The sequence below is a fragment of the Brevibacillus sp. 7WMA2 genome (assembly GCF_010748895.1).
In the GTDB taxonomy this organism is placed as follows: Bacteria; Bacillota; Bacilli; order Brevibacillales; family Brevibacillaceae; genus Brevibacillus_B; species Brevibacillus_B halotolerans.
In genome coordinates, this window is sequence record NZ_CP048799.1 from 2,788,093 (window position 1) to 2,903,435 (window position 115,343).

Consider the following 115,343-nt stretch of genomic DNA (forward strand, 5'->3'; position numbering starts at 1 on the left):
AAGCATAAAGACCAGCTTCATTTACAATAGTCATATTGGGGTTTCTGCTTAAACTATCCGTTAAACGGATAGTTTGTTTTTCATCCTCATCCAATCTCCCGACAGCATTACCTTGATTTGTTATTCCCAACACTTCACATACATCCTTGGCTACAAACCACGGTTCCCCGTCTTGTATAACTAAGCGAACCTGATGATTTTGGTAATTAAAAATATTTTTATACATACGTCTTCCTCCTACCTTTACACTATTTGTTCAACTCTCCTTTTCTTTATACCACGATATTTTTGTACACTCGTTTTTTCAGTGATAGCAGATGTAAATAAAAGTAATTTCCTTTGTGATCTATTACTAACTTTTGTGATATAGTGTGATTATTTGTGATTAATTTCAGATTATTTTTTCAAACAAAATGCTTGACAGATTTTTATTTAGGTATATTAAACATATTTATAAGAGACGCCTTCCCCACTCTGACAATTTCTCCGACAACCGATCCGCCTTCTCATCCGACAGCTCCCCGAACTCATTCCGAAACTCTATTAACAGCGCGTAGTCAATAAATGCCTCTGCGCAGTAATCCCGTTCCTCATCGGTCATACGCGGTTTCATACGGAATAATCTCGCAATCATTTTCGCATCCCCCTCTTAGACTCGCCTTTAAACGTGAGTTGTGCGCATTGTTCCCGTACGCGATCCGCTAACCTCTTGTCAAAAACTTCCGCCAACTCTTCCATCGGTATATTCGAGGTGTAAACGGTAGGCATCCGACTCGTCACCCGATGATTGATAATCGTATGCAGGTCGCCTCGGAAAGCCTCGGTCGCGTCCCGTACTCCGATATCGTCCAGCACCACGAACGGAGCATTAGTCGCGTGCTTCATCCATTCGTAGTATTTACCGGATGCGGGCTCGGCAATGTGGTCGGGTACTTTCGGTCTATTAAACTGATTAAATAGCGTCTGCCACTCGTTCACGTCAAGGAAGAAGACCGGCCGTTGTAACGGTTGGAGCCCTCGTTGGATCGAGCCGATATAGTGTGCTATCAGGTACGCGTTCGCAATTGCGGCGGCTGTCGTTGTCTTGCCGGTGCCGGGCTCATACGAAAATAGGTACAGCGATTTAATGCGTTCAGAAGGTTCTGAAACCTCGTTAAATTGGCGCATAAACGTCGTTATATAACGTTCAATATTCGAATAGATACTGCGCTGTTCGACGCGTGGCGGTGCCGTCTCGACGGTTACATGGGCGTAGTCACTCGGGATGCAGGCGGCAGCTACTCGGCCCCCTTTTCCACTGGCTCCGTGCATCGCGATGAAGGACGGACACAGGCGGGTGTAGACAGGCGGGTCGGTGGCATGGCGGCAGGCTTCGCGTAGAATGCAGTGTGACGCATTTGTCCCTATACTCAATCACATAACCCCCTTAATCGTTCACAAATTTGCAACTTTTTATTGATTACCTCATTTTGGAAGTAAATATAATATCTACATCACTCTTGAATGGAGGTTATATCATGAAGATTTCTAGTTTTATAGTAACTTCTATGGTGGCAATCCCTCTTCTCTTTGGAGCATCGGTCGTACACGCAGATTCCACTAGTAGTAAAAGTACGATCATGGCAAAATGTCCTGATGAGGTGCAAGTGTATTGGCCCGTGTGGAAGTTCCCTAAATCTTCCGACGTCCCATCAACAACCGCCGACTATAAAGGCCAAAACTACACAATTACAGACTTAAAGCTAGATAGAGTCACTACAGACTACTACAAACCGGGTTACTGGGTAGGAATTTATAAAGGTACATGCACATGGAATTAATATTTACAGGGATTGCTGGACTTGTTCTAGCAATCCTTTCTTTACTTTATAACCACTCCGCCATCTTCCTCACTCTCGATAATATCTTCACCATTAATAGCAAAAGATGTACCGCGGTGCATTAAGCATTTAAGTCCGTCCCTTATTTTAATGTTCTTTAAAATTCCAAAATATATTAATATATCAATAAAGGAGATGGTTTTTTTGAAGAACGTAGATAGGGACGCACTATTAGACCATCGTTTAGGTCAATTCTCTATGCTATCTATTGGCTTGGTAATTATATTGCTAGGTTTTTCACGATGGTTTTGGGGATTCCCAATCAATCCTTCTACGATGGTTTTGTTGTCCTTGGCATCCGCATCATATGCAGTAGGTGATTTTGGAAAGTACCTTAATAAACCCGGACTGCATATTACTTGCTATGCACTAGCCTTTGTTTGGGGTATTTGTGGTTTAGCCTCTCCCCAATTTGCATTTGTTGGGTCGTTGCCTTTTGATATTTCCGGGTTCACAGACTTCGCAACCCTCTTTGCCTTCTCAATCCCGTTTATTTCGAGAGGAATTTGGTCTGTATTGCCCGTGAGAAAAGATGATTTGCCTCACCACCAATCAGCCAACACCTCTTCGAATACATAAGTAACTTTCCGGTTATCCTCGCGTAGCACTACCGCCAGTACCCGCGCCCGCATATACGTATACATAAACGTAAAGGTCAACGTTGGGTACTGTCGCGTTGGCTTATAATCGCGGAAGCATCCGTCAATAAACCGTTTGACCACTTCCGATCCGTGTTCGTCGATCATCCGTTTAATCATGCCTTGTTCGGATCGCCAGCCACGGGCGGGAACGTAAGGGAGTCCGTAGAGTTCTGCGTGTCGATCGCGTAGAAATTCGGTAAATGTAGTCGTATTCCAATCGGCAATTTCCCGTTCGCGCCAAGCCTTCGCAGGCGGGAGTTTACACTTTGTCATCAAGGCCCACCTCCTCTGATTCGTACTCCATCACGAAATCCCAAAAGTCCTGACAACCGTAGGAATCGAGCATACGCTCCACGGTAGATTCAACCGCGCGAAGTCTTCGTTCCATCTGCGCTACTTTCATTTCCGCATCCAGCGCCCTTTCAATTGCGTGAGGCCATCCGGTGCGGGCTTCAGCGATAAACGTCCACCCGCACTCCGTACAACTATTCTCCATAGCCTCGTTGCATATCGCTAGGTCTTCACGTAGGTTACGTCCCATTTATACATCGCCTCCTAAAATAAAGTCATCGCATGGGGCAAGTAATGGTAATACATATAATCTGAAAGACCGTCCATATCAGACTCATCAGAATCAGCTTGTTTTGTTTGTATATGCTTGGGCCCGTATATCTCTATCTTTTTCGGAGGCTCACCGCTTACGCACCATAAAATAACCGCGAGCAAGACGGCACATCTAATTCCTCGCCATATAATTTTCCGCGCAAACCGCTCTACCTCAGGCACTAACCATCGCTCCCTTTCCGTAATCGTAGCGCGTGCCATTCGCAAAAGTGTCGTGTGTACGCCTTATCTGCGGCGATCTGCCGTTTGACCGCGCGTTTTAATTGAAAAGCGTGGTAGGCGAGTTTGAGTCGGGTTAACATTCGGAGACACCTGCCCTTTCCCGTATTCCTAAAAGCACTGTTAGTTGATTACAGATTCCAAATATTGTATATTCAATATGAAAGGTGGGGAATCAATGAATAAGTTTGAATGTTTCTTACTTTATTTTTTCAGCTTATTATTCTTTCCATTAGGCATTATTTTGGGATTAGCTTTTTTGTTAGGAAAAGATTCTTCAATAAGAAGAGTTGGACGAAACTGCCTGTTTTCAGCTCTTTATTCATTCGCAGTACTCGTAACGGTAGGAGTGATTAACTTTGTTGTTTCATAATTTATTTCGCCCGTTTCACATCTTAATCGTTCGATCTCCGCTAGTAACTTCGGAATGTCTTCGCGGGCATGGGCGATGAACTCTGCGTCTTCATCACTGCCGTACATTAGCACAGCGATCTCTCCGCCATTGTTTCTAAATCCACGTATCTCAGGCGAGTACACTATTAGATCACCGAATTTATCACCGCAAAATCTCCATGACCCAACGGTCGCATCCTCCGCACGCTTGCGTATCGCTCCGATTTCTTCACGCGTCATCATATTAGACCACGATCCCCTTTCCATTCGATCATTGAATAGTCATCATCTGGTGAATAGAGCGCCCCATTGTCGTATATAACACCTGCCCAATACTCCAGATCACATAGCGCGTTATTGAGAGCTAAGTACAGTTCTCCGTCAGGCCCAACGCCTTCTACGTAATCCTCGATGCCTTTAAGTGCCTCGTTCAATCCGTTTACGATGCGATCAATAGCGTCGTCTTTTCGTTCAGCTCGTTTAATTGCCGCTGTCTGCTCGGAGTCAAATAAAACGTAGGGTCTTCCGCATACCATGATCATCGCGATACCTCCCATTTACAAAGCGTGTGTTAGGTTAATTGCTTCCTTAGTGCGCTCGAATGTATACGACAATAGTCTTTTTCCAATCTAGTTGATCAAATCGCGCTTCAGCTTGCTTTATTACTTCTTCTTCCTGCAATTCTGTAAGAGGAAACTGAGTGTATAGATCGTCGGCTATACTGTCAGCAATCTCTTCGAACAGGTCGTCGCTGTCTTCATCTTTAAACCATACTTTCTCGTCAATAGTTATATACTCATCAATTAGTATTTTCGATGGAGAACCAAGGGTGTAACTGTGCTCCTCGCAGTCGTCTGGATACATGAAGATCAACTCTCTATCAGGATGCTCTTTTAACTTTTCAATCAATTCATTTGTCTTGTTCAAATCAATCTATCCCCTTTCCCGTCCAAACTACCGTACAAAGCTAAGTTCGCGATTTCTTCCGCAGTAAGAATACGAACTCTCCACGCATCTATCTCGAAAGTCGGCGTCACGTACATTTCGCAATCCAACTCCACCTTATCCGCGTCTAGTTCGAAGTAAAGTTTCCCTAGGTAAAAGTCTTGTCCGACGCACTTTTTAACGATCTTGTCGTCGATTATGCAAACCTCATTTCGGAAATCGTCCATTAACGCGCGCCTCCATATTCGTTTTATTTACGTGACATTTACGCGGATACAATGGAAGCTGTCACAAGTGCTGGTTGCGTACGTCACACCGCCAGTTCGGGAGCAAATGCCGTCGCACTCTTCCGAAAGCATGTGACTATCTTGAAAGTACACGCAGAAGTCGCATATAGTCGTACAATCGTCATTACAAGTTATCACGAGGAAACGCCTCACTTTCGTTTTATTTACGTGACCACGCGTTAAGTAATCGTAACTTTGTGGCGGGAGATAACCGGCGCCACGTTCCGGCGAGTATACGCATTGGACTAGGCTCCTTTTATGTTTAGACGTAAGGTTACTTCTTTTGAGGAAGACGGTCTTTTAGCGATATCACTACGTAGGAATTGAATAAGTCTTTCGCCCTCACCGTCAAAAATGGCTGTCATTAAGCGAGTTGCCTGCCGGCTTCCGAATGCTGGATGCTTATCTTTTTTAGCAGGCCAGTAACCGGAAACGTCTCGGTAATCGTGATGCATCGTATTCCACGAATGAGCCATTGAATTTTGATTGTCCACATCGTAACCTTTATTTTTCGCCCACTGCCTATGTAGTACAATAATATCGTCGTATTGACGTTCCCATAATTCGAGTTGTTTCCTAGAAGGGCGTCCAGCTTTCCGTTTAGCTACTACGGCGGGTTTTTGTTCCGTAAGACTCTCGACCAACTTCACCAACTCGTTAATCGTGCGTTCTTGCTCTAGGGCTCTGCGTTCTTGCCACTCGAATTTATCCGAGCAATATGCTAGATGCGTCGTAAGTAATTCGCTGATCTTATTTAACGTGGTAATCTGCGTCAACTCGCCTGAGAAGATGGCGTTTGTAATCAGTAACATTTGCTCGCGATACTCAGGAGTATTGTCCATATAGAACGCTATTTTCTTTCCGTCTTTTACTTGTTTTAAACTGAACATGTTAAATTCCCCCTTGTTAATCAGCCTCAATTATTATGGATTCGCGGCTACGTCTCGATGGGAGCATCTTAGATATTCCGTCTAAGAAATCGTACATGCCGTCAATTGCTGTCTGATACTCCTTCGCAGAGCATTCGTTTAAAGTCGAGAACTCTACGTCAAAGTGTGTCAGAAACGAATATTTTTTTAGAAAATCGCGGACAGAAGCCGAGAACTCTAACGAACGGCCGCTGATCTCTGAGCCCGTTCTTATCTCGATGACTTCCCCGTCTGAACTTGCGCTAATGGACTCGATGGTATCCCGTAGAGCTTGCACCGACTCTACCGCTTCGTCTCGTTGACGTTCCGCTAGTTCACGCGATTCTCTTTCGGCTTTGAGAGCCCGCTTGACTTCGCGGAGCTCACGGACAGTCATTTCGTCAACGGATTTGATCGCGCCTGTGGACGGGATTGTGTGTGTCGTCTCAATTTCACGATCGGAAAACCCGGTCAATAAATCTAGGTGAGCGATGGTTAGTCCGAACATCGATGTTCGATCCCCGAACCTCTCAGCCACTCGAATGAACCGATTGGCATGTTGCGGAGTCATGTCGACTTCTCCTCGACACCACTTTTCCCATTGACCGTAGGCTAGATCATTCTCTTTTACGTGCTTCAGCCTCCGCCCTATTTCGAATATTGCCTCGCCCGCAACTCTCTTGTAGGCATTAATCTCCGCGGTGATTACGTTTAAATTGTGGGAGAGCGCGGTTTCCTGCATGGTCTGTGCCTTCATTATCCTCATCCTTTCTTCTTCGAATAGACTACTTCGCGCTCTCATGTCTACTCTTATAAATCCTCTGCCGCGTCATAATCTTTTATCTAATACCGTTCTATTTACACTGTTGACCGCGCGATAGAAGGCACGTAGTGACTGATTGATGCGCTATCTTTTATTCTTTAAAAACATTCTTTTTAATAATTCTTTTTCATCTACGCGTGAGTAGTATGTCTCTACGCTAGCGTAGTATGTTTCTACTGGTGTGTAGATACCTCCCTCCCTTTCTCCTTGCCGAGTAGTTTCTTTACCTCGGGCTTCGCCGCTACCATCTCTCGGAGCCTCTCGATGAATCCCGGTAGCCTTCCCGCAAACTCAGCCTCAGTCAACGGGTCATGAACGGTGTAGTATATCTTGTCTGCTCCGTTCGGACTCGGACGTGTCTCGATGTCCACCAGTCCGATCGCGCTGAGTATCCCGTCCAATAACGGGAGCGTCGAGTAGCTCATCTGGAACTTTTCAACGATGCCCTTGCGCCCTCTCCATGACTTGCCGTGGTTAAACGATGACTCGTCGTTATTGCGGAAACGTAAGAGGAACAGATAGTAAAGCGTTGCCTTGTCGCCAATGTACGGATGGTATACGTCCCATATGTCGTGGTAAACGAGACTAAAGCCGGATCGTAGCGTGCCCTCTCGGATGTATACGTTTGCCACTCGGATATTCACCTCCAACCGATGTTTACACTTGTTTATTCGTACGCGATGATGAGTTCGCACACTTTTAGAAGAAAAAATTTTGTTCCTTTACTCTTAATAGGGCAATGGAGTTATTAAAATTGGGACATAAACCTTAAAAAATTTTTTCTTTAACAAATGTCTATAATTACGAGACTACAAAAACTCAAAAATTTGGTACACGTTTAATAAGTTAATTTCACTCATCTAGCATTTATTACACCCTTTACTATTAATAGGGGTATGAGGTAGTCGAAATTGGTACGTTTCATAACAAGATTTTATTGATGAACCCCCCAGACTGATATCCGTAGTACCCTTTTCAAAAAAAATAGCCAAGGAGTTAGAAAACCTCCTTAGCTATCCCATTTAATACCGGGTGCATTCGTAACTTTTGCCCCTGTCGATATTATTGTCTCGTCAGGTGTTGCGACTGTAATTATCAAATCATAATAATCGTAGACCTCTCCATAGTAGTCCTTTTCTGGGGATTTCCCGCCTGCTGCCGATCCAAGAGTGCGCACAAAGTTATTCCCGATACGTTTTGCAGTCTCCTTATTGACAGCGTAACCAACGATTACCGCAAGACTAACTCGATCCTTATCTACGATAATCGCCGCGTCCTTAACGAAGTCTCTTTTCTTCACGTCGTCGGTCACTCTTTTTATAATCGCGTCCTCAATTTGTATCTTAGGCTGTTCTTCTTCTGTTTTCGTCTGCTCCTCATTTTGTACTTTGCTAGTTGTCGCCTGCTGTGACGAAAGGCCTGTTGGTTTGTCTAAAGTAAAAGCACTTATGAAACCTATGAATGATAATAACAGAATCAAGGTACCCCTCTTCCTAGTCAAAACAAAATTCCCTTTTGATAGCCATTTGGGGTTAATAATTATTATCAAGGAAACAAAAAATAATAGCACAGAAGCTAGTCCTAAGAAAGCCATGCAGTCCCTCCTCTCATAGTCAATCCTCTCTCTCTTTAGTTTACAGTGACAACGTGTTAAGTACAATTCTAAAATTTCTGAACAAAAAAACGCCAGCCCCGAAGGACTAGCGTAATATTTTCCTTTCTTTATTGAGTTTTCCTATGACGTCATTTAAAGGTGAATACTTCTCGTGTTGATTTTTAATTGAGGTCTTGGATAGATGTGTATACCTCATCACCATTCGCAGGTCTGAGTGTCCCAGTATCATTTGTAGATGACGTAAGTCTCCACCGTTTTCCAAAAACATTGTCGCGGCCGTATGCCGAAACAGGTGCGGGTGAATACGTATCGGAATATTGGCTTGCTTTGCATATTCCTTTAATCGATGCCGAAATTGTCCATCTCTCAAAGGTTCGCCGTAGTTAGCAAGAAAAACATAATCCGTGTCAAAGTCTTCGTTTTCTTTTATTACGTCCTGTATTAATCGAAGAGTATGTCTATTTATAGGTACAGAGCGTGACTTTCGATTCTTTGACTCTTCGGCACGTACCGTGATCATTCCTATTACAAAATCAATGTCCATCTTTCTTAACGACAGTACCTCGTTAATACGAAAGAACCCGTCAATCAAGACATTCATAATCACATAGTCGCGGAACCCACTATATCTACGTTGATTCGGCATGGCTAGTAGGGTCTGTAGTTGTTCAACGCTCATTATTTTTATCTCGTTCTCATCTTCCTCGACCTTTTTAATAGATTCAAAAGGGTTGGAAGAAATGTAGCTCTCTGTTGTAAGGTGCTTAAAAAAGGTTCGCATCGTTTTCAGTCGCGTATTCACAGTCGTAGGAGTAAGCCCTACCGTCTGCTCTGCTTCTGTTTTAAACTTATGCCCTTCGAATCGTATTTTCTCTTTGAGCATCCAAACGATGTAACCCCGTATCATTTCTGTATCCACATTTCTAACATCTCTACCTAACCCGCGTAAATCCATGTATTCTACAAAAAATCCGTAGTTCTCTTTATAGCTTGCGAGTGTTCGATCCTTTCTTCCCTCCGCAACCTTAGCGTGATAAAATCTCTCGAACAACGCGTCTAACGCGTATTCAGAAGTTACCGAAAATCTTTCCGTTCGTTGACGCTTTCCTTTTCGTCTATCCAAAATAAAAACGCTCCCTTCCAGTATGTTTACGGAAAGAGAGCGTTTGTTTAACGATCAGCTACACCCTGCGGAACCTATCGCCTACACCTTGCGGTATGTCTTCGATATGTCCAACGTAGTGTCCTGCGTGTATAAAACGTTGATATGACGCGGTTTTTCTGTTATGGTGATCCGGACTGGGTTCGAACCAGCGACCCCCACCCTGTCAAGATGGTGCTCTCCCAGCTGAGCTACCGGATCAAATTTTTCTGGGAATGAACTATGTATTTGGTGGGCCCTGTAGGACTCGAACCTACGACCAATCGGTTATGAGCCGACCGCTCTGACCAACTGAGCTAAGGGCCCTTATGCTTAAAAGGTTATGTATAACATATATAAGCATTGCTTGTTGACAAAAATAAGTATAACTCATTTTCATTTAAGATTCAATAGTTAAATAAAACTTTTTCTGCTTTTTTTTGTGAATTTTCCCCAATAGCTTATTTTCTATCGGAATATTTACGCACATCAATTTTCTTTACTAAGCTAAGCTTTTCCCTACCAAGATCCGCCAATTCTACCAGCACTTTTGGTTCTGCTGGTTTTGCTGTTTTGTTCATTCTCACATTATACTCTAGGTCTATTTTTGGTAATAAAAGGTATCTCTACATGAATAGTGCCTACCTAACAGGACTTTCCTGCTAGGTAGGCACTCCATATTGCTCCTCTATCTTTTCTACTTTTCTCTTATTCGTTTATCTTAAATCTTTCAACAGCACGCCGCATTCCTTCTGCCATCTTAGTCAGTGCAGTTGCAGATGAAGTAATCTCCTCCATTGATGCGAGCTGTTCCTCAGATGCTCCGGTAACACTCTGTGAAGAGGTCGCCATGCCTTGGGCAATCTGGGCAATCTCGCGCATGGAGGCAGAGACTTCTTGTGCACTTGCCGACATTTGTTCGGTAATGGCTGATACGTCATGAATTTGTTCAACGATATGCTGTGTCGATGCTTGAATGTTAGTAAAGGCTTCTCTAGCTTCTGTTGTCACCACAATACCCTTTTGGACATCTGCATGAACTTTCTTTTTCATGACTTCTGATGCATTCTGGGTCAAGCTCGTTACCTGTATGATAATCTCTTGGATGCGATCTGCCGTTTGTTTGGATTGATCTGCAAGCTTTCTGACTTCATTCGCAACAACAGCAAAGCCTCTTCCCTGCTCTCCTGCCCGTGCTGCTTCAATCGCTGCATTTAACGATAGCAAGTTCGTCTGCTCCGCAATATCAACGATAGCTGTACTCATCTCAGCGATTTGTCCGCTATGCTTTTGCAATTGTTCCATAATACCTGCGGATTCTTCTACAGATTGACGAATCGCTTCCATTTGTTCTGTCACTACTATTACTTTTTGATTACCATTCTGTACATCCTCTGAGGTTTTTGCCGATGAATCTACAATGGCATTTGCTGATTCGGCGATTTTAAAAATACCCGATGACATTTCTTCCATGGTCCGAGCGCTTTCAGATGTAGCTACTGCTTGTGCTTTTGATCCGTTTGCCGACTCCTCTATTAGCTCAGTCACATATTCAACCGCTTTAGAATTTTGGAGTGTACTAGCTGTCATTTGTTGACTTGACGCCGCCAATTGATTAGATGTTTCCTTCATCTCTGTGACAATCCCTCTCAGAGAACCTACCATTTCATTGAAGTTGGTGGCTAATTGACCAATCTCATCGTTCTGATTAATATTCACCTTTTCGTCTAAATAACCATCGCTTACTCGTTTAGCAGCGACAGCCAGTAGTTCTACTGGTTTTGTAATTTTACTTGTCCAGATAAATATTAAGATCGAAGCGGCTACGAGAAAGACAACTAAAATGAAGGCCGTTTGGTTCAGAATCGGGGCAGAAGCCTTTGCATATTCTTCATTTGAAAGGACCCCTGCGACCTTCCAGCCTGTTAAAGGGTTGGTCTCAAAAACTGCTTTTAATTTTTTACCGTTCTCAGGGGAATCATAGTCGATCGAGCCCTTATCGGTTTGTTGTATGTATGTGTATTGCTCACCATCTACCTGATGTCCCATGGCTTGTGTAGGATGGGACATGAATTTGTTCGTACGATCTAGCAGATACGCATATCCTTCAGAACCAAATTTTACACTTCCCACTAGCTCGTGAAGTTTATTAATGCTTAAACTAATACTTACGGCACCCTGTCCATCTGGAAGCGCTTTACCGATATTCAATACATAATTTTTTGTTGTCATCGAAATGACAGGATTATGGATAGCGATGGCGCTCGGATCCTTCATGACCTGTTTATACCAATCTCGCGTTCGTGGATCATAGTCTTGTTTACCTGGGTTAGGAGCTTTCATCCATGCACCATTTTGATTCCCAACTGTTACGATTTCGATCTCAGGATGCTGTTTTGCAAAGTCCTCCATTATTTTTCGAAGCTCAGGACTCTGCGTGTCGATTTGACTAGAGGTAATTTGTAGGACCAGAGTATCGAGATTAGCAATCTCTAATTGGATAATCTGGTCAATTGCTTGGTTCAATAAACTTACATTCGATTTAGCTGTTTCCTCTAATTTTTGTTCCAATTGCCATTTCGAAATGTAGTAGGAGGAATAGCCGATGAGGATTCCCTGTAATATTAGGACAACAATAATCAGGAACATCAGCCTACTCCGCAAGGTCTTTCGATTAAATATACTATTTCGTATGTCTAGCCATTTCATTAGCCTATGCCCTCCCTTGATAGTAAATCAGCCTGACAGTATAGCTGACTAGGACTTTATATCTATTATTTACATCGGTTTTTTTTCAGCCTTTATGTAACTATTTAGGAAAATTCTTTTAAAAAACATTATTGTGAGTATATACCTCTGTATGTAATTAAAGTTAATTATATGAAATCCCACTAAAAAATACACGTAAAAAGAACCGTCTCATCCACAGATAAACCTACAGACAAGACGGCTCCACAGCCTTTTGACTTTTTTACTTAAAGAAATAAAATAACAGCGTGCGCTCTCTGCTAGTTACATCTATCCTAATGTCCAATTCTGTTTTGTAACATCAGCATTATTCTACTAACAAAAGCCTCAGATCATACTGAATAGCTTACAATAAGTAAAAAATAACGCCTAGCGCTGCATACCAGGGTACGCCCAAATTCCGCTTGTTCTCAATAAATCACGGTAAATAACTAACTGCTCATCCTTTGTTACTTTATGGGCTTCTTCCATGGATTTATAATCTAGATATACCATATTAGTGATGTTGCGATCGTTCTTTTTACCCAATTGCTTCGCATAATGCTCACTCGCTTCTTTAAACACACTTAATCCACGACGCATATGACTCGCACTGGATACCAGTGTCATATCCTTTAAGCCTTCACGCTCCATGATTGCAATGGAAAAAAGCGCATTTTCAACGGTATCGGTTGCTTTGTTATCTAATAGAATACGGTTCTTATCAATCCCTTGCTCCATGAGCCATTTGCTCATAGCGTCCGCTTCCGTTACCCCTTTTTTCGGTACACCGCCGCTTACGATGATTTTAGAATTTGGATACTGCTTTGCTAGAGCAAGTCCTGCTTTTAGACGTTCAATTAATGGCTCTCGCATGGTTCCATCCTCTGCTAGCGCATAGCCTAGAATGACGATGGCATGATCTTTTTGTGGCAAGCCTTTTGGTACGTCCTTGTTAAAAACAGTCTGCATATAAGCTTCAGCAGAGGCAAGCTTTGCTGCGTACTCGTTTGCTTTTTTCTCATCTAATTTCTTTAATTTGGCCATTTGAGCATCATACGTTTTTGTATCACCATTAACCTTGGAATAAACACCGTATAACAAATTAGCATTAAAATTAGTAGGGTCAAGATTCAGAATTTGCTTATAGGTCTCTAATGCTTCCGGAAGCTTCTTTTGAATGATTTGAGTAGAAGCTAGTCCGAATTTCAGGTCATTATCAAAAGGGTCAAGCATAGTTGCTTCTAGGTAAGCGTTTTCAACAACATCGTATTTTCCTTTTAAGGTAATCCCCTTAAAAATCTCCGCTTCTGCTTTCTTTAAATCACCACCGTGCCAGTAATAGTACATCGCTGTTTCTTTTAGCTGGTTAATACGGTAGCTTGTAGGCTCATCATTTTTTACAGTAGTCGTACTTGGATTCGCGAATACACTAGACGTTGTTACCAGGGATGCTGCTAGAATTACACTAGCTAGTAATTTTTTGTTGCGTAACATCATAAAAAATTCCTCCTTATGAGCAGCTCTATGTTGTTAGGTTAATCAGAAGCACGGCTTTGCACGATCCTCCTCATGCATAAGGAAAATGGCTAGCAAAAAAGCATGAACTAAAAAGGTAGCAGAAAGAATTATCTACTCACCCTTTAGCTCATGCCTAGTCGTACTAGTAACACGCCGTATAACTGATTTTCATTTTTGTATAATGAATGATATCACACAATGTAAACGCATACAATAAAGAATTTAATTTTTTAATAATAATATCATAATTGTACCATTCATCTATTTTTGCAATGTAATATGAAAAATGTATTACAAAATATACCTATAGCTCTTCCTCTGCATCCTCATCGATGACCGCAAAATTATACCAGACCGACCGTGAAAACTCTTCCCCAAATTCATTTACCCCAGTGATTTCTAAGCAAATGTTGTAAACCCCTGGTTCCCGTGGAGCTTTAAAAGTTCCTTGAATCTCATCGTCTTTTTCCTTAATTTTCAGATAATTTTCCGCGGCCAAAAGCTGTCGATTCTTTGTTTCAACCATGCTAACATTAGCAATTGCCTGTTTCTTAATAGTAGCTTCAGGTAATTCGACTCGGATTTCTCCTCGCTCACCTGGTTCATAGATTTTTTTCTCACTTACTACTTCCATTGGTTGGTCACTCTCTACCTGAGCAAACATAAAGTAGGCATCGTTTTTCCCAGACGCAACAAGCTTCCATTTCCCTTTTTCTGGATCATCAATTTTAAATCCATGATGGATCGCACTTGCAAACAGTTCCTGAGTCTCGTCCCCATCCACGTCAGTCTCAGAGTCAAAGTCACTGTCTCCTAGTCTCTTTGGCGTATACTCCTTGCCTGATGGGCTAATCAGCTTAACTTTTGTCTTTTCATTCGCTGTCATAACATCTACCATCATCTGACTAACTCCGCTTTCCAGCAAGAAGGTATCCTGCGTCTTTCCTTTAATCTTACCGCCTCTTACAATTGTATTGCTCACGATTGAGGCTGGAGTGTTTTCTTCCTCGTCCAATTGATATTCTCTGTCTAATTCCTGTGCAAAATTGGGTTGTAATTCTTTCGAGCTTTTACGTATATTGGATTCTACCTCTGACCATACGTGTTTAGCATCGGTAATAGCAGTATGAGAGATATTTTTCTTAAAGGTTTTAATTCCATAGGGTAAGCCAAAAGCAGAATCAACGGTAACGGCTCCATCGTCTTCACCTGGTAAAACAGCATGGGCGAACCAATACTTTGTAAATATGCCATCATCCCCTGTACCTGCTGCCATATAGGTTCTGGTTTTGTTGATATCCCTATGATTATCTGTTTGCTTGCGGAAATTAGCCATGTAGGAGGTTTGTAAGGAGTATACGGCATCATCTTTTTTGCCTAAAATTTCGGCGAGCCAGGAGAACCACGAGGAATAGGCTAAGTCTGCCAGCTCAGAGCCTTTATTAGGAGTAGCAAGCTGATGAACCGTATGAACATAAGGGGCCGCACCATAATGAATGAGGGCTGCTTGTGTATCAACGCCGCCTTTAGAATGAGCTACAATTGCGATTTGTTTTACGTTGTAATAATCGGCTACTTTTTTAATCACTTTAGCGAGCTTTTCTCCATTGGTATACATGTTGCCGCCATCACCATCAGCATCTCTTAATTGCACAAAAGCAGTGCGGTACCCCGAGTTGTAGGCTGCTTCATATAAGCCGCCGTCTCGATAAAACTTTTTGTAGGTAGCGTGAAGTCCTTGAACGAATAAAATGACAGGCTTGTCCGGCGAAGCGTTAGGCGGAATAGCTCCCGTATACCAATCACCAAAAGCACCATGGGGATTCTCGTCATGCAGAGTAGGAGCAGGGGCGGCTGCTAAGGCTTTGGTAGAAAACATAGGGATAGGCAGTAATAAACTAGAAGTTAGAGTAATACAAATTACAGCATGATACAGCTTAGATATGCGCATTAATTTTCACTCCTCATTCATAATATCACCTTAATTTACATATTCTCCCTTTTGCGTGCAATTGTCAATTATTTTTTGAATATTTAATCAAAAATTCATGCTCTTTATTTTTTATTCATGTTTTCTCGTATAACCTCTTTTTTCTTTCATAGAAAAAACATTATGTTTACAAGCTTTACGTAAATAAAACATCCTGCTTTACCTTCTAAGAATCATTTTATATCTTCCTTTTCCACCTCCATGCTGCTTTCCTTAGAAATAACAAATAAGCCAGCCCTCACAAAAAAAGCACCCTGCCAAAAAACTGGCTCAGGTGCTTTCTACTTTTATCCTTCATGGGAGAAATTTCATAATCTCTACGCTCTTCAAAAAATAATACGTAATGGCTTATCCAGCCTGATCGGAAGTTGCTTGCTGACCTGCCATTCCAATGTTGATCCGCAATTGATCGGATTCTTCTTCTTGCTTTCTCGCTGCCTCTGTTTCTTCTTCATCGCGCAGGCGGTGCGCCATTCGACTTGATGCATTAGCGGCTATGCTACACACCATGTCGTCCAGAAAGGTATTTACTTTCCCTTCTGTTTTATTATCCAGTTGTTTAATAATGCCAATTTTTTGTTTATCTAGATGCCCAAACGTTGTTACAGCAATACTGCCATAGCCAAAAACGGAACCAAGTGCCAATGTTTCATCACAACCAAAAAGACCCTCGTCACCTGCGATTATGGATTGCAAAGGTTCAGAAAGCAAACCTTTTTCAGCCAATTTATCCAGTTCGATGCCCACTAAAATGGCGTGTTGGATTTCACGTTTTTCTAAAACAGCCTGAACGCTTTCTATGCAAGCCTCCATGGCCAGAGTAGGGTAATAGGGCGATTGCATCGCGTGTACGATTTCTGCAATAGCCTCAATGGATACTCCTCGTTCTGTCAAGCTGGCTAAAGCTGCATCTCTAACTTGTTTACTGTGTACCCTTTTGATTTTCATACAGCCAACCTCCTTACACACATGAGTGGCAAAATAATGAATACATCTTATATAGTATCACATTCTGTGTGGGTTGCGACTCTCTGCACTGTTCGATCAGACCGTATTGCCCTCATTGGTTACCCGGTTCAAGCAAATCGCTGTTTTTTTTGCTTCATACAGCCTGCTTTTCTAAAAGTTTAAGCCCATTTCCCTTTTGCCGTCCCCCTCCCCTATACAGTAAAATAGGTTATCCCATGTCTACTTCTCAGACTCCAAAAGGTAGCTTGTCAGAAGTGACTCTCGCTAGTCAATATCTGGGCACCACGGAAACGCTACTTATTTATACACCACCCTTTTATTCACCGCTGTATTCTTATCCAGTCTTATACGCTCAGGACGGACGGGATTACTTGAGCTTGGGACGCCTGCCAGGTTTGCTTAACAGTATGCTGGATAAAAGGGAGATTCAGAATCTCATCGTTGTGTTTATTCCCGTTGAAAAGGAAAAAAGACGCTCACGCTATCATCCTGATGGCGAGGAATTTGATGCCTATATACGCTTCATGGCAGAAGAAGTAGCGCCGTATATGGATCAGCATTTTGCTACAGAGCCATTAAGTGGTGGACGGACACTGATCGGTGACTCACTAGGTGGTACGGTTTCCTTAGCGGCCGCTATCCGTTATCCTCATACATTTGGTAATGTAGCCTCTCAGTCAGGAGCCCTGTATGAATCCTTTTATAACTTAGCGGCAAATAGCCAGTCCTTTGAGCAATTATCTCTTTATCTGGAGATTGGTACCAAAGAAACGGCTGTCTCTACAAGCTACGGAACGATTGATCTATTTACCCCACACCAACGCTTTGTAGAATTATTGCAACAAAAAAAGGCCACCTTTCACTTAGAAATAAGCGAAGGCGACCATACATGGGAGCATTGGCAAGCCCATCTGCCCCAGATTATTCGTTATTTTTACTCGTAGCAAAGAAGATAGATAAGCCCAAATGATAGCTCTATTCTCTAGTGGCAGGATCTGTCGGGTCACGTAATTGAGAGCGGGCAGATCCATTGGTTATAACGGTTTTATCACTTTTAAGAATAACCCAAAGCATCGTAAAGAGCAGTACAAGTAGCATGGCAATTCCTAAAAAAGCATACGTCATCAAAACAGCACTTTTCATATGTATCACCCCCTTTTCCAGTAGGGTTTCCTGAAAAAGGCAAGTATATACAAGACAACCGCAACATTATACACCGAAAGAATTTTCTGTTAAAATAGAGAAAAGCGTTTAATGGGCATTTTATATGAGGAGGAGGGTTTTCCATGAAATATAGTATCGTACTTTTCCCATCAAAAGAAGTGCAAGAAGTCGCTAACTCATACCGTAAACGGTACGACCCTGCCTATGCCTTGGTTCAGCCATATATCCGGTTAAAAGAGGCATTTGAAGCGGATGATATGCAGATTGCTGCCTTGTCCGCTCAATTGGAAGACATCGCAAAATCAACCTCATCTTTTTCTATTAATTTCCACAGGGCTTCTACGTTCCATCCTACTACCAACGTTATTTTTCTATCCTTTCAGAACAAAGAAGCTGTTGAAAACTTGCATGCCAGCATTATGAGATACTTCGGTGATCATCAGGAAGAGTTTGCCTTCGTCCCTCATCTGACCATAGGACGTGATTTAAGTGAGTCTGAATTAAAGGATGTTGTCGATCAGTTGGGCATGATGAAATTCGATTTTCCTTCTGAAATAACAGATCTACATGTACTAAAAGAAGAAGTTGATGGTAAGTGGTCGATTGTAAGAAGCTTTCCATTAGCCTAACTTGTTATTTTCAAATGAAATTGGATAAACAAGGCCTTGCTCGTTATGGCCTTGTTTGCTTTTATAAACAGATTTGAGATGTTGACATCATCTACTCATCTATAGACAATAGATTATTCTTACTATATTTCGGAGGAAAGTAAATGTATACCATTCGCCAAGTAACCACAGACAAAGAATTGCAAGATGCATTGCATGTGCGCCGTGTTGTTTTTATAGAAGAACAACAGGTACCGGAGGATCTGGAAATTGATGAGCACGACCAGCTCTCTGATCCGACCATACACGTTATAGCCTACCGAGATATCGAACCGGTAGCTACCGGACGCCTTCGTTCTCCTGAACAAGGAGTGGGAAAAATTGAACGTGTTGCTGTCAAACAAGAAACCCGCGGGACAGGCCTGGGTCGTGAACTAATGCTTCACCTGGAAAAAATCGCTGTCCAGCAAGGGAACTCAACGCTCAAGCTTTCGGCTCAGCTACAAGCCCAGCCATTTTATGAGAAATTGGGGTATGAGGGTTACGGTGAAATTTTTGATGACGCCGGCATCGATCATATCATGATGAAGAAACAGTTGAATAGATAGTGAACTATCCAAACAAAAAACACGCGGGACAATCCTCTGTTCTCCTGCGTGTTTTTATTTTCATAGCGGATATGATTTATTTTTGTTGTCGTAACGCTGCTAGTCTTCGCATTTTATCAACAGCATCACTAGATGTGCCATAGGCTCCCAGTGGTGCATGAAATGTCTGATTCCCACGGTATCCATGAAAATCAGAGCCACCCGTCACAATCAATCCATATTCTTCTGCAAATTGTCGATACACTGCCTTATCATCTTCTGAATTGTCAGGGTGGTTGATCTCGATGCCATCTAGCCCATACACAATTAGCTCTTCTACCAATTCGTTGTTCTGATATAAGCCAGGATGAGCAATAACTGCCACACCACCAACTTTCTTAATCATGTTGATTGCTTCCAATGGTTCGATCCGCTCTACATTTACATAAGCGGCGCCACCTTCTCCCAAATACTTCCGAAATGCATCATCAATGGATGTAGCAAGCCCTTTTATGACCAATTCCTCTGCAATGTGTGGACGACCTATATTTTTATCATCAGAGGTTTTGCGCCGATAGACATCCTCTACCGTAATATCTACTCCAATCTCCTGAAGTCGCGCAATCAATTTCAGATTACGCAGATGACGCACATCACGTAGCTGTGCTAATGCTTCATGAAAAGCTGGGTCTTCAAACGGAATAAAATAGCCAAGGATATGAATGTCCTTTCCCTCGTGGGCAGTACTAATTTCAACACCGGGCACCACTTCTACTCCTAGCTCCATCCCTTTTTGAATCGCTTCTGCTATTCCTGCTATTGTATCGTGGTCTGTAATAGCAACGGCGTTAAGGCCTGCCTCTTTCGCGAGCTGAACATTTTCTGCTGGTGTCGTTGTTCCATCAGATGCCAACGTATGGGTATGTAAATCACATGAAATCTCCATCATCAATCACCCCAATTTTAGAAAACTTAAACTTGATTTTACTTACTTCTATAGATAAAATCCCAAATGGCTCCTAATCTATAGAAAAAGCAGTCTGAAAAAATGAGCGCTTACATATAACTGAAGTTATAACCGGAAAGTAAGCAAGGAGGGAGTCTTCGTGCAACTTGAATGTAACACTCTAGTAGGTATGATCCAGCCATTGTGGTATGTAGAAAAGACGCTTTTAGAGCAAGGTTTTCATCGGAGCAAGAGCCAAGATTCACCCACCTATAACGCAATGATCTACGATTCATCAACAGGGATGACCTATAATCTCCAGATTCCCACCCGTCATACAGTCCCCAAGGAATGTGAAAACGAGGAAACGATAAAAATTGGTTCCCCCTATTTAAAATTGAAGACGGCCTTACGAACATCCCAAGAAGATCTCTTGATTCCCCGGGCAATAAAGGCGGCAGCGGAACATAAATTAGCTGAAATCGCCGATTATTTAAGCAAACCTCATCAACAAACTGGTAAATAAGGCATTAAACCAGCTCTTTTATCATAACATAAACGAATTTCACTCTACATAGGCGGGGGGATTTTTAGCACATTTCACATCTATTTTAGCAAGCAAATATGTATCCATTTTGAAGTAATATACCAAATTGATTTCCTACGAAAGAATACTCAAGCCTTCCCTGTGGATAAAAGACCCGTCCAGTCTCCAGAAAGTCATACGAAGTACCTAGCTAGACTTATTTTGTATGGTAATCTTCCTTTTCACAAATCTGTAGGTAACCTCTTTCATTTCTTACACAGTTCAGGTATGCAATTGACCCTATCTGTAGGTAAATAGATTCTAACCGTTCGTTTTCGAATAATAGCTCCTTTATAAAGCTGAAGTCGACAATATTAAATGAGGGCATTGCTGCCAATCATGCTTGCCCCAAATTGAGCTGCATGTGAATATGTTTGTATAATGCCATACAAGGGCTGCGACAATTCGTCCAACCCTTTCTTTGCTTTTTTACCGTAGTATATCCAAGACTACATCAGTCAGTCCTGATCTGTTCCCTGCTATCATGATGCCAATGCTAATACACTCTACAGGCATTTAGGGTGTTTGCTCACCATAGCTGGAGCATTTGCTTTCCATGCATAAAAATGGGGCAGAATGAATGAATACATGCATGATTTCCAGAAAAAAGGAGCCACAGCGATGCTTGCAGCTTTTTCCTGCCAAGATTAGAGATATCTGGTTTTGACTATCCAATTCACCTGCTGGTATACTAATGTGTAAACAATTTATATAAACTTTCTATTTTCCTTGGCATTTAAATATGTCATCTTTTGTCCAAACGTTCATAATCTACAACATCATATATAAATTCAACGAAAGATGGAGGTGAGTTCTCCCTTTCTACAAGCTAGAAGGTGGAGAAACCATTTGGACAGTATACCGATAGATCCGTCGAACCTACTGTTAATAGCAGGCCAAGTATTTGTAGCTATCCTGTTGGTTCTTTTAAACGGATTTTTCGTTGCAGCCGAGTTTTCCTTGGTAAAAGTGCGTCAAACGCGCTTAACCCAATTGGTTAACGAAGGTAGCAAAAGCGCCGTTTACGCGCAAAAGGTAACACAACAACTAGACGCTTATTTATCCGCTTGCCAATTGGGGATTACACTCGCATCCTTGGCACTTGGCTGGGTCGGGGAACCAGTGATTGGCAATCTGATTGTCAAACCACTCCTTGGTCACTGGATTGCGTCTGAGGCTCTTTTACACTCTATTTCCATTGCGATTGCATTCGGTATTATTACCTTTTTGCACATCGTTCTTGGAGAATTGGCACCAAAGTCGGTCGCCATCCAAAAAGCGGAATCAACCTCACTACTGGTGGCTGCTCCGCTCATGTTCTTCTACAAAATCAGTTATCCAATCATTTGGGTACTGAATGGTGCAGCAACTTTTTTATTGCGCCGTTTGGGCATTCAGCCAGTTTCTGAAAATGAGACGGCCCATACAGAAGAAGAAATTCGTTTGTTGGTAAATGAAAGTCACAAAAGCGGTCACATTGATGTCGAAGAAATGGAGCTTGTGGATAATGTTTTTGATTTCTCCGAACGTCTTGCACGTGAAATCATGATTCCACGAATTGACATGATCTGCTTATATGATGACAATACCTTTGAGGAAAACCTGCAAATGATTCGTGATCAACGTCATACTCGTTTTCCTGTCGCTCATAACGACAAAGACAGAATCATTGGTTTTGTGCATACTTCAGACTTCTATCTAGCAGCTCTCACAGAAGGAAAAGCTAATTTGCATGACTTTTTGCGTCCTATCTTAACGGTACCAGAGTCCATGGAAGTGAGCCACGTTCTGCGACTGATGCAAAAGCGCCGTTCACAGATCGCAATCGTCATTGATGAATATGGTGGTACTGCTGGATTCATTACCATGGAAGATATCCTAGAAGAGATCGTAGGCGAAATTCAGGATGAATTTGATACATTTGAGCGTCCTGAAATTGAGACCAAAGCGGAAAATATTTTATCGGTATCTGGTAAAACATTGCTCACCGACTTGAATGATATCTTGCCGATCGAGCTGGTTTCCGATGATGTGGATACAATTGCAGGTTGGGTATACAGCCAATTAAGTGAAGAAGTGACGGCTGGAAAGTCTGTTCTCTATAATAACTTTAAGTTTACGATTACAGAATTCGATAACCACCGAATAAATAGAATTGCCATTGAACAGCTTGAAGTAGAGCCAGCACAAGAAGATTCGTCTGGCGATATCCTATTGCAAGCCTGATAACTGGAATGTCCCTCTATCATTGAGGGACATTTCCGTTTGTATAGGAGTGAATCTATATTGAATATTGCCAAGTACAATGATGAGTTGCTTTTGTTACGCAAAGACAACTATGCAAAAATTCCCACTTGGCGCATGTATGCGAAGCAAGGGGAACTCTCATGCCCTGTTTGTGGACAACCTGTTCAGATCGTTGCTGGCATAAGCCGTAAGCCATTTTTTACTCATGTACATACTGCTCCCTGTTCACTAGACGAACTGGATAGCTACTTACAACAAGCGTTGGTCACGACAGAATTAGCAGCTGCGAGCAGCAATAGTACAACTAAAGCAAAACAGTCTACATCAGCATCAGGTCTGGAATCTGTACAAGCCTCTGCTAATCATGATCAATCCAATGATTCAATAGTCGGTGGTTTTCGCTTACCTAAAGGACGCAGCATTACACCTCCAGCAACGGCTGTGACACAGGCGCCCACTACACCTGTTAAAAGCTTCCGTACCCTGATTGCACCAAAACAACGCACACAGGTATTGGAAGAACGTTATCATTCAGATCTACATCCTGCACAAGAGCAGGCTGTTACTTGTACCGAGGGGCCCTTATTAATTCTCGCAGGTGCTGGCAGTGGCAAAACTCGTGTTATGACTGCCCGTACTGCCCATTTAATTACAAAGATGAATATTGACCCACGCTCTATCATGGTGGTCACCTTTACTACCAAAGCAGCCGGAGAAATTAAACATCGTTTAATGAAATCTTTGCCTTCCCATCAGGCATCAGCTTTGATTGCAGGTACCTTCCATAGCTTATTTTACCGAATGTTATTATTTCATCAGCCTGAACGCTGGGATCAGCAACGTTTGTTAAAGCAAGAATGGCAAAAGCGTAAATTTTTACGTGAAACTGGCGCTATTGCACAGATGGAGAATCCGATAGTCAAGGAGTCGGATTTTGAGGCAGTCTTGAGTATCATAAGCCGTTGGAAAAATGAATATATCACCACTTCCGATGCCCAGCTATTGTCAGCGGACAGTCCGGAAGAAAAGCAAGCACAGGAACTATACCCTCTCTACGAAAAGCTAAAAAAACAGCACGGTTGGTTTGACTTTGATGATATGCTAATTGGCTGTTATGAAATGCTAAAAGACGATCCGCATATCTTGTCGTTGTATCAGGGACGCATCCGATACATTATGATTGATGAGTTCCAAGATATTAACCGCGTTCAATATGAAACAGTAAAGTTACTGGCTGCTCCTGAAAACAATCTCTGCGTAATTGGAGACGATGATCAGTCTATTTATGGCTTTCGGGGCAGTGATCCACGCTATATTCTTGGTTTTACCGCTGACTATCCTAATGCAAAGACCATTTCATTAGAAGTAAACTATCGTTCTCGCTCTTCTATCGTGGGTCTTGGCTACTCCCTGATCGGGAACAATCGTACTCGCTGGAAAAAGGAACTAAAGTCATTTCACCGGGAAGAAGGCTCTTGCTACCTCTTCCAGCCAGCGGATGAAGAGGAACAAGCATCCCGGATCGTGGATGAAATTAAGCTGCGTATAGAAAATGGAGCAGAGCCTCACCAATTTGCGCTGTTGTTTCGTACCTACGAGTCTACACGCCCTTTGCTAGAACGTCTGAGCGAGGCAGATATTCCATTCTCCTTTACACGAGAGGATGAGCCTTTCTATAACAAACAAGTGATTCGCTGGGCACTCGGTTACCTGCGACTGGTGGTAGATCGTGAAAATGAATCGGCGCTGCGAGAAATATTGCCTACGCTTTATCTATCACCAACCGTTTGGAACGATATTCGAAGTCAATCGATCTTAAATAATTGTTCGCAGTTAACCGTGCTTCCCGAATTAACCCATCTAAAAACCTTTCAACGGGCGCAAATGCGTAAAGTAATAGATACGCTACATAGCTTATATAACGCTACTCCCGTTCATGCACTTGAAACGATTTATGAGGACCTTAAGCTACGTGATTACGTAAAAAAGCGTGATAAAGATCGTCCAGAACGGGATCAGGAACGCTCCACAGATGAATTGCGTCAGTTATTGGTGTCAGCGAAACGTCATACTAGCATTCAAGATTTCCTCATTTATATTGATGAGATGATAAAAAAGGAAGCTGAATGGCGCAAGCAGCCACAAAACAATCACAATGCCGTACAGATGCTAAGTATTCATCGAGCAAAGGGCTTAGAATTCGATACTGTCTTCTTAGTGGATGTGGTAGAAGGGGCAATCCCTCATGATTTTGCTATGGATCAAGCACGCCAAGGGAACAAGGACGCTATCGAGGAAGAGCGTCGCCTCATGTACGTAGCTGTTACACGTGCAAGACATGATTTATTTATTGGTGTACCTACTGAGAGATTCGGTCGTAAAACACGTATGTCCCGCTTTGTTTCGGAGATGGGGCGAGGAAAAAAAGAACCAGAATAGAACCATGTTACGATAAAGAATACCCCCTATGCTAGCCGGCATAAGGTTTTGTTCTAAGCGCAGAACTGAACTTTACTTTCACGGCAATCCATAGGGGGTTCTTTTAGTAGTCTAGCTTAACGACCGATGATATTGTAGCCAGCGTCAACATGTAGTACTTCACCAGTAATACCACGAGACATATGGCTCATTAAGAATAAAGCAGTGTCGCCTACATCTGTTTGATCAATCGTACGACGTAAAGGAGCCTTTTCTTCAATTTCTTTGATGATCGCATTAAAGCCGCTAATCCCTTTTGCAGCTAATGTACGGATTGGACCAGCAGAGATCGCATTTACGCGAATGTTATCTTTGCCAAGATCACTTGCCAAATAACGTACACTCATATCGAGAGCCGCTTTAGCTACACCCATCACGTTGTAATTGGAGATTACACGCTCACCGCCAAGATATGTCAACGTAACAATACTACCGCCCTCTGTCATTAACGGACGAGCTTCGCGAGCTACCGCTACCAGAGAATACGCACTGATGTCATGTGCTAACGCAAATCCGTCACGGGAGGTATCAACGAATTCACCGCTTAGATCTTCCCCTTTAGCAAATGCGATACAGTGAGCGATGCCATGCAATACTCCTACTTTTTCTTTAATAGATTGGAATAATGCTGCTACCTCTTCATCCTTGGTCACATCGCAGTTGTACAATAGCTGCTCAGGCTGATCCAACGTTGCAGCCAAATCCTCTACATTCTTTTTCAATCGCTCTCCCTGATATGTGAAAATCAGGTTCGCTCCCGCTTTCGACAAGGACTGGGCAATTCCCCACGCGATACTGCGATGATTCGCTACACCCATAACCAAAATATTTTTACCTTGCAATAAATTCATATGTAAAAACCCCTTTCTTTCCCAACATACTCCAAACATTATAACTTATATTAGCTTGTTCTACGAGTTATCGCTAGTAGTTTGATTCGTCATTTAGTGAGGATGTGTATGAAAAAAAAGTGAAAAAACCATGTAAAGTAGCATAGATACACAAAAATAAAGGCTTAATTTAGGATAATTTCGGTTTTGTATAAGAGGGACTAAGTGACTCGCTGCTACATATAAAAATACCCCAGCTGACAAAGCTAGTCCCGCACTCGTCCATGCTTCGGAAATCCAATGTCCGGCCAGACGCAAGGTCATAGCTCCAAGAATGGTAGCCCCACATAAACCAAGTCCCCCAAGCAAGGCCATTCCACGTTTACCTGTAGCTGCTAGCAATAGTGAGGATACCGTAATTCCATCAGGCAATCGGTGCAGGATAAGCGCTATGAGTAATGGAAAAGCAAGACCTGCATCCTTATCCAATCCTGCTGCGATCGAAAAACCTTCAAAAAAGGCATGCATAAAAAATCCAAAGCTTATGCCGATCAGGTTATTCGTATGTGGCCTTCCTTGGTCGTGTCGAATGCTTTCTAGTAGGAATAGTAGCATAAAGCCTACCAATACCAGTGGCAGAAATTGATGTGCATCTTCTACCATTGCATGTGGCAGAAGATCCAAAACGGTTAAACTAAGTAAAATGCCGCCTCCTAGGCTAATCATCACAAATAATGCCTGCTCGGACCACTGTTTGCGAAAACAGATGGTAAAACTGCCAAGCAAACTAGCAGCGCAAACCAGTAACAACAGAATTGATATTGGAGGATGCCACATTATTTCATGCCCTGCCTTCCTTATCCACAATCGGACAAACTGTTGATCTGATTCATTTTACGCTTACTGATAGATAGTTATGCTCCTCTGTTCTTGTCAAAGCTAGACATCCATCCCTATACTTGTCCAAATTCGCCGAAAGATCACTAGTTTTTAGAACCTTTGTCGATTGCCTTTTTCCGGGAAAAATAGGTGCTATAATACCTGTAGAAAATGGAACCAACATCTATTCAGCACGTCTTTGTCCTGTTGTATTTTGGCTGGTCACAAATGTCTAAAAATCTGCTTTGAGGAATTACGATTGGAGAGTGATCACATGAAGCAAATGCTGCATACTTGGATGGCTTCTAAAGAAGTAGCGGAAAAGTTAGACCTGCATGTTCGGACCTTGCGTAATTGGCTAGACTTATTCGTACCGACAAGCCAACGACAAAAAAATCCACAGGGACATTATTTAATTAGCACAGATGGTTTCACGCTGCTGCAAGAAGCAAAAAAACGCAAAGATTCCGGGAACAGCTCCCTAAAAGAGATTCAGCGGGACATGCTGGAGGAAGGCATCCTTCCTGTTGAAATCTTAGATAATGAAGTAGCAGCAAACGGGGAGACACAGGTTAGCGGATCGAAAGCATTACCTAGTCAGCCTCTTACAAATGCCCTTCGAGAGGTTGAAATAACCGTACAGGATACACTTCTTCAATTCCAAAAAGAAATAAGTCAACTATCCACGCTGCCACAGCTGCAGGCTTCTATATTAGAAAAAATCGCTGAAATTGAAGAGAAACAAGAGGCTCTTCGTTTGGAAATGCGCCGTGTGACGTTTGAAATGGATCTCATGCATCAGCGCCTGACACGTCGTAAGCAACGCTCCAACCGCTATGAAAGCAGATGGTCACTTAATCCTTTTCGCTGGTTTACCCGCAGTAACAACCATAGTGTCATTTCAGAGTAGAGACCCTTGTCTTTATTCAGGTCCGGCATAAGCCGGTATTTTTTTTGACTTTGCTCTATTAGCTCTCTATCTTATAATGATAAAAGATTATCACTTTTGCAAAAAAATTTTTCCGAATGCTGGATAGGAGGAACAAACATGTATGTACAAATAAAAAATCCTGCCCTCCAAAATATGATTCTTCGCGATCTTCAACCAGAGGATATCCCCCTCATCTGGCACTATAACTACGCGGCTATTGACCGGGAGTTTCAAAATTGGAATGGGCCTTATCAGCCTGTTGACTATGTACCTGTAGAGGAATACGAAAAACGGTATCATGAGGATTTACTCCTAGTAAACACAACTATTCCCCGCAGGAATCTAGTGATTGAAATCAATGGAGAGCTAAAAGGTACGGTAGGTCGTTACTGGGTAGACAAAGCGACTAATTGGTGCGAGATAGGCATTGTCATTTATGATTCATCTTATTGGTCTGGCGGTTACGGAACCGTTGCTTTTCAATCGTGGATTGATTATTTGTTTACTGAAATGGATGTGGTTCGTCTCGGAATCTCGACATGGTCAGGCAACGAACGGATGATGCGTCTAGCCCAAAAATGTGGGATGCAAGAGGAAGGGCGAATACGACAAGCAAGAATCGTCCGTGGTGCATATTATGATTCTATCAAAATGGGGATGTTACGCAGTGAATGGCAGACTCGGACCCCCTAGACAACACTCCCTTTTTCAAAAAATAGAAGAGCCACGGAGCATGACTGCTCCTGTGGCTACTTTTTACGATCCGGCATTCTTTTTACGATCCGATATTTACTTCATGATGAGAACTCTTTTCTTCATGCATAATTTGGTTGGCCCTGGCTTTTTTCGCCATCCGATTACGTTGCCAGTAACCAGCTACGATTACTCCTACGATAATAACGCCTTTCAGTAGATAGCTTATCCAAGGATTCGCATCGAAGAACGGTTGTAGATGAGCCTCATGCGTAATCATTTTAGCTGCTGCTAAGGCTAGAATTCCTGCCCCTACATAAGGAATCCATGCATAGCGATCCATCGCCTTGAGGATTAATGTGCTTCCCCATACCATGATTGGTACACTAATTAGTAAGCCAATAATAATGAGCAACATATTACCATGAGCAGTGCCGGCAATTGCTACAACGTTATCAATTCCCATTGTTACATCAGCGATCACAATCGTTCGAATCGCTGCCATTAACGAATTTCCAGCTTTGATACCCTTTTCATGCCCATCTTCCACCAATAGATTATAAGAAATCCAAACCAGCAAAAGACCTCCGATAACAAATAAGAATGGAATTTGTAACAAATAAGCTGCTGCAATCGTTGCAATTACACGAACAACTACAGCTAACCCTGTTCCCCAGAAAATCGCCTTTTTCTTTTGCTCCAACGGCAGGTTTCGGCTTGCCATGGCAATGACTACTGCATTGTCTCCACCAAGCAAAATGTCAATAGCAATGATCATCAGTAACTGAATAATAAATTCTGTCTCAAACATAATTTCTTCCCTCCCTGCCCTTCACGTGGGCTCATCTTACCCTTGAACGCCTTACTTTGATCTTTTGCTGGTTCTTCATGAAAACGTCATGATTGACAACAAAAAAGACCTTTACCTACGTACATATCCTGTACATAGGCAAAGGTCTTGCTAACAACGATCAGTTGCCAACAAAGCCGAGGATATACATCCTGTAATGACGACTTTGCTGTAAAAGCTACTCCCCTTTGACTGAGAGTTGCGTTCTTTTAAGTTTTATATTGTCATCATACGAGTAACTCCACTTGTTGTCAAGCATCCTTTTCAGTATGATGGATGAGTAAGGAGGAGGAGACAAAAGTGAAGAAACCATTTGTGATTGAAGCCATCATGCTAGCTATATATGGCAATTTACTAGTGCCAAGCGAGCCTGTCGAATATCTCATCCCTTCTTCTACTCTCCGTGAACTGGACGAATTTATCGGAAATTCTAGTCCCATCATGCATGACCCGGAAGAAGAGCAACGGGTAAGGGAAATTATTGGTGACATGCTCCAATATTTCAGCAATCCGTTTCGACGTAAAATGATGGAAAAATCATTGGTAGCACCATGGTCTACTGTTACCTTTGAACATAGTGATACTGTTCACTTTACCGTTGTAAAAGCGGAGGATACCGCCATGTGGGGAGAGATTTTTGACCCCATTGAAACAGAATTAATCTTAACAGCAATGAAATGGGACGTTCCTCTGATTACTGATCAAACCGAATGGCAGGATCGTTTGCTGGAATATGTGATTCCGATTCAATTTTATGATATTGAGGACTTCGATTTTGCCGTGGAGCCTAATCTCTATCTATAGAGAAAAAGAAAAGGCTTATCCTTTTTCTAAAATGGATAAGCCTTTAGCGTGTAGACACCCTCAGATACAAAGGTCTACACGCTTTTTATTGGCCGTAAAAAGTGGCTATGTTACTGTTACTGTTACTGCTACTGCTACTGCTACTGCTACTTTAAGATAGTCTCCTGTATTGCAGGAAAAAAGTCTACTTCTACAGCATATTCGATCATACCTCTTATAAGTTGTTCTGTCGGTTTTGGACAAACAACGGCGGTATTTTGTAAAAATTCTTGTACAAGCGCACAGTCAGGTATCGAAATAGACATGCCTTCACTAGCTTCTAAGGAAGGCAGAATCAACTCTAATGCCTGCTGTTGCTCGTCAGAAAGATCTCCATGATAAAGAGTCTGAATATACTCCTCCGCCTGAATGAGAGAAACCGGATATCCAGCTTGTTGTATATTACGGATAAAATCCTCCCAGGTAATTTGAGCTGGATTACATATGTGCAGCGTCTCACCGATTGTCTCTAGCTGGCACGAAAGTTGTACAATAGCCTTGCTTCCATAATCAATAGGCGTTAAATCCATGTAGCCAGGTATTGAAGGCGCAACTCGTAATAAGAAGATGGCTTTCAGCAAGCGGTAAAATGCATTTTCATGAATGTTATATTGAAACTTACCTGTCACAGAATGTCCAACCAGATTACCTACTCGGTAAATGGTTGCATCCAATCCCTCTTCCATCGCTTGTCTTACACTTTTCTCCGATAAAAACTTACTTTCGACATAGACATTTTCTATCTCTTGACCACGGTCAAAATCGGTTTCATAAAACATAAATTCTGCTGGATCGTGGATAGAATGCCCAACCACGCTTAATGTGGAAATGTAATGGAACCGCGCTTTTAATTTTTTCGATAGTCGAATTAGTTCATTTGTAGACTCAAGATTTACTTTATGAAAATGCTCACGATCTCCATAATGTCTTACCTCTCCTCCACAGTGAATAACCGAATCAATCTTTCCGGCTAAATGATCCCATACCAAAGAATCCATCCCAAGGCCCTTGCTACTTAAGTCACCTTCCACCGTGAAAACTCTACCCTTCATTTGCGATAGAACGTCTTGTCCAAAATAGAACACCATTTTGTCCTCTAGTTTTCTATCAATCGAGGCATCGCCCGTTTTACGTACGAGACAGTGGATAGGAATTGAAGGTATTTCAAGCAATTCCTTTAGAATATAGGCACCTAAGAAACCAGTAGCACCTGTAAGGAAAACTCCTTTTGGTACATTTACAGTGATGTTAGACACTTTTTCGCGTTTCTTCTGTATCTGATTCGTTACAGGTTTGGTAGCTATTGGAGATTGTTCTATGCTTTGTGTGCTTTTGGTGCTTTGTTCTTGCTTTTCTTCTAAATACTGAGCAAGCTTAGCAACTGTACGGAATTTGAAAAAATCCTGAATTCGAATCATCGGACATTTAGGCTTTAATTGTACCAGAACTGGCATGATTTTTAAGGAGTGTCCACCTAACTCAAAAAAATCATCCTCTAGTCCAACAGGCTTCACATCCAATACCTGCTCCCAAATTTGCGCAATTTCTATTTGCAACTCCGTCTCAGGCTTAGTAAAGCTTCTTTCTTTTTTCACGAAATTCGGGGAGTTCTGCATCAAGCTTTTTCGATCGACTTTACCATTTGGAGTTAACGGTAGTTCCTCCAGATGAATATAGTGCCTTGGAAGCATGTATTCTGGAAGCGTTCCAGATAAATAGGAATTTAACTCGCTGGCTTGGATTTCTTGTTGACTATTCGTAGTGTAATAGGAAACAAGAACTTTCTCTGCTCCAGAATCTACTGCCAGCACAACAGATTGATGGATCAATGGATGCTGTAAAAGCGTTTCTTCTATTTCACCTAGTTCTACACGGTAACCTCTAATTTTAATTTGATCATCTCTTCTACCCACGAATTCAATATTGCCGTCAGGTAACCATCTAGCTAAATCACCTGTGCGATATAGTCTATCTGCAAACTCATGAGTAAATGGATTTGAGATAAATACTTCTTCATTTTTCTTCTCTTGATTCCAATACCCTGGTGAAAGTCCAACACTCTCGATATAAATCTCACCAATTGCTCCAATCGGGCACGGCGTTTTTTGAGAATGGAGAATGTGAATCTTGGTATTGGCAAGCGGCTTTCCAATTGGAACATTTTTTTGCTCAGGCTCGATCCGATGAATTGGATAAAACGTTGCAGAAACAGTAGCCTCAGTCGGGCCGTACTCGTTGATAATCAACGTCTGCTGACCAAATCTATTATGCCATGCTCGTACAGATTCAGCAGGCAGAGCTTCTCCTCCAACCATCATCATACGCAGCGTTTTTACCATTTCTGCTTCTGTATTACTCAAGGAAGCAATTACGTTATGGAAAAATACAATTGGCACATCCGTGATTGTAGCCTGAACCTTTTGAACCGCAAGAGCATAGGCACTGACAGAATATCTCTCATCTTCAGATAAAATGTGTAATCTAGCTCCATGCAACAAGGCTGAAAAGATCTCAGAAACAGAGGTGTCAAAGCTAAAGGAAGCAAACTGAACAAAAGTATCCTCGCAATTTACCTGAAATTGATCCTTCCTCCATTGAATCAGATTAAGAACCCCACGATGACGCAGTAATGTGCCCTTTGGTTTCCCTGTCGAGCCAGATGTATAAATGACGTAAGCTATATCCTCTGCAGTATTTAAGGGTTCCACATGATTGGTTTGTCCAAGCTCATACACATCTTCCATGCGCACGATGACACCTGTATAACGTGATAATCCCTTCATGTGAGCATCTCTTGTAATCATGTATGAGGTTTGACTATCCTCTAAGATATATTCAATACGATCCTTTGGATAGCCCGTATCAATTGGAACATAAGCTCCTCCTGCCTTTAAGATACCTAACATAGCAATAATGCTCTCAATGCTTCTATCAAGTAATATAGCTACCTTCTCTTGCGGTCTCATCCCGGTAAAACGTAAATAATGAGCTACCTGATTGGATGCGTGGTTTACCTCTTCATAAGTGAGAGACTGCTCTCCCATTGAAATTGCGATTTTACTAGGATACTTGCTTGCTTGTTCATAAAAACGTTCCTGAATCGTTTGCTCAAAAGGATATGCAGCTTTTGTACCGTTTACTTCCTGATACAGTTGTTTCTCCTCATCTGTCAATAAATCCAGCAGATGTGGAGCAGACAAACGCTGGTTGATGAATGCTTCTAGGATTTTTTCCAAGCTACCAGCAAATCGAGAAATGGTATCTTGTGTAAATAAATCCTTGTTATATTCAAACGCTAGATGTAATTGCTGATTCTTCTCATATACGGCTAGAGAAAGATCAAATTTACTCGTATTGATATCGCATGGGAGCACTTCTAATTGATAGTCACCCTGCTGTAGATTCAGATCATTTTCGTAGGTAAACATCGTTGAAAAGATAGGTGTTTGATTTTCCATTCGATCAGGATTGATTAGCTCTATTAGACTATCAAAAGGATACGCCTGGTGATGATAAGCCGCTAAGGTGGTCTCCTTTACCTTTTGGATAAGCTGGTGTAAGGTATCCACACCTTGGAAATTCATCCGGATAGCTAATGTATTTACAAAAAAGCCTTGAATATGCTCTACCGCTTCATGTATTCGCCCAGCGATAGGGGTCCCTACAATGATATCCTCTTGTCCAGAGAAATGGCTTAATAGTTTGAAATAAGCAGACAATAATAGCATATTCATCGTAACACTTTCAGCTTTCCCTACTTCTTTTAACTGCTGAGTGAGCTTTTTAGTAAGAGGAACATCAACGGTTTCGCCCTCAAAGGTCTGTTCCTTAGGTCGAATGAAATCCAAAGGCAGTTCTAGAACCGGCAAAGGTCCTTTTAGCTGTTCAAGCCAGTATGCCTCTTCCGCTTTCCAATAGCCCTCTCTAAGCTTTTGTTCCTGCCATTCTGCATAATCAATATATCGACGCTCAACAGGCTGTAAGCTTGGTTTCTTCCCTTGTTCTTGAGCCTGATAAACCTCCATGCACTCTTGCAGGAGTAGCTGTATACTCCATTCATCCGTGATGAGATGATGAAAATTTAAATAGAGATGGCTTAGCTCATCCGAAAGCGAATATAACGTGATTCTAAATAAAGGTCCATTAGACAAATCAAATGGCGCTTTCATATCATTTCTTATCTCTTCTTCGATTAAGGCTTTCTGTTGTTCTTCGTGTAAATGAGACAAGTCCTTATGATAAAGTGCTAACTCAAAAGAATTGTGTATAACCTGTCTAGGTTCGCCCTGAAATTCCACAAATGTAGTACGCAGAATCTCATGTCGATTGATCAATATTTCTAGAGCTTGTCTGAATAAATCAGGATCAAGGCCTGGTTTGATTTTCATCTGTAACGGAACATGGTACACGCCTACACTATTATTCCATTTTTCCAAGAACCATAGCCTTTTCTGAGCATTCGATAATGTATAATGCTCCTGTTCAATAACGTGCGGCAATTTATCTATATCCTTACTTACTTGATAAGCAGTATTTGTAGTAGCCTGCTCGTCGATAAATACTGCCAGGCGTTCTACCGTACGATACTGGAATAAATCCTTGAGCTCGATTTTGGCTTCTAATTGCTTTTGTACCTGATTGATTACCTTAATAGCTATTAATGAGTGACCTCCCAGTGCAAAAAAGTCATCATTAATGCTGATTTTCGCTTCTTCTATTTGAAGCACTTTCGCCCATATTTTTACTACAGCTTTTTCTGTAGACGTATTGGGTGAGATATATATTCTACTCTCCGTGGTCATAAGTGATCTAGCTTGTTGAGCTAATGACTTACGATCCACTTTTCCACTAGGTGAGAGAGGCATTGATGACAGAGTATAGAAATGCTCCGGTACCATATATACAGGTAGCCTTTGATTCAGATAGGTTACCAATTCATCCACTGGTACGTTTCCATCAGAATCAGCAGTCATATAAAAGGCTACTAATCTGGAACGATCATGATCATCCTTGTAGACAACAATAGCCGAATCCTTTACCTTAGGATGCTGTAATAATACGGTTTCAATTTCGTCTAGCTCTATTCGATAGCCTCTAATTTTCACCTGATGATCCATGCGCCCCATAAATTCCAAGTTACCATCTGGTAGAATACGCCCTATATCCCCGGTGCGATAAAACCTTTTCTCCAGTTGGTTAGGAAGAGCAAGTGAAACAAAAGCCGTCTTTGTTTGTTCGGCTTGATTTAAATACCCTTTTGCTAGTCCTACACCTCCAAGAATGATTTCTCCTGGGACATTTAGCGGACAGAGCATGTCATGTTTATTCAAAATAAAGATTTCACTGTTTGCCAAAGGCTTGCCTATTGGGATGCTTTGTTGCTCCTCTGGCAACAATTCTGTAATATCATAGATCGTTTTACAAACGGTAGCCTCTGTAGGTCCATAAGCGTTAGCTATTAGAATTCTCGTTCCTATCTTACGCTGCCACATACGTACTGCTTCTGGGGATAAGGTTTCACCACCAATAAAAATAGCCTTAAGTGAATGTAATTGCTCTAAAGTCTCCTCAGGCAGTTGCGATAGCTGTTTAAAGTAAATGACAGGAAGAACACAATAATTTGCTTTGGTGCTGTTTACGGTCAGGACAAAATTTTCTGGAGATGTTCGATCTAGGTCTGAAAGCAGGTGAAGTCTTCCACCACATAATAGGCTAGAGTAAATTTCCCACACAGAGGCATCAAAAATAAGGGAAGCAAACTGTAAATAAACATCTTCTTCTGTATATTTGTACTTATCCTTTAAGGAATAAATTAAGTTTACAACCCCAATATGGGACAATAATACACCCTTTGGATTACCGGTCGAGCCTGAGGTATAGATCATATAAGCAATATCCTCGGGAGTATGGCACGCTTCAACTGAATCAACAGGAAGATCTGTTGGAATCTCTTCCCACAATAAACAGCATCCAAAATCATTCGGAAGCTTATGAGCCCATTTCTTTCTAGTAATGAGATGGGTTGCTTCGCTATCCGCAACCATATACTGTATACGCTCGGCAGGAAAATCTGGATCAATAGGAACATAGGCTCCACCTGCCTTTAAGATCGCTATCATGGCGATAATAGTGTCAATATGACGATCCATTAATAATGCAACCCGCTCACTTTTCTTCAAATGATGTTGAAGAAGATAATGAGCAAGCTGATTAGTCCGATCCTGCAATTGTTTATAGGTAATAGCTTCCTCTCCCATAGTAATGGCTAGGCGGTCTGGGAATTGAGAAGCTTGATCATCGATAAGCTGATCCAACGTTTTTGCAGTCGGAAAATCCAAATTATTGCGATTTATTTTCTTATAAATTTCATAATCCTGTTCAATAAGAAATGGCAATGTATGTAGTGATGCTTCGGGATTTTGAAGTAAGTTTTCTAATACATGAATATAGCGTTGAAGTAGATTTTCAATTGTATTCGAATGATATAAGTCCGTATTAAAATCTATCTCTATCATATATTGCTTCTCTTCGCTTTTAACTACTCGCCATACAATATCAAAAAGAGTAGTACGTTTAAATTGATAAGTTACCTCTGCTTCAAGTCCTTCAAATTCGATTGTAGGAAGACCTACCATATTAAATACCGTAGAGACGATTGGTCTATCTCCCTTTTCAGTTGAATCGGTGTTTTCGATCAGAGATTCACTTCGATAATGTTGATGCTGCAAGGCCTCTCTAACATTTTGATCAACTTGCTTGAGCAATTGATGATAACCTTGTACATCAGCTAAAGAAAGACGGATAGGAAGAGTATTAATATAATAGCCAAAAATTTCCTCAAAGCCTTTTCTAGGTCTCAGATTCACAGGCATACCAACCACGATATCTTCTTCCAAAGTCATTTGATGTAAAAGGATAAAATAAGCCGTTAGCATAACACGATACACACTTATCTGCATGTCTGTTGAGATTTTTTCAACCTTCCTCATCAATGCCGAGTCCATGATACAGCTTATGTAATCTCCTTGATAGGTCAAGCCTTTAGCAGGAGATTGATCTGAGGAAAATCCCACGTAAGGAATAGAGCCTTGCATCTTATTTGCCCAGTATGTATCGGATTCATGATGAGCTAATGCTCCTATTTCAGTAGCTTGTATAAGTTTAGCAATTACTGTATCGTCCTGCTTGTCTTGAGCAATTTGTTCCTTCTTTTTTAAAGCTGTATAGAAGGCGGATAGTTCTCGTAAGAAGATACCAGAGCTCCAGCCATCATAAATGATATGGTGGAAAACAACATAAAATAGATATTCTTCATCACTTATTTTAAGTAAATGAGGGCGTAATAATGGTCCTTCCTCCAACGAAAATGGTCCTATACGTAAAAGCTCTAACGTGTCCTGAATCATATGTTCTTTCTCTATCGGTGAAATCGCTGTAAAATCGTGCGGAGTGATTGGAACATTCACTTGAGGTAAAATTAGTTTTTGTGGATTCTCTCCATCCTGACAAATAAAGATCATTCGCAAAGCCGGATGGCGTTGAACAATTCGATCTAAAGCTTCCTGCAAGAGGATTAGAGAAACTTCCCCTTTCAATTTAACTCCAAGCGGTTCATTGCATGACGCTGGATTCATCTGATGTGCGATCCAAAGAGATTTTTCTGCATTCGTTAGCTCAAGGGCTTGTTGGTCAGGTGAATGTTGCTCCCTCTCTCCTCGCACGAGACTCATTTTTGTAAACATTCTAATAGTCCCTCCTAAATCAATTTTGAACGTTTCACTCATGATTGTTTGTTCGGGGCTTTCCAATTCATTGTTTGCAAAATAGACAAAATACTGCAATTTCCGCTCATTACTCACCTCTTTTTTACGCTAGAATAAAACTAACACTTTTAACTTTTCAATCATCTTATAATTTAATTATACATATATTGTAATTCAAAAAAATGGTATTTGCTTATTCTTTATTAACTTTTATTTATATTTAAATATTTCGACAATAATGATCAGCGAAAAATAGGTACTAGTATCTTTTTCAGCCAGAATCTCGCAACTTTTGATGCTTGTAAAAAAACTCCATGCCATTTTCAATGGATTAGGAAAATAATGTATTTTTCGGTAATTTCTCTATCTGAAATCCACAAAAACATTGGATTTGGCTATTTCACGACAATCTTTTCGTAGACCGGAAAACCAACTTTTTCATTGCGTTAAAAAATATTTATATATATTTATTATTTTTTATTTAATCAATCCTACAAATATTAATTCTAATGGAATCGAACATCATACACGGCCCATGAAACTGTGCTTTTCTAAAAGCAACGATTCCAGATTCCATCTGAGATGATATAATAAACATACTTTTAGAAGGAAAAATAGAAAGGGGGAAGCCTCATGGAATTAAATCAAGATCAACTAGGCCTCAACCAATCTCAGAGCGATGTCGAGGCCCTTTCTTATATCTTATTTACCATGGGTAATGAAACGTTCGGTTTTCCATTGGAGAATGTCCTGGAAATTGTTAAGCCAATGCCTATTACAAAGGTTCCTAAATCACCAGAGTATGTAGAAGGTGTCATTAATCTACGCGGGAATATCCTTGCTATCTTGCAAATCCGTAAAATGTTTGGACTACCATCCATTCAGCTTACTGAAGATAGTCGTTTTATCGTACTTAAAATAGACGGCTTTGAAGCAGGTATCGTTGTGGATGGTGTATCAGAAGTAGCCAAAATTGCACCTTCCTCCATAAAAGCGGCTCCACCAGTAGTTGCAGGCTTAGATGGTTCCAATTTAGCTGGAATTGCCCAAGAAGGAGAACGTCTACTCCTCTTGCTTAATCTGCCTACTATTTTTGCCCAATGGATTCAGCCTGTTGCATCAGAGGCGTAGACGATTATCGGCGGCTCATTTGTTCATCAATGGGTCGCCGTAGTTGTTAAACGCGAACGCAACAAAGGCCTTGCCTGTATCATTGCTCGGCAAAGCCTCTGTTCCTTGCTTTTTACTGGGTAGATTATCAGCTTCATCCCTATTTTTTTACACAGCATCATGCCAACCCACTATCTCTTCCGCCGCTTGCTAAATACGAATAATTAACCCACATCATTTCTTCAATCCCTAAGATTTCCTTAAACAAATCCACTGAATCATACAGTAGACTGCTACCCGTTTCATAATCGATTTCGACTAGAATGTTTGTGTCAAACAATGAATGGAGTTGCTGAATTTGCTTGGGAGACAAGAAGGAACGGAACAACTGTGGCTTACAGCGAGATAATCCCTTCTGCACTTCCTGGCGATATATCTGTGAGGTAATGATTGTATCAATTAGTTCATCGTACTCTTTGCGTAGGTCTTCTTCTTTCATATAATCATCTGGATCTATTAGATCTGGATATCTCCGCTTCATTTCTATCTCCGCTAATTCCATATCTAAAATATAGCTAATCGTAGCAGACGATACCTCGTAGCCGCCTTCAAATAATCGGAAGCCCCAACCGCTGTCCTCCGCATCATGAAACCACAGCAGAGCCACTCCAAGCTTGGATAAATCCAATAGGTATTGAAGGGTTTCCGCCGTCTGTACCCACTCATCTTCCAGAAAAAATACATTCCATTCATCGTTTAGCCGCTTATGAAAATACGGTTGCTTTGAGTCAGGTAGTTGTTTAATCAGTTTGCTTTCGTATCGTCTTGGATATAACACCCCGGTAGTAAACTCACTCATTTTGAATTTCCACCGCTTTCTCAGCATCTGACATCTCATTGTGATCGCACACATTCGTGATCTTCTGTTTTTATTAAGTTTATTCAGATGGTGAGAAAATTTGAACGGCAAAACGGCGTTTTTTTCTATAAATTCGTTGTTTCGCCTAATAAACTGGTGAATAGTGGAGTATGAATAGCTCCTTCTGGGCGTAACTCCGACTGAAATAGGGTAATTCCCTCTACCTTCCAGCTAGGCTTGGGATGAGGTAAAAAACGTTGTGACCAATCTGCTAATGGAAGGGAACGCTCTTCATGCAACTTTGGCTTGCGGGCTATGGTTACATGTGGCTCATATGGTCGTTTGTCATACGGAAGGCTTTCATGACGATCTAGGCGTTTTCCCAGCAGGAGATGCATCTGTTGCAAGGATTCTATATCCCCTTGCAGTCCTAGCCACAATACTCGTGGTTTTCCTCCCTTGGGGAACGAACCAAAATGATCAATAGACAAGGAAAAAGGACGGATAATGGAACTAACAATCTGGATATCCTTCTTAAGCTCCGGAATTTTTTGTTCATCAACATCTCCGAGAAAGTGCAAGGTTAAATGTAAATTATGTAAAGGCTGCCATCGCTCAGCTTTAAGCTCCTGCTTCACCTGTTGTTGAGCAGCCTCAATGTATGAAATTACATCGGTCGGAACATGCAAGGCAATAAATAGGCGTTTTACCAATAGATTCAGTCCTTTCTTATTCCTATCCGTAAAAAAGAGGACCCTCTCAGAGAGCGCCCTTTTTTCCAGCCCACAATTAGGCAGCCGTATTTCGTCCCGTTATCATGCCCAACACATAACGAATATATGCATCTATAATATCATGTTGCGGTTGATACTCGAAATGAACCGCTAAATCCATCTGCTTCGTTTGCTCGGTCGAAGCGACATTCCAGTGAACCTCTGCTTCATATGAGAAATATTCGTTAATCCTCTGTTTAATGGTTTCTGCATCCCTAGGCGAATTGTAAGAGATTGAAAATCTCATAATTAGCGGAATGTCTTGCCTATTGTCACGATTGAAACCATATCTACCCGGCTTGCTTTTCAGCGTAATGACGCCAGCCAAATCCCAAAGAGTAAAGTCAGCACAAAAGGTATTTGCAAACGTCTCTCCTGGCATAGAAAGTCGTACTCCTCCCTCTGTGCGAAGAGACAAGGCTTGAGCGATTTGCTCCACCTCTTTTTGTAGACCCTGAAAGGATTGAGAAATAAGTGCGATACTACCTTGTTGGGAAGAATTCACTACCTACACCCCCATCGCTTTTTATCTTTACTCTTTTTCGCATTTTGGCTTGTCTAATCCTTTGTTGAAACATGTCTAGTTTTCTGTATGTTTAGACAAATGGATTCGCGCTTGTTTGATCTATATGAGAAAAAAGTCGAGCAAGCTTATTTTGCATCTCATGATTTAATTCCAGATGGTAAAAGCATCCCGCTTCTCGTTGAAAAATCGGAAACGCGCCTTCTTTTAATGGAGATATTTCCCGAATGCTTTGAAAAGCAGGAAACCGACGAAACAATTCCAAAAACGGATCATCCTGCTGCGTATGGTACATGGAACGTAAGGAAGGGCTTGTATAGATCGAGAACGTTTGCTCATTCCCATAGACCCAAACAAGAAGGTCCGCTTCTCGAATATGACTGACAGGATGCCGACTTAGCATATGCAGGGCCTGATACAAGCTCTCCATTAAGACATGCTCTGCTTGATCCTGATGCTTTTGCAGATGAATCTGATAAAGAAAATCATATGCTTCTCCCTGTTGTAGCAATAGATCATCTGGTAACTCTAGTGCAGATTTTGAAATTATCTCATTCCTACCTTCTTGTTCATCTGCTCCTTCTAATATGTGAATGCGCGCATCTAGCTCCTGTAGCATTTGATACACATCTGATCTTTCAGTAGATGAAAGAGTAAGTACTTCCGTGAAGATGTGAACCAGCAGGTCTTGTTCCCTTGCTAAAAAAAACAGCTCCAGATCGGGCTGCTCTAACAATGCATGAAGCCAAGTACGTTCAACAGGTACATGCGGAAGAAACGAAAGCGGGAATCCTAGTGGAGTACTTTCATCATATTTTGTCCATACGATCAGAAGCAATTGCTCCTTATACGTGCGAAACTCGACCGTACTAAGTCCCTCCACTGCTTGACTAAAAGCGTCAATATCTTCAAACACCAGATAAAGCTCTGCTACCCCCTGATCATTTAATCGCCCGAAACAGGGATAGCCTTCCTCATGAACAACTTGACATAGGGAAGCATAAAAATCTGTAGAGAGAACCTCCCCTGATGTTTGAGCATCAGGAGACGGTCCAGGGAAAGAAAGTAAGGATTGCATCTGCATTTCTGCCATGTTTTACTCTCCCCTTAGGTTATTTTTTTAAAAGTGGCCACTCTTTCATTTGCTCCAATAATTTACGATCCGTGGAATCAATATGAATAGGAGTAACTGTCGTATATCCTTGTTTTAATAGTTGAAAATCCTCTTCTGTACTTTGTTTTTCCAAGCGTTCGGGATACTCTCTCCCCAGAAAATAACCTGAATCTGAAGGACTGTAGACGTCGTGATAAAAATCAAACGCTAACACAGCGGGAGTGATGCCTTTTATCTGGCTTTTAGGCAAATCAGGTACATTTACATTCCAGAACACTTTCGGAGGCATTTGTTTTTGCTTCGTCTGCTCCATAAATTGCTTTAGCAGAGGTTCAATAATCTTTCCCACTTCTCCAAAGCTTGTCGGGTTATGATAATTATCATAGGACAAAGCAACAGCCGGGATGCCTAAAATTACTGCCTCACGAGCTGCACTACATGTCCCTGAATAGTAAACATCTTTTCCTAAATTAGCCCCTACATTAATTCCTGATAACACAAGATCAGGACGCTCCTGATCTTTAAATAAGAGGTAATAGGCCGCCTTTACACAATCGGCAGGATTACCATTTACGCTCCAGGCCTTTACTGGTAACCCATAAAAATCATGCGGTGCAGGAGCTAATGCTTCACGAAATGTAACACCGTGACCCACTCCGCTTCTCTCTTCGCTTGGGGCAACCACATAAATTTCAAGGTCCTGTAAAGGAAGAAGGGCTTCCGCAAGGGTTCGTATACCTAATGCTTCAATGCCATCGTCATTTGTAAGTAGAATACGCATGATACCAATCTCCTTTAACCATCTGATCTAGTAATTGTAACAAAACGACTGGAAAGTTTCACCTCTCCTCCCTGCTTTCATTCATATAAAAAACCGAGGAAGTAAGCCCTCTCGTATGATGCCTTACTACCATACGAGTTATGCTATTTTCCCCGGTTATTAATTTGAATTATTCATTCATTTCGTTACTCCCGAACACTTGCCACTATGGCAAGAGCCGGACCGTTAGGATAGATCGGATCGTCAAAGCTGATTGCGTCTATCTGGAAACCAACATGGTTTAAGCCTGCAAGTAAGTCCTGTCTACTGAGCCAGTTGCTAAAAGGAAGTGTGCCCCCAATAAACAGTTTGCTATCGAGTACTTGCAAATAATTATGTTGATATAATGTGTGAGCAAAGCCATATTCTGAAGCAGATTGGCTTCCGCTAAATCGCAGACGATAATCAGCTGAATGCTGTAAGATATTTTCATCAAAATAGTGCGTCCATAAGTACATTTTCTTGCATCGTTCCTTTAATAGTCCCAGCACCATAATCGGATTGACCATATGGTACAAGACACCAGAGGCAAAGCAAACATCAAAAGTCTGATCTGTCTGTTTTAAAAATTCAACAAAATCTCCGCATAGGTAACGCACACGTTGCAAATTAGTTACTTCTTTTGTTACCAAGCAACGTAAAAAGCACTTCGTATTGGCTTCAATTCCAAGAATGCTAGCGGCATTCCCCTTTTTTTCCAGCAGATAACTATGTGCCCCCTCCATCGGTCCTAACTCCAGTACCGATTTACCTGCTACTCCTCCTAATTTATCAATCGCCCAGATAGCACGAGCATCTTCAAATAAAGGAGCAAAGCCCCCCTCAACCTGATATTGTGCAGGAAAAATACTAATCCACTCATCTTTAAAAATAGAAGTTGCTGTTTGATAAGAAGGAGCTGTTTTTACATAATAATCAAGCGCATAATGCATTCATTTTTTCCATCCCTTCATTGCATATCAGCGTCTCTTAAATAGAGAAAGAAGATCGAATCTGTTTTGACGGATGGGTGCAGATTCATTCTCGAAGGTATGTGCTTGGTTTTTTTCATGGTCTTTTTCAAAGTTCTTTTCATGTTTCTTTTTATGTTTCCTTACGTGATTTTCTTCAAGTCCTTCTCCCTGATTAGTTATTTGCTTATACGAACGATTATTCGCTCTTTTGTTGAAGCGATTCATGGCTCTGGTACGTTGTTGCGCTAGACGTAAAGCATATAGTCCCGAAATATGAGCAGCCGCCATAGAAGTACCGTCCAACGTACGATACCCTTTATTGAGCCAGGTAGATTTAATGCCAACACCAGGGGCAACTGTATTCATTCCTCTGCCTCTCGCGCTAAATTCAGCTAGCTTTGCTTGTTGGTTGATCGCACCTACCGCGATTACTTCACGATAGGCAGCGGGATATTCCAGACCCCTACCATTATTCCCTGCGGACGCTACGAGTATGATTCCATTTCTGGAGGCTACACGTAAGGCTTGATGGAAAGCAGGATGATCCTCACTCGTTCCAAAGCTCATGTTAATAATATCCACCTTCTGCTCGATAGCCCAATTGATCCCGGCTATGATGTCACTGATATTAGCTGTTCCTTCCGCTCCAAACGCTTGCACATCATAAAGATCAACCTCGGGAGCAATGCCAACAATCCCCCGATTATTGGCTACAGCCGCTATAGTTCCCGCCACATGCGTACCGTGTCCTCCCATATTAAACCGTCCCGCCCCAGCTATCACTGACACTTTTCCTTTTATCTGTCCCTTCAAATCTGGATGGGACGATGAAATACCAGTATCAATCACGGCAACTTTAATTCCCTTACCCTTTGTTACATGCCACAGGGCAGGAGCCCCTATATGCTCTACCCCCCATGGAATTTCTTCTTTATGATCTTTATGATCCTTATTCTCCTTATGATCCTTATTCTCCTTACTTTTCTTACTCACCTTACTCCCATTACTTTCCTTACTTTCCTTACTTCCCTTGCTTCCCTTGCTTTCCTTGCTTTCCTTGCTTTCCTTGCTTTCCTTGCTTTCCTTACTTTCCTTGTTTTTCTTACTTTCCTTACTGTGTAAGCGCACCTGGACTTCATTTGATACGGTATATCCTTCACGGCCAATTAATTTGGTTAATTTTTCAAACTCGTCCTGCGCCACTAAGAAGCAACCAACAGATTCACAATGCCTAACTGAGGGCATGATGGATTGATTTTCTTTTAATTTTTTGGCACAGATACTATAACCAAGCGTTTTGGGAAATGAAATAATCTTATACACAAAAGCCCCTCCACGAATATCATGTCTATTTGATATCCTATGCAGGGACCTGCTTGATGGCTTATGCTTCTTTGTTATCTTTTATCATTTTTTTAACAAAGACACGAGTAATACGTAAATGATTCACTTCTCCAACTTCAAATTCATACCCTTCCTCTATCACTTTCATGCCTAAGGTCGGAGGATGGGTGATTTTTGTGTAAATCCAGCCAGCGATCGTATCTACTTCTGCGGTATCTAGCTGTATGTTGAGATATGCGTTTACTTCTTCGAGCAACATACGCCCATCAAAAGAAACGATGCTTTCCTCCTTCTGTTTAAATTGCTCGATCTCAGGTCGCTCATCATCAAATTCATCCTGAATGTCTCCAACAATTTCCTCCACAATGTCTTCAAGTGTAAGTAATCCAGCAGTCCCACCATATTCATCTATTAAGATGGCGACTTGACTCCGTTGTTTTTGTAGCATGGTTAACAAATGACTGATAGAAATGGTCTCTGGTACAGATAAAACAGGACGTAATAAATCACTTAAATGTCGCTCCTTCTCTATTTCCTTTAAAGCATAGGTTAAAATGTCTTTAATATGCAAAATTCCAACCACATGATCCTTATCCCCATTTACCACTGGATAACGGGTAAATCTCCCTGTACTCACAATATCTAAATTATCCTCAAAGCTGTCTCTAATATCGAGAACAACCATATCTGTTCGAGGTACCATGATTTCGCGAGCTGTTGTTTCCGAGAATTCAAAGATATTGTCTACTAGCATTAATTCGGTGTTATCAATTAACCCACTTTTGTGGCTTTCATTGACTAAAATCCGAATTTCTTCTTCTGTATGTGCCGCTTCATGCTCAGATACCGGTTCAATACCAAACAAACGTAAAATTTTGGAGGCTGCTCCATTTAACAGCTTAATAAAGGGAAACATTACCTTATAAAACAACTGCATGGGACGTGCTACAAATAAAGAAATTTGTTCAGGACGTTGTATAGCCAATGATTTAGGTGCCAGCTCTCCTAATACGATATGTAAGAATGTAATGATCAAAAATCCAATCACAACGGATATCGAGCTCTTCCATGGCTCTGTAATCCCTGCATATGAAAAAACGGGATGCAATAAGTGCGCGATCGCTGGCTCTCCAATCCAGCCCAATCCTAGAGAAGCAAGCGTAATTCCCAATTGAGTTGCGGATAAATAAGCATCTAGCTGATGTAATAATGTATCAACTAATCTAGCCTTTACATTGCCTTCTGCTACAAGCTGAGTAATTCGAGATTCACGTATTTTTACCAGAGCGAATTCGGTGGCTACAAAGAACCCATTTAGGAAAACAAGAAATAGAACAAACAATAAATTAATGCTTGTCCCAAGAATGCTACCTGATGCCACATTCTTCCCTCCTCTCTCTATAAAGGTATTTCTATTGTAACCTGAGCCCCTGATTTTGAATCAAAATGATAGCTCTCCCCTGCTTTTCCCTTTCGTCCCCAAATATGGTACCATTGGCAATATTGATACCGCTATGAGGTGACGACCGTGTCTTTTCAACCCCATTTACCACTAATTGTACAAAGTGATCGGAGCATTTTAGTAGAAGTGGAGAATCCCTTATTTGATGAAGCAAGACAAGCGATTAGTGGCTTTGCTGAGCTTATTAAAAGCCCAGAATATATACATACTTACCGTCTAACTCCACTTTCTTTGTGGAATGCAGCGGCAAGTCAGCTACAAGCAGAGCAAATCCTTGAAACACTCAGCCGCTACAGTAAATATGGACTGCCCCCTTCTGTTGCAGATGAGGTTAAAAGAGCCTTTTCGAGATACGGATTGATCCAGATGCATACCTACGAGGATCAAATCGGACTGACAAGTGTAGACCCTCTTATTCTGGCAGAAGTTATGGGCTATCAATCTATGCAGCCTTATATAGAAGAAAAACGTTCGGAGAGTCTGTATATACTGAAGCCGTACTCACGTGGACTAGTAAAACAGGCTCTTATTAAGCTTGGCTATCCCGTGCAGGATTTAGCCGGCTATCAGGAGGGCGAACCGTGCCCGATGGAGCTTGTCCCCTGCGATAATACAGGAACTCCTTTTTCCCTGCGAGACTATCAGCTAGCTGCCGTGGATGCCTTTTATGCCAATGGTACTGCTTACGGTGGCAGTGGTGTTTTGTGCTTGCCCTGTGGAGCCGGGAAAACCATTATTGGAATTGGTACCATGTCACGCTTTGAGACGGCGACTCTCATCTTAACAACAAGTACAACATCTGTCCGACAATGGATCAACGAAATCATAACGAAAACCACTCTAACCGCCGACATGGTAGGCGAATATACTGGTGAACAAAAAGAGGTGCGACCTGTTACCGTTACCACCTATCAAATGGTGACTTCAAGACAGCGTGGCTCAGAAGAGTTTCCCCATATGAATTTATTTACGGATTATAACTGGGGACTAATCATTTACGACGAGGTTCACATGCTCCCTGCTCCTATTTTCAAGATGACCTCAAGCATTCAGGCCAAACGGAGGTTAGGATTAACCGCTACTCTAGTACGTGAGGATGGAAAAGAAGATGAAGTCTTTTCCCTAATCGGCCCCAAAAAATACGAAATGCCATGGAAAGCGTTAGAAGCTCAGGGCTGGATCGCAACGGCCTTCTGTAAGGAAGTCAGACTACCACTTCCTTCTATTTATCGCGAGGCCTACGCCTTTTCCGGCACACGTGAGAAATATCGACTAGCAGCAGAGAATCCGATTAAGGTGAACTGGGTGCAAAAATTGCTGAGGCAGCATAAAGACGATCATATCCTCATTATTGGTCAGTACATCAAACAATTAGAATTGGTGGCCAACACGCTAGGCTTACCGCTCATTACAGGTAAAACACCTGAGGAAGACCGGGGTCGCTATTATGAGATGTTTAAGCGTGGAGAAATCAAACAGCTAGTAATATCTAAAGTCGCCAACTTTGCTGTAGACTTACCTGATGCTAATGTTGCGATTCAAATCTCAGGTACATTTGGTTCTAGACAGGAGGAAGCTCAGCGATTGGGTCGTATCTTGCGTCCTAAGGCAACCAACCAAGCCTATTTTTATACACTGGTGTCACGAGATACCCGTGAACAGGAATTTGCGAGCAAACGCCAAATGTTTCTATTAGAACAAGGTTATCACTATCAAATCATAGAACCTGATGAAGAGCCTGAAAATCTTGGAGGGTAAAGCGTGAGATATGTCCCAATCCTTTCCTAGTTTTTGTAACGTTTTTTTTCTTTAAAAAATGTTAGAATGGGATGGAATCTTTACATGCATCAGCTTTTTACTATGACTATCCATACCGTTTAATCATGGAAGAACACTGGAAATATTTATGGATAAAATTCAAAAAGACTAACTGAAACGTTTGAAAACAACGTATCGTCAGATGAAGTGAAGGGAGGCAATACTTCGATGCAAGCCGACAGTGAAATTGTACAACAGGTTTTGCAAGGGGACGTCGAAGCTTTTCGTGACATTATTCAAAAATACCAGCATATGATCTATATCTTCATATATAAGATGGTAAACAACAAGGCAGACGCTGAAGACCTGACCCAAGAGGTATTTATCAAAGCCTACGAAAAGCTGAACACCTATCGAGGTGAAAGTCAACTATCAACATGGCTCCATACTTTAGCAAGGAATCGTACCATTGACTTTCTCCGGCGCCGGAAGTTCCATGATACGGATGAACAATTGGCTTTCGTCCCTTCAGGAGTACAGAATGAATTACCACAGGAATCGCTTTTGCGAAAAGAACAACAGAAGACCATCGCCGAAGCTTTCGAACAGCTATCTGACTCCTATAAAGAAGTTATTGTGCTTCGTTGTACGCACGAATATCCCTTTGATAAAATAGCTTCCCTGCTTGGGGTAGCAGAGTCTACAGCACGGGTTCGATATTTACGAGCAAGGCAAGAATTTGCCAAAGTGTTAACGAAAATGGAAGGAGGACTCGTACATGAATTGCCAGGAATTTAAGGCAAAATGGACTAACACTGTTGACGACGATATCGCTCTTTCCCATTTAGAAACCTGTGATGAATGCTTGGCTTGGCTAGAGAATGAATGGTCATCTAGAGAGGAAAACCTGTTCCTAAAAGAGATTCCACAACCTTCCATTGACCTAGAAGATAACATTATGAATAAAATATATGCCGCTCCCCAACACCATGGAGGTTCTAGTCAATCTGAAAAAACAGAGCCGGGGATCATTCCGCTTGCAGTAGCTAATGAAATACCAGAAAGTAGCAAACCGTCCAAAGCAAAACGCTTTCGATTCTTTTCGTATCCTGTCTTGGGAGCCGCTAGTGTCCTTTTGGTCATGGGACTTGTAGGCGTTCAAGCTTTAAATGGAGGTTTTACAGGTAGCGCTGATAATACTGGTACGGAGCAATTGCCTTCTCCACAGGTAGCTTATGCACCAATGTCTGAGGGGTCAACCTCCTACATGGCAAAGACACCTCAAAGTAACGCTAAGCAAGCTCCTATCGAGAGCGGATCACCTGAGACTCAAGCACAAGCAGCCGAGCCAAAAGCTGCATCTCAAGAAAAATTACAAGCAACTCCACCTAGCATGAAAAAAGCCGAAGGAACACCTGAGAGACAAGACACCAAGCCAGCTAGAAGCGACAAAGATACTGCGGTAGCTCAAGCAAAGAAATCCCAAGCCCCTTCCGCAGACTCAACAATCGCTATGCTTGATAATGGTAAACAACCCGTTCAACAAGCACAAAATAATAAGCCAGCTTCGCCTTCTCTGCTCGCTTCACGCTCGCTATCTCCAATGCAAGCAGCATCCAAGGAGCATACGGTAACAGCTTCTGGGACAACAGAGAACAAAGCTGATCAAGATCCAGGCTCAAAGTCTACATCCTCTGATCAATCCGAAAAATTACATGACATAGCAGTGGCACCCTCTGAAAATCAAGGAGGCGCAGCAAGTCTAAATAAATCCTTAACGGCGACTGAAACACCATCCGTAGACGAATCCGAGGTAGAGTCAATTGGTGAAGCAACAAGCGAAATGTTCACCCAAGAGACAGAGAAGGAAAAAGAGAAACCTCAAACCTTCTCCAGCTTTACCTCCTTGGAAAAGGCAAAACAAGCCTCGGATATGCCGCTCGCAGGTATAGTCAAAGCAGATTTTAAGCTTGCTTCTGTTGCTATTCATTACGAATCAGAAACAAGTAAACATGTCACTTCTCAAACAGCTATCTATCGACATGGTGATGCTCAGCTTAAGCTAGAGGTACTGCGCAATGACACGCAAAAACGTACTTTGTCCATTCCAGGAACCTTTGCTGGATCTCCACAAATTTTCTATGTCGGTACTGATAAAGCAATCGGAGTAACTTTCGACTCTCAAGAAAAAAATACAATGCAGCATGCAGTTCACCTTATTACCACGAAATCCTCCCAACAGCTCTATGTAATTGCAACAGCAAAAGGAATGAGCTTACAGGATTTAATGGATACTGTAAAAACTATGAATTGGTCATAGCTTGATGCTGTCTACCCAAAACAATCAAAAACCCTCTAGCCAAAGATAAAAGGGACTGACCCCATAACGTGAGACAAATCAAAACACCTTCAAGAGAATGCAACCATGTCGTAAGATATGGAAGTAACCTGGAGGTGTTTTTTCTTTGGCAACGAGAGTGAGTTACCCTATGGAAATTAAGATGAAGGCTGTTGAGATGAGATTGGCTGGTATCCCCGTGAAAGAAGTGATGGATCAGCTTTGTATTAAAAACAAAACACAACTTAAAACATGGATGCGATGGTACAGAAATGGCGAGACACATCGTTTTGAGCAACCTGTAGGTAAACAGTACACGTATGGGAAAGGGGCGGAATTTACATCAGAGTTGGAGAAATTGAAACAAGAAAATAGGTTCTTAAAACAACAACTTGATGTTTTAAAAAAGTACAGGGAGTGGGAAAGGAGGTGTCACCAGAAGTAGTAGTTCAATGGATGAACGAGATAAAGGGAGAAGTATCTACGCAATTAGCATGCCAGTGGCTCGGAATTTCTCGCTCTACGTACTATCGATGGAGAAAACAAGTAGACGTACAGGTTCTGAATCCTTTGGTTTCCCATATCCGAAGATTGTGTCAGGAACATCGCTTTCGTTATGGATACCGTAAAATCACTGCACTTTTGCGACGAGTGATGCAAATTAATCATAAGCGAGTGCAACGTATTATGAGGGAGGAAGGATTGCAATGTCGAGTCAAAGTAAAAAAGCGTAAGAGAATCGGACAACCGATACAGGTTGCGGATCATCTTCTAAAACGGGATTTTCAGGCGAATCATCCGCTACAGAAGCTCGTTACAGACATTACTTACCTGCCTTACGGCGGAAAAATGTTGTACTTATCCAGTATCATGGACTTATACAATGGCGAGATCATCGCCTACAATATTGGAGACACGCAAGATACTACCTTTGTTTTAGATACGTTGCAACAACTTCCACCACTGGAGCAATGCATGTTGCATAGTGATCAAGGGTCAGTCTATACATCGTCGGCTTATCAATTAGCTGTAAAGGAAAGAGGCATTACCATGAGTATGTCCCGGAAGGGAACACCTGCTGATAATGCCCCGATTGAATCGTTTCACGCCTGCCTCAAGTCGGAAACGTTCATCCTCGAAGGGTTAACCTGTACAACGACGGCAATCGTTGAACAGACCGTTCGAGAATATATCTCTTACTATAACTCAATTCGCATTCAAACAAAACTAAGCAACCAGTCGCCGGTTGAATTCCGACGACTGGCTGCTTAAACATGTAAGGTGTTTTGATCCCTGTCCTACAAACGGGGGTCAGTCCCAAACGATGGTTAGAGGGTTTTTGATTATATCTTACATTACGTAACATCTTGTCTAGTAAATACTACATAGGCAATCACTAAAGAAGCAACTCCCCAAACAGATAATACTCCAAGAGAAAAGGGTAGGCTCATGCCTTTAATAGGTGGCAAGCTCCCCGCTAAATACGTCGTAAGCTGTAAATTTACATTAAACAAGTACTTCGCTTGTTCCCACGTAGAGGCCATTTGAGTTAAAATAGCCCCACTAATAAGAGCAGCCATCATAATCCCCATGCCAGCCGCTGTGCTTCTCACCAAGACAGAGATCATCAACGATATTGTACCTACCACTACACAAACGAACCAGCCTAATCCATATTGCATCAAAATATATTTCCATTGATCTAATACAAATACCTGTGAGGTTTGTAAGACTTCTCCTGTCGCTTTAAAGCCGGTTAAAACAGGCATCGTCCACCCTCCATAACCAAAGACAACTCCTGAGATAAGATACGCTAGTACCAGAGATAACAATAAGGTCAAGGAAGTGAACAAAAGGAGTGTTATATATTTACTCGTTAGGATCTTCCAACGTTTGACTGGCCTTGTCAGCAACAGTTTAATTGTCCCTTCACTAAATTCTGAAGATACGAGATCAACTGCTAAAATCACAATAATCATCGGTAGAAACAGTCCAACAGCTTGATCCATAAATCCACGTGCAAATGTAACGGCCCCTGGCGCTGACGGATCAATATCATGATCTAAATAATACTGTTGCAACTGTAATTGGGTTTTCAGAAAATCCTTCCATTCGGGAGGGATGCGAGTGGAAGCCAATCTATTTTGAGTATCTACTATCTTTTGTTGAAGAATGGTGCGCCAGTCATCGGTACCAATTTGTGCCCGAGCCACCTCTACTGATTGGTATTGCGCATATGTAAACAACGGAATCAAAATAAGCAATATGAGGACGACTACATAGAAGCGTTTGCGTCTGACTAGCTTTAAGCTCTCGTTATATACCAGATCAAGCATGCTTCCCCTCCTCATCTACTGATTCATCTTGGGTTAGTGTAAGGAAAAGGTCTTCCAATGTAACAGCCTTTTCTTCAATGCCAATAACATCTACTCCTGCATGGATAAGAGAACGGTTAACCTCAGCTATTTTGTCCGTTTCCATTCGACACTTCACTCTGCCGTCTGACAAAGCTATAAGTTCATATACATAGGGGCTTGCCTGCATTAGCTCAACAGCTTTCGGCAAACTATTGTCTCTAAATTTCCAATTCACCTGATCCGCAAATTGCTCCATTAATTCTTTAACGTGGCCAACTGATATAACTCGTCCCTTATTAATAATGGCTACCCGATCACACATAAGCTCAATCTCACTAAGCATATGACTGGATATAAAGACGCCGATCCTCTCTTCTAGCGCTAAGCGGCGTATGAACTGCCTCAATTCACGAATACCTGCCGGGTCTAATCCGTTGGTAGGTTCATCTAAGATAAGTAAGCGGGGACGATGTAGCAATGCTTGTGCAATTCCTAAACGCTGACGCATACCTAACGAATATGTTTTTACCTGTTCGTGAATCGCTTCCGTCAGCTCCACTTGCTCTACAACTTCACGAATTCTATCAGAGCTTACCTTTTTACTCATTCGGGCAAGCATTTCTAAGTTCTCTTGGCCTGTTAGAAAGGGGTATAATTCAGGGTTCTCCACAATACATCCGACCTGATCAATTGCCTTCAAAAAATGGTTTTGTAAAGAATACCCACCGATTTTTATCTCTCCTCCATCAGGTTTGGTAAGCCCGACCAACATACGAATCGTGGTTGTTTTTCCAGCTCCATTAGGTCCAAGAAAACCAAATACCTCCCCCGCTCGCACATCAAAGGTAATATCATGGATCAGTCGTTTTTTCTTTATTGATTTTTGTAAACGAGCAACAGAAAGAACTGCGTCTGCCACATGTCTCCCACCTTTCTCTCTTATATTTATAAGCAGAGGATTTCTTATTCTTTCACAAGGAAAGCTTCCTCATGCTTTTTCTCCCACATGAGCCTCTCTGGTTTGATCACCAATTAGAATGGTACAATAGAAGTACAGTGTAACAAGAATACCTGCTCAATAAGGAGGTTCTCTGTGCTTAGCTCTAAAAAACATCCGTTAACGAAATGGCTTCTGCTACTGGCTTGCTTATCTTTTTTTGCTCTATTAGTCGGCTTCTGCTTTGCGTTTACGCCAGTGCATTTAGCTGATAAAAGCACATCTGAGCTTCAGACCCCCAATGAAGACCAAACACCAGAAGCTCCTCCCCCTGCTATCCTGCCCACTACAGGCACATTAAAAGTGGTAGCGCTGGGTGACTCCTTAACACGTGGGTTAGGAGATTCAAGCGGATTAGGCTATATTGGAATTTTGAAGCAAAAGGCTGAAAAGGCGCGCAATCAAAGCATTCAGCTAAGCAATCTAGCTATCAGTGGCAGTGAATCAGGAGATGTAGTGAACCAACTGAAACAAACGAATGTTAAGCGCCTGATTTCTGAAGCTAACCTCATATTGTTTACGATTGGGGGGAATGATTTGTTTCGCCAAAGCGGCGGTATATTTGAATTTGATCTTGAAAAACTATTGGACGCTTCAACCCAGCTTACTATCAACTATGAAGCCATTGTAAAACAAATTCGATCTATAAATCCAGAAGCACCCATTTTTTATACCTCTCTCTATAATCCCTTTGGCGATACAGAGTTCAAACAAGAATCAAGTACGCATGTTCAGGAGTGGAATAATGAAGCAACCACTATCTCAGCCCGTTATCCTAACGTGCTGGTGATCCCCTCCTACGACTTATTTTGGAACAAGGAGAAGGCCTATCTATACACGGACCATTTCCATCCGAATCATGCTGGATATGAACGGATAGCCGATCGAATTATGCAGGCCATTAAATAAATCGATTGATGACGATTCTACTTATATACAAAACTGTCGAGGCCTCTTGCTCCCCCGACAGTTTTTTTATTTGTATTCATTTTCCTACCGAGTCATCGTCATAGCTTGACCTGTACGAGCAGTATAGCAGTTGCGTCCCAGAGTATAGAACAAAATACTGAAAAGCGTGATACAGGAGATAACCGTAAACATAATTGTTCCATTGTATACCCCCAGTATATATCCTCCTAGCACCGGCCCTAAAAATTGTCCTAAATTATGAAAGCTTTGGGTGCCAAAATAAGTTCCTCGCATCCCCTCAGGTGCTAAATAGTCAATAAAAACGGTGGAAGCAGGGAAGGTTAAAATCTCCCCAATGGTAAAGATGCACATGGAAATCATAAAAGTTAGCCAACTCGATGAAATCCCGAAGCCTAACAACCCCATCGCATACATGATGGTTCCCGTTACAAGACTAAACAACGGGGTCCTTTTTTCGGCCCATCTGGATAAGGGAAGCTGCAAAGCAACCACCACTATGGCATTTAAGCTCATCAGATATGAAAATAGGATGGCTCCGTCAACGAACATTCCCTGAACGAATTGGGATAGGGTTACAGTCATTTGAGAATAGCCCACTGATACCAGAATGCCACCGACAATAAAGTAGCGTAACGCGACATCCTGACGTACCACATTCCAAGCCGAAGCAAATGTAATTTTTTCTTTCTTTTGGCCCTCAATTTGTTTTATGCCAAATTTATATAACAAATATTGCAGGCTGATGACATAGAGCAAATAGATCATGGCCGTAACAATAAACGGGAGAGCCCCGCCTAGTAATGCTAAATATGCCCCAAGCAAAGGACCCACGGAAACACCAATGTTAATAGCCAGATAACGCATGGAAAAAACTCGAAAGCGTCGCTCTGGTTCTGTTAAATCTGCCATGAGTGCTTGCGATACAGGCTCGTAAAAGGAACGGCAAAATCCCGCCAAAATGTTAAGCAAAATAAAAAAGATTGCGCTTTTTCCAATCGCAAATCCTAAAAAAACAAGCACCCAGGTATACAATGCCCACAGCATAATTCTCCTTCGCCCAAATAAATCAGATAACGTTCCTGCAATAAATCCTCCCACTGTAGATGCCAGAGGACCAGCCCCAATAGTAATTCCAATCATGACCGGACTCAGATCAGTTGTCTTGGATAAATGAATAGCCAAAAATGGCATACTCATAGAACTAGCAGCTCGCACAAAAATCGTACCGATAAGTAAGGAGTGTATTATAGGGTGAAATTCTTGCCAGTATGCTCGTAGTCTGTTCATTTTTTACTCCCCTTTATCTATCTTTATCTCTTTGTGATAAACCAAATTGTAGGAATATTCAAATGAAAAGTCAATGACTGATCCCTATTCTTCTATATGAAAAATTTGATTAGGATTATCTAAATATGTAATGGGGATAAACTATTGACTTTCTTATTTTAGTACCTGATACTAATATCAGATACTAAAATAATTTAAGTAAGAAATGGGGTCATATTGATGTCGGCTTACTCGAATTCTTTTTCCAATTCTACTTCACCTGATTTTGGCTCGCCTGCTTTGTCGTCTAAAGCCCGTATCACAGCTATAGGCTCTTACGTTCCAGACAAGCGGCTCACTAATTTTGATTTAGAAAAATTAGTAGAGACTAGCGATGAATGGATTGTGAGAAGAACTGGCATGCGAGAGCGACGCATAGCTGGACCCGACCAATTTACAAGCGATCTTTGCCTACGAGCTGTTCAGCATTTGCAGCAAGCATATGATAAAGAAATAGAGGATGTTGATTTCATTCTTGTATGTACGACCACCCCAGACTATCCTTTTCCCAGTGTAGCTAGCCAACTACAGGCTAAGCTATCAATTCGTTTTGCTGGAGCGCTTGATGTAAATGCCACATGTGCTGGTTTTGTCTATGGACTACATCTAGCTAATTCTCTGATAAGCAGTGGTCTGCATAAAAAAATTCTTGTGGTAGCCGGAGAGACATTATCAAAAGTGACTGATTACTCCGACCGTAATACCTGTGTTTTGTTTGGGGATGGCGCTGGTGCAGTACTTGTTGAACGTGATGAACAGAATCCTAGCTTCCTGCATTCCTTTATGAGCAGTCATGGTAATGGCGGGATTCATTTATACCGTTCAGGTCTTTCTGATCAAATGGGAGATGTAGAGCTGCTTGGAAAGGGAAATATCTATCAAAATGGTCGGGAATTATATAAGTGGGTAGTCTCTCAATTGCCTCAGGGAATGCACCAACTGGTTGCGGCAAGTAATTTCTCATTATTGGATGTAAATTGGTTCGTGCCACACAGCGCTAATTTACGCATGATTGAGTCGATATGCGAAAAAAGCGGATTTCCGTTAGAGCGAACGCTGCACAGTTTGGAATATTTCGGAAATACCTCCTGCGCTACTATCCCGCTTGCTTTAGATATGGCTTTATCAAACGAGCAAATGAACCAAAACGACACAGCTATTCTTTACGGTTTTGGCGGCGGTTTAGTTCAAGCGGCTTCGCTTGTACGTCTATCTTTAGATAAACGTCAGGCCTAGGCCTACTTGTAATGAGATGTAAAAAAGCCATCCCCATCGAAGCCTAAGCTTCTAGGGATGGCTTATTCTGTTTTCCTTTTCCTCGTCGGAAATATAAGTAGGAGTATATATAGGTAGATAGAATTGTTAGGCATACGGAAGAAACGATTAACAATAAGCCCAACCATCCTGGCAAATACGGACATAACAGATAGACTACACCTGTTAGCATCCAGAATACGGACAGTTTACGATGAGTATGAACCCAAACCTCCTGCTCCGTTTTAGTCCATGACGTACGCATACCCAATGGATGCAAATACGATATCCACGGCAACAAATAGCCATAAACTAACAAAACAATGCCTACTATAATCATGCTATACATTTCGAGGCCTATCGGAATAAATAAATTTTGCAATATCAATAAGCAATACATTGTACTAAATAGTACTGCTTGAGCTATTCGTAATAAATCAAAGCAAATCTCCATCTGTCTCGTCTGTCGCTCACGTTGGCGAGAAATCGTAATAAATGCTCGTAACAAAATGGGGGCAACGATATTGACAAGACTAAAAACAAGGAGAAACAGCAGCTTATCCTGATAGTATCCGGTCTCATCCCCTATCCTCATCGCTACTAACAGCTTATCGGGCATTTGGGTGTAAAAACCGATCGCCGCAATAATTGGAGACAAAGTGATCAGCACTAGCATAAAGTCAAGCCAATACCACACTCTTTGCGTACGATGCAATTGCATGTTGTTTCACCGCCATTCTTCCTATTAAAAACCTGCCTCTATTCTTTTAGAGGGGGGAAAAACTAGTGATTATGGATGGGTATGGATTGAAGCATCTCACCTTGGTCATTCCATTTCACTGCTCGATACTTGGCATCATGGTAAAAGGTAAACCACGCTTGTTGAGCTATCATTTCCTTCAACCACTTTTCCTTCGCATAGATAGAGGTCATTGGATAATCATCATAGGCCATGACCCATAGCGGGTTCTGATGTGCGTGCGTAGGCATAATATCTGCCATATGGCAAGCCTTCTCACCTTTACTTTCGAACAAAATAATAGCATGTCCATCACTGTGACCACCCGTATGCACCATTTTGATGCCTGGAACAACCTCTTTCTGGTCGGCATACGTGCAAACCTGCTTCTCGATGGGGCGCCAATTGTCCTCCCAATACGTGTTTTTAGACCTGATATTAGGAGATCGCATTTCATTCCATTCAATTTCGTTGATATAAATAGTAGCATTCAAAAATGTGGAATAGAGACTGCCATCCTCTGCCACACTTACTAATCCGTTCGCATGATCATAGTGCATGTGGGTCATTAGGACCAAATCAATGTCGTTACATTGTAACCCGACTTCTTGAAGAGATTCCGACAATTCCGATTCTTCAACCAGTCCAAAGTTACGTTTTTGTTTCTCATTTAAGCGATTTGTCCCCATTCCCGATTCGATCAGTATATTTTTTCCGTGAACTTGTACAAGAATTGGATCAGAACGGAGTGGAATTTGATTCTGTTCATTAGAAGGGTAGCGTTTACTCCACAAAGCCTTTGGGACAACTCCAAACATCGCTCCACCGTCTAACTGGGTCATTCCACCTCTCATCCACGTTAGCCTACAATCACCAATTTGCAGTGTATTCATGCTACTCCTCCTCTAACCCATTTCTCACGCGAAACTCTTATCTCTACGTTACACCAAGACAGCTTTCTGGTAAAGAAAACTTCCTTGATTAGATTGATGGATTTGTGGATAAACCTGAAAAATTTTGTAGGTAAGGAAAGCCTGATAAATTAAAATCTATGACACAACCAACAAATTATTCCTAGCTGTTATACATCCACGAAAAGAAAGGCACCCGATGAGGGGTGCCTATGTTACATATAGACTATTGTACCTACTTTTCTTGAAAAACAACTGTTTTTGATAACCCAATTATTTCTACTGCATAATCACTAGATACTGCTTCCATAATAAATTGAAATTCTCCATTTGATCTGCGCAAGATCATTTGTGCTATTTTTTCTGACTTCTTAAACAAACTGATAGCATGGTCATTTTCTGGATAGCCATCCCTCGTTGCTATGAATCGACAACCTGCAGGCAAACAGAATCTCCAACCTTTTACTTGAATATTCTGCTGTTGTGCATGAAGAAAATGACGCTTCCCTAATAATATCATGTGCTCGCCCATTTCCACGCCACCTTCACCCTAAAGGGCTATTAAAGTTATTTTTATTGTGCAATGAAATCGTTAGAAAAGGAAGTGCTTCGACAAAAACTCCAATAAAGCGACAGCATAAGTAAAACACTGTAAATCCTTTACATTTACAGCTAAATTTATGAAATAAATGAACAATCACTCCTTACTAGGCTCCTCGAATCTGTTACTTGCAGGAGTGTAAAACCTATCTTATGTATCTACTTCCAAAATTTATGCAAGAGTTTTTTTTATGATCTCCTATACATAATCATCTGGAAGGGGTAATTGTAGGAAAGCTTGTTTTTATTTACTGAAAATTCATTTTTGTATTTCTTTTTTCTAACCAATTTTTTTCTTTATCGTTCGACATTTTCCTCTCATTTCGAGCATTTTTTCATTATCAATTTTTTGCTATTATATTTTTCCGGCGTCACTTCTTCTTACTTCCTCCCGTGACATATCTACCATAGGATTATTGATAACTTTCTCAAAAAATCCAATTATTACGTTTGAGAAAATACGAATAACCAAGTAAACTAAATCATGGATAGTCTGATATCCGCAAGTATTTGCCCGCCCAAAATATGCAGATCGGCGGGCATTTTTTTATTCCTAGGTTTATTTATCCATACGTACAAATGTAACCCCGTTCATATCTTGGATTTCTAGTAGCATGTGATTGATTTCTGTAGAGAGTTGTGCTTGAATCTGCAAATCAAGCATTGTTTTTGAGTGCTCTTCTTCATCAGGCATTTCCACCTGATAGGTCGTTATTTTCACACCATTATTTGCCAATTTATCAATTACATCCCGTACGTGATTTTGTCCTTGCAAATGAACCACGAGACGCATTGTTTTTGGAAATAGCAATTGCAAGCTGCGATCTAGAATTTCCAATCCAATCAATACGAGGATAGTAGCACAAAATCCGATGCCATACATACCTGAACCAATAGCAAGTCCAATACCTGCTGTTGCCCACAAGCCTGCTGCTGTTGTTAAACCACGAATCGATTGTTTTTGCACTAAAATAGTCCCCGCTCCCAGAAAGCCGATTCCACTCACCACATTGGCTGCAATCCGACTTGGGTCTAACTTGACAGAATCCCCTAAAACATCAAAAAAAGCATATTTAGAAACAATCATGATCAATGAACTGCCTACTGCTACAAGGAAATGCGTACGCAATCCCGCTGCTTTCTGTCTACTTTTACGCTCAAATCCGATAAGTGCCCCACATAAGCCCCCAACAAATAAACGCAAGAGTAACTCCCATTCCATCGCCATCCCTCCTCTCTTCTCTATACCCTTATATGTAGTCCGTTAAAACCAGATCAGTGTCATCGAAAAAACAGCAAAAAATCTGACTCTCGTGTAGAGAATCAGACGATATGCAGCTATCCTTCCTCTAATTCGGTTCTAAAACATAGGAATACGGCACATGTAAAAAGGAAAGTAAACGATTTTGCCCCTCTTCCTCCTGAACCATTTGAAGAATTTCGCTGATCTCCTTTTGGACAGACTCATACCGAATTTCGTGTTGCTTCTCTGATTCCGCATTCGTTTCATACTCCATTATCCAACCTGCTACTTGCTTTGCTAATGGGAAAAGGGCCTTCTGAATTTTCGTATAGCTCATTGATAATTGGTGCTGATTTTGTTCGAAAAGCTGTTCAGAGCGCTGTTCCAAATATCCACGAATCTCCGCCAAGCGAGACAGTAATTCTCTTAATTTCCATAGTTGCTTATGCTGCTCTCGTTGCTTTGAATCTAGAAGTGGGAACGGATCGCTGGATAGTAGGGCTTGCAAGTCTGGCCACGGCTTTTTCTGAAGTGATTCCTCCAGCTTTTTCATGCAATACGCATCAGTAGGAAGCAGTTCTACCGTTTCTCTGAAGGCAGGTAAGGTATTTCGCGCATAGCTTTTCACTCCCCAATCGCTATGAGCTTGCAGGGCTTTCACAAAAGAAAAACAATGTGGATCTACTAATTCCAGTTCTCGCTCGCTTACCTCATGAGTAGACAAAATTGTTTGTTTGACCGTGTTATCTGGTATCTGAGAATGTCCTTCCCCCAATTGCATTCCCCTCTTCACATAAGTCCGCAATGTATCACCTGTCAAAGAGGAATCCTCATTTCCTTGATAAAGCTGGATACGGAAGGCGGCAAATTCTTCAAAGCCCTGTAGATTCCCGTATCCATCATCAATAACATGCAAATCTGCCTGAACTTCCATTAGCTCACTTAGTACCTGCTCTTCTAATGCGTAGATACATCCCTCGATGTGAGTCCAATAGCTTCTACATTCCGCCTCTGAACCCAATACCCTTTGATAGACATCATGAAATAAGAGGATATGAGCAATTTCATGAAAATAATTTTGAAACGGAAACTTGAGATTTTCCCCCCGGAGATAGGAGCCTGCATTCTGATAGATTTTCCCGTGCTCAGGACGAAACAGTGTAGGTAAGGTGGAATCCACATCTAAAAAGAGTTCAATGCCCGCATTATAGCTGTTAGCCCATATAGCAAGGTAAGTTGGACTTAGCAGGAGGGCTATAGAATGGTTGGTAATTTGTACAGGTAGATTAAAGTGAAGACCATTCGTCTCTTCCTGTAAGGATAACCACGTCATCCCTACTGCCAAAGCCTGGTACAACGCAAATTCACCCTGCGCACCCGAATGTCTCGCATAAAGCTGTAACTGTCTAAGGCAATTCGTGACACCTTCTGCTTCATATGTATATTGTTGTTGAAACTGTTCAAGGCCCTCTACAAAATCCTCGTGTTCAATCGTCAAAAATACATTAATTCCATCTACCCAGAAGTCCGATCCTATTTTCGACTCCAACCATTCATCCGTCTGATGTGCTAGCTTACGTAATTCCTCATAACGCTGTAGCATGTGAGGGGAATTCATTTTATCCTATCCCTTCTTCAATTTGATAGAAATGCTTTCGTCCGATAACAAAACAAGAGCACGCGTCAAAACCATACGTGCTCTTGCCTTACACATTAAAGCTTACAAACTCCGGTAATAATTGGATGTGCCATCCCTTTAAGTTCAGCTACTTTTTCATTGTTGACCGTAATTTTAACAACTTTTTTCACAGCAAAACCCTCCTTTACGTTGAAAGTTCATTTTACTTTAAAAAAAGTACTACTTTACAAGCAAACATCAACAACTACACGCCACATTAACTCTTTCATTTGCTTTACATTCTTGTTATCCGAGAGTTCTACTTTTACTACTTTTTTCATTATTTCATCCTCCTTATAACCAGATTTATATGATAGGAGTGGTAACTATCAATATAGATATTATGATAGATAATTCTGAACATTTCAATAATATTACATTTTTTTTATATTATACTAGCTTTGGCAGACGAATTACATCGAGTAACATATATAGAGACGAAGGTATGGAAATGTTTCGAGAACAGCTATTACATACAAATAAGCATGGAAATAGGCCAATGAAAATAAAAACGGAGCGATAGAAGGACAAATTCCTGTCTACTACTCCGGCTTATCATGCTTTTTACTTGCGTTTTTGTTCATTCATCGCTTGCAGGGCCAAATAATAAGCCCCTTTTGAAGAACAAGTCTCGTCTATAACAAATACGGGGTCTGATATCGCGTTTTTTACCTCTTCGTAAAACGCCTCTTGCACAAGCGCAATTTTGGTCAAGACACTGCCCTTTAAAGCAATGGAAACAGGTGGTTCAAACCTGAATTTATGGTACAAACGGATCGTTATTTGAGCCAGATGCTCTCCCGCCCTTTGTAGAATTCGTTGAGCATTTGGTTCACCAGCTTCCGCTTCTTTCACAACTAAGGGGGTTAGGGCTGCTATTTTATCCTTTGAAGAAGAATAGACAAAGTCTTTGATCTGTGCTGTCTTTTGGATTTTCAAATATTCGACTAGCCTCTGGCCCAATGAGCTGTATTCAAGTCCACACTCTTCCTCTAGGATTAATTGACGCAGAGCTTCGATTCCAATCCAATACCCACTACCTTCGTCACCTAGTAGATGCCCCCATCCTCCCGTCATTAAGCTTTGACCTTGATGTACTCCAAGCGCTACCGCTCCCGTACCTGCGATGGTCAAAATGCCATCTTGCCCTTGCAAGCAAGCCGCATGAGCAATTCGAGCGTCATTTGTGATCGTGAGTGGTATTCCAAAACGCTCTTGTAGACTCGTTTCCACTACTTCACGATGTGTTCCGCTCTGAATACCGGCTAGCCCCAAAAATAAATAGGCACATTCACAATCGTCTACGATTGCACTCTGACATTGTTCAATGGCTTTTATGATATGTGCGATAGCTGTCTCTCTATGCACTAGAACATTACCATATCCGCTTTCTGCCCTAGCAAGCTCTGCTCCTTGAAAATTGTAGGCTACCGCTATTGTTTTCGTTCCCCCGCCATCAACTCCAATGATATAGGCCACTTTTCTTCACTCACCTTACTTACGCTTTTTCAACAAACGCAAATTTTCCCCATGGCTGTAATTGATCCAATAAGAAAATTTCTTCTTCCGCAATACGACCAACCACATTGGTCTTCCCTGAATTCTCCATATCCTGCAAAGCTAGTTGCAATTCTCCTTTGTACTGCCCATATAGATTGTTTTCAATTAAAATATCTCCACGGCGGATATGCGGTGTATTGGATGGTGGAAAATCCTCCTGCTTGTATTTCACGCGAGATTGTGTGGAACGAATTAGGTAATCGGACACGTCCCCGCGATAGAAATGTGGCTCTTCTACTACAATCTTTTTCTCAAGAGGCGTAATGCTGTCATGCAACTGGACCCTAAATGTTAATTTATGAGGATTCACTTCGCTTACTTCACGTAGCTCTGATTCTGACGCATAAGCATTTGCGATAATGATATCGTCAATCAGCCCCATTGAATACAGGTGCTTTACCTGTGTAGCGATAGGAAGCGTACGGTGCATTTCCAGTGAGCAAAGCCCCTCAGTGACTGGCCATGGACCAAATGTAGCTGCCATCGAGGTAACAAACGCTGCTGTTCGAATTCCTTTTTCTTTAAATTGGCGGCTACAAGCTTCAAAATGCTTCAATGACAAGCCTGAATAGCGATGCGGATAAAAATTATGTGAGCCAAGTATATGATCTACTTGAGGCTGGTACGTCATAATATTGTCAATATACTTTGTTCCGCTGCTCATATTTAATTCAATTTTTAACCCATACGGATTATAGGTCATCATCGCTTCCTCATGACCGGTAAATCCCATATCAAGACGAATGCCATAAGCCCCTAGACGATGAAAAAAGGATAGATCATCATAGGAAATGCCCAGTTTACCAAAAACACGCGGTGCTATATCCACGATGACTTGCATACCTAGGCTATTGGCGAAATCAATGGTTTCTTTAAATTCCTGCACAATTGTCTCAGCATCCCCTTCAACAGACAATAGGCAAGTAAAAATCCGTGTAAAGCCATATTGATGCGCTAATGCAATATACGCTTTGTCCTTCTCGACTGTACTATGCTCTGGGTAAATAGAGATACCTAGCTGATGCATATCAAACCCTCCTTTGTCTATTTTGAGGTTTCTGCTTTTATTTTTTGTAAAATACGAATCATATGCTCAATCAGCTTTTGCTCACTCATTGAGGTCATAAGATGGTCTTGTGCATGAATCATTAGCAGTGTTTTCTCCGCAGGCGTGCCGTTTAGTTCAGCTTGAATTAAATCCGTTTGTGTGTGGTGAGCAAGTGTCAATTCTTCCTGCGCCTGCTTCATCAGCTCAGCAGCTTTTTCAAAGTTATACTCTTCGGCTGCTGACAAGGCTTCAAAAGCAAGACCACGAGCATTTCCACTATGGACAATAATTTCAAAAATGACCGTTTCATTGTTATTGACTTCGTTGTTCGTTTCGTTTTGCATGCTGATCCACTCCCATTCATATCATGATTCCTCTTCTTTACACACCTCTAGGAGGATACGTTACATTCCCCAAAATAACAGGCTCCCGAGCTCCTGTAGCAGTTGGCACATTACTTGGCAGACGGTGCAACGTTTCATGGGCCAATAAAGCAAATGCAACTGCTTCCTTAGCTTCGGACGACAATCCGACATCTTCCTGTGTGATAACCCTGCATGTATTCCCCAACTGTTGTTGTAGCATAGAGAGTAGCGTCTTGTTATAGCTACCGCCACCCCCAATGATCACCTCATCCACCTGCAATGTAGGAAAAATATAATTTTTGTAATGATAAGCAATCGAGCAAGCTGTAAACATCGTCATGGTAGCAAGTAAATCGTATGGGGATAGATGAGTATTTTCACGTATGATTTTCTCAACAAACTGCTTACCAAATAGCTCCCTACCCGTGGATTTAGGCGGTTGTAGCTGCATATATTCGATGCTCATGCATTGTGTAAGCAAAGCCTCATCTACTACTCCTTGAGCCGCCCATTTTCCATCCTGATCATAAGCTGTATCGAATACAACTCTGCACAGCTCGTCGATTATCATGTTACCAGGACCTGTATCAAAGGCATACACATCCTGTAACTGAGCGGCTTTAGGAATGACGGTTACATTGCCGATCCCACCAATGTTTTGCAACAGCCGTGACTTCTCCTGTTCTCGGTACATGATCAGCTCGGTGTAGGGGACCAGAGGAGCTCCCTGTCCTCCTGCAGCCATGTCCATGGTGCGAAAATTGGAAATGACCGTTGTGTTGGTACGATAGGCAATTACTGCAGGCTCCCCGATCTGCAAAGTGGACGCGACATACGCTCCCTCTGACTGAGGCTGATGATAAATCGTTTGACCATGAGAACCAATGACAGAAATATTGGCAAAATCAAGCTGATTTTGTTTACAAATGGCTTCTACAGCGTCAGCAAATAATTCTCCGAGTTTAAAGTTCAGGCTACAAATGACCTGTACGTTCGAGCGTTCAAGTGACAAGCTGTCCATAATTTCGTCGCGCACAGACTGAGGAAATGGAAGCGTCATAAAATCAAGTAGCTTAACCTGTGAATCATAGCCCGTTCCCTGAATATCGACCAGTGCTACATCAATGCCATCCAAAGAGGTACCTGACATAAGTCCGATTGCATAAGCCATAATTAAGCTTGCTCCTCTTTAAAAAATTGAGGCAGATAATCACGATGTGCCTCTAACAAATCATCCAACACAGCCTTAGCTTTTTCATCACTTGGCACTAAAGGATTAATCGTCAATGCCAGCAAGGCTTTCTCATAAGAACCAGTCACCGCCGCCTCTGCACCTACCCGCTCAAACGATTTGATCTGTTGAACAAGTCCATTAATAGCTGTAGGTAACTCGCCTACTGTGATTGGTTTTGGCCCTTCCTTCGTAACCATGCAATTTACTTCGATTGCTGAATCATGAGGAATCCCCTGAATGGTTCCATTGTTTCTAACATTTAAAGTCTGAATATCATTTGTTCCATTATACAGAGAGGAGATAAGACTACATGCGGCATCACTATAATACGCACCGCCGCGTTTTTCCAACTGTGGAGGTTTGATTTGTAGCTGTTCATCCCGGTATAGTTCAAAGAGATCGTCTTCCAATCGTTTTACCACCTCTGCTCGCGTGGTTCCTGATTCGAATGCTTTTAATTCCTCAACTAAAATATCCTGTGTCTTATAGTAGTACCGATGATATGGGCATGGGATTACGCCTAATGCTTGCAGGAAAGTTGGCTCCCAAGGCATTGGAGCGATATTGCGCATAGATAATTGTTTCTCTGGGTCAGCCAGCATGTGCAGGACCTGCTTGGTTACATCCTCCCCATCAACTGTAGCGCGAAGTCCATATACAAGATGGTTAAGTCCGGCAAAATCAATGTGAAGTCGTCCTACATCAATATCAAGCATCTTTGCTATCGTCATCTTTGTGGTAATTGGTACGTTACAAATGCCAATGACCTTAGAATGCTTACCATAACGCAATAGCGCTTCAGTTACCATGCCAGCCGGATTGGTAAAGTTAATCAGCCATGCATTCGGGCATAGCTCTTGCATATCCTCGGCAATTTGCAGCAGGACAGGTATCGTACGCAGTCCCTTAAATAATCCACCTGCTCCATTGGTTTCCTGACCAATCATTCCATGCATTAATGGAATCCGTTCATCCTTAATCCGTGCTTCCAATAATCCAACCCGCATTTGTGTCGTAACAAAATCGGCGTCCCGTAAAGCCTCCCTGCGATCCAATGTTAGATGAATCTCCATCGGTACACCCGCTTTTTTGACCATACGTTTAGCTAATTCACCAACAATGTGTAGCTTCTCTCGCCCTTCCTCGATATCTACCAGCCATAATTCACGGATTGGCATCTCATTGTATCTCTTAAGAAATCCTTCCACCAGCTCCGGAGTATAGCTAGAGCCTCCTCCGATCGTTACAATCTTAATCCCTTTTTTACTCATCTTGCTTTCTCCTCTCTGTCCCATTTCTCCTATACTTGTCCGCAGATTTCTAGTCTTTTGAGGAAATAATGGCAAGCTTAGTACAAGTACACGAGATAATAACTAGCCGCCGTACAAACCACTAATGAACCGATAATAAATGTGATAGCCTGCATATGATTTTTATATTTGCCTTGAAAGTAAAGCATAACGATACTGACGCCTGCGCCTCCAGCCAAGCTATTTACTAGAAATAGACTCGCTTGCTGGGATAGTCCCAACCACATCAGAAACGGGGTAAGCAGCAAATTTAAGCCCACCAAAAACGTAAAAAAGAAAAAAGCGCTTTTCCAACGAAATCGAATAAGCTTGTTGCTCTCCTCCATTGTCCATTCCTCCCCTCTATGCAAAACGACACTATCAGATAACAAGAACGTAATGTGAGTAGAATGCTACTCATCTACCATGTATGCTTCTCCAACAAAAGAGACGTGGACAAAGAATGCCATAAGCTCCCTATGTTCCACGTCCCCCCTTTCTTTATCTTACATCATGTTTACATTGTCGCTGTTTCCTCAGCTTCTCTTTCTTGGTCCACTACTTTTTTGTCATACATTTTAAAGAATGGAATGTAGATCAGGAAGGAAATCAGGATATTGATTACGACCAGAATAATGGCTCTCCAATCCCCGCCCGTAGCTAGATACGCTCCAATCGGTGCTGGCAGTGTCCACGGTACCATAATGTAGGTCGGATTCACCAAGCCAAGCACAGTGGCATAATACGACAAGGAAGCCGTAATGACAGGAACGATAACGAAAGGTATAATCAGCACCGGATTTAACACAATCGGCATCCCGAAAATCACGGGTTCATTAATATTGAATATCCCCGGTACAATGACAGTTTTTCCCAATGTCTTGTGATAGTTTGATTTGGCAAATAACAGCATGCATAGGACAAGACCAAGTGTCGCACCTGATCCTCCAACCCAAACAAACCATTGGAAGAATGTTTCAGGTGCCACATGCGGAATCGCTTGACCAGCGGCTACTGCCTCCGCATTTTTAGCCAAATACACTTCCCATAGTGGACGAGCAATCGTACCTACAATGGAAACCCCATGGATACCAAATGCCCAGAAGAACGTAATTAAAATAACCGGAATTAGTATACCAGGCAAGCTATCTCCTGCTTTTACTAACGGTGCAATAATTTTATCAACAAGTCCATGTAAATCAATTTTAAAGACAACCGTAATGATTGTCATGATCAGAAGCACGATTGCTACCGGGATCAATGCTTCAAAGGAACGCAGCAGGGAAGGCGGCACCTGATCTGGAAGCTTGATCATCAAATTACGCTGTTTACAGAAGCGCAATACCTCTACAGCAAAAATAGAAGCAAGCATCGCTACGAACAAGCCGTGTCCACCTAGATTGGTCATTGGAAGAACAAAGCCTGCTCCATCCATCACTTTAGGTGCAATCGTCATGAGAAATGCCATGATTGCTAATTGTGAACCTGCCAAAGGATCAAGATTGTAGCTCTTCGCCAGATTATGCCCGATCCCAAAGGAAATGTAGAGTGACATGATAAACATCGTCATACGGTATGGAATAAGAATTTGACCCGCATTTTCCTTTGCCCACATTGTGATTGCCCAATCTTGCGGCAACGGTGGGAAAGCAATAATTAAGAAGAAACTTCCTACGATAATAAACGGTAAAGCGGAGATAACCCCGTCGCGGATTGCACGTAAATGTCGTTGTTCAGCGATACGAGCAATAGGACCTGACAAGTGTTTATCTAGAAATTGTACAAAAGCGTCCATGTCTTACTTCCCCCTTTACGCCCTGCGGACATCCTCTTTACAAGAAATGTTCTAGGTGTCTGATTACTTTGCTACTTCCTGTACTTTTTTAAATAAGGTTGCTCCACCAAGTGGTGTGTAGCCCTGAGGTGGAATCAGTTCGCACGGCACTCCTGCTGCATCCGCTTCTTGTTTTAACTGTTCAAAACGATGACGTACCTGTGGAGCTACCATGGCTACATTCCAGCCATTTTTCACTTCCTCAGCAAATTCTTGTGTACTGACAGCCTTCACTTCCATTTCGACCCCATGCTTATCTGCTTCTTTTTTTAGAGCGTTTACCACAATAGCACTGGACATCCCTGCGGAACATACGAATAATACCTTCATTACGATTCCTCCTTTTGCATGTATGAAAGTTTTTTGTAACCTTTACTAAAATAAAGCACTAGCTTTCAAGAGCGGGGGAAGCCCTTGGACATCAGCAGGTAGGTTTTATACAAGCATGATGAACGAAATGCTTTTCGATACCTGCTTTGTACCTGCCTTTAGTGTTACACCCCACTATGCATGTTGTCGAATCTATTTGTTTATAATGGTTGTATTTTTACTTGCGATACTATTCTGATGATTGTTGGAGGGCGTGCTGAACAAATCCTTCATACTTTTGCAAACGCTCCAGCGCCTCTTCATATTCACATGCAGCTAATATCATCACGATTGCTGCTTTTACATTCTTGTTAGCCTTTTCATAGAATTCAGTAGCTTGCTCGTAGCTAACCTCTGTTGCTTGCATAATAATTCGCTTGGAACGCTCCACTAGCTTTAGATTAGTTGGCTGAACATCTACCATCAGGTTTTTATACACTTTGCCAACGCCAATCATCGAGCAGGTGGAGATGATCATATTTAATACTAGCTTCTGTGCTGTTCCCGCCTTTAATCGAGTGGAGCCCGTCAAAATTTCAGGACCTGGAACTACCTCGATAGCTACATGAGCAAATCGACTAATCTCCGCACCCTTATTACAAGCAAGGCTTGCTGTGCTGGCTCCTACACTACTCGCATACTGGAGAGCGCCGATAACATAAGGTGTACGTCCGCTGGCTGCAATCCCGATAACGGTGTCTTTGTTTGTTATTCCAATGGCTTGCAGGTCACTTTTAGCAAGCTCAGCATTATCCTCGGCACCTTCCACCGCAACGACAAAAGCCTCTTTTCCCCCAGCAATCAATCCTTGTACCATCTCAAAATCAGTACCAAAAGTAGGAGGGCATTCCACTGCATCCAGGATTCCTAATCGTCCGCTGGTACCGGCCCCTATATAAATAAGTCTTCCGCCTTGTTTAAAAGAGCGAATCACTAGCTGAATGGCTCTTTCAATCTGCTCCAGCTCAGCAGCAATGGCACGTGGTACCTTTTGATCTTCCTCATTCATGATTTGCAACACGTTTAGGATCGTCATCTGGTCCAAATTCATCGTTCTATCATTACGTGTCTCTGTTACCAATTTCTCCAGCATGCGCTCACCTTCTGCTCCTATTTTGTTTCCGCTTTCATTTTACCACTTTGAAATAAAACGTCAATTATTTTATTTATTTTATGAATCAAAATTTCAATACACAATAAAAAAATAGGTAGTAAGAGAGCAAGGATGCAGCATAAAGGCAAGCATCCGCGCACCTATCTCCTTTCCTACCTGCTAGACCTTAATACCTCTTCACGAATTTCATTAAAGTTCTCAATAACCGTTTCCCCTATTCGATTAAACACACTGACATATAAGGCATCCACAATCGTTAAGTGCATAATTCTGGAAGCAAAACTACCTACACGAAAATCCTGTTCAATATTTGGCGTACACAGCTTAATGTCAGCTTCTTTATACAAAGGAGATTTCGTTAAATTGGTAATAGCGATAACCGTCACCTGCTTCTTTTTAGCGAAACGTACGATTTCCAGCACCTCTTTGGTATTCCCGCTTACAGAAATAGCGATCAGTACCCCTCCTTTTTTCATATTGGACACCACAGGAAGCATCATATGAAAATCGGTGGTCATCTCTGAGTAGTAGCCAATTTTTCTAAATTTATGACAACCATCCAAGGACACTACCGAGGAGCCACCTACACCGTAAAAGATGACACTCTTCGTCTGTAAAATAGCCTCTACCGCTTTTTCTAATTCCCGTCTGTCAAGAGAAGTGGATATTTCCTCAATAGCAGTCTTATTGTGATACTGGACTTTTTGAAATAATTCATAGGGCTCGTCCTGCTTTTTAATGATGGAGAAGTCGCTCATATTCATATCTGAGCGAGTTAAATCTCGAACTAGCGCCAGCTTAAACGCCTGAAAACTACTCATCCCAATTGATTTACAAAACCGAACGACACTAGCTTCGCTTGCGCCTGATTGCTTGGAAATTTGTTTTGTTGTCATGGTTGGAATTAATTCGGCATGATTCACAATATAGCTTGCTACTTTTCTCTCTGCCTGCGTAAAGCTATTTAATTGGCTTTCAATCTTGCTTATAATCATGGAATGCATCTCATTCGCCTCCGTTCTTCTCTAGTTTTACCACATCTTACCTAGTTTGTAATAGTAGAAACCCGTAAGATTTTCGTTTTTCGCACATCACATAAAATCTCTTCGAAGAAATCACCATTAAATTTTTATCTTACATTCAAAAAATTGTAAGAAATAATATATGGAATAATATTACATTTATTGATAATATAGTATTCAAGCTATTAATTTCATCACAAAGGGAGGCTTATTATTCAAATGGTGAAAAAAGTGTTATTATCTGTTGCTCTCCTCTTTACAACCGCTTTTAGTAGTAGTGTAGGCTTTGCCAAGGAAGTCATTGAAGAGAAAAAGCCGGACAAGCCCCAGATTAAAGAAGTAGAGTTAGGCTCAGAAAAGCTAGGAAAACCTTTAGGAGAAAAGCTAGTTGTTGAGGAGGGGGCAGAAAAGCTACTTGATCCTGAAGAAAAAACAGTGGACATTGATGATTCTCTCTCTGCCCCCAAAAAGAAAAAAGCCACTACTGCCGAAGCTGAGGCAGAAAATACGGACGCAAATAATGCTAAGCCAATCACCATCGACTCTATTCACTCTGGCACCATCAATAAGGAAGGCGAGATCAGATGGTATGCTTTTTATAATACTAATCCTGGAAAATTAACCGTCTTCCTTCAAACAGTTCGCTCCACTGACGTGAATTATGATCTGCATCTCTTTAAATTAAATGAGGAAACGATGAAGCTTGAAGAAGAATTAATCTCCTCCTATCAAGCGGGAAAAAACGAACAGGTTGCCCGCATCGCCCCTGAAGGTTATTACTACATTGCCGTAAATTCCGTTAAAGGCTTTGATACGGCTAATACCTTTGCTCTCGTAGTCAAGCACTCCACTACCTACGACAAATCTGAACCCGATGACAATGCATGGCTCGCTCAGGAAAAGGATTCCACCACCTTTACCAATACCCAAACGATTGATAATCCATTCGATGAAGATTGGAGTTATTTCCACGTACTAGAACCAAAATCAATCTCTGTCACCCTAGACAACCAGATCTCAGGTACCGTTTATCGCGCAGATATATTAGATGCAGCAGCAAATGTACTCCTGAGCCTCGATCAAAACAAGCAGTATCTCGTCAATTTCCCTAAAGGTGACTACTTTATTCGCGTTCTCTCTTCATCAGGCTATAGTGATTCTCAGACCTATACGTTAAGTGTTAAAGACCAATCAGTAGCGAGCTCTGTAGTAATCAACAACATTAACTCAGATGGAGGTGTGGAAGGCTTAGTCGATTATTCTCAAGGGAAAAAATGGAGAATTAAAAATAATATTACCGTTCATGGAAAAGCATACGATGCCAATGGCTACCCGGCTTATAATGTTCCCATTACGGTGTATGTCGTGACACGTCTTAATAATACGGTCTATTCAGGCACAGGAACAGCCGATGCCAATGGAAACTTTAGTATCGCCGTGAACGGAATTGGCCCGGCTATCGGTCAGAACACCCACTACCTCTACTCGTTTATACACTATTATGATGTGATTCCGCTTGTAGTGGCTAGTGGATCAACCAAGCTAACTTCTAATGTAGACAGTGTCTATCACTTCGCTTACTCGATTTATAATAGAAGCTAATTCTCCTAGCTGTGTAGATAAGAAACGTAGCAAGAAGCTATATACTTATGCTTCTTGCTACGTTTTCCTTCTGTCTTACAATCAACGTTACTACTTCGTTAACATCTACGAGCCTTTTTTCATGTATTCGCCGCGAATCGGATTCGCATTCCCTTCCCACTTAATGCGAATGGACTTATTATTCATAACCTCAGGTGAGTTAGAAACTTGAAAATGAATATGTGCTTCACTAGAATTACCTGAATTTCCGCACAATCCAATGACCTCGCCTCGTTTCACCTTATCTCCTACTTTTACTTTAAGAGAGCCTGTTTTTAAATGTGCAGTGACACTATACTCGCCATTTCCATGGTCTATAATCACATGGTTACCAAGCAGTTCTGTTTTATTCGTTGTGCCAACGGGTACGTTATCAGGGATTTTATTTTCCACCTTCACTACCTTGCCATCCGCCGCAGCACTCACCTCCTGCCCGTAAGCATAGTAGCTTTCATTCTTAGACGGGTCACCCTGATAGGTCTTTTTATCCTTCATGATAACCAAATCGTAAGCATAACGCTGATTTTCTTGCTCATAATGGTAGTTAAATAATTCGTTTGTCCCTCCCCAAAAGACAAACCAATCCTGTTTGACAGGAGGAGTGAAGACATTTTTTGTAAAGGCCTGATCCGTTTGTGGAAAAGCCTTTAGTGGCATAATTTTTAGTCCATTAATTTTTTGTTGCTGGTTAAATATAGCACTTAATCCCTTTGTGCCACTTTGATCCAGCCATAGATATTGCTGATAACCATTTCCTATTGGTACATCAGCCTGTAACGTATAGCCTGTTATTCCCTCCTGAAAAGGATGGGCGAGTTGCTTCAATTCCTCTGAGCTTACTTGCTGCTGAAATTCCTTGGTCATTTGTGCATGGATTCGTTCATACTCCTCGTCTAAAAATACTTCACCGAATTGCTTCGGCTCGATCGGCTGCATGATGCTTCCCGTCTCCTTTTTTTGCTCTACTTCTGTTTTCTCAGGCTGATGAACCACCGGCTTCCCGCAAGCAGTGAGACTGACTCCCAGCGCAGCTACTAAAAGGATAGGCGGGTAAATAGATCGTTTCATAAATAGACCCCTCTCGAAATTATCTTTTTTAACCTTATCAGAAGAACATTACCCCTCTCGAAACTCTTCCTTACGAGTAGCTTACTTTGTACGCTTGTCCTCTTCCTGTTCTTCTTTATTCGTTAAGACTGAGTTAAGATCGGGTGTCTAAAATCCCGAGAAAACCATGGTATGATAAACCCTAGAAGCAGTCCGAAGAGGATCTATACATAAAGGAGGAATGGTGCATGCTTCATGCACAACTTTTGGTGGTGGACGATGAGCTAGCCATCGGTAAAATGCTAAGAACCGTTCTTTCTAAAGAAGGATTTGAGCATGTGGATGTGGCAATCTCAGCCGAAGATGCCTTGAATGCCTGTCAGAATAAAACCTATGATCTTATCTTATTGGACGTCATGCTGCCTGGAAAAAGCGGCGTAGAGATATGTCCATTACTGCGAGTGTATACCAATGCTCCCATTCTGTTTGTAACGGCGAAAAATACCGATTTAGACAAATTATCCGGCTTTGCGGTGGGTGCAGACGATTACATTACCAAACCCTTTCATCCCTTAGAGGTGGTAGCCCGTATAAAAGCCCATCTACGTCGTTACCTACAATCAACGGAACGAGAACCCATAGCAGTAAATCCGACCACCGTCTATGATTTTGGCCACTTTCAATTAGATGAACAAGCTGGGGAAGTGAGGGTCGCTAATAAGGTTGTCGATTTCCCCGCTCAGGTTTATCAGCTCCTGCTATTTTTATGCCAGAATCCGAATCGGATTTTTAGTAAGCAACAGCTTTACGAGCATGTCTGGGGGCACAATTCCTTTTCTGATGACAATACAGTAATGGTGCATATTCATCGGATTCGTGAGCGAATTGAACCAATACCAAGTAATCCAATCTATCTAGTTACAATTAGAGGACTTGGTTACAAGCTACTCCAGCGTGGGGCTAAACCAGTATGAATATGAAAAATCGTCTCATTCTTCAATTCATTTCCTTATTATTGGTCGCCTCCTTCATCTCGATTGGCTTCGTCACGGTGGCTTTTTCATTTATGCACGCTAAAATCAATGAGCTAGAGATGAGCCGGGATTTTACTCGTGCAGGTTTATCCAATTTAGTAACCACCCTACGCTTAGAGAACGGAAATATTATTTTTGATCCCGATATGCTGGCTCAGGTGAAAAAGTCAGGAGGTTGGCTGCAAACCATTGACGAAAATGGAATGGTGACCTCTAGCTATTTGACCCCTCCTGATGTGCCGAATCACTATAGGCCTGGAGAAATTCATGCCATTTGGAACGGGGAAAAGCAGTTTCCATACTCTCTGTACATCTGGATCGAGCCGAAAGATGGCGTAACCTACACACTGTTATATGGGGTTACATATAAGGAGGCAGAACTGCTGAAACAAATTAGCAAAGCTGCAACCCTGCAATCAGAGAGTGTAGCTATTCCCGCCTCCTTGGAGCAGAAACTGCTTCAAAGCAATATGTGGCTTCAACTCCTTGATGCAAACGGAACAGAAATAGCTTCCTTATTGAAACCACCTAATGCCCTGAACCACTATTCTGTACAAGAATTAACGCTGAGGATACAGTATCCAGCACGCTATCAAGAGCGTCTTTTTACCACCTATGATGATCAAACAAAACAAACCTGGATTCTCCATGCACCTGCCACTGCTTCGGGTACTACTACAAGCTTGTTTTCTCTTTCCTCCGAAGGTCAGATTGCTGGGGTCACCATCATTGTCCTACTGATTGCTATTATTACGGTATTTTTATTATTATCTCTTTGGTACGGACATCGGTTTGGCACGCCAATGCTACACTTGTTAGAATGGCTGAATCAGATAGCAAAAGGAACCTATAAGGAGCCCCAAGACAGAAATGGTCTACCTAAAAGTCTCACCAAGTCCGGTCACTATAAACGCAACTATCGCATTTATCAGGAAGTTATGTTCTCCATGCACCATCTCGTGGCATGCTTACAACGTAACAACGAAATCCGAAATCAATTAGAAAAAACTCGCGAGGAATGGATAGCTGGAGTCTCGCATGATTTAAAGACTCCTCTTTCCTCCATACTGGGTTATTCCAAAATGCTGGAGAATAAAAACTATGAATGGACACCGGAGGAAATTCGTGACTTCGGCTCAACTATGAGCGAAAAATCTGCTTACATGGATGCCCTGATAAATGATTTGAGCATGACCTACCGTTTAAAAAACGGAGCTTATTCGCTTACTTTTACCTCTCAGGATATTAATGAGCTTGTTCGGCGTTCTATTATTTCCTTTTTGAATCATCCTCAATTTCAGGAGGCCGTACTTACCTTTCGTCCGGCTTTACCAACGATTCATTATCCTGTAGACTCATACGCCTTTCAGCGTATGGTTGATAATGTGATTGCAAATGCCATCCTGCATAATCCTGTCGGTACACCTATAGAGATTTGCTTACTAGCTTGTGAAACGGATGATCCAAATGTAGAGGGCTTCACGTTAACAATTCGCGATGGTGGTACAGGAATGAATCCCGAGGTTGCCCACCAATTATTCGAACGCTACTATCGGGGAACCAATACAGACCGTCTGACTCAGGGAACTGGATTAGGTATGGCTATTGCCAAAGAATTAGCATTGGCACATGGAGGAGAAATTCAAGTGGCAAGTGAGCTTGGGAAGGGAACATCTATTGCGTTTACATTTCAAAAAGAGAAGGATTTATTACCTTCTTTTCATCTAAAAAACCTCTTCACCCACAGTAATTAATACGAGTGGGTGAGAGGTTTTATTTATGTTGTACGTAAGGCATTGCATTATGTGTATGGGACAAAAACAAATAACGTAGGGCTTACTTGACTTTTTGTACAGCAAAAATACATCTGTTCAAAGTATCCTTTTGCACGGTACGGTAGAGTACGCTATACTTCTCTCCCTACGCTCATGCCCTCCCAAATGGCTCGTTTCGCATCCAATTCCCCAGCTTCCCTCGCTCCACCAATCAGATGAACCTTCATTTCTGCTGGCAAAGAATCCGCCAGTATGCGATTCGGTGTGCTTCCAGCTGCTATTATCACCGTATCTGCCGGAATGATTGCTTCTTGTCCTTTCTCTATAATACGAACGCCATCTGGTAAAATTTCTTTATACTCAATTTCCGTTTTCATCACTACTCCGTGTCTCTTTAACAACGCTAGAACGGCCCAGCGAGTGGTTTTGCCTAATCCCGTACCAACATGTTTGCCTCGACGCAAAAGCGTGATAGAACGCTTGTTATATTGCATGCTACCATATGATTTCGCTGATACGATCCCATACTCCGCTAAATATTGACCTGCTTCTGCTGAAAGCGTGGTGTTCGTTACCAGTAGATGTGATAAATCGCAGGCAATTCCGCCTGCCCCAATGATCACTACCTGCTGACCCACGGGTACCTTTCCTGTAAAGACATCGGCATAGCTTACGACATGCGGCAGCTCCTTCCCCGGAAGCTCAGGTGATCGTGGTATTACCCCGGTAGCAAGGACGACTTCACTTACCCCTTCAGCGACAAGCTTATCGCTGGTGGCCTCCTCTCCCAGATGTACCTTTACCCCTAGTCTACGTAGCTCATTCTCGTAGTAGCGGAGTGTTTCCTTAAATTCGCTCTTCCCAGGAACCTGACTGGCAAAATTAAGCTGTCCCCCTAACCGATTATTCCTCTCCCACAATGACACGTCATGCCCACGCAATGCTAGCACACGCGCTGCCTCCAGCCCAGCCGGACCTGCTCCGATAACTGCCACCTTCTTGGTCTTTTCCGCTGGTGTAATGCTAATGTCCCATTCACGACCTGCTAATGGATTAACTAAACAAGAAGCTGTTTTTCCTTCAAAAATGTGGTCGAGACAAGCCTGATTACAGGCAATGCATGTATTAACCTCAGCAAAACGCCCGGCTCTGCTCTTGGCTACAATATACGGGTCTGCCAAAAAAGGCCGAGCCATGGAAACAAGGTCACTATGTCCCTCTGCGACGATTTGATTTGCCAAACGAACATCGTTTATGCGATTACTAGCAATAACCGGAATACCAACTGCCGCTTTGATTTCCTTTGCCACCCAAACATACGAAGCACGAGGAACCATCATAGAAATGGTGGGCACTTGCGACTCGTGCCAGCCAATGCCAATATTTAAGGCATCAATACCTAGTTCCTCCAGCCATACTGCAAATTGAACCGTTTCTTCTACTGTCGTACTGTTTGGCATAACATCAAGCCCAGACATTCGAAAAATAACAGGATACTCTGGACCAACCGCTTTCTTAACCTGCCTAGCTATCTCCAATCCAAATCGCGCACGTCGTTTTAAATCTCCTCCCCATCCATCTGAACGTTGATTGGTCACAGGTGACAAAAATTGATTAACTAAGTACCCCTCTGAGCCCATGATTTCAACTGCATCAAAGCCTGCTTCCTTCGCTCGGCGGGCTGCATCTGCAAAAGCTTGAATGGTATGTAAAATTAATTCCTCATCCATTTCAATAGGGGCAGTTCGATTAATAGGTGCTTGTAATGGAGAAGGAGCTACAGGATCGAGACCTGTCATTTCCTTGTAAGCATAACGCCCGGCATGAAAAAGCTGTAGCGCAATCCTTCCACCAGCTTCATGGACAGCACGAGTCATATTATACAGTGGTGGAATATGCTCATCTGCATAAATGTTCGTAAAGCCTGCTCCGCCACCTCCCTCTGGCAACACTGCGGCTCCTCCCGTAACAATTAAGCCTGCTTCTCCCTTTGCTCGTTCTACATAAAAAGCAGTAAGGCGCTCATATCCATGATCTAATGCTTCCAAGCCCACATGCATGGACCCCATAATCACACGGTTAGGCAACTGTAGTGTTGCAATTTGAATTGGTTGAAAAATATGTGATAGCATCCGATATCCCCACTTTCTATTTTTGAATGAATGTTCACTCATTTCTCTGCGCACTTCAAAAATTCCTTTTTTTCTGACGATGATTGTTTTGCCCTGTTATAATAAAGAGTAAGCATGACCTATAAAAAATTGGAGGAGATTCTACTGGATACAATTGGATTTATTGGACTAGGTACAATGGGACTGCCTATGGTACAAAATTTACTTAAAGCTGGATTTCCTGTGCATGTTGTTTCGAGAAGTCGCGGCCCTATAGACAAAGCTGTTTCTCTAGGTGCCGTTGAAGCTAAAAACCCTGCCGATCTGGTGGAAAAGGTAGATATTTTACTTACCTGCTTACCTCTTCCTTCTACAATTGAAGAAGTTTATTTTGGCGAAAATGGCATTCTAAGCGCTGATCTGACAGGAACATTGGTGATTGATCACTCCACGATAAGCCCGTTATTAAATCAACGCGTGTATGACGCTATCACAGCAAAGGGAGGATCTTACATGGATGCTCCGATCAGCGGCGGTCCGATGGGAGCTACTGCCGGTACCCTAGCTATCATGTGTGGCGGATTAGAAAACGATTACGAGCGAGCTAAACCAGTATTTGATACACTCGGAACAAATTTGTTTTACTTAGGAAAAATCGGTAATGGTAGTATTGCTAAGCTGATGAATAACTATTTGATTGGTGTACATACGGCTGCTTTAGCAGAAACCTTCATATTGGCTACCAAAGCAGGGGTTGATACAACTCAGTTGTATGAGGTGCTGTCAGCAAGTACGGGAGATAGCAAAATGCTGCATCGAATCGTTCCATTGGTACACCAACGTGACTTTGATGCACGCTTTAGCAATCAATTGTTATACAAAGACATGCGGATTGCTGGGGAATTAGCAAAAGCCTACGAGCTGGACATGCCGATCAATAAGCTGGCTGAACAAATGTATCAGCAAGCTAGCGAAAAATATCCAATGGAGGATATGGCCGCTTTATTTAAAATTTATGAAGAAAAGACCGGAATTATGGTAAAAGAAAAGGCTCTCGATTGAGAGCCTTTTCCTTTACAGGTTAATAAACAATACGCACCAATTTTCCTACATGTGCTGCCATATTTGTAAGCACTGGCTTCCATTCATCCTGCTCATCCATTGGATTGAGCGGAAGCATAAAATGAAAATCAGCAACCCATTCCATCTGCGAGTCTTGCTCTGGCGATAGCATGCGCTTTTTGCTTGTAAAAGCGATCTCTGGCACAATGGCTTTAGCAGCTTGCCATAAAGCGTTGGTATCTCGTCCATCTACAAGATAAGTAACCTCTACTTCAATTTCGCACATTTTTGCTTCTTCTAGCGGAAATAAGTGAATAACGGCTACTGGTGCACCTTCCCTTGCTTCATCCTCCATGAACCGCATCTCAACCTCGTGGTATTCTTCTCCTTCTAAAATCGAGCGTTCTGTTTTTAGTAATACCTCTGTGGTTACACCGTAGGCTGAAAGTTCTTCGTCTACTTTTGCTACCAATATATCTAACATCGTTTTCTTCCTCCTCATGATGCACTTCATCCATCATACTGAAATCAGAGGAAGCCGTAAAGTAAAGAAACCGCTTTCATAAAGCAATAGCCTTTTACTTTCTCATTCATGGTGTTGGATGGCAGTCCTTATTATTTAGAAATTCCGACAGCCATATCCGCCTGACATCTTTATTTGGACAGTATCCCAGCAAATAGCTATCTCCTAGCATATACTTTTCTTTTAGCCACTCCTTATGCTTACGGAAGAAGGCATTCTGAAATTCAATTGGCATTTGTTGATATTCTTCCAACGCAGAAGGGTGTTCGAGGAAATAATCTTCATCATACAGGATTTCATCATCGTTCTGACGACTAATAAAATACAAGAATAAAAGAACAAGGCCCGTATTCACCAAAAAAAGTGTCATACCTATCTCCCCTTTCCCTTACAGCCAATGTCATTCGTCCAAAACATACAGCCCTAAAAATATTCTGATTGTTTCTTTTATTTTATCATGATTTTGCTCTTTGGTAACTACCTCATATCCCTTTGAAATAATTTATTTTGGAAATGATTGATTCATTCAAAGCATCAGGGCCTGCCATCAGTAAATCAACCTTTTATAAACTTTCCCGGGACAGGAACATTTTTTATCACAGGCACTTCAGCTAAAAAAATGATTCTGGCATAGATTTGTACACCGTTATATATCCTTATCAGCAAAAAAAACCAGCTGAAGTTCTCCAGCTGGCATGCTACTATATTATTTGTTGCTACGAGTATTTTAAAACCTCTATTTCCCACTGGCTACCCGTCTTTTAGGACACTTGGCTCTCGGGAAGTGTTGCCCTTCCAACAGAAGGTGAGCTCGCACCTGATGGTGGCGTAATATTTACCGGTGGAGGCGTCATTTCGTGATTAGAAGCTGGGGTATTTTGCTGGAAATTAGGGGCGTCAATAATATCGGCTGGCGGTGAATTACTCTCCGACTGTCCTGAGTTTCCATTATTGTTATCCAAACCATTATTTCCGGAATCATTTGCACCATTTTGTCCATTACCATTTAATAGGTCTTGTTCGTTACCTTGCTGCTCATTTCCATTTTTGGTTGTATCGGAGTCTTTCGCTTCCGATTGAACCTTGTTGCTTGATTGCTTAGATTTCGTCGATTGCTGCTTATTTTTCGTTTTGGAATTATTTACATATTCCACTACTTGATTATCAAACGGAGAGTCGTTGTAATCAATTTTAGCCATCTCATTGCTGTCTAGCCTCATAGCAGCTTGTAAGGTTTGACGAATCTCATCTTTTTTGCTCGTTGGTAGCAATGTGTAGCTTGTACTTGAGCTCCAGAAGGCTCCACTGTCTACTACGACGAAATTATCCATGTTAAAGCTTTTAAAGTCATTGGCAATGCCTAGTATTTGTTCCTTGCTAAAATCAGTGTGGATATGATCACCAGTGGTTTCAATCACTTTAGGCAATTTAGCAAAGCCTTCGATCGACAGCATCTTATTCATAATCGCCTTAATTACTTCCTGCTGACGTTGGTTTCGATCAAAGTCATTGGAATAATACTTGGTACCGCGATTATCGTGACGGTGTCGCACATAATCAAGTGTATTCTTACCATTCAGCACCTGGCGCCCCGGATTAAGGTTAATATGGGTGTTATCAGTAGGATCGTCATATACAAGTCGACGATCTATGTTGACTTCCACTCCACCTACCGCATCCACGACCGCTTTGAATCCATTAAAATCAACCTCAACATAGTGGTTAACCGGAATGCCTAGCACCTGCTCAAGCGTTTTTTTCGTTAGGGTGATCCCATTTTCGGTAGGTGTTTCCCCTTTTGCTTTCGCCTGACGGCGTTCAGCCTCTCCGTTGGCAAATACAGCATTCACCTTATGATATCCGCGATAGCCTGGAATTTTGACTCGGGTATCTCGGGGAATGGAGATCATTGTCACCTTTTTCGTATCAGGATCAATAACCCCAACAATCATTACATCGGTATTAGCCGAGCCTGTCTCTGGCCTCGAATCTCGTCCTAACAGTACAACAGAGATAGGTTTGTTTGAGCTATAGCTCGTATCAACAGGCAGTACATTGTTTACATCTTGATAAGGGTCTTCCGTTGCCTTCTCTATAGCTTTATCGAATGTCTGGTACACATAATAGGCATAGGCCCCACCACCCAAAATGAATAAGGCTAACAGGGTGAGAAGAATTATGCGTAGCTTTGTCTTCTTTTTCTTAGGTTTCTTCGGTTTGGAAGCGGTGCGCTTACTCGTGTTCGCAACCGTTTCTTGCATATGTAATCAGTCTCCTTATGTGACAAATAATCTTGCCACTCGCAATCTATGTTCCTTTGTTAAGACAGCCAACACCTTAGAAAGGTTACACTTACCATTACAACCCAAGCCTCTTGTCTCACAATTCCCATCATTATAAATTGAGATTTCAGGAAGTGAAATAGAGCTTTTCACCTATTTTTGCTAAAAACTACATCCTCTATCATATCACAAGCAAGTGGTATTTTGTAGAAAAATGTCTATGAAATCAGAAACCCCTTTCGCTAATAAGAAACGAAAGGGGTTCGGAAAAGTGAAGATAGCGAGATATGATTTAGAGTTAACAGATGAACTATTGCATCCCGTGAGGTGCTTGACTAAAGCCTTTTACCGGCTTGCTTTCATTCTCATGCTTTGCATTTTGCCCCGTATGGTGCGCATCTCCGCCATGACGAATATGGTACTTATCGCTTTTGCCTTTGATTTGCTTTGCCATCTGTTCTCCTCCTTTTATCTTGCTCTCTTTATTGTGTGAGTATCCTTGCTTCTCCATTCATAGCCGCCCAATAAGCAAAACATCCCGCCTCACTCAGCTAGCAAGACGGGATGAATATGAATTACGCTTATTGTTTAGTAGCAGCTATCACCAATTCAGTAATAGCGGGTGGATAAATCTCTGGGGCACCATAGAGACGGAGTGTACCATCCTCTACAAGCCCAGCGATTGCAAATATGCTCCAGCCCTCGCTCATCACTATTTCTTGTTCTGTTACAAATGATAGTTGTTCACCATTTTGACGCATCAAGGCATGCTCAGGTTGTTTTTTCCCAGCATAAGCTAACATTTCTTCTAGCACCACCTGCGGTTGCAGAGAGGATTGGTGTAGAGAATGATTCGCTTCCTTGGATAACAACGTGCGCATACGATATGCCTCAGGCAGATCCTCTTTAAGCTGACTAATTACGTTCAGCATATCAGCAGTTAATAAGGTCTGGTGCTTTTTATCTAACCATTTGAAGAACGCTGTTAGAACGGAAAGCAGATTGTTCGCTAACGTTTTGGACGGCGTATCAACACGTTCCAGCACATCATGCGCTAAGAAATAAGCAACATGCTGAATACGTAATTCGTTCCAATCAAAAGTAGGACCAAAAGCATTACGAATAAATGTGCGGAACAGGTTCATCGTCTCATCGTATTTTTTCATTGTTAGCTCAGATTTTCCTGCTGTCATTTCCTCTACGAAAGAAGCTATGTCAGCCAGCACTTCTGGGCGAACCGTAAAAATGCTCTCCGGTAAACCTTCGATTAACGGACGATCCAACAGATTAGCAATATGATGCAAATGATTCGGCATGGACAGTTTGGTCTTTAGCACTTCAATATTCATAAAGCGCGCAATGCCTTGTCCCATCGCTTCCTCATGCTCTAGCTTGTCTAAGATTTGAGTAAGGGCACTTTTTAACTCTTGTTTATCAGAAGCGGCTATCAGCAATGGCGGTACATCCTGTAGCTCCATCTGAGACGTCTGCAACCACTTCTCTGTAAAGTAACTCTGAACTGCCCATTGTAATACTTTAGGCGGTAATGTAGGCGCACTTGTAATGAATAATGTACCCTTCGCCAGCTTTGTTCCTGTCGAGGTTAATCCATTAATCGCTATCTCTTCAGTTGGGGTACCTAGTTTAAGCGCATCACTTGCCTGTTCAACGCCTGGTTTATACCCTTCAATCGTTAGTCGATTTTGTTCTAAAATCAATTCTGCTGCAATTTCATGAAGTTCCAACAAGGCACTGTCTAAAGAGCGAATCAGGAATTCATCCTTTTGTGAAGCATATACCCAAGTCTCCTGAGAAGGCTCTTGCTTTTTGGATTCAAAGGACCCGTGTGTTTTTAATAAGCGTCTGATTTCAGGAGCATGCACGCCTTCATAAACAAAGCGAACCATACTCTCTTCCTCAGGCTCCTGCTCATAGCTTACACCCTGCTCATTTAAACGCTTGTAAAGAGCTAGTGACATAGCTTCTCTACCGGAACTTTCCATATTTTTCACTATCGTTAGCAATTCATTTTTTAGCGTAGCGCTTACCATGAGACTGCCTGAGAAGATAGAATCACGATAGCCTAGCGGAATTAATCTAGCAAGCAGGAGTTGGCCTGGCTTTAACGCAACAGATTGGGAAGAGATTAGATTGTGCTCCTGATTGGTGTACAAATCAGTAACAACAGTCATATCTTCTGTAACAGATGTAATCTCATATAGACCCAATTGAAGATGTAATAAACCTTCTTTTATATCTTGATCCATTCGTTTACCGTATTGACCGATGAAATGTTCAAGGACAGAAACACCCTCGCTTTTCACATCGAACACATACCAATTCATAAAATGGTCCATCCAGCGTGGTTGGAACAGCTCTTTTAGGGTAAGGCCCGTTTCTTGTGCAAAACGGTCTCTAGCCCTGCTAATTTCTATATCATTGACATGCTGCACCACATATTTCGTTAGACGTTCTGTCCAAGTAGCAAACTCTTTGCGGAGCTTTTGCTCGCGAGCCATGCGTACCTGAGCAATGTCCGTCACAACACCACAGCACTTTTTATATTTCTTACCGCTGCCACATGGACACAGTTCATTTCTACCGACTGACATGGGGGGTTGTTTCTCCTTTCGACCCAGCTAACCTTCAGCTAGGAATTGCCACAATCCTTCTAGTTATATCGCATTTCCCGAATTGATTGCAAGTTATTCTACCCGAATGCCTAGTAATCAATACTCATATCTGTGTATGCTTCCCATTTTTCAACAAAATGTTGTAGCTTTTTAATAAGCTTCTCAATTCTCTCACGTTCAGCAACACATTCAGATATGGCCTCTAATTGATTGGTGGAAAAAAATTGAACCACCATCTTTTCCATATGCTTTAAGCGAGCCTCATACTGCAAAATGATCTCACGGATCACATAAAATCTCTTTTCCATGCAAATGGACTCTTCTGCCTTCATTATTCTTGATCAAGTGTAGTCACAATATTTTTAATGTCGGTAACTACCTGTTCGTTTTTATGTTTTTCCTTCATCAAAATTTCAATGGCATCCATGTTACTCTCTTGGAAATGAGAAATTACCTCTTGGGACATTTCGACATTACGTTGGTCCAAAAGGGAAACTGCCTTATTTAATAGCTGTTCTACCTCTGCTAAAACGTTTTTTGTTTGCGTTGTAATCATGATTTTTTCCTCCTGTACGGCCTCTAAATTTTTTGCTTGTGGCTCGGTATGGTCAAGTGCTAGCTGATCGTTTTTGATCACAGTCTCTGCCGTAGCTACTTGTACCTGCGCAGTTTGCATTTCATGTACAGCTTTTGCTTTATCGTCTTGGCCATTTACGTAAATGTTTTCGCCACTAACTGTAAAGCGGCCGTCCAATTCCGGTACAAACATGCTTTCTTTGATAGACAGCTTCAGCTCATTTTCCACCATGTGGAACAAAAGGCGGATAGATAGTCTGTCGATTTCCTTGCTAACCAAAAATTCATAAATGGAGTCATTAGCCAGTTTCCATTCAGCAAGATACCAGCGTTCATCTCCAACGTATTGAACAAAACGCGGGTCTTTATCCAGTATCAGCAATTTGGTGATCTGATTCCAGGAAAAATGGGTATGTTGACGCAATTCACGCATCATTTGGTCTAAATTTTTGGGAGAATGAGATTTTCTCACAAAACGATATGCCTGATCAAATAATTGATGTGGTTGGTATGTAAGCTCTAAGATCGCTTCGGTTCTGCCAACCTTTATGGGCGAATCAGTAAGCTGCATGGCTTCGGAGAGGATTTCTTCCGCGCTTTTTCCATTTGGCATAAAGTGTAATTGCTCTTCTAAGCGCGCAATGATATCAGTTCTTGGAAGTGAACGCTCCCCTGGCCGAAAAACCTTCTTGATGTAACTAGTGATGGTATATGTTGGCCTATTCATGAAACATTCTCCTTCTGCATTGCAAAGACTTTCCACAAGACGGAATAGTAACCTATATTCTACATCAAAGCAGAAAATCCTACATTTACTATTGTTTTTTTATGACTGAATGTGATTTTGTAACAGCCCAGCCATCATTGTAATCGCATACATGCTTATTTTATCTAGGTTTCAAACATTTTTTATAGCAACTTGCTTGCCTCGTAACCTTTTTCTTCCCTTAAACGTAATGGTAAATAGCCTACCCGAAAGGATTCTTCTGTTTGTGACCTTAGATAGAGATTAATTTAGTAAGGATTGGTGGTGGATTTACTACCTTTACGGTATATAATGGGGGAAGGATTTTTGTCAGAGTTTATGAACTGGAGGAAATAACCTTGGATTCTACTGTTGTACAAGCCCTCAGCTCCTTTGCTGCTTCCTATTCAGTTGTCGGCTGGATTAGCATTTTTCTAGCTAAATATGCAGAATACCTCTTTTACCTGAGCATCCCCGTTTATTGGTTTTTTGGAAATCGTAAAAACAAACGAATGATTATCCAAACAATCATTGTCTGTTGTATTTCCATGGGAATAAGCTGGGTGCTAGGACATCTCATCAATCGTGATCGACCATTCGTAACGCTGCCATTGACACCATTGGTACCACATGATGCGGATGCTTCTTTTCCAAGCGACCATGCGACAGCGGCACTAGCTATCGCAGCTACCTACTGGTATTATATCAAACCAAAGGGGAAACGCTTCTGGATGGTTCTTGCGGTTGGTGTATCCCTTTCCCGCGTGTTCATTGGTGTGCATTATCCAACAGACGTTTTGTCCGGTATGGTGCTTGGGATGAGTTGTGCTTATGCTATTCATAGCTTACTTCCAAGATTCCCTCGTGTAGTAGGCTTAATTGATGAGGGTATTCTTTTGTATGAAAAAATCGAGAGTGCCATCATACCGCCTAAAAAATCAGCTTCACGCAAAAGACATCACACGATTGAATAATGACCGATTAAAAAGCCCTTTTCATCACTTGAAACTTCAGCAAGTTTCCTGATAAGAAGGGCTTTTTGTTTTCCTATTTACTCTTCTGCCACAATGCTCCTAGTTTCAAGGACATTGCCACATTGCGCGCTGTCCGCTCCATATTTTGGGTTCCTTCTTGCAAAATCTCTTCCAAGGGAGCTAAGTGAGGAATAATCGGGAATAAAAGATCAATTCCATGCTCGTGTACAATCTTACTCTCCTCAGTCACACACCCCGCAATACCGATTACTGGAACATTGTAGAGCTTAGCCGTCTTGGCTACACCAATCGGAGTTTTTCCATGAATGGTCTGGAAATCTACGCGCCCTTCCCCTGTGATCACAAAGTCAGCATCCTGTACATGTTTACTTAACTCAGTTGCCTCTATTACAATTTGAATCCCGCGTTTTAATTCACATTGAAAGAAAGCTAGCACACCTGCTCCTAGACCACCTGCAGCCCCAGCTCCCTCGATTTTATCAACATCCTTATCGAGGTATTCTTTTAATTTCTTCGCATAATGGGCTAAATTTTGATCGAGCAGTGCTACTTGTCCAGGCGTCGCTCCTTTTTGTGGACCAAATACAGTAGAAGCTCCTTTTGGTCCTGTCAAAGGATTATCGACGTCACAAGCCACCTCAAAGGTTACCTGCTGGATGCGCGGGTCCAGTGAGCTTATGTCGATTTCAACAAGCTTATGAAGCTCTCCGCCGCCATCGCCAAGCTCCTCGCCATTCTGATCTAGCAGCCTTACACCGAGCGCCTGCGCTACACCAGCACCGCCATCATTCGTTGCGCTTCCCCCTAGACCTAATATGATATGTGTGACACCTGAATCCAAGGCATGGAGAATTAATTCCCCAGTACCTCGCGTAGTTGTAATAAGCGGATTTCTCTCTTCGCGCGGTACCAGATGCAGGCCTGAAGCTGCTGCCATTTCAATAACCGCCGTTTTTTTATCGCCTAATAATCCATAGAATGCTTCTACAGGCTGTCCAATTGGGCCCGTAACTTGACAAGTAACGATCTCTCCACCCGTAGCATCCACCAGCGATTGAACCGTTCCTTCACCACCATCTGCCATTGGTATCAAAACACATTCAGCGCTAGGGAAGACTTCTTTTATTCCTTTTTCAATTGCCTCTGCTGCCTGCATAGCCGTTACACTTTCTTTAAAAGAATCCGGTGCAATAACGAATTTCATCGTTGTCTCTCCTCTCGCGTACTGTACTAGCTATTTTCATACCATAATTTGAAAAATACCGAATAACAGAGTAGAAATGATAGCAAGTACAAAGCCAATCACTGTCTCATAAGGAATTAAGCGTAGCCGTTCTTTCATTGCCATGTTAATGCTACCACCCGTAGCGTGGAAAAAGCTTCCGTGCGGCATATGATCAAACACAGTCGCACCCGCATGTATCATTGCCGCCGCCGCTAGTGAGCTTACACCAAGTTCAACGATTGTACTACCAAATACAGAGCTCGCTACCACCGTACCAGCTGTTGTAGAGGCTGTAGCCAATGACATTAACGCACCGCTAATCGGGGCCAACAGGTACGCTGGAAGACCAGAAGCAGTCAAGGCAGAAATAATGACACCTTTTAGTTCTGAATTGGCGATAATTCCGGCAAGTGTTCCCGTTCCAATCAGCATAATAGCTACACCTGACATCTTACCTAACCCATATATGGCGTACTGATTCACTTTTTTTACGCGTCCCATAGCAATTGCTCCTACAAGTCCCCCCAAAGGTAAAGCAATTAACGGATCAATATTGATATCAAATAGAGGTCGCAAAGCCAGTAAAACAATGGCTGTAAGCGGTGCTAACATTGCCGTTCCAAAGCTTGGAAGCTTACTTCTATCAATTTCACTACTTTCGTTCGCCGCTACTTTGCTTCCTTTTTGCGACAGTCTTTTTGCAATCATGTAGGTCACAGCCACTCCAATGAGAGCAGGAATAATTCCTGCTGCCATCACAGAAGTCAATGGTACGTGGAATGTGTCGGCCGCCGCGATAGTATTGGGGTTCGGCGACATGATATTACCAGCTTTTCCTCCTCCAATCATCGCAAGCAAAATACCCATCTTCGATATATCAGCTCGCTGCGCGATCGCCAAAGCAATCGGAGCTACGGTAATTACTGCTACGTCAATAAAGACACCCACCGCTGTCAGAATCATCGTTGCAATGGCAAGGGCTAGCAACGCTCTTGTTTCGCCTACTTTTTTTACAATAGTCTCAGCGATTGTGGATGCTGCTCCCGATTCAATTAGTACCCCAGCCAAAACACCTGCTGCGAGGATACGTAAGACAGCCGGTATAACACCCTTGGTTCCCTCAATCATAAGGGTAACGGTATCCGGTAAATTAACTCCGCCGATGACACCACCAATCAAGGCACCAGCAATCATTCCATAAGCAGGCGGCACTTTACGCAAAATAAGAACAATGGCTACAATCAACGCCGCTAATGCCCCAAAAACGCTTACGGTTACATCCATGTGTGACTCCTCCTTCTGACTTCAGCTCTATTTGTATGCTTTCTATCTCTCGTCTATATCATAGCGCTTTCATGTAAGCGGATTCATCAGCCACAGAAACAAAACTCCCGCCTGACGGACAGGGAGTTTTTGTTCATTTGCACAATAGGCTCCTTCCGATTGGTAGAATTGGAATTTGTTCCCTTTTTATGTTTGTTTATTTTTAAGCTTATAGAGCCACATAGCAAATTGTAATGATAGGAAGTCACTGATTCTTTTAGGATCTTTTCCTGTGATGTCATAAATGCGTTGCAGTCGGTATCTAAGCGTATTACGGTGAATGACAAGCCGTTTTGCAATCCGATGCAGTTCTCCCTCTTCCTCCATATAAACGTGAAGAGTTTGCTGAAGCTCTCCACTTTTATCCTGTGTGATGAGATTTTTATACACCTTGATCAACTCTTCTGATTTCCAAGATTCCTGTACGGAGACCATCAGCGTTTCATTTAAAAAATCATCATAGTAATAAACGGTTAATTCTGGAGCCATCGCTTTACCAGCTACTAATGTATCCCGAGCAGACTCATAGCAATAGCGTAGCCCCTCTACACCTGAAAAAGCTTTTCCAACTGATATTTTAATAGGCGTAATGAGTTGATTTTTTAGCAATTGTAATATTTGCTCAACACCTTCACAAATCGCTTCCTTATCCCGATAATGGCGTGATTCCTTTACTAAAACAATCTGTTTTGAATTCTTAATGGCCATCATTTCAATGGTATCACGCAGCTCCAATAAGCCAACCATTTGACGTAAGGTCGTGTAGGCACTATCGTCAGAAATCCCGATATCCACTAATTCAATGACAACCGCCACTCTCTTAATGGATAAATCGATTTGCAGCCGCCTTGCCTGTTCCTTCCATAAAAAACGATCCTGATGGTCTGAATGTATGATGGACAACAAAAAATCTTCCCGTAATCGTTTATCCAGCTTGGCCTGCTCTAGTAAGTAGGATTGCTCCAGAAACATCTCTGCTGTCATTTTGACAAGCTCTCCATACTTCGTCACCTCACGTGGATCACCGGTAATACCAATCACGCCCACTATTTCATTTTGGAATTGGATAACTAAATTAGTTCCAGCCTGAACACCAACCAGACGCCTTACATCTTCCGGATACACCTCAAAGCGGCCTCGTCGCTCTATAGCAATAACCGCGCCTTCATGTTTTTGATGTAATCTATTTTTATCTCCAGAGGCAATAATGTAACCTCGCTCATCCATTACATTTACGTTATAACCAATGACCTTCATCATCCGAGTAACAATATCCTGCGCGAGTTCTTGTGTGACTTGCAACACTCCGGCCACTTCCTTACCTGATCAATGTTTTTTTGCTCCATTATTATCTTATAAAAGCAGGCTAGTAGCAAAAAACCACCGGCTAAGGCTCTCGCCTCTTTCGATGGTTTTTTAAACATATCTACATAATATTAAGCAAAGAAGAAATAACGTAGATACACATATATGTGAGATATGATCAATGTAATAATCGTGATCGGGAAAGCAACCTTGAAAAACATCCCAAAGCTAATGGGGTATTTCTCTTTCGAAGCCATTCCTACAACAATAACGTTAGCACTAGCTCCGATGATCGTACCGTTCCCCCCTAAGCAAGCGCCAAGGGCCAGACTCCACCATAGCGGCTCCAAATTCGTAATTCCAAGGCTTCCCATCTCTTTAATCATAGGGATCATTGTCGCTACGAATGGAATGTTATCAACAAAGGCAGATGCAATTCCACTCATCCACAGTATGATAATAGATGTTTTCAATGTATCTCCCTGTGTAAATTCGATTGCTTTTTCAGCTAGGGAAGCTATAACACCTGTGTTTACCAGACCAGATACCAATATGAACAATCCGGCAAAGAAGAAGATTGTATTCCATTCTACTTTCAGCAAAGCTTCCTCTAGATAATGCTCTCCTGTTAAAAGGAGTAATAAGAACGCGCCCACTAATGCAATCGTAGCTGATTCTAGATGAAATACACCATGCAAGCCAAAGCCAATAATTGTTAAGGCAAGCACTGTTAATGATTTTTTTAATAAAGTAGGATTCGTTAGCTCCTGCTTTTCATCTAGTTGCATCAGTTTTTGCTGTAATTCTGGAGTTGTTTGTAATCCTTTTCGATAAACGAGTAACAAATAAATAATGACAACGACTAAAATAATAGCGATGACTGGAGCCATGTGTATGAGGAAAGCCATAAAGGTCAATTCCGGTACAGCGCTCCCAATCATGATATTTGGCGGATCACCAATCAGTGTCGCGGCTCCCCCTACATTCGAGCAAATGATCTCACTAATCAGATAAGGAATCGGGTTTACATTCAACTGACGTGCAATACTAAATGTGATAGGCACCATGAGTAGAACGGTTGTCACGTTATCCAGCAAAGCTGATGCCAGAGCCGTAATTAAGCTTAATGCAATCAGGATTTTAACTGGATCGCCCTTTACCGCTTTAGCGGCTTTAATGGCTACGAAGGTGAACACACCAGTTTGTGCTGTTATGCTCACGATGATCATCATTCCGATTAATAAGCCTAATGTATTAAAATCAATATGATGAATTCCTTCCTCCTGGGTAACGATACCCGTGAGGATCATGAGCAATCCCCCTGCCATCGCAACAATTGTACGGTGCAGTTTTTCGCTGATAATAAAAGCGTAGGTAATGAGAAAAATCGCAATTGCTAATAATGCTTGATTATCCACTTGATAACCTCTCTTTCTTTCCCCTGAAGTTTATTTTGTTATATTATCCAAAAGCTGGATGTAAAAAACGACAAAAAGAGCCCATCAAATGACAGGCTCCTCCATAACACATTCGTATCAAGTTATATCCTATAGAATAACGGGATTTTGATCATTTGTAAAGTAATTTATCACCAAGAATGAATAGGCCCCTTCAGCTTGATCTGACCCGTGAGCGTTACATCATAACCCCCGATAGCCTGTAGTTCTTGTTTAAAAGCTTCACTTTGTAGCAATTTCAGGAGACTGTTTATCCAATAATGATTTTGTTCCGTAACCAGCATAACTAGATCATAGTGCTCTTGAATTAAAGGAATAAACTCCACGTCTACAATTCTTGCAGCTTTTTCAATGCCAATCCCTACATCTGCGGCTCCCCTCGCGACTGCCGTTGCGACTGCTAAATGACTATGCTCTACATGATTAAAATACCCAGATAGTCTGGCTGGATCAATCTGATGAAGACGCAGTTGCTCATCTAATAAAACCCTTGTTCCAGAACCAACCTCTCGATTGACTATTCTGACTCCTGACTTTTGTAAATCAGACCACGCCCGTAGCTGTAAGGGATTCCCCTTTGCTACATATAGACCTGCTTGGCGAGCCATCATATGAACAATCAGATATGGTCGACCTGTTAATACGCGCTGTACATAAGGCAAATTGTAGGTCCCGCTGTCACCGTCAAAAAGATGTGTACTCACAATCTGCGCTTCTCCTCGATAAAGAGAGACCAAGCTATTTAAGCTTCCTTGGTAGGAACGAAGCGCTCTTATACTGCCTGTCTCCTTTTCTAGCTGAGAGGCTAACAAATCTAGTGCCATGTCCTGTCCACTAATAATAATGGATTGAATCCCACCAGACGATGGTTTATCTGCTGCGATAGGTTTTCCTACTTGTGAAAAGGAGGTGGTGTTAGCAGCTTTTTTCGATTTTGTTTTTAGCTTGTAGGATTCCAGATCGCTTGCATCTACTCGCATCTGTCTACCAACACGATAAGCAGACAGCTCTCCCTTTTTTATGAGGTCATATACTGTCAGCTTGGATACTCGCAAAATATTAGCAACCTCTTCAGTCGTATAGGAGATGTTTTGCGTCATTGATAGCCTCCTTTTCAAGTATTAAATCTTTACTAGTAAAAATATCTTATCATAACTAGGAATCCAAGCTATAATGTTCTTAATTAGTTATATCTAAATATAACTAATTATAACTACTTATATCGAAGGAGAGTCTTTCATGTTAACATCACGCAAGAAAAAACGCTTCCTGAGCAGTTTGGTCAGCTTCTCCTTATTACTTGCTACTGTAGGCTGTTCTACTCCGGCTCCATCAGCCACTCAACCTACTGGTGATTCGAAATCCCCGCAAACCAAAACAGAAATCTTTGTGTCTGCTGCAGCAAGCATGACCGATGTGCTACAAGATGTAAAAAAAGAGTATGAAACCAAGCATCCTGAAATTACATTGACTTATAACTTCGGTGGTTCAGGTAAGCTTGCCAAGCAAATTGAACAGGGAGCCCCAAGCGATCTCTTCATCTCCGCTAGTTCCAAGGATATGAAGGCGTTAAAGGATAAAAGCCTGATCATCGAGGATTCCCAAACCGAATTAGTTACGAATGAAATGGTATTAATTGCTCCTAAAGAAAGTACCATCTCCATTGATTCATTTGAGAAAATAACACCTGAAACAGGCAAGCAGTTTGCGATTGGTGAACCAAGCTCTGTCCCAGTCGGTCGTTACACAGAGGAAGCCTTGACAAAATTAGGTCTGTGGGAAAAAATGAAGCCGAACATGGTGTATGCAAAAGATGTTCGTCAAGTTCTAACCTACGTTGAGTCAGGTAATGCGGAGTTGGGTGTCGTATATAAAAGCGATGCACTTACATCTGATAAGATCAAAATCCTAGCAACTGCCAAGCAAGATTGGCATAGCCCTATTGTCTACCCGGCCTCCTTGGTAAAAGCTACACAGCATCAAAAGGAAGCTCAAGAATTTTTAACATTCCTAACCACTGATTTTTCGAAGGCTGCCTTTGAGAAATACGGTTTTCATCCTGTAAAATAAGCGATTTTCAAGCTTACATATGGGCAAAGCAAATTAAAGTGAGGGTACTTTTTTATGCCTGACATCTCTTATTCCCCGCTCTACCTGTCATTGAAGGTAGCGGGGATTTCGACTATTGTTGTATTTATCAGCGGATTATTTATCGCCTATTGGTTCTCGCGTCGTCAATTTTTTGGCAAAAGCATTCTCGAAGCATTGTTTCTATTGCCTCTCGTGCTTCCTCCCACTGTCGTAGGCTTTGGTCTGCTTCTACTGTTTGGTAAAAACGGGCTAATCGGAAAATTTTTATTGGAGGCTTTTCAATTTCAAATTGTATTTACTTGGGTAGGAGCGGTAATCGCTTCTGCTGTTGTCTCGTTTCCCCTGATGTATCAGGCCGCCCATGCCGCCTTTCAAAATATGAATCGGCGCTATGAGCAAGCCGCTATTATGCTTGGTGCTTCTACTTGGAGGGTCTTTTGGACTGTCACGTTTCCGTTATGCTGGCCCGGGCTTTTGGCTGGACTTGTCCTTTCCTTTGCCAGAGCGCTTGGTGAATTCGGAGCAACACTCATGCTAGCTGGTAATATTCCTGGGAAAACAGAAACACTTCCGATCGCCATCTATTTTGCCGTGGAGGGTGGACGTATGGAGATCGCGGCCTTTTGGGTCGCTATTATCGTTGCCATTGGCTTTAGTACCATACTCTGGCTTAACTGGTGGAGTAAACATACATTAAATCGTCATACGCAGTTTAAAGATTAAAAAAGTCACTTTACGTAGATGAGGTATTTCCATGCTACAGGTTCAGATCATGAAACAACGTACGCATTTCGCATTAGAAGTATCATTTATTGTTCATAACGAAATTGTTGTCCTGTTTGGCCCATCTGGTTCAGGTAAAACCAGCATTCTGGAATGTATCGCTGGATTGCTCACACCGGATGCGGCTCTAATTTCATTACATGGACAAGAACTATGCACTCCGGTAAGTAGCGTTGCTCCCCAGAAACGAAATATCGGCTATGTCTTTCAGGACTATGCCTTGTTTCCCCACATGACTGTTGAAAAAAATATTTTATACGGGATTGATTCAAAAAAACAGGCTGTAGACAAAGCCTTCCTAGAGCAAATCTGCGAAACGCTCGGGATTCGTCATCTGTGGAAAAGCTTTCCTACTAATATCTCAGGCGGAGAAAAGCAACGGGTAGCATTGGCCCGCGCTCTAGCAGTCAAACCAGCTTTATTGCTTTTAGATGAGCCTCTCTCAGCCCTAGATCCTGCAACAAGAGCAGAGTGTCAGGACGAATTGCTTCGCCTGCATCAGCTCTGGAATATTCCCGTCTTATTAGTCACACATGATGAGGCAGAAGCGTACAAGCTAGGAAATAGAATCTTACGCTTACGTTCAGGAAGGATAGAAGAGGAGGTATTGCTTCAACCTCCCGTATCCGCTACTCGTCAAAAAAGCTGAGGTAGGAACCCGCCTACATCAGCTTTTTTAATAAGCAAACACATTTAATTGGAGAATTGCTTAAAAGCCTCTCCACACCTTCCGTTTTAACACGGGTGCATAATGCCATTCTTCCTCTTCTGACATCTCCTGTAGGGTATTGCCTAGCGCGTTCATTTTACTGTCAATTTGGTCAAGATAGTGGAAAATAACAGCAGTAGGTGTCTTACCTGACACAGCGCTTCCCCATCCCATTTCCAAATCGCCATGATGACTTAAAATGCAATGCTTCAGATGCAATACTTCACTATCATCTAATGGAATAGCTAAGTCTGTACATGCTTTCGTCACCATTTCTACTCCCATGACCAAATGACCAATCAACTGTCCTGAAGTGGTATATTCTGGGGCTACCGGATCAGATAACTCATACAGCTTGCCAATATCGTGCAAGATGCAGGTGGTCAGCAGCACATCACGGTCTACCTGTGGATATAGCGGCAGCAAGCGTTTGCCCAAATCTAATAAAGAGACTACATGTTCTAATAAGCCTGAATAATAATGATGATGCATTCGAACGCCCGCAGGAAAAGAGCGCATCCGTTCATACACATCTTCCTTCCCGATCAGATGTGAGATAATCGCTCTCAATGTAGGGCTTTGAATATCTGATAGATGACTCTCCAACCGTCCCCATAATTCATCTACAGCATATTTGGAAGTAGGGACTAGCGATTCCATTACAACCTCGTCCGCAGGAGTAGCGTGACGTACACGTTGAATGACTAATTGTTTTTTACCGCGGTACATCTGTACCTGTGCATCAATTTTAATAATCGATTTTACTTGAAGATTTTCTTTAAGCTCATCGGTAACATCCCAAATCTTTGCAGACAAGCTGCCAGATCTGTCACCAATCTCTAGATTCATATATTCGCTCTGGTTACTAGCAACGCCAATCTCTCTACTTTTAACGAGACAAAAGGCGATTACGCGTTCTCCCTCCACATAATCAGCCAAAAATTTCATACCTAATTCCCCTTTGTTTTGTGGAATAGGAGGGCATCTATCCTCTTCAAGATATGAGTCCCTACTAATTCATCCGCTTTCGAAATAACATCCGTAATCACCTGTAGCAGGTTTTCTTTCCCGTTCCAATGCTCCTGGACGATGACCTGCTCCGTGTTGCTAAGAATCTTGTGTAAGGCATATACCGCTAGCACTATATCATCTAAATAACCAATAGGGCCTATCAAAGCCTCAGGAATTAAGTCTACAGGCGAAATAAAGTAAGCAACGGCAAGCGCTGCTATAGCCTTCGCTCCCGTAGCCACTCGATTGTCCACCAGCAATCTGGCCAAAAGCACAAATAGATCAGGAGCAAGTAAAAGATATGGAGTAGAACCCTCCGGCATACCTTTGCTACGAATGAACTTCTCCACTTTTTCTCTTAGCTTATCATAAAATCGCTGATGATTTTTTGGTATCAGTATAATTTGCTCCTCATTCATTTGGTTTTCCTCCTGCTCTTTTTTTCCGAACGCGTTGATACACATATGCCACAAGAACCACTGCGATAAAGATAAGAAGAATCCAAATGGTCACTTTTTTAATAGCCAATTGAAAGACTCTCTCCCAGCTCTCACCTAAGATGAAGCCCAAGCTAACAAACAAAGCAGTCCAAAAAGCCCCTCCTGCATAGGCTAAAATAGCAAAAGTACGAAAACGCAGCTCTGTGATACCCGCAAAATAAGCGGTATATTGACGAATCCCTGGCAAAAAATAGCCAATGGGAATGGCCCACTTCCCAAAACGTTGAAACCATTCTTCCGTTTTTTTATACATTCGATACCCTTTTTCGAAACGCTTCAAGTATTTTTCTATAAAAGGATGCCCCAATTTAAATCCAATCCAATAAGCTGCTGTCATCGCACTTATGGAGCCTAGATAGCAGACTAAAAAGGTTGGTAGGAAATGCAGATCTCCCCTAGATACCAAAAACCCCGAAAACACCAAAAGCGTCTCCTCAGGAACAGGCAAGCCAATCAAGCCAAAAAAGAATAGTCCATAGAGAGCAAAGTATCCATATTGTGAGATATATCCGCCAAAATGATTAATAAATTCATTCATTCAGGTCTTCCCTTTCCTTTCTCTATATATCGTGCCAAATCTTAGCAAGTAAGTTCAAGTTGTCTTATCTACCCAATATGACGTCCTTGACCACTATTGGTTGCATATTAATGCTCAACCTGCCTTGTTCTTATTGGGCTCTCATAAAAAAGAAAGGAACCACGCTCCATGATGCGCTGGTTCCTTTTCTGAGTTTATTCCGCTTGTTGGTTGCGAGCAAATGCATTACGTTCACGGAGAACTACCATAATTTCGCTAACCGTATGTTTGTCATAAATCATCGCCATGACATGTTCAACGTCTTCTTTTTCTAAACCGGTCGCGATTAGACTTTCTTTTAAAAGTACGTCGTTATTGCGACGGAAATAGGATTGCAACGTTCGCAATACACGCCCTTCAAAATGCGTCTTTAACAATAGTTCAGTCGTTGACATTACCTTCCACCTCATCCTACAGTATAGAAACTATTATCTCCCAAACTGCCCAAGGAATCAACCTTCTGTCCATAACCTTATGTATTGCCAGCTTTAAAGGATATATATACTTCTCTTTAAACCCAAAAGAGGCCACATAATTTCTTGTGCCTCTTTTGCATGTCATTATTTGGTTGTATCCGATGGAAATGTTGTCAGCATCTCTTCTAACACCTGAACATCATTTTCTAAACCACGAATATCTTCCTCTAGCATTTTAAGCAAATGCTTTTTATCCCGAAGCATTTTTCGTGTTTGATCTAGGCGCTCTTGCATATCAAAAACACCGATATACACTATCGTTTCCCTCCCTATGTAAGATCCAACGAACCACCTTACATCATATGCAACGACAGCATATTGTTTCCATTTTCTTTGCCATCAGGACTGATATTTTTCTAATTCCGCACGCAGCCGTTTTATTTCTTGACGCATTGCGGCTTTTTCCAATCGTTCCATTTCCTGATCTAAACCTTTATCATAGTTTGCTTTTTCATAGAAAGGTTCTTGGTGAAATCCTGATGCAAATTCAGGCTGTGGACGCTGATAGCGTGCCTGCTCCCACATGGGCTCCTTAGGCATGATGAAAGCGAGCAAGAAGTACAGCAATAGTGGTACCCCTGTAAAAAAGGTGACAACAGCGGTTACCAAACGAAGCAATGTCGCATCAATTCCTAGATAAGCAGCGAAACCGCCACAAACCCCAAAGATTTTTTTATCAGATTGGGACCGATAGATACGATTCATAATAGGCGCATCCCCTCTCAATATATATACCTGTTCTTGATAATACTAGGATATCGAAATCAGCTTTTGTTCAAAACTGGCTGGAGTGGGATTTTTCCTCCGTCTACAGGCGGAGACAGGCTTGCATAAAAAGAATCAGGTTGCTCACGCTATTGAAGAGGTGATCCATGTGAGTAAGAGAAAAGCGATAACCGTATTGCTTATCAGTACGTTAGGATTGTTGTCTATAGCTGGTTGTAATAGGAGCCATACAAGTCAAATTCAAGGTGTACCGACTAGCATTAAATCTAATCCGCATGTCTATTTTTTACAAAGCCATCCCCAAACAGCAACAAATCAAAATAACTTTACACCGTATGGAATGCCGGTTAATTCAGGGAGTGGCACAGATTATGATCTGATTGTCAGACCTGAATCCGTGTCCGATTACGGAGGTCTGTTTGGGACAAAACAAATCATTTTGACGAATAATTCAAATTCACCCTATCAAAAATAACAGCAGGCTTTAGAAAAAACGGTGCGTAAGGGTGTTTTAATAAGCCATATATGGGTACAAATAAATTAGTATTTTTTGTTCAAACAAAAAACGCTAAGGACTCCCTCAGCGCTACACTTGTTTTGGCGTATTATTCTTCCTCTTTAGGTATGAAAGTAAATATCTCACCTGTTTCAAAGGAACGGATCAATTTTTCTAACCACTTATAATAAGACAGCGCATGCTGCATTTTAAGCATGTCACCCTTAATTAAATTGTAGGCTTGAGGATTATCTCCGTACTTATCTAACAGAACTTGTAGTTCTCTGAGGGACTTGTGCAAATGATGCACATTGCTTTCCATTGATTTGCGCCAACGTATTGAAAAGTAATCACCCAGATTTTGATGCCAATCTGGTTCCGTTTCATAAAGATCTTTACGAGAACCTTTGCTCCAAACTTTGTTGACCATTTTCAGATCGATCAGGGTGCGCATTCCAGTGCTCATACTGGTTTTGCTCATCCCCATTTGCTTGCCCATTTCGTCAAGAGTAACTGGACCTTGCGAAAAGTACATCATGCCATACAAATGACCAACAGATTGGGTCACTCCAAATAAATCCATGTTTTTACCAACCGTTTCAATCATACGATGGCGCGTTTTTTGAACGGCAACCTGAAGCTCTTCAGGAAGTCCTTCAAATTCATCCATTGTTGCTTACCTCCTAGGACAGGTCAAACTTCATCTTTCATTATATCGATTTTATTGTAGGAGGCAACCATACCCTAGTAAAGGACTGGGTATAGGTGAAATTTTACGAAAAATGGAGTATACTGTACATAAAGTGCGTAAAGTTTTTTCTGTACGTACTTGATCAAGTTATTTCCTGTTTGCTCTTGTTCATACATTTTTCATACACTTACCGGAGCGTTTCGTTACAAAATTGAACGTTTTCTCTGGGAGCAAAAGAAAGGAATTACCAGAAGAAGGGAGTGTCTTCATGCCAATTATTGAAGTCAAAAATTTAACAAAAGTATTTGGCCGTGATCCAAAAAAAGCCATCCCCCTGCTCAAAGAGGGCTGGACAAAAGAAAAAATCTTCAAAGAGACAAAAATGACGGTTGGGGTAAATCAAGCTTCTTTTTCGATAGAGGCCGGAGAAATATTCGTTATAATGGGGCTGTCGGGTAGCGGTAAATCCACATTAGTGCGACTATTGAATCGTCTAATTGAGCCGACAGATGGCCATGTGTTTATTAATGGAAAGGACATCGTATCCTTAAATCAAGAAGATCTTCGCGAAGTTCGACGTAAAAATATTACAATGGTTTTCCAAAAATTTGCTCTCTTTCCACATCGTACAGTTTTAGAAAATGTAGAGTATGGTTTAGAAGTATCGGGAATACCTAAAGCAAAAAGACAAGAACAAGCAATGAAATCGCTTGAATTGGTTGGTTTAAAAGGCTGGGAAAACTCCTTACCTGATCAGCTTAGCGGCGGTATGCAGCAACGTGTCGGTCTTGCTCGCGGTTTAGCCAATGATCCTGATGTTTTGTTGATGGACGAAGCGTTTAGTGCTCTTGATCCTTTGATACGCAAAGAGATGCAAGATGAGCTCTTAGAATTACAAACAAAAATGAAAAAAACCATTATTTTTATCACGCATGATTTGGATGAAGCATTACGGATTGGTGACCGTATTGCCTTAATGAAGGATGGAAATGTCGTCCAGGTTGGAACACCGGAAGAAATTTTGACCAACCCGGCTAATAAATATGTAGAACGCTTTGTAGAGGACGTAGACCTGTCCAAGGTACTTACAGCTACTCAAGTTATGAAACGCCCTGAAACGATTACCTTGGAACGCGGACCACGTGTTGCTTTGCAATTTATGCAAGAACGCGGGGTATCGACTTTATATGTAGTAGACACCCACAAACGTTTACTTGGGGCCATTACTGCTGATGATGCCGTTCAGGCAGTTAAAGAGGGGAAAAAGCTGGCAGATATTCTAATAAAGGAAGAGGTTCCTACTGTCTCCCCCGATACAGTGCTCAATGAACTATTTGATATCGTAAGCTCTACCCGAGTTCCTGTAGCAGTAGTAGATGGGGGAAATCGCTTGCAGGGAATTATCATCCGCGGAGCCGTACTAGCCGCACTCTCCGGCAACACAGAAGGCGGTGAAACAGTATAATGAATATGTTTAAAATTCCTTTAGGTTCATGGATTGAATCATTAGAAGCGTGGTTTGATGCTTCCTTTGGTCCTTTATTTGCAGTAATTAGTGCTATTATCGGCGGGTTGGTTAGCGGTTTTGAGTGGCTATTTATGAATATTCCTGCTCTGCTCTTTATCGTGTTGTTCTCCCTGATCATTTATTTTGTAGCACGCTGGAGAATGGCTCTCTTTTCTTTATTGGGCTTACTCCTCATATACAACCTTGGCTATTGGCCACAAACAATGATGACTTTAGCCCAGGTCCTAACGGCGGCCATGATTTCCATTCTTCTTGGGGTGCCGATTGGGATTTGGTGCGCAAAGAAAAATACGGCTCAAAGCATTGTCACACCCATTTTAGATTTCATGCAGACCATGCCAGCATTCGTATATCTGCTGCCAGCGGTTACGTTCTTCTCACTCGGCGTGGTACCAGGTGTTATTGCTTCTGTTATCTTTGCGATTCCTCCAACTATTCGACTAACAAATTTAGGGATTCGACAAGTACCTGAGGATTTAGTAGAGGCAGCAGATGCATTTGGTTCTACACCGATGCAAAAATTAATCAAGCTGCAATTGCCATTAGCCATCCCTTCCATTATGGCTGGGATTAACCAGACGATTATGCTATCGCTGTCGATGGTTGTTATTTCATCCATGATCGGGGCACAAGGCTTAGGTTCAGATGTTTACCGTGCCGTTACGCAAACAAAAACCGGCGTAGGCTTTGAAGCCGGGATTGCTGTTGTTATTCTAGCGATCATTTTGGATCGATTTACCCAAACGCTCATTAAAGGACAAGAGAAGAAATCTGCAAAGCCTGCGATAAAATATCGTAGACCTTTCATTTTAGCCTCAATCGCCATTTTAATTATTTCTAGTATCGTAAATGGTGTTGCTGGTAATGGTGGCACTGCCAAAAACATTACCCTTTCCTATGTAGCATGGGATTCTGAAATTGCTAGTACGCATGTAGTAAAACAAGTGTTAGAACAAAAGTTAGGTTATCAGGTTAATATGTTACAGGTCGAAGCAGGTCCAATGTGGACAGGCGTTGCCACCAAGAGCGCTGATGCCCTTGTTGCTGCTTGGCTACCGAAAACGCATGCTAGCTTCTACGCTAAAAACAAAGATCAAGTAGAAGACCTAGGGGCAAATTTAGAAGGTACACGACTTGGTTTGGTTGTTCCAGAATATATGAATATCACGTCTATTGATGACTTAAGACGTTCTGATATAAAAGATGCTACGAAAGCAACAATTATTGGGATTGAGCCTGGAGCTGGTCTGATGTCAGCAGCTACTAAAATGCTACAGGATTATCATCTAACAGACTGGACTTTGATGGAGGCTTCATCCGCGGCAATGGCTACTGAGCTACAAAAAGCCTACAGCCAGCAAAAGCCAATTGTTGTTACAGGCTGGACACCACATTGGATGTTCGCCAAAATGAAATTAAAGTATCTTGACGATCCTCAAAAATCATTTGGAGAAGACGAACAAATCCACACGATCGTCCGCTTAGGATTGCAAGAGGACTTACCAGATGCTTATCAATTCCTGCGCCAGTTTAAATGGACTCCAGAAGATATGGCGCAAGTAATGGTTCGTATTCAGGAAGGTGTCGAGCCCGATGATGCTGCCAAGGAATGGGTTGACGCTCACCCAGAAATAGTAGAAAAATGGCTAGCAGGCATTAAACTCAAATAATACAAAAGGCATCCTCACAATCAGAGGGTGCCTTTTTCCTATTTATCAATATTTTTTAGGATCGTATACAGGTCGAGGATGATCAAACAATTCGCCTAACGTGGCGTACGTATGCCCAGCTAAACGGCTAACAGGAGCAAATTTTTCAGCATCAATTTTTCCGTTAAAGTACATAGAATCATCTATATGCACATGTACAGCCTCGCCAATGATTAAATCGGAAGCGGCAGGCTCACCTAATGTAACAATCTGATGTAGCTTACATTCAAAATGAATGCGAGATAACGCTAACCTTGGTACTTTGATTGCTTGAGAAGGAGTCAGATCAAGTCCTAGCGCCTCTACCTCGCTTTGATCCGCTGGAAAGTCGGCTGAGGTTTCATTTACCAACGCAACATTATGCACATCTACTGTGTTCACGACAAATTCCTTTGTTTCCGAGATATTCCGAGCTGTATCCTTCATCACCTGCCCTGGTTTTCGCGAAACCGCTATGGAAATCATCATCGGGTCAATGCAAGCAACATTAAAATAACTAAATGGGGCTGCATTTACCACACCTGCTGGATTATGCGATGTAACCCAGGCAATCGGACGCGGAATGATGCCACCTATCAGTAATTTATATTTTTCCTGTCTCTCTAACTCGCTTATTCGTAGCTCCACACGCCATGCCTCCTTTTTCCCCTATTTCTTTACAGGTAGCCAGCTATACATATAAGCTGTATCTTCTAGTGCGAGCGCCTGCCTTGTTGCTTTTAACGGACGGAAAGTATCTAGCATGACCGCTAATTCCTTCGTCTCTTTTTTACCAATGCTTGCCTCGATCTTACCTGGATGCGGTCCATGTGGAATACCCATAGGGTGCAGAGTTATGGAGCCTTCTACTACACCTTTGCGACTCATAAAGTTGCCATCCACATAATACAGAACTTCATCGCTCTCTACGTTACTGTGGTAATACGGTGCTGGAATAGCCTCCGGATGATAGTCATATAAACGAGGGACAAAGGAACAAATCACAAAATTCTGACCAGCAAATGTCTGATGAACTGGAGGTGGCTGATGCACGCGGCCCGTTATCGGTTCAAAATCATGAATACTCAGCGCATAGGGGAATAAATAGCCATCCCATCCAACCACATCAAACGGATGAAAATCAAATGTATAGCTATATAATGTGTGATTTTGTTTGACTCGAACTTCAAAGCTCCCTTCCTCCACAAGTGTTTCCAATCGTTCCGGCAATCGTATATCCCGCTCGCAAAACGGCGAATGTTCCAACAATTGACCGTGCTCGTTTCGATAACGCTTAGGCGGAACAATTTCATTTTGAGATTCAATCACAAGAAAACGCGTATCCTCCGTTGAGGGTACAATTCGATAAGTCGTACCAATCGGGATAACTAAATAATCACCCGGTCGATACGTAATGGTACCAAAGATGGTTTGAAGCTCTCCCTCGCCCTTATGAACGAAGACGACCTCGTCTCCTTCCGAGTTACGATAATAATAGTCCATTTCCTCAGTTGGCGAACAAACAGCCATTACCACATCATCATTTCCCAATAAGTAGCGACGGCCTAATATAGGGTCTCCCCCTTGTGGTGCATCGAAGCTCAGAAAGTGCTGGTGACGTAACTCCTCGCGTTCCACATATTGCATATCAATTGTAGCTATTTTTTTTACTTCCGTCACTTGTGTTGGAGGGTTGTGATGATACAAAATGGATTGAATCCCAGAAAAACCTTTTGTGCCCATCAGTTGCTCACGGTACAGCTCACCATTTGGCTTAAAAAATGTGGTATGGCGTTTTTGCGGCACTTCGCCCATTTTTACGTAAAATGGCATGAAACATTCCTCCCTTATGCTCCTATAATAGTATTTCGCAGAGTACCTAGATGATCGATCTCCAATTCAACAACATCTCCTGGCTGTAGCCAATTGTATTGTTCTCCACCACCTAATTCTAATAAGCATCCGCTGCCTACTGTACCGGAGCCAATAACATCTCCAGGGTACAAAAAACAAGCTTCGGAAGCACGCGCAATCATTTGAGCAAATGTATAATAGATATCTACAAAATTTCCGCGCGAGTATTGCTTGCCATTTATCCTTGCTGTCATTTGCAAATCATAACGATTTCCATTTGAGGAGGGAATCATACGACCGCCTAGCTCATCAGCAGTAACCAACCAGGGGCCTGTAGAGGTTGCAAAATCCTTAGCCTTAGCAGGTCCAAGTCCCACTTTCACTTCCTCACGTTGAATGTCACGCGCACTCCAGTCATTTAGAATCATAAAGCCGGCAATATACTCATCTGCCCTTTCTATGGGGATATCTATCCCTTTTTTACTAATGACACAGGCAATCTCTAATTCGTAGTCAAGAGACTTTGTTTGCTTAGGCTTAGTGATATTGGCTTCTGTTCCGATAAATGCGGCTGGATTTGAAAAATAAAAGACAGGTAACTGATACCACTCTGGAACCATTTCAAGACCCCTACGCTTTCGACACGTCTTTACATGCTGCTCAAATGCATAAAAGTCTCGAAAGCTGGGGGGGCGGGGAATAGGAGCACCTAACTGTATCTCTTCCAAAGGAATCATCTCTTCATGCTCGGCTATCTGTTGTTCAAGTAAACATGGGTACCATATGTCCCATTCATTTAATAATCCCTGCATGGTTGATGGAGCCCCCTCCACTGTATCAGCTATGTCCATAACTTTCTTCCCCACATACAAGCCAGCCCGCCATTCGACCTGATTTTCTACCGTTGTGATCTCTTTTTTTCGTTGATAGCTAACTAGCTTCACGACTTCACCTCCCGCTTTTTTCCATAAACAAAAAAACCAGTTGCACATAAAGCCACACAAAAAAACCAAAAGGAATACTCCTTTCAAGTCACTTATTGTATGGCAGTATGAACAACTGGCTTATGTTTACTTGACCGAGAAAAATCTTTTTAAGATTATCCCCCATAAACACCCAGTGTCACTCTGCTATCTTTTTAACTACTAAGATAACTTAGACCTGCTGTTTACCTTCCAAATATCGATCCAATGCAGAGCGGAGAGCTTGAAGCACTGTTCCCTGTGTCGGTACCAAAGCACGCTTACGAATGGTTGCCTGCAGCTTTTCCCATTCTGCTGGCAGGGATGCACCGATCACCAAGCCCCGAATAAATTCTTCATTTAACCCCATTAAAAAAGTAAATGATGCATCAACCACAAGGTCTGTTCGACTATCCATCACTAAAGAACAGGCAAACATCTTTTGGCTATCTGTCAAAGGTGTTCCCTTAGGCAGTTGGGCAAATCCTGTGGCTAAAATATAAGCATCATCTGTATAACGAGGCAGGGGCACATTTGTCATGATCCCTTCCCCTCCTTCTTCCATAATAAAGCAAATGAATCATTTTGACTAGAACTATTCTGAACATTCTACGATTTTCTGCATATCTTCTGGAAGTGGCTCTGTTAGACATATTTCCTCACCAGTACGCGGATGTTGAAAGCGTAGCTCAAAGGCATGTAACGCTTGTCTGCCAATAAGCTCACGCATTCCTCCGTATAGATCATCTCCAAGCAATGGATAACCTAAATAACTCATATGGACACGTATCTGATGGGTTCGTCCTGTTTCTAATTGTAGCTGAATATGACTTAGATCATCTGTGCTTTTCAACACCTGATAATGTGTCACCGCCTGCTGTCCATCAGGGCGAACCTCACGCTCTATAATGGATTCCTCTTTGCGGCCAATAGGTGCGTCGATTACTCCACTTTGCGGGGTTACACGTCCATGAACGAGGGCTTGGTAACGTCTTTTTAGGCTTCGATTTTTCTGCATACGTGAGAACCGATCATGGGCCCACTGATTTTTAGCAATAATAATTAGCCCAGTCGTATCCTTATCCAATCGGCTCACTGGACGAAATTTACGACGCTCTCCCTTTTGCTGCCAGTAATGGATGACACCATTTGCCAAGGTTCCTGTCACATGCATGCCAGTTGGATGGACTACTATTCCAGGAGGCTTTGCTAGTACCAAAACATCCTCGTCCTCATATCGGATCTGTAAATCCATTGCCTCAGGCTCAAGGTTTTCAGATTCTTCCTCATCCATCCAGATTGTAATAATATCTCCTGCTTCTACAATTCGTGTTACAAAAGCAAGTACTCCATTTATCTGAATCTCACCGCTGAATTTAGCCCGGATCAACAGCTTGCGAGATATCTCATAGTCTTTTTGTAGGACCTCTCGTAAACTGCGCCCTGCTTGTTGCTCGCTTGCATGAAAACGTAATAACAGCTCTTTCATATTTGTATCCTCGCTCTGAGAAATGATTACCGTTAGTATAGCACAAAAGCCCTTCTCACTCTGCGTCCTCTAGAGAGAACAAAGTGAGAAAGGCTTCATCCGAAGAAATTTTTATTTTAGGCTAACGCAGAGATTTTGGATTAAAAGCGTCCTTCAAGCCCTCTCCTACGAAGTTAATCGCTAAAATTGTCAATGTAATACAAGCACCTGCTGGCAGCCAAATCCACCATTGTTGTTCAATGACTTCCGGAGAGACTGCATCTGACATGATATTCCCCCAAGACGGTACGTTAGAAGGAACACCAAAGCCTAAAAAGCTAAGTCCTGTCTCTACTACGATCATGGAAGCCAACAAATAAACCCCCTGTACAATGATAGTGGAGATCACATTAGGTAAAATATGCTTGATAATAACCTGTGCAGGCGTACATCCAATTGAGATAGCGCTATGCACATATTCATTCTCTTTTTCCGCTAAAATCTTACCCCGTACCATCCTCGCAGTAGAGCCCCAGCTAAGTACACTGACTACTGTAATAAGTGTTAGTACACCCGAGGCCGTAAAGACTGAGTTCAATACAATAACAAAAATGAGAAACGGAAATGTAATAATAAAATCCGTAAAACGCATCAATAAATTATCTACCAATCCGCCAAAATAACCAGCCACAGACCCTATCAGAGTACCGAAGACAACGACAAATAACGTAATGGAAAGACCAATTGTCAGCGAAATTTGTCCGCCATATAAAAGTCGTGTATAAACATCACGTCCCCCCTTATCTGTCCCTAACCAATGCTCAGAACTAGGGGCTTGGTTTATATTGCGGATATCAATTTTTATGGGATCATACTGAGTTAAAAAATCTGCTGAAAAACAGATCAGAAAGATCACTGCTAAGAAAATAATACTAGCGATTGCTAGCTTATTTTTTGCAAATTTGCGCATTCCGATCGCCCATGGTGAAGTTCCCCGACGCTTCCCTTGATGAGCAGAAGCTTCTGGACTGTTGGGTGTAATAACGGGTTCCATATCTCTTTCCTCCCTATTTCAATCGTATCCGTGGATCAACAACACTGTATAACCAATCTGCAATCAGATTACCTAATAGCGCCATAAAGGTTAACAGCATCGTGATCGACATAACGACAGAATAATCTCGGTTGTTAATGGAGTTGATAAAGAGTTGTCCCAGTCCAGGATAGGTAAAGATGGTCTCGACTATTACCGCTCCCCCGAGCAGGTTACCGATATCAAGTCCTAGAAATGTTACCATCGGGATAAGAGAATTACGCAAAATATGCTTGTTATAAATAGCAGATTCACCCGTACCCTTTGCCATAGCCGTACGTACATAATCCTTACTGCTGCCTTCAATAATGTCGTTGCGCAAAAATTGAGTGTAGGCGGCTGTATTAAATAGACCAAGCACAGCAGCGGGCAGAATCGTATGCCCTACTTTACTCAAATAGTAAGATAAGCTTCCCTGCTCGACATCCACACCGATAGAACCGCTCGCAGGCACCCACCCCAATAAAATAGCAAACACATAGATGCATACAATAGCTGCAAAGAACGATGGAATGGCATATCCAATATAATTTAGCGTCACAATGATATTATCGATCCACGTAAATCGACGCCGGGCTGCAATCATCCCCATCACCAAAGCACCCAGATAAGTAAACACCAAAGACATGCTCATTAAGAAAATAGTATTCGGTAACCGCTCGCCAATCAGTTGAGTAACTGGCATTTTATGATTAAACGAGTCACCTAAATCTCCCCATAAAAAACCACTAACCCAACGGCCATATTGAACGGGAATGGGATCGTTAAATCCTAGCGATTCTCGCATTTTGGCTATATACTCGGGATTGGCATTATTAGGGTCAATCTTCCCCGAAAGGGCGTCCCCTGGCATTAATTTTGCCAGGGTGAACACCGCAATGGAGATCAGAATCAGAATTGGAATCATGGTTAAAAATCTCCGCAGCGCAAACGCAACCATTCGTACACTCCCCTTGTTCTACAGCTGTTTTAGTTGGTAACCCACCATTTATGAGTATCTATTTGATTCGTAAAGGAGTTGGTGCGAACACCTTGTAAACGTTTGTTGACTGCAGTAATATCCTTTCGAGCGTGCATGATAATCATCGGCACTTCTTCGTTAACCAATTTTTGCCACTTATAATAAACCTCTTTGCGATAATTTTCATCAAAAGCTTTCTCACTGATTCCTTCTTCAATCAATTTATCTGATTCTGGATTTACCCATCGAGGGAAATTCCAGAGATCATCTGTTTTCCATAAGCCTGTTGGATCAGGATCATTTGCTAACGACCAAGCTCCGGCAAACACCTCAACACTTGGCTCATCTTTTTCGACTGTTCGATAAAATAGGTTAAATTCTTTTAATGCTCCACCATTTAGTTTTGCATCCAATCCTACCTCTTTCCAGAATTGCATGACTGCTTGTGCCCGAGGCTCAGCAGTCTCATCACGTGTCATCGCATCATAGTTAATTGTGAATTTCTTACCTTGAGGATCTTCACGGAATCCGTCCCCATTACTATCTTTATATCCAGCCTCATCAAGCAATTGCTTTGCTTTCTCAGGATTATATTCGTACGCATTAATTTGATCAGCCGGAACCTTTGCCCAGCTTACAGGTGGCATTGGTGAGTTAAGCGGTTCAGCCTTGCCATTTTCAAACGCCTCAGCCAACGCCTTACGGTCTAGTGCATAGGCCATTGCTTGACGTAGCCGCTTATCAGCAAATTTCGGATTATCCATTACATTTTTCCTTTGCTTTTCATCCCAGTGACCTAGCTTAAATCCAATATAGCTATACGCAAGCTCATCCTGTTCCTTCAATATCAAATTATCATTTTTTTCTATCTCTTTAACCTGGGAACGCGGAATTGCCATAATGTCAACTTCGCCTTTTTTCAACAAGCTATTTGCTAATTTTCCATCAATAATTTTATATATAATCCCATCCAAATGAGGTTTGCCTTGCCAGTAATCATCAAAGCGTTCTAATTCAACAAACTCACCTGGTTGAATTTTTTTCACTTTAAAGGGTCCAAGTCCGATCGGCTGCTGACGAACTTTTGGAGAATTTGGGAGGTCTTTTACAGAAATGCCTGCATAATATTTTTTGGGCATTGGATTCGACCAAATATTATCTAAGAAATTCACCATCGGCTTTTTCAGTTTGATTTCAATATTATACGGGTCAATAATTTTTACACCGGAAATGGTTTTTGCAGTTCCTTTATTGTATTCATCCATTCCTTCAATCATTTTTACGTTAGAATAGCGTGAGCCTTTATAATCCTTATGCCCGATTACCTCAAAGGCATATAACCAGTCCTCTACCGTTAACTCATCACCATTGTGCCATTTTACCCCCTTTTTAAAGGTAAACGTATAGGTTAAATGGTCGGGACTTTCTTTCCAAGAAGCGATTTTCGCATAGGTTTTTAAATCATCTCCTGTATCCAGCAAGGAGTCTGTCATAAAGCGCAGGATGCGATCGTCGTCATCTCCTTCATAAAAGCCACGATCCAATAAGCCTTGAAACGGACTTTCATAAGCATAGACAATTTTTCCACCATCCTTAGGCTGCTGTTCAGTGGCAGTTGCTTGTGTTGGCTCAGTTGATTTGGTTTGTGTTGTATTAGCCGGCTTAGAACAGCCTACTACGCCCATCGATAAAGCTAAAAGAGCTGATAGGACCATCATATTTTTCTTTTTCATGTAATAAATCCCCCTTACTATATTTTGATTAAAGTTAGCTGACTAATATAAATGGCAAGCAACCTGATGTCCTTCACTCACCTCCTTTAAGCTTGGTTTTATCTCTTTACACTCCTGCTTCACGTATGGACAGCGAAGATGAAACGCACAGCCACTAGGCGGCTTCTCTGGTGAAGGAACATCCCCTTGTAAAATAATTCGCTCGCGATTGAATCTAGCTCGTGGATCTGGTACAGGAATGGTAGATAGTAGCGCTTGTGTGTACGGATGCAATGGCTCTTTATACAGGCTATGCTTATCGGTTATTTCAACCAACCGCCCGAGATACATAACCCCTATCCGATCACTAATATGCTTAACAACGCTTAAGTTATGAGCGATAAACAAATAGGATAATTTAAATTCCTCCTGCAAATCCTGCAAAAGATTCAAGACCTGCGATTGGACTGATACATCCAAAGCCGAAACAGGCTCGTCTGCCAATATTAATTTAGGCTTTAGTGCTAATGCTCTTGCAATGCCAACCCGTTGACGTTGACCACCAGAGAATTCGTGAGGGTATTTATAATAAGCCTCTTCTGGTAACCCAACACGTATAAGCAGTTCCATTACTTCAGTTTTTATATCTTTTTCCAGTCGATTGGTGTAATTTCGGATTGGTTCAGCTACCAGATGTCCTACCATCATCTTAGGATTTAGGGAAGCATAGGGGTCTTGAAAAACCATCTGCATATGCTGACGAGTATCCCATAGCGGTTTGCCTTTCATGCTTGTAATATCCTTATTATCAAAGTGAATGCTCCCTGCTGTCGGATCGGTTAACCGCAAAATGGTTCGTCCTGCTGTCGATTTTCCACAGCCAGATTCCCCTACCAGTCCCAGTGTTTCTCCATCTCTTAGGACAAAGGAAATATCGTCGACTGCCTTCACTTCTCCAATTTTTCGTTTAAATAACCCGCCTGTGATGGGATAATACTTTTTAAGGTTCTTAACTTCTAACAACGTCTTGCTTTTTGTATCAGCAGTGGTTTGGTTCATAGCGACGCCTCCGCAATTTCGTTAGGTTGGCTTTGGGGGTAAAGTAGGCAACGGACTTTATGTGAATCACCAATATCGCCTAGCTCTGGCGAAACCGCGGTACACTCTGGCATGACCATTGGACATCGGGAAGCGAATCTGCATCCTGTCCTTGGCATGTTGACCAGCGACGGCACTATCCCCTTTATGGAATACAGTCGGTCTTTGTCTTC

111 protein-coding genes, 2 tRNA genes and 1 riboswitch (2 of these 114 only partly in view) are annotated in these 115,343 nt (G+C 41.9%); of the genes, 29 read left to right on the forward strand and 84 right to left on the reverse strand.

Annotation, left to right across the window (positions count from 1 at the left end):
• From GOP56_RS11330 to GOP56_RS11340, 3 genes are all read right to left on the reverse strand, one after another.
• Positions 1-226: the 5' portion of a phage antirepressor gene (locus GOP56_RS11330; RefSeq protein ID WP_163245647.1), read on the reverse strand. 575 nt of this gene lie to the left of the window's left edge; the window shows 226 of its 801 coding nt (coding positions 1-226); the start codon lies at positions 224-226; the stop codon falls past the left edge of the window.
• Between the two features lie 225 nt (positions 227-451).
• Positions 452-634 (reverse strand): hypothetical protein, encoded by a 183-nt coding sequence (locus GOP56_RS11335; protein WP_163245648.1) that lies wholly within the window; start codon positions 632-634, stop codon positions 452-454.
• Positions 631-1,413 carry an ATP-binding protein gene (locus GOP56_RS11340; RefSeq protein ID WP_254068401.1) on the reverse strand — a complete coding sequence of 261 codons (783 nt, stop codon included), beginning with the start codon at positions 1,411-1,413 and terminating at the stop codon, positions 631-633. The genes GOP56_RS11335 and GOP56_RS11340 overlap by 4 nt, the downstream gene beginning before the upstream one ends.
• Positions 1,414-1,517: 104 nt before the next feature.
• On the opposite strand from GOP56_RS11340, the gene GOP56_RS11345 reads away from it, so the two are divergent.
• Both GOP56_RS11345 and GOP56_RS11350 read left to right on the forward strand, forming a co-directional pair.
• Positions 1,518-1,820 (forward strand): hypothetical protein, encoded by a 303-nt coding sequence (locus tag GOP56_RS11345; RefSeq protein ID WP_163245649.1) that lies wholly within the window; start codon positions 1,518-1,520, stop codon positions 1,818-1,820.
• Between the two features lie 204 nt (positions 1,821-2,024).
• Positions 2,025-2,459, forward strand: coding sequence for a hypothetical protein (locus GOP56_RS11350; protein WP_163245650.1), 435 nt, complete (start codon positions 2,025-2,027; stop codon positions 2,457-2,459).
• Here GOP56_RS11350 and GOP56_RS11355 read toward each other — a convergent pair.
• The 18 genes from GOP56_RS11355 to GOP56_RS11440 all read right to left on the reverse strand — a co-directional run bounded on the left by GOP56_RS11355 (position 2,423) and on the right by GOP56_RS11440 (position 16,662).
• Positions 2,423-2,794, reverse strand: a complete 372-nt coding sequence (locus tag GOP56_RS11355; protein ID WP_163245651.1) for a hypothetical protein — start codon at positions 2,792-2,794, stop codon at positions 2,423-2,425. The two genes, GOP56_RS11350 and GOP56_RS11355, sit on opposite strands and share 37 nt — an antisense overlap.
• Entirely contained in the window at positions 2,781-3,062 is a 282-nt protein-coding gene (locus tag GOP56_RS11360) for a hypothetical protein (RefSeq protein WP_163245652.1), read from the reverse strand. Before GOP56_RS11360 ends, GOP56_RS11355 begins: the two co-directional genes overlap by 14 nt.
• A 14-nt stretch (positions 3,063-3,076) precedes the next feature.
• A complete protein-coding gene (locus tag GOP56_RS11365; RefSeq protein ID WP_163245653.1) occupies positions 3,077-3,307 on the reverse strand; it encodes a hypothetical protein in 231 nt (76 codons plus the stop codon).
• 375 nt (positions 3,308-3,682) lie between these two features.
• Positions 3,683-4,000: a hypothetical protein gene (locus GOP56_RS11370; protein WP_163245654.1), complete on the reverse strand. Its 318-nt coding sequence runs from the start codon at positions 3,998-4,000 to the stop codon at positions 3,683-3,685.
• Positions 3,997-4,299, reverse strand: a complete 303-nt coding sequence (locus GOP56_RS11375; RefSeq protein WP_163245655.1) for a hypothetical protein — start codon at positions 4,297-4,299, stop codon at positions 3,997-3,999. Before GOP56_RS11375 ends, GOP56_RS11370 begins: the two co-directional genes overlap by 4 nt.
• A gap of 46 nt (positions 4,300-4,345) precedes the next feature.
• Positions 4,346-4,684: a hypothetical protein gene (locus tag GOP56_RS11380; RefSeq protein ID WP_254068403.1), complete on the reverse strand. Its 339-nt coding sequence runs from the start codon at positions 4,682-4,684 to the stop codon at positions 4,346-4,348.
• Entirely contained in the window at positions 4,681-4,929 is a 249-nt protein-coding gene (locus GOP56_RS11385; protein ID WP_163245656.1) for a hypothetical protein, read from the reverse strand. The genes GOP56_RS11380 and GOP56_RS11385 overlap by 4 nt, the downstream gene beginning before the upstream one ends.
• Before the next feature lie 305 nt (positions 4,930-5,234).
• Entirely contained in the window at positions 5,235-5,879 is a 645-nt protein-coding gene (locus GOP56_RS11390) for a hypothetical protein (protein WP_101669000.1), read from the reverse strand.
• 16 nt (positions 5,880-5,895) lie between these two features.
• On the reverse strand, positions 5,896-6,654 hold the full coding sequence (locus GOP56_RS11395) for a DUF3102 domain-containing protein (RefSeq protein WP_254068405.1): 759 nt from the start codon (positions 6,652-6,654) through the stop codon (positions 5,896-5,898).
• A 239-nt stretch (positions 6,655-6,893) separates the two neighbouring features.
• On the reverse strand, positions 6,894-7,352 hold the full coding sequence (locus GOP56_RS11400; protein ID WP_121473934.1) for a hypothetical protein: 459 nt from the start codon (positions 7,350-7,352) through the stop codon (positions 6,894-6,896).
• A 377-nt stretch (positions 7,353-7,729) separates the two neighbouring features.
• On the reverse strand, positions 7,730-8,314 hold the full coding sequence (locus GOP56_RS11405; RefSeq protein ID WP_163245657.1) for a hypothetical protein: 585 nt from the start codon (positions 8,312-8,314) through the stop codon (positions 7,730-7,732).
• A 106-nt stretch (positions 8,315-8,420) separates the two neighbouring features.
• The gene (locus GOP56_RS11410) at positions 8,421-9,458 is read right to left on the reverse strand and encodes a tyrosine-type recombinase/integrase (RefSeq protein WP_233882575.1); all 1,038 of its coding nucleotides are present in this window, start codon (positions 9,456-9,458) and stop codon (positions 8,421-8,423) included.
• Positions 9,459-9,622: 164 nt separating this feature from the next.
• A tRNA-Val gene (locus GOP56_RS11415) sits at positions 9,623-9,698 on the reverse strand.
• Between the two features lie 28 nt (positions 9,699-9,726).
• A tRNA-Ile gene (locus GOP56_RS11420) sits at positions 9,727-9,803 on the reverse strand.
• A 381-nt stretch (positions 9,804-10,184) separates the two neighbouring features.
• On the reverse strand, positions 10,185-12,185 hold the full coding sequence (locus GOP56_RS11425; protein WP_163245658.1) for a methyl-accepting chemotaxis protein: 2,001 nt from the start codon (positions 12,183-12,185) through the stop codon (positions 10,185-10,187).
• Between the two features lie 408 nt (positions 12,186-12,593).
• The gene (locus GOP56_RS11430) at positions 12,594-13,703 is read right to left on the reverse strand and encodes a YdcF family protein (RefSeq protein WP_121472806.1); all 1,110 of its coding nucleotides are present in this window, start codon (positions 13,701-13,703) and stop codon (positions 12,594-12,596) included.
• Between the two features lie 325 nt (positions 13,704-14,028).
• Positions 14,029-15,675: an esterase/lipase family protein gene (locus GOP56_RS11435; RefSeq protein WP_163245659.1), complete on the reverse strand. Its 1,647-nt coding sequence runs from the start codon at positions 15,673-15,675 to the stop codon at positions 14,029-14,031.
• Positions 15,676-16,062: 387 nt separating this feature from the next.
• Positions 16,063-16,662: a phosphatidylglycerophosphatase A family protein gene (locus GOP56_RS11440; RefSeq protein ID WP_003338788.1), complete on the reverse strand. Its 600-nt coding sequence runs from the start codon at positions 16,660-16,662 to the stop codon at positions 16,063-16,065.
• 236 nt (positions 16,663-16,898) lie between these two features.
• Between GOP56_RS11440 and GOP56_RS11445 the strand changes: the two genes are divergently transcribed.
• Positions 16,899-17,627 (forward strand): alpha/beta hydrolase, encoded by a 729-nt coding sequence (locus GOP56_RS11445; RefSeq protein WP_163245660.1) that lies wholly within the window; start codon positions 16,899-16,901, stop codon positions 17,625-17,627.
• A 31-nt stretch (positions 17,628-17,658) separates the two neighbouring features.
• Here GOP56_RS11445 and GOP56_RS23395 read toward each other — a convergent pair whose 3' ends face one another.
• Positions 17,659-17,826, reverse strand: a complete 168-nt coding sequence (locus GOP56_RS23395; protein WP_003340005.1) for a hypothetical protein — start codon at positions 17,824-17,826, stop codon at positions 17,659-17,661.
• 143 nt (positions 17,827-17,969) lie between these two features.
• Between GOP56_RS23395 and GOP56_RS11450 the strand changes: the two genes are divergently transcribed.
• Complete coding sequence (locus GOP56_RS11450) at positions 17,970-18,476, forward strand: 2'-5' RNA ligase family protein (RefSeq protein ID WP_163245661.1); 507 nt, start codon at positions 17,970-17,972, stop codon at positions 18,474-18,476.
• A gap of 143 nt (positions 18,477-18,619) precedes the next feature.
• Positions 18,620-19,063 carry a GNAT family N-acetyltransferase gene (locus GOP56_RS11455; protein WP_121472809.1) on the forward strand — a complete coding sequence of 148 codons (444 nt, stop codon included), beginning with the start codon at positions 18,620-18,622 and terminating at the stop codon, positions 19,061-19,063.
• 76 nt (positions 19,064-19,139) lie between these two features.
• Here GOP56_RS11455 and GOP56_RS11460 read toward each other — a convergent pair whose 3' ends face one another.
• Positions 19,140-19,991: a PHP domain-containing protein gene (locus GOP56_RS11460; RefSeq protein ID WP_082457730.1), complete on the reverse strand. Its 852-nt coding sequence runs from the start codon at positions 19,989-19,991 to the stop codon at positions 19,140-19,142.
• 157 nt (positions 19,992-20,148) lie between these two features.
• Here GOP56_RS11460 and GOP56_RS11465 point away from each other — a divergent pair, with 157 nt between their 5' ends.
• The 3 genes from GOP56_RS11465 (at position 20,149) to GOP56_RS11475 (ending at position 25,260) form a co-directional block, all read left to right on the forward strand.
• The gene (locus tag GOP56_RS11465; RefSeq protein WP_003340013.1) at positions 20,149-20,514 is read left to right on the forward strand and encodes a hypothetical protein; all 366 of its coding nucleotides are present in this window, start codon (positions 20,149-20,151) and stop codon (positions 20,512-20,514) included.
• Positions 20,515-21,423: 909 nt separating this feature from the next.
• Positions 21,424-22,800: a hemolysin family protein gene (locus GOP56_RS11470; RefSeq protein WP_163245662.1), complete on the forward strand. Its 1,377-nt coding sequence runs from the start codon at positions 21,424-21,426 to the stop codon at positions 22,798-22,800.
• A 60-nt stretch (positions 22,801-22,860) separates the two neighbouring features.
• Entirely contained in the window at positions 22,861-25,260 is a 2,400-nt protein-coding gene (locus GOP56_RS11475) for a UvrD-helicase domain-containing protein (protein WP_163245663.1), read from the forward strand.
• 116 nt (positions 25,261-25,376) lie between these two features.
• Here GOP56_RS11475 and fabI read toward each other — a convergent pair whose 3' ends face one another.
• On the reverse strand, positions 25,377-26,150 hold the full coding sequence (gene fabI, locus GOP56_RS11480) for an enoyl-ACP reductase FabI (protein ID WP_003338777.1): 774 nt from the start codon (positions 26,148-26,150) through the stop codon (positions 25,377-25,379).
• Between the two features lie 93 nt (positions 26,151-26,243).
• The gene (locus GOP56_RS11485) at positions 26,244-26,966 is read right to left on the reverse strand and encodes a ZIP family metal transporter (protein ID WP_003338776.1); all 723 of its coding nucleotides are present in this window, start codon (positions 26,964-26,966) and stop codon (positions 26,244-26,246) included.
• A gap of 316 nt (positions 26,967-27,282) precedes the next feature.
• On the opposite strand from GOP56_RS11485, the gene GOP56_RS11490 reads away from it, so the two are divergent.
• Together GOP56_RS11490 and GOP56_RS11495 are read left to right on the forward strand one after the other, a co-directional pair.
• Positions 27,283-27,918 (forward strand): hypothetical protein, encoded by a 636-nt coding sequence (locus GOP56_RS11490; protein ID WP_003338775.1) that lies wholly within the window; start codon positions 27,283-27,285, stop codon positions 27,916-27,918.
• Positions 27,919-28,056: 138 nt separating this feature from the next.
• On the forward strand, positions 28,057-28,632 hold the full coding sequence (locus GOP56_RS11495; protein WP_096888290.1) for a GNAT family N-acetyltransferase: 576 nt from the start codon (positions 28,057-28,059) through the stop codon (positions 28,630-28,632).
• 82 nt (positions 28,633-28,714) lie between these two features.
• On the opposite strand, the gene GOP56_RS11500 is transcribed toward GOP56_RS11495, so the two are convergent.
• Positions 28,715-29,443 (reverse strand): TerC family protein, encoded by a 729-nt coding sequence (locus GOP56_RS11500; protein ID WP_163245664.1) that lies wholly within the window; start codon positions 29,441-29,443, stop codon positions 28,715-28,717.
• Between the two features lie 152 nt (positions 29,444-29,595).
• Positions 29,596-29,681: riboswitch (yybP-ykoY riboswitch) on the reverse strand.
• A 101-nt stretch (positions 29,682-29,782) separates the two neighbouring features.
• Between GOP56_RS11500 and GOP56_RS11505 the strand changes: the two genes are divergently transcribed.
• Positions 29,783-30,286, forward strand: coding sequence for a hypothetical protein (locus GOP56_RS11505; RefSeq protein ID WP_003338771.1), 504 nt, complete (start codon positions 29,783-29,785; stop codon positions 30,284-30,286).
• Positions 30,287-30,432: 146 nt separating this feature from the next.
• Here GOP56_RS11505 and GOP56_RS11510 read toward each other — a convergent pair whose 3' ends face one another.
• Complete coding sequence (locus tag GOP56_RS11510; protein WP_163245665.1) at positions 30,433-38,067, reverse strand: non-ribosomal peptide synthetase; 7,635 nt, start codon at positions 38,065-38,067, stop codon at positions 30,433-30,435.
• Positions 38,068-38,721: 654 nt separating this feature from the next.
• Here GOP56_RS11510 and GOP56_RS11515 point away from each other — a divergent pair.
• Positions 38,722-39,219, forward strand: coding sequence for a chemotaxis protein CheW (locus tag GOP56_RS11515; RefSeq protein WP_003340028.1), 498 nt, complete (start codon positions 38,722-38,724; stop codon positions 39,217-39,219).
• Positions 39,220-39,376: 157 nt separating this feature from the next.
• Here the strand turns inward: GOP56_RS11515 and GOP56_RS11520 are convergent, their stop codons facing one another.
• From GOP56_RS11520 to GOP56_RS11555, 8 genes are all read right to left on the reverse strand, one after another.
• A complete protein-coding gene (locus GOP56_RS11520; protein WP_003338768.1) occupies positions 39,377-40,057 on the reverse strand; it encodes a hypothetical protein in 681 nt (226 codons plus the stop codon).
• 125 nt (positions 40,058-40,182) lie between these two features.
• Complete coding sequence (gene thpR / locus GOP56_RS11525; protein WP_003340032.1) at positions 40,183-40,770, reverse strand: RNA 2',3'-cyclic phosphodiesterase; 588 nt, start codon at positions 40,768-40,770, stop codon at positions 40,183-40,185.
• Positions 40,771-40,846: 76 nt separating this feature from the next.
• Positions 40,847-41,335 carry a hypothetical protein gene (locus GOP56_RS11530; RefSeq protein WP_003340034.1) on the reverse strand — a complete coding sequence of 163 codons (489 nt, stop codon included), beginning with the start codon at positions 41,333-41,335 and terminating at the stop codon, positions 40,847-40,849.
• Positions 41,336-41,426: 91 nt separating this feature from the next.
• Entirely contained in the window at positions 41,427-42,446 is a 1,020-nt protein-coding gene (locus tag GOP56_RS11535) for a hypothetical protein (protein ID WP_163245666.1), read from the reverse strand.
• Between the two features lie 19 nt (positions 42,447-42,465).
• Positions 42,466-43,248 (reverse strand): 5'/3'-nucleotidase SurE, encoded by a 783-nt coding sequence (surE, locus tag GOP56_RS11540; protein ID WP_163245667.1) that lies wholly within the window; start codon positions 43,246-43,248, stop codon positions 42,466-42,468.
• Between the two features lie 185 nt (positions 43,249-43,433).
• Positions 43,434-44,219, reverse strand: a complete 786-nt coding sequence (locus tag GOP56_RS11545) for a class I SAM-dependent methyltransferase (RefSeq protein WP_163245668.1) — start codon at positions 44,217-44,219, stop codon at positions 43,434-43,436.
• 27 nt (positions 44,220-44,246) lie between these two features.
• Positions 44,247-45,563, reverse strand: a complete 1,317-nt coding sequence (locus GOP56_RS11550; protein WP_163245669.1) for a S8 family peptidase — start codon at positions 45,561-45,563, stop codon at positions 44,247-44,249.
• A 61-nt stretch (positions 45,564-45,624) separates the two neighbouring features.
• The gene (locus GOP56_RS11555; protein WP_003338761.1) at positions 45,625-46,965 is read right to left on the reverse strand and encodes a hemolysin family protein; all 1,341 of its coding nucleotides are present in this window, start codon (positions 46,963-46,965) and stop codon (positions 45,625-45,627) included.
• Positions 46,966-47,112: 147 nt separating this feature from the next.
• On the opposite strand from GOP56_RS11555, the gene GOP56_RS11560 reads away from it, so the two are divergent.
• From GOP56_RS11560 to GOP56_RS11575, 4 genes are all read left to right on the forward strand, one after another.
• A complete protein-coding gene (locus tag GOP56_RS11560; RefSeq protein WP_003340044.1) occupies positions 47,113-48,804 on the forward strand; it encodes a DNA repair helicase XPB in 1,692 nt (563 codons plus the stop codon).
• A gap of 228 nt (positions 48,805-49,032) precedes the next feature.
• A complete protein-coding gene (locus GOP56_RS11565) occupies positions 49,033-49,602 on the forward strand; it encodes an RNA polymerase sigma factor (protein WP_003338758.1) in 570 nt (189 codons plus the stop codon).
• The gene (locus GOP56_RS11570; RefSeq protein ID WP_163245670.1) at positions 49,583-51,124 is read left to right on the forward strand and encodes a hypothetical protein; all 1,542 of its coding nucleotides are present in this window, start codon (positions 49,583-49,585) and stop codon (positions 51,122-51,124) included. Before GOP56_RS11565 ends, GOP56_RS11570 begins: the two co-directional genes overlap by 20 nt.
• A 145-nt stretch (positions 51,125-51,269) precedes the next feature.
• A protein-coding gene (locus GOP56_RS11575) for an IS3 family transposase (RefSeq protein WP_163244340.1) occupies positions 51,270-52,414 on the forward strand; the annotation gives its coding sequence in 2 pieces (ribosomal slippage) (positions 51,270-51,543 and positions 51,543-52,414; 1,146 coding nt in all).
• An 83-nt stretch (positions 52,415-52,497) separates the two neighbouring features.
• On the opposite strand, the gene GOP56_RS11580 is transcribed toward GOP56_RS11575, so the two are convergent.
• Together GOP56_RS11580 and GOP56_RS11585 are read right to left on the reverse strand one after the other, a co-directional pair.
• A complete protein-coding gene (locus tag GOP56_RS11580; protein ID WP_003338756.1) occupies positions 52,498-53,478 on the reverse strand; it encodes an ABC transporter permease in 981 nt (326 codons plus the stop codon).
• Positions 53,471-54,418 carry an ABC transporter ATP-binding protein gene (locus GOP56_RS11585; protein ID WP_003338755.1) on the reverse strand — a complete coding sequence of 316 codons (948 nt, stop codon included), beginning with the start codon at positions 54,416-54,418 and terminating at the stop codon, positions 53,471-53,473. The genes GOP56_RS11580 and GOP56_RS11585 overlap by 8 nt, the downstream gene beginning before the upstream one ends.
• A gap of 174 nt (positions 54,419-54,592) precedes the next feature.
• On the opposite strand from GOP56_RS11585, the gene GOP56_RS11590 reads away from it, so the two are divergent.
• Positions 54,593-55,405, forward strand: coding sequence for a GDSL-type esterase/lipase family protein (locus GOP56_RS11590; RefSeq protein WP_163245671.1), 813 nt, complete (start codon positions 54,593-54,595; stop codon positions 55,403-55,405).
• Between the two features lie 84 nt (positions 55,406-55,489).
• On the opposite strand, the gene GOP56_RS11595 is transcribed toward GOP56_RS11590, so the two are convergent.
• On the reverse strand, positions 55,490-56,713 hold the full coding sequence (locus GOP56_RS11595; protein ID WP_163245672.1) for an MDR family MFS transporter: 1,224 nt from the start codon (positions 56,711-56,713) through the stop codon (positions 55,490-55,492).
• 219 nt (positions 56,714-56,932) lie between these two features.
• Between GOP56_RS11595 and GOP56_RS11600 the strand changes: the two genes are divergently transcribed.
• Positions 56,933-57,988 (forward strand): ketoacyl-ACP synthase III, encoded by a 1,056-nt coding sequence (locus tag GOP56_RS11600; RefSeq protein ID WP_163245673.1) that lies wholly within the window; start codon positions 56,933-56,935, stop codon positions 57,986-57,988.
• A gap of 43 nt (positions 57,989-58,031) precedes the next feature.
• Here GOP56_RS11600 and GOP56_RS11605 read toward each other — a convergent pair whose 3' ends face one another.
• The 15 genes from GOP56_RS11605 to GOP56_RS11675 form a co-directional block, all read right to left on the reverse strand.
• Complete coding sequence (locus GOP56_RS11605) at positions 58,032-58,727, reverse strand: SdpI family protein (protein ID WP_003340050.1); 696 nt, start codon at positions 58,725-58,727, stop codon at positions 58,032-58,034.
• 62 nt (positions 58,728-58,789) lie between these two features.
• Positions 58,790-59,638, reverse strand: a complete 849-nt coding sequence (locus GOP56_RS11610) for a YtnP family quorum-quenching lactonase (RefSeq protein WP_163245674.1) — start codon at positions 59,636-59,638, stop codon at positions 58,790-58,792.
• Between the two features lie 253 nt (positions 59,639-59,891).
• The gene (locus tag GOP56_RS11615) at positions 59,892-60,188 is read right to left on the reverse strand and encodes a hypothetical protein (RefSeq protein WP_003340054.1); all 297 of its coding nucleotides are present in this window, start codon (positions 60,186-60,188) and stop codon (positions 59,892-59,894) included.
• 627 nt (positions 60,189-60,815) lie between these two features.
• Positions 60,816-61,484 (reverse strand): MgtC/SapB family protein, encoded by a 669-nt coding sequence (locus GOP56_RS11620; protein ID WP_031309738.1) that lies wholly within the window; start codon positions 61,482-61,484, stop codon positions 60,816-60,818.
• A 121-nt stretch (positions 61,485-61,605) separates the two neighbouring features.
• Complete coding sequence (locus tag GOP56_RS11625) at positions 61,606-63,117, reverse strand: hypothetical protein (protein ID WP_163245675.1); 1,512 nt, start codon at positions 63,115-63,117, stop codon at positions 61,606-61,608.
• Between the two features lie 624 nt (positions 63,118-63,741).
• Entirely contained in the window at positions 63,742-64,656 is a 915-nt protein-coding gene (locus GOP56_RS11630; RefSeq protein ID WP_163245676.1) for a BadF/BadG/BcrA/BcrD ATPase family protein, read from the reverse strand.
• 19 nt (positions 64,657-64,675) lie between these two features.
• On the reverse strand, positions 64,676-65,764 hold the full coding sequence (locus GOP56_RS11635; RefSeq protein WP_096888098.1) for a DUF871 domain-containing protein: 1,089 nt from the start codon (positions 65,762-65,764) through the stop codon (positions 64,676-64,678).
• A 17-nt stretch (positions 65,765-65,781) separates the two neighbouring features.
• Positions 65,782-66,129 (reverse strand): PTS lactose/cellobiose transporter subunit IIA, encoded by a 348-nt coding sequence (locus GOP56_RS11640; protein ID WP_003340064.1) that lies wholly within the window; start codon positions 66,127-66,129, stop codon positions 65,782-65,784.
• Between the two features lie 37 nt (positions 66,130-66,166).
• Positions 66,167-67,321 (reverse strand): anhydro-N-acetylmuramic acid kinase AnmK, encoded by a 1,155-nt coding sequence (gene anmK / locus GOP56_RS11645; protein ID WP_163245677.1) that lies wholly within the window; start codon positions 67,319-67,321, stop codon positions 66,167-66,169.
• A gap of 2 nt (positions 67,322-67,323) precedes the next feature.
• Positions 67,324-68,655, reverse strand: a complete 1,332-nt coding sequence (locus GOP56_RS11650) for a 6-phospho-beta-glucosidase (RefSeq protein WP_163245678.1) — start codon at positions 68,653-68,655, stop codon at positions 67,324-67,326.
• Positions 68,656-68,732: 77 nt separating this feature from the next.
• Positions 68,733-69,020, reverse strand: a complete 288-nt coding sequence (locus GOP56_RS11655) for a hypothetical protein (protein ID WP_163245679.1) — start codon at positions 69,018-69,020, stop codon at positions 68,733-68,735.
• Between the two features lie 170 nt (positions 69,021-69,190).
• The gene (locus GOP56_RS11660) at positions 69,191-70,468 is read right to left on the reverse strand and encodes a PTS sugar transporter subunit IIC (protein WP_003340071.1); all 1,278 of its coding nucleotides are present in this window, start codon (positions 70,466-70,468) and stop codon (positions 69,191-69,193) included.
• Positions 70,469-70,531: 63 nt separating this feature from the next.
• On the reverse strand, positions 70,532-70,837 hold the full coding sequence (locus tag GOP56_RS11665; protein WP_003338738.1) for a PTS sugar transporter subunit IIB: 306 nt from the start codon (positions 70,835-70,837) through the stop codon (positions 70,532-70,534).
• 229 nt (positions 70,838-71,066) lie between these two features.
• Positions 71,067-71,969, reverse strand: coding sequence for an N-acetylmuramic acid 6-phosphate etherase (gene murQ, locus GOP56_RS11670; RefSeq protein WP_163245680.1), 903 nt, complete (start codon positions 71,967-71,969; stop codon positions 71,067-71,069).
• 173 nt (positions 71,970-72,142) lie between these two features.
• Complete coding sequence (locus GOP56_RS11675) at positions 72,143-72,994, reverse strand: MurR/RpiR family transcriptional regulator (RefSeq protein ID WP_003340077.1); 852 nt, start codon at positions 72,992-72,994, stop codon at positions 72,143-72,145.
• A gap of 237 nt (positions 72,995-73,231) precedes the next feature.
• On the opposite strand from GOP56_RS11675, the gene GOP56_RS11680 reads away from it, so the two are divergent.
• On the forward strand, positions 73,232-74,614 hold the full coding sequence (locus GOP56_RS11680) for a peptidase (RefSeq protein ID WP_163245681.1): 1,383 nt from the start codon (positions 73,232-73,234) through the stop codon (positions 74,612-74,614).
• A 105-nt stretch (positions 74,615-74,719) separates the two neighbouring features.
• On the opposite strand, the gene GOP56_RS11685 is transcribed toward GOP56_RS11680, so the two are convergent.
• Complete coding sequence (locus tag GOP56_RS11685) at positions 74,720-75,721, reverse strand: M23 family metallopeptidase (RefSeq protein WP_163245682.1); 1,002 nt, start codon at positions 75,719-75,721, stop codon at positions 74,720-74,722.
• A gap of 227 nt (positions 75,722-75,948) precedes the next feature.
• On the opposite strand from GOP56_RS11685, the gene GOP56_RS11690 reads away from it, so the two are divergent.
• Positions 75,949-76,674, forward strand: a complete 726-nt coding sequence (locus GOP56_RS11690; RefSeq protein WP_163245683.1) for a response regulator transcription factor — start codon at positions 75,949-75,951, stop codon at positions 76,672-76,674.
• Positions 76,671-78,488 carry a sensor histidine kinase gene (locus GOP56_RS11695; RefSeq protein WP_163245684.1) on the forward strand — a complete coding sequence of 606 codons (1,818 nt, stop codon included), beginning with the start codon at positions 76,671-76,673 and terminating at the stop codon, positions 78,486-78,488. Before GOP56_RS11690 ends, GOP56_RS11695 begins: the two co-directional genes overlap by 4 nt.
• A gap of 152 nt (positions 78,489-78,640) precedes the next feature.
• Here the strand turns inward: GOP56_RS11695 and GOP56_RS11700 are convergent, their stop codons facing one another.
• Positions 78,641-80,641, reverse strand: a complete 2,001-nt coding sequence (locus tag GOP56_RS11700) for an oxidoreductase (RefSeq protein WP_068793630.1) — start codon at positions 80,639-80,641, stop codon at positions 78,641-78,643.
• A gap of 114 nt (positions 80,642-80,755) precedes the next feature.
• Between GOP56_RS11700 and GOP56_RS11705 the strand changes: the two genes are divergently transcribed.
• On the forward strand, positions 80,756-81,682 hold the full coding sequence (locus tag GOP56_RS11705) for an NAD(P)-dependent oxidoreductase (protein ID WP_163245685.1): 927 nt from the start codon (positions 80,756-80,758) through the stop codon (positions 81,680-81,682).
• Between the two features lie 19 nt (positions 81,683-81,701).
• On the opposite strand, the gene GOP56_RS11710 is transcribed toward GOP56_RS11705, so the two are convergent.
• From GOP56_RS11710 to GOP56_RS11735, 7 genes are all read right to left on the reverse strand, one after another.
• Entirely contained in the window at positions 81,702-82,166 is a 465-nt protein-coding gene (locus GOP56_RS11710; protein ID WP_064019133.1) for a hypothetical protein, read from the reverse strand.
• 106 nt (positions 82,167-82,272) lie between these two features.
• Entirely contained in the window at positions 82,273-82,575 is a 303-nt protein-coding gene (locus GOP56_RS11715) for a hypothetical protein (RefSeq protein ID WP_003338723.1), read from the reverse strand.
• 391 nt (positions 82,576-82,966) lie between these two features.
• A complete protein-coding gene (locus tag GOP56_RS11720) occupies positions 82,967-84,466 on the reverse strand; it encodes an LCP family protein (RefSeq protein WP_163245686.1) in 1,500 nt (499 codons plus the stop codon).
• A 331-nt stretch (positions 84,467-84,797) separates the two neighbouring features.
• Positions 84,798-84,941: a hypothetical protein gene (locus GOP56_RS23400; RefSeq protein ID WP_003340095.1), complete on the reverse strand. Its 144-nt coding sequence runs from the start codon at positions 84,939-84,941 to the stop codon at positions 84,798-84,800.
• 127 nt (positions 84,942-85,068) lie between these two features.
• Positions 85,069-87,099: an SEC-C metal-binding domain-containing protein gene (locus GOP56_RS11725; protein WP_163245687.1), complete on the reverse strand. Its 2,031-nt coding sequence runs from the start codon at positions 87,097-87,099 to the stop codon at positions 85,069-85,071.
• A gap of 110 nt (positions 87,100-87,209) precedes the next feature.
• Positions 87,210-87,428 (reverse strand): hypothetical protein, encoded by a 219-nt coding sequence (locus tag GOP56_RS11730; protein ID WP_003340098.1) that lies wholly within the window; start codon positions 87,426-87,428, stop codon positions 87,210-87,212.
• Positions 87,429-87,451: 23 nt separating this feature from the next.
• A complete protein-coding gene (locus GOP56_RS11735; RefSeq protein WP_163245688.1) occupies positions 87,452-88,423 on the reverse strand; it encodes a hypothetical protein in 972 nt (323 codons plus the stop codon).
• A gap of 377 nt (positions 88,424-88,800) precedes the next feature.
• On the opposite strand from GOP56_RS11735, the gene GOP56_RS11740 reads away from it, so the two are divergent.
• Positions 88,801-89,415 carry an undecaprenyl-diphosphatase gene (locus GOP56_RS11740; protein WP_003340102.1) on the forward strand — a complete coding sequence of 205 codons (615 nt, stop codon included), beginning with the start codon at positions 88,801-88,803 and terminating at the stop codon, positions 89,413-89,415.
• 73 nt (positions 89,416-89,488) lie between these two features.
• On the opposite strand, the gene GOP56_RS11745 is transcribed toward GOP56_RS11740, so the two are convergent.
• From GOP56_RS11745 to GOP56_RS11765, 5 genes are all read right to left on the reverse strand, one after another.
• Positions 89,489-90,640 (reverse strand): glycerate kinase, encoded by a 1,152-nt coding sequence (locus tag GOP56_RS11745; protein WP_163245689.1) that lies wholly within the window; start codon positions 90,638-90,640, stop codon positions 89,489-89,491.
• Positions 90,641-90,676: 36 nt separating this feature from the next.
• Positions 90,677-91,945 (reverse strand): GntP family permease, encoded by a 1,269-nt coding sequence (locus GOP56_RS11750; protein ID WP_068793635.1) that lies wholly within the window; start codon positions 91,943-91,945, stop codon positions 90,677-90,679.
• A 186-nt stretch (positions 91,946-92,131) separates the two neighbouring features.
• The gene (locus tag GOP56_RS11755; protein ID WP_003340107.1) at positions 92,132-93,289 is read right to left on the reverse strand and encodes a sugar diacid recognition domain-containing protein; all 1,158 of its coding nucleotides are present in this window, start codon (positions 93,287-93,289) and stop codon (positions 92,132-92,134) included.
• A gap of 131 nt (positions 93,290-93,420) precedes the next feature.
• On the reverse strand, positions 93,421-94,707 hold the full coding sequence (locus tag GOP56_RS11760) for an ArsB/NhaD family transporter (protein WP_003338713.1): 1,287 nt from the start codon (positions 94,705-94,707) through the stop codon (positions 93,421-93,423).
• Between the two features lie 170 nt (positions 94,708-94,877).
• Positions 94,878-95,846 carry a substrate-binding domain-containing protein gene (locus tag GOP56_RS11765; RefSeq protein WP_163245690.1) on the reverse strand — a complete coding sequence of 323 codons (969 nt, stop codon included), beginning with the start codon at positions 95,844-95,846 and terminating at the stop codon, positions 94,878-94,880.
• Positions 95,847-95,985: 139 nt separating this feature from the next.
• Between GOP56_RS11765 and modA the strand changes: the two genes are divergently transcribed.
• From modA to GOP56_RS11780, 3 genes are read left to right on the forward strand one after another with little or no spacing between them, the layout of a single operon-like run.
• The gene (gene modA / locus GOP56_RS11770) at positions 95,986-96,816 is read left to right on the forward strand and encodes a molybdate ABC transporter substrate-binding protein (protein WP_163245691.1); all 831 of its coding nucleotides are present in this window, start codon (positions 95,986-95,988) and stop codon (positions 96,814-96,816) included.
• A gap of 54 nt (positions 96,817-96,870) precedes the next feature.
• A complete protein-coding gene (gene modB, locus GOP56_RS11775; RefSeq protein ID WP_003338709.1) occupies positions 96,871-97,560 on the forward strand; it encodes a molybdate ABC transporter permease subunit in 690 nt (229 codons plus the stop codon).
• A gap of 31 nt (positions 97,561-97,591) precedes the next feature.
• Complete coding sequence (locus GOP56_RS11780) at positions 97,592-98,269, forward strand: ATP-binding cassette domain-containing protein (protein WP_163245692.1); 678 nt, start codon at positions 97,592-97,594, stop codon at positions 98,267-98,269.
• A gap of 60 nt (positions 98,270-98,329) precedes the next feature.
• Here GOP56_RS11780 and GOP56_RS11785 read toward each other — a convergent pair whose 3' ends face one another.
• From GOP56_RS11785 to GOP56_RS11805, 6 genes are all read right to left on the reverse strand, one after another.
• On the reverse strand, positions 98,330-99,277 hold the full coding sequence (locus tag GOP56_RS11785; protein ID WP_163245693.1) for a 3'-5' exoribonuclease YhaM family protein: 948 nt from the start codon (positions 99,275-99,277) through the stop codon (positions 98,330-98,332).
• 2 nt (positions 99,278-99,279) lie between these two features.
• Positions 99,280-99,759: a YkvA family protein gene (locus GOP56_RS11790; RefSeq protein WP_163245694.1), complete on the reverse strand. Its 480-nt coding sequence runs from the start codon at positions 99,757-99,759 to the stop codon at positions 99,280-99,282.
• A complete protein-coding gene (locus tag GOP56_RS11795) occupies positions 99,752-100,378 on the reverse strand; it encodes a DedA family protein (protein ID WP_022586461.1) in 627 nt (208 codons plus the stop codon). Before GOP56_RS11795 ends, GOP56_RS11790 begins: the two co-directional genes overlap by 8 nt.
• Before the next feature lie 194 nt (positions 100,379-100,572).
• Positions 100,573-100,812 carry a hypothetical protein gene (locus GOP56_RS11800; RefSeq protein ID WP_003338704.1) on the reverse strand — a complete coding sequence of 80 codons (240 nt, stop codon included), beginning with the start codon at positions 100,810-100,812 and terminating at the stop codon, positions 100,573-100,575.
• 165 nt (positions 100,813-100,977) lie between these two features.
• Positions 100,978-101,148: a hypothetical protein gene (locus tag GOP56_RS23405; protein ID WP_174250671.1), complete on the reverse strand. Its 171-nt coding sequence runs from the start codon at positions 101,146-101,148 to the stop codon at positions 100,978-100,980.
• 84 nt (positions 101,149-101,232) lie between these two features.
• Positions 101,233-101,598, reverse strand: coding sequence for a PspC domain-containing protein (locus GOP56_RS11805; RefSeq protein WP_003338702.1), 366 nt, complete (start codon positions 101,596-101,598; stop codon positions 101,233-101,235).
• 121 nt (positions 101,599-101,719) lie between these two features.
• On the opposite strand from GOP56_RS11805, the gene GOP56_RS11810 reads away from it, so the two are divergent.
• On the forward strand, positions 101,720-102,094 hold the full coding sequence (locus GOP56_RS11810; protein ID WP_236867799.1) for a hypothetical protein: 375 nt from the start codon (positions 101,720-101,722) through the stop codon (positions 102,092-102,094).
• Positions 102,095-102,224: 130 nt separating this feature from the next.
• Here GOP56_RS11810 and GOP56_RS11815 read toward each other — a convergent pair whose 3' ends face one another.
• Positions 102,225-102,785 carry a GbsR/MarR family transcriptional regulator gene (locus GOP56_RS11815; protein WP_003338700.1) on the reverse strand — a complete coding sequence of 187 codons (561 nt, stop codon included), beginning with the start codon at positions 102,783-102,785 and terminating at the stop codon, positions 102,225-102,227.
• Positions 102,786-103,074: 289 nt separating this feature from the next.
• Between GOP56_RS11815 and GOP56_RS11820 the strand changes: the two genes are divergently transcribed.
• Together GOP56_RS11820 and GOP56_RS24260 are read left to right on the forward strand one after the other, a co-directional pair.
• Positions 103,075-104,271, forward strand: coding sequence for a quaternary amine ABC transporter ATP-binding protein (locus GOP56_RS11820; protein WP_003340128.1), 1,197 nt, complete (start codon positions 103,075-103,077; stop codon positions 104,269-104,271).
• Positions 104,271-106,004, forward strand: a complete 1,734-nt coding sequence (locus GOP56_RS24260; protein WP_163245695.1) for an ABC transporter permease/substrate binding protein — start codon at positions 104,271-104,273, stop codon at positions 106,002-106,004. Before GOP56_RS11820 ends, GOP56_RS24260 begins: the two co-directional genes overlap by 1 nt.
• A gap of 45 nt (positions 106,005-106,049) precedes the next feature.
• Here the strand turns inward: GOP56_RS24260 and GOP56_RS11830 are convergent, their stop codons facing one another.
• The 10 genes from GOP56_RS11830 to GOP56_RS11875 form a co-directional block, all read right to left on the reverse strand.
• Complete coding sequence (locus tag GOP56_RS11830; protein WP_163245696.1) at positions 106,050-106,670, reverse strand: flavin reductase family protein; 621 nt, start codon at positions 106,668-106,670, stop codon at positions 106,050-106,052.
• Positions 106,671-106,691: 21 nt separating this feature from the next.
• Positions 106,692-107,855, reverse strand: a complete 1,164-nt coding sequence (locus tag GOP56_RS11835; protein WP_163245697.1) for a homogentisate 1,2-dioxygenase — start codon at positions 107,853-107,855, stop codon at positions 106,692-106,694.
• A 14-nt stretch (positions 107,856-107,869) separates the two neighbouring features.
• Entirely contained in the window at positions 107,870-108,820 is a 951-nt protein-coding gene (locus GOP56_RS11840; RefSeq protein WP_163245698.1) for a fumarylacetoacetate hydrolase family protein, read from the reverse strand.
• 211 nt (positions 108,821-109,031) lie between these two features.
• Positions 109,032-109,379, reverse strand: coding sequence for a DUF3870 domain-containing protein (locus tag GOP56_RS11845; protein ID WP_163245699.1), 348 nt, complete (start codon positions 109,377-109,379; stop codon positions 109,032-109,034).
• A gap of 54 nt (positions 109,380-109,433) precedes the next feature.
• The gene (locus GOP56_RS11850) at positions 109,434-110,327 is read right to left on the reverse strand and encodes an RluA family pseudouridine synthase (RefSeq protein WP_163245700.1); all 894 of its coding nucleotides are present in this window, start codon (positions 110,325-110,327) and stop codon (positions 109,434-109,436) included.
• Positions 110,328-110,448: 121 nt separating this feature from the next.
• Positions 110,449-111,360, reverse strand: coding sequence for an oligopeptide ABC transporter permease (gene opp4C, locus GOP56_RS11855; RefSeq protein WP_163245701.1), 912 nt, complete (start codon positions 111,358-111,360; stop codon positions 110,449-110,451).
• A gap of 13 nt (positions 111,361-111,373) precedes the next feature.
• Positions 111,374-112,339: an oligopeptide ABC transporter permease gene (gene opp4B / locus GOP56_RS11860; protein WP_003338690.1), complete on the reverse strand. Its 966-nt coding sequence runs from the start codon at positions 112,337-112,339 to the stop codon at positions 111,374-111,376.
• A gap of 29 nt (positions 112,340-112,368) precedes the next feature.
• Positions 112,369-114,093 (reverse strand): oligopeptide ABC transporter substrate-binding protein, encoded by a 1,725-nt coding sequence (gene opp4A, locus GOP56_RS11865; protein WP_068793643.1) that lies wholly within the window; start codon positions 114,091-114,093, stop codon positions 112,369-112,371.
• A 42-nt stretch (positions 114,094-114,135) separates the two neighbouring features.
• Positions 114,136-115,131, reverse strand: coding sequence for an ABC transporter ATP-binding protein (locus GOP56_RS11870; RefSeq protein ID WP_163245702.1), 996 nt, complete (start codon positions 115,129-115,131; stop codon positions 114,136-114,138).
• On the reverse strand, positions 115,128-115,343 hold the 3' end of the coding sequence (locus GOP56_RS11875; protein ID WP_003340145.1) for an ABC transporter ATP-binding protein. The gene runs 804 nt beyond the window's last position; the window shows 216 of its 1,020 coding nt (coding positions 805-1,020); the start codon falls outside the window, past its right edge; it ends in the stop codon at positions 115,128-115,130. Before GOP56_RS11875 ends, GOP56_RS11870 begins: the two co-directional genes overlap by 4 nt.

Excerpts from the sequence above, each read along its gene's own strand:
- GOP56_RS11335 (WP_163245648.1), bottom strand. The coding sequence starts at position 634 with ATGATTGCGAGATTATTCCGTATGAAACCGCGTATGACCGATGAGGAA.
- GOP56_RS11345 (WP_163245649.1), top strand. The coding sequence starts at position 1,518 with ATGAAGATTTCTAGTTTTATAGTAACTTCTATGGTGGCAATCCCTCTT.
- GOP56_RS11355 (WP_163245651.1), bottom strand. The coding sequence starts at position 2,794 with ATGACAAAGTGTAAACTCCCGCCTGCGAAGGCTTGGCGCGAACGGGAA.
- GOP56_RS11360 (WP_163245652.1), bottom strand. The coding sequence starts at position 3,062 with ATGGGACGTAACCTACGTGAAGACCTAGCGATATGCAACGAGGCTATG.
- GOP56_RS11370 (WP_163245654.1), bottom strand. The coding sequence starts at position 4,000 with ATGATGACGCGTGAAGAAATCGGAGCGATACGCAAGCGTGCGGAGGAT.
- GOP56_RS11375 (WP_163245655.1), bottom strand. The coding sequence starts at position 4,299 with ATGATCATGGTATGCGGAAGACCCTACGTTTTATTTGACTCCGAGCAG.
- GOP56_RS11385 (WP_163245656.1), bottom strand. The coding sequence starts at position 4,929 with ATGGACGATTTCCGAAATGAGGTTTGCATAATCGACGACAAGATCGTT.
- GOP56_RS11390 (WP_101669000.1), bottom strand. The coding sequence starts at position 5,879 with ATGTTCAGTTTAAAACAAGTAAAAGACGGAAAGAAAATAGCGTTCTAT.
- GOP56_RS11395 (WP_254068405.1), bottom strand. The coding sequence starts at position 6,654 with ATGAAGGCACAGACCATGCAGGAAACCGCGCTCTCCCACAATTTAAAC.
- GOP56_RS11405 (WP_163245657.1), bottom strand. The coding sequence starts at position 8,314 with ATGGCTTTCTTAGGACTAGCTTCTGTGCTATTATTTTTTGTTTCCTTG.
- GOP56_RS11425 (WP_163245658.1), bottom strand. The coding sequence starts at position 12,185 with ATGAAATGGCTAGACATACGAAATAGTATATTTAATCGAAAGACCTTG.
- GOP56_RS11430 (WP_121472806.1), bottom strand. The coding sequence starts at position 13,703 with ATGATGTTACGCAACAAAAAATTACTAGCTAGTGTAATTCTAGCAGCA.
- GOP56_RS11435 (WP_163245659.1), bottom strand. The coding sequence starts at position 15,675 with ATGCGCATATCTAAGCTGTATCATGCTGTAATTTGTATTACTCTAACT.
- GOP56_RS11440 (WP_003338788.1), bottom strand. The coding sequence starts at position 16,662 with ATGAAAATCAAAAGGGTACACAGTAAACAAGTTAGAGATGCAGCTTTA.
- GOP56_RS11445 (WP_163245660.1), top strand. The coding sequence starts at position 16,899 with ATGTCTACTTCTCAGACTCCAAAAGGTAGCTTGTCAGAAGTGACTCTC.
- GOP56_RS23395 (WP_003340005.1), bottom strand. The coding sequence starts at position 17,826 with ATGAAAAGTGCTGTTTTGATGACGTATGCTTTTTTAGGAATTGCCATG.
- GOP56_RS11450 (WP_163245661.1), top strand. The coding sequence starts at position 17,970 with ATGAAATATAGTATCGTACTTTTCCCATCAAAAGAAGTGCAAGAAGTC.
- GOP56_RS11455 (WP_121472809.1), top strand. The coding sequence starts at position 18,620 with ATGTATACCATTCGCCAAGTAACCACAGACAAAGAATTGCAAGATGCA.
- GOP56_RS11460 (WP_082457730.1), bottom strand. The coding sequence starts at position 19,991 with ATGATGGAGATTTCATGTGATTTACATACCCATACGTTGGCATCTGAT.
- fabI (WP_003338777.1), bottom strand. The coding sequence starts at position 26,150 with ATGAATTTATTGCAAGGTAAAAATATTTTGGTTATGGGTGTAGCGAAT.
- GOP56_RS11485 (WP_003338776.1), bottom strand. The coding sequence starts at position 26,966 with ATGTGGCATCCTCCAATATCAATTCTGTTGTTACTGGTTTGCGCTGCT.
- GOP56_RS11490 (WP_003338775.1), top strand. The coding sequence starts at position 27,283 with ATGAAGCAAATGCTGCATACTTGGATGGCTTCTAAAGAAGTAGCGGAA.
- GOP56_RS11495 (WP_096888290.1), top strand. The coding sequence starts at position 28,057 with ATGTATGTACAAATAAAAAATCCTGCCCTCCAAAATATGATTCTTCGC.
- GOP56_RS11500 (WP_163245664.1), bottom strand. The coding sequence starts at position 29,443 with ATGTTTGAGACAGAATTTATTATTCAGTTACTGATGATCATTGCTATT.
- GOP56_RS11510 (WP_163245665.1), bottom strand. The coding sequence starts at position 38,067 with ATGTTTACAAAAATGAGTCTCGTGCGAGGAGAGAGGGAGCAACATTCA.
- GOP56_RS11515 (WP_003340028.1), top strand. The coding sequence starts at position 38,722 with ATGGAATTAAATCAAGATCAACTAGGCCTCAACCAATCTCAGAGCGAT.
- GOP56_RS11520 (WP_003338768.1), bottom strand. The coding sequence starts at position 40,057 with ATGAGTGAGTTTACTACCGGGGTGTTATATCCAAGACGATACGAAAGC.
- GOP56_RS11535 (WP_163245666.1), bottom strand. The coding sequence starts at position 42,446 with ATGGCAGAAATGCAGATGCAATCCTTACTTTCTTTCCCTGGACCGTCT.
- surE (WP_163245667.1), bottom strand. The coding sequence starts at position 43,248 with ATGCGTATTCTACTTACAAATGACGATGGCATTGAAGCATTAGGTATA.
- GOP56_RS11545 (WP_163245668.1), bottom strand. The coding sequence starts at position 44,219 with ATGCATTATGCGCTTGATTATTATGTAAAAACAGCTCCTTCTTATCAA.
- GOP56_RS11565 (WP_003338758.1), top strand. The coding sequence starts at position 49,033 with ATGCAAGCCGACAGTGAAATTGTACAACAGGTTTTGCAAGGGGACGTC.
- GOP56_RS11570 (WP_163245670.1), top strand. The coding sequence starts at position 49,583 with ATGAATTGCCAGGAATTTAAGGCAAAATGGACTAACACTGTTGACGAC.
- GOP56_RS11580 (WP_003338756.1), bottom strand. The coding sequence starts at position 53,478 with ATGCTTGATCTGGTATATAACGAGAGCTTAAAGCTAGTCAGACGCAAA.
- GOP56_RS11595 (WP_163245672.1), bottom strand. The coding sequence starts at position 56,713 with ATGAACAGACTACGAGCATACTGGCAAGAATTTCACCCTATAATACAC.
- GOP56_RS11600 (WP_163245673.1), top strand. The coding sequence starts at position 56,933 with ATGTCGGCTTACTCGAATTCTTTTTCCAATTCTACTTCACCTGATTTT.
- GOP56_RS11605 (WP_003340050.1), bottom strand. The coding sequence starts at position 58,727 with ATGCAATTGCATCGTACGCAAAGAGTGTGGTATTGGCTTGACTTTATG.
- GOP56_RS11610 (WP_163245674.1), bottom strand. The coding sequence starts at position 59,638 with ATGAATACACTGCAAATTGGTGATTGTAGGCTAACGTGGATGAGAGGT.
- GOP56_RS11615 (WP_003340054.1), bottom strand. The coding sequence starts at position 60,188 with ATGGGCGAGCACATGATATTATTAGGGAAGCGTCATTTTCTTCATGCA.
- GOP56_RS11620 (WP_031309738.1), bottom strand. The coding sequence starts at position 61,484 with ATGGCGATGGAATGGGAGTTACTCTTGCGTTTATTTGTTGGGGGCTTA.
- GOP56_RS11625 (WP_163245675.1), bottom strand. The coding sequence starts at position 63,117 with ATGAATTCCCCTCACATGCTACAGCGTTATGAGGAATTACGTAAGCTA.
- GOP56_RS11635 (WP_096888098.1), bottom strand. The coding sequence starts at position 65,764 with ATGCATCAGCTAGGTATCTCTATTTACCCAGAGCATAGTACAGTCGAG.
- GOP56_RS11640 (WP_003340064.1), bottom strand. The coding sequence starts at position 66,129 with ATGCAAAACGAAACGAACAACGAAGTCAATAACAATGAAACGGTCATT.
- anmK (WP_163245677.1), bottom strand. The coding sequence starts at position 67,321 with ATGGCTTATGCAATCGGACTTATGTCAGGTACCTCTTTGGATGGCATT.
- GOP56_RS11650 (WP_163245678.1), bottom strand. The coding sequence starts at position 68,655 with ATGAGTAAAAAAGGGATTAAGATTGTAACGATCGGAGGAGGCTCTAGC.
- GOP56_RS11655 (WP_163245679.1), bottom strand. The coding sequence starts at position 69,020 with ATGGAGGAGAGCAACAAGCTTATTCGATTTCGTTGGAAAAGCGCTTTT.
- GOP56_RS11660 (WP_003340071.1), bottom strand. The coding sequence starts at position 70,468 with ATGGACGCTTTTGTACAATTTCTAGATAAACACTTGTCAGGTCCTATT.
- GOP56_RS11665 (WP_003338738.1), bottom strand. The coding sequence starts at position 70,837 with ATGAAGGTATTATTCGTATGTTCCGCAGGGATGTCCAGTGCTATTGTG.
- murQ (WP_163245680.1), bottom strand. The coding sequence starts at position 71,969 with ATGCTGGAGAAATTGGTAACAGAGACACGTAATGATAGAACGATGAAT.
- GOP56_RS11675 (WP_003340077.1), bottom strand. The coding sequence starts at position 72,994 with ATGCATTCCATGATTATAAGCAAGATTGAAAGCCAATTAAATAGCTTT.
- GOP56_RS11680 (WP_163245681.1), top strand. The coding sequence starts at position 73,232 with ATGGTGAAAAAAGTGTTATTATCTGTTGCTCTCCTCTTTACAACCGCT.
- GOP56_RS11685 (WP_163245682.1), bottom strand. The coding sequence starts at position 75,721 with ATGAAACGATCTATTTACCCGCCTATCCTTTTAGTAGCTGCGCTGGGA.
- GOP56_RS11690 (WP_163245683.1), top strand. The coding sequence starts at position 75,949 with ATGCTTCATGCACAACTTTTGGTGGTGGACGATGAGCTAGCCATCGGT.
- GOP56_RS11695 (WP_163245684.1), top strand. The coding sequence starts at position 76,671 with ATGAATATGAAAAATCGTCTCATTCTTCAATTCATTTCCTTATTATTG.
- GOP56_RS11700 (WP_068793630.1), bottom strand. The coding sequence starts at position 80,641 with ATGCTATCACATATTTTTCAACCAATTCAAATTGCAACACTACAGTTG.
- GOP56_RS11705 (WP_163245685.1), top strand. The coding sequence starts at position 80,756 with ATGACCTATAAAAAATTGGAGGAGATTCTACTGGATACAATTGGATTT.
- GOP56_RS11710 (WP_064019133.1), bottom strand. The coding sequence starts at position 82,166 with ATGTTAGATATATTGGTAGCAAAAGTAGACGAAGAACTTTCAGCCTAC.
- GOP56_RS11715 (WP_003338723.1), bottom strand. The coding sequence starts at position 82,575 with ATGACACTTTTTTTGGTGAATACGGGCCTTGTTCTTTTATTCTTGTAT.
- GOP56_RS11720 (WP_163245686.1), bottom strand. The coding sequence starts at position 84,466 with ATGCAAGAAACGGTTGCGAACACGAGTAAGCGCACCGCTTCCAAACCG.
- GOP56_RS23400 (WP_003340095.1), bottom strand. The coding sequence starts at position 84,941 with ATGGCAAAGCAAATCAAAGGCAAAAGCGATAAGTACCATATTCGTCAT.
- GOP56_RS11725 (WP_163245687.1), bottom strand. The coding sequence starts at position 87,099 with ATGTCAGTCGGTAGAAATGAACTGTGTCCATGTGGCAGCGGTAAGAAA.
- GOP56_RS11730 (WP_003340098.1), bottom strand. The coding sequence starts at position 87,428 with ATGGAAAAGAGATTTTATGTGATCCGTGAGATCATTTTGCAGTATGAG.
- GOP56_RS11735 (WP_163245688.1), bottom strand. The coding sequence starts at position 88,423 with ATGAATAGGCCAACATATACCATCACTAGTTACATCAAGAAGGTTTTT.
- GOP56_RS11745 (WP_163245689.1), bottom strand. The coding sequence starts at position 90,640 with ATGAAATTCGTTATTGCACCGGATTCTTTTAAAGAAAGTGTAACGGCT.
- GOP56_RS11750 (WP_068793635.1), bottom strand. The coding sequence starts at position 91,945 with ATGGATGTAACCGTAAGCGTTTTTGGGGCATTAGCGGCGTTGATTGTA.
- GOP56_RS11765 (WP_163245690.1), bottom strand. The coding sequence starts at position 95,846 with ATGACGCAAAACATCTCCTATACGACTGAAGAGGTTGCTAATATTTTG.
- modA (WP_163245691.1), top strand. The coding sequence starts at position 95,986 with ATGTTAACATCACGCAAGAAAAAACGCTTCCTGAGCAGTTTGGTCAGC.
- modB (WP_003338709.1), top strand. The coding sequence starts at position 96,871 with ATGCCTGACATCTCTTATTCCCCGCTCTACCTGTCATTGAAGGTAGCG.
- GOP56_RS11780 (WP_163245692.1), top strand. The coding sequence starts at position 97,592 with ATGCTACAGGTTCAGATCATGAAACAACGTACGCATTTCGCATTAGAA.
- GOP56_RS11785 (WP_163245693.1), bottom strand. The coding sequence starts at position 99,277 with ATGAAATTTTTGGCTGATTATGTGGAGGGAGAACGCGTAATCGCCTTT.
- GOP56_RS11790 (WP_163245694.1), bottom strand. The coding sequence starts at position 99,759 with ATGAATGAGGAGCAAATTATACTGATACCAAAAAATCATCAGCGATTT.
- GOP56_RS11795 (WP_022586461.1), bottom strand. The coding sequence starts at position 100,378 with ATGAATGAATTTATTAATCATTTTGGCGGATATATCTCACAATATGGA.
- GOP56_RS11800 (WP_003338704.1), bottom strand. The coding sequence starts at position 100,812 with ATGTCAACGACTGAACTATTGTTAAAGACGCATTTTGAAGGGCGTGTA.
- GOP56_RS11805 (WP_003338702.1), bottom strand. The coding sequence starts at position 101,598 with ATGAATCGTATCTATCGGTCCCAATCTGATAAAAAAATCTTTGGGGTT.
- GOP56_RS11815 (WP_003338700.1), bottom strand. The coding sequence starts at position 102,785 with ATGGATGAATTTGAAGGACTTCCTGAAGAGCTTCAGGTTGCCGTTCAA.
- GOP56_RS11820 (WP_003340128.1), top strand. The coding sequence starts at position 103,075 with ATGCCAATTATTGAAGTCAAAAATTTAACAAAAGTATTTGGCCGTGAT.
- GOP56_RS24260 (WP_163245695.1), top strand. The coding sequence starts at position 104,271 with ATGAATATGTTTAAAATTCCTTTAGGTTCATGGATTGAATCATTAGAA.
- GOP56_RS11835 (WP_163245697.1), bottom strand. The coding sequence starts at position 107,855 with ATGCCATTTTACGTAAAAATGGGCGAAGTGCCGCAAAAACGCCATACC.
- GOP56_RS11845 (WP_163245699.1), bottom strand. The coding sequence starts at position 109,379 with ATGACAAATGTGCCCCTGCCTCGTTATACAGATGATGCTTATATTTTA.
- GOP56_RS11850 (WP_163245700.1), bottom strand. The coding sequence starts at position 110,327 with ATGAAAGAGCTGTTATTACGTTTTCATGCAAGCGAGCAACAAGCAGGG.
- opp4C (WP_163245701.1), bottom strand. The coding sequence starts at position 111,360 with ATGGAACCCGTTATTACACCCAACAGTCCAGAAGCTTCTGCTCATCAA.
- opp4B (WP_003338690.1), bottom strand. The coding sequence starts at position 112,339 with ATGGTTGCGTTTGCGCTGCGGAGATTTTTAACCATGATTCCAATTCTG.
- opp4A (WP_068793643.1), bottom strand. The coding sequence starts at position 114,093 with ATGAAAAAGAAAAATATGATGGTCCTATCAGCTCTTTTAGCTTTATCG.
- GOP56_RS11870 (WP_163245702.1), bottom strand. The coding sequence starts at position 115,131 with ATGAACCAAACCACTGCTGATACAAAAAGCAAGACGTTGTTAGAAGTT.